Source organism: Streptomyces sp. NPDC002386 (assembly GCF_053593175.1).
Window position 1 is genome coordinate 57,219 of the sequence record NZ_JBSFBX010000004.1, and the last position, 110,302, is coordinate 167,520.

The window sequence follows — 110,302 nt, forward strand, 5'->3', positions numbered from 1 at the left end:
GGCGCGAGCCGGTGGGTGCTGATGGAGTCGAACTGGCAGGTGTGCACACAGAAGCCGGCCGCAGGGGCGACGCTGAACGGGCAGCCGGTCACGCTGGACGCGGTCAAGTTCGAGGAGGACTGCCCGTAGGCGGGGACGACGAAGCGCCCCCCTCCCCCGCCGTAGCGAAAGGAGTGGGGGCGTCTGTCACGCCAGGGTGCGGACCCAGGCAGCCTCGCCAGCCTCAGGAGCGGTGACCCGAATGGTTTCGACGGCGAGCGCGAGCACCTCGTCGGGGTTCGTATCGAACCCGTGCAGGTGTGACTCGAGCCGCTGCGGGTGGTCTGTGCGGAGGAGCAGGGCGTAGTGGGGCCGCTCAGGGGCGTGGCCGGTCTGCTCACGGATGCGCATCCCGACGCCGCCGGGCCTTCCTCGCCCTGAGGATGGCCCGGCAGCGTCGTCTCAGCAGACCCCTACAGAGGCCAGCGCACGCCTCTGAGCTGCGGTCGGACGGGCCGGGAAGTAGAGGTAGCACACCCCGCCCGTGCCGCTTCTGACCTTGCCGGTCGCGTCGTACCGCTTGGTCCGCAGCCAGATGTTCTCGAACTCGCGCCGCAGGTACACCCGGCGCACCGCGTCGTCGCTCGGCGAGGCCGGGTCGTTGGCGATCACGTCGCCGTCGGCCGTGAAGCCGATCACGGTCATGAGGTGGCCGGAGGTGCCGTATCCGGCACCGGTCAGCTCGGTCTTGAGGAAGGACTGGGACGTTATGGCCGGGATGCCGGCCGCGACCAGGGTCTCCACGTCGGTGAGCGAGGTGAGCCGGGTGACCACGCCCTGGATGCCGTCGAAGGTGGCCGCGTAGGCGGCGTTGAACGGCCAGTTGCCGCAGCCCTCGTACTGGTTGTCGTACGTGTACCGGGCCGCGTGGTCCACCTGCGGGTCGGCGTAGGACGGGTCGACCCAGGAGAGCTGCTCGGGGGTGAGCCGGCCGCCCCAGTACTCGATGATCATCTGCGAGGAGGTGGGGCTGCACCAGGCCTCGCCGCCGTTGTCGTACTCCGGGTACTGGCCCTTGTGGATCTCCTGCGAGTAGCGCGGGACGGCCAGTTCGCGGGCGAGGGCGGGGGCGGACGCGGGGACGGTGAAGCGGTCGGGGATGTCGGAGCCCATGGCGCCGAGCCGCCAGACGGTCGGGGTGAGACGCGTGCCGGGCGTGCGGTAGAGCGTGAGGCGCAGCCGGTAGGAGGCCAGGCGCAGGCCGGTGCTCGCGTCGTCGATGGAGAAGGTGTCGGTCCAGATCGTGCTCTTGCCGTCGGTCTGGTCGTCCACCGAGGTGCGCTTGATGTCCTGGTCGCCGGCGGCCCAGCGGCCCATCACGTACCAGGGCGTGTCCGTGCCGTCGGAGTACGTGCCGCACAGCTCGACCTGGAGCCAGGTGCCCTCGGGGGTGTGCGCGTTCCAGGAGGCGATGACCTCCGTCGCCGGCACGGCGAGCCGGTGGACCGGGGAGGTCCAGGTCGCGTACTCCCAGGTGGCCGTGCGGCCGGTGTGCGGGTCGGTGTAGTCGGTGCGGCCGGCGGCGGCCCCGATCTCGGCGCCGGGGCGGCGGCCCGGGACGGCCCGGACGCCCTCCGCGGTACCGCCGCGCCAGTCGCGGTACGAGGTCCAGGCGTGGTAGTCGACGGGGCGGCCCGGCGCGGCGGAGGTGCCGGTGCCGGCGGGCGCCGACGCGGTGGCCGCCGACGCGGGCATGGTTCCCGCGGCGACCGCGGCGACCACCGCGGCGGCGAGAACGGTTCTGCGGGAGGGCTGCTGGGCTCTGCTCATGGGCGCGGTTACCCCCAGGTGTCCGGGTCGGGGCTGGTGCTGTTGGTGCGCCAACTATGAACGGAGACGGCATGCCCCTGCCAGCACTTCCGCCGTATGGCGCGCCACCAATATTGGTCTAGAACAGTGACGGGACCTGCGGGAGTGCTCCGGGGAGCGCGCCACGGCCCCGGCGCGGCGGTGTGCCGTGCGCCGGGGCCGTGCCGTTCAGCGGGTCAGACGAGGTCCATCGCGGCGACCTCGTCGGGGCGGCCGTAGCTGACCGGACCCTGGAAGCGGCGGCGGGCGGTGGCGAACCACCAGACCGTGGCCACGAGCAGGACGACGGCCAGCGCGATGGGCGCGTAGTTGAACGAGTCGGCGGTGATGGGCGAGGCCTGCGGCAGCATGAACAGCACGCTGCTGAGCAGGATCCAGGTCACCGCGACCCAGCCGATCGGCTTGCCCCAGCGGCCCAGGTGCCAGGGGCCGGGCTGGAACTCGTCGCCGAGCCGCAGCCGCAGGAAGACCGGCACGGCGTAGGCGAGGAACAGCCCGACCACGTTGACGCTCACGATGGCCGTGAACGCCGTGTGCGACCACCAGCCCGGGACCACCAGGGCGAGCGAGCAGCCCACCGCGAGCCACACCGCCTTGACCGGCGTCCGGGTGCGCAGCGAGACCGTGTGCCACCAGCGCGAGCCGGGCATCGCGCCGTCCCGGGAGAAGGCGAAGATCTGCCGGGTGTTGCTGGTGAGGTTGGCCAGGCCGCAGAAGAGCATGGCGCCGATGACGATGAGCAGCATCACCTTGGCGGTGCCGAGGCCCAGGCCGTCGATGAGAATCTGGACGGGCGGCGCGGCCGAACCGGCCACCTTGCCGTAGTCGCTAATGCTGTAGACCAGCGCGAGCATCAGGATCAGGCCGGTGATCGCCGAATAGCCGATGGCACGGGTGATGCCCTTGGGGGCGTTGACCGTCGCCTGGACCGTTTCCTCGGACATGTGGAAGCTGCCGTCGAAGCCGGTGAAGGTCCAGCTGGTGACGAGCAGACCGAGCATGCCGCCGTAAAGTCCGTTGGTGAAGCCGGTGTTGTTCTCGAAATGCGTCACGAAGGACGCCGACTGATGATGGTCGGGCATCACGATGAGTGCGGTCACGATCACCACGAGTCCGATCAGCAGCCACCATACGGAAATACGGTTCAGTACGGCGACGAGCTGGACGGTGAAGGTGTTGGCGAGCCCCTGCGCCACGATGATCACCGCCGTGATCAGGACCGTCTGGTGCGCGGTCGGCTGGTACGAGGGCCACTGCAGGGCGACGAAGGCCTGGATGAACGTGGCCGCCGCGTACCCGGTGGCGGCGGTGCCGCCGATCTGGCCCACGAAGTTCAGCCAGCCCGTGAACCACGACCAGGCGCCTTTGTGCCGCTTGGCGAGCTTGCCCGCTGAGAAATACAGCGCGCCGCTCGTCGGATACGCCGAAGCGACTTCCGCCATCGCGGCGCCGATGAACAGCACCATGACGGAGACGCCGATCCAGCCGAACACGAGAACGCGGGGGCCGCCCGCGTTCATACCGAATCCGAAGGACGAGAAAATACCCGAGAGGATATTGATGATGGTGAAGGAGATCGCGAAATTGTCGAACGCCTTGAAACGCCGGGTGAGTTTTCGCGGATAACCCATCGCGTGCAGGGTCGCGTCGTCGTCGAGCACAACCGCGTCCTCTCCCCCGCGGGCTTTCGCCCGTGGAGCCGATATCCGTTCCGACACAGATCGACCTTTCTCTTGGTGGGGGGCGGAGCAGGTACGGGTCAGGCGGGTCCCGGGACGGGCAGGCCGCAGCCGCGCCGGGCCCGGGAGAGCTGTTCGGCGGGCTCGCCGAAGGCACTCCAGGGCATGCGTGAGGCGTACGGGCCCATCGCCGTGAAGACCGCCCGTGCCTCGAACCCGCACTGGGCCATGACCAGCGCGTGCGCGAGGTAGGCCAGGTCGAGCACCGGGGTGAAGCGGTAGCGGGCCACCGCGGGCAGCCAGTTGTGGTAGACCGCGAGCGCGGTGGAGCGCCACTGGGGCTGCTCCCAGACCCGGTCGGCGAGCAGTTGGGTGGGGTTGTAGCTCTCGACCAGGGCGACCAGCGGCAGCAGCCGGAGGGCGGAGTCGGCGGGCGCGCGCTGGCTGAGGAAGGCGGCCACGTCCCAGGCCGCGTTGACCGAGCCGCCGTGGCGGGTGAAGAAGCAGGACAGGAAGCGGTGGTGGCCCTCGCGGTTCCACGGGTCCAGGGACAGGACGTGCGCGAACAGCCGCCAGGGGCCCGGCGGGGCGGTGAGCAGCCCCTGCGGAGCGGGATCGCGCAGCCGGTGCAGCCTGGCCATGGTGAGCTTGGCGACCCACGGGGTGGGGTCGTCGGGGGCCAGCGCGGCGGCCCGGTCGCAGGCGGTGAGCGCTATCCGCTCCAGCGCCTCGGCGCGGTCGTCGCGTGCGTCGGCGGCCCGCATAGCGCGCTGCACGGCCACCCGGGCCCACAGCAGCGCCGCCTCGGGCGTCGGTTCCTCGGCCAGCCAGCGCTCGACGAGGTCGGTGCCGGCCGCCTCGGAGGCCAGCACGAGCGAGCGGTGGGCACGCAGGGCGAAGTCGGAACGCGTCTCGGCGAGGGCTTCGCCGGCGCTTCGATAACGGCCGGCGCGCACATCGACGCATACGCGCGCCAGGACACGGTCGTCGGCCGCCGGATGCCACACATACTGCCCCTCGAATAACTCCGCGGCCATGTTCTCCTGTCCGTCCCCGTAACGACGCGCCGCACTCGCGCAGGAGGCACCTTACTCAGCGGTCGGCACGCCTGGAACGCCGAATTTCACATATCGGTCAACGGATTCGGATGCTTAATCCGTCTGATTGACCGGCTCTCGGCCAGTGGTTCAAGAAGTGACGTTTTCTGGCCGCTCCGGACCCCTGCGACAAGCCACTGCCAGGGGCGCTATGGGCCCCTACTACACTGTTTCCGGAAAACACCCCACACCTCACCACACCTCGGGAATCGCCATTCACGACCTCGCCGCCCGGCTGCGCGCGCTGCCCCCCTCGCTGGGGCCGGTCCGTCTGATCGCCGTCGACGGCCACGCGGGGTCCGGGAAGTCCACCTTCGCCGGACGGCTCGCCGCCGCGCTCGACGGGGCGCCGGTGCTGCACCTGGACGACATCGCCAGCCACGAGCGGCTCTTCGACTGGACCGAACGGCTGACGGCACAGGTGATCGGCCCGCTGGCCCGGGGCGAGAGCGCGCGGTACACCCCCTACGACTGGCGCGCCCGGGCGTTCGGCCCGCCCAGGCCACTGCCGTCGGCGCCCGTGGTCGTCATCGAGGGAGTCGGCGCCGGGCGCCGGGCGCTGCGGCCGCATCTGGCCCGGCTGCTGTGGATGGAACTGCCGCGCGAGGAGGCCTGGGCGCGCGGCCGGATGCGCGACGGAGAGGCACAGCGCGAGTTCTGGTCCGGGTGGGTCGAGGCGGAGCACGCGCACTTCGCCGTCGATCCCTCGCGCCCCCATGCGGATCTCCTGGTGCGGCAGACACCGGTGGGATACGAGGTGCTGCCGGGACCGGCGAGCGCCCCCCGGACCGGACCAGAACGTCACTCACGGTGACCACCCGTCCGCGGTGCGGTGAGCGCACCAAGACCCTTGCGGGGGAACTTTCTTGAGTGCTCCAGGTCCGCTTGACCCGGGAGCCTTGCAGGTCTTACGTTCTGAATGTGCGGCCATTCGAAGCCGCCCGCAGACGCGAAGCCCCCGGTTGTTCCCCCGTGATCGGGGGCTTCGTTCTGCCCGCGGACCGTTCGTCCGGCCGCCTCGCGCACCGAAACAATCACCCTCGGTCACCTTTTCGTCTGCGCCCCGTCTGCTCCCACCTCGCCGAACGGGCCGTGCGGCACCCTTCGGAACGCGGTCGTACCCCGGGTACGATGCCCTCGGTGCGACCTTCGAGCGACTGCCTCGCGCACCTGCAACTCCGGTCCGCGGCACAGCGGTTCGTCCGCGGCGGCCGTCGGGCGACTGCCCGGCGGTGAACCAACGGGGGCACGGTCTGTGGGGGACGTGATGGACTTCGGCACGCAGGGCCCCGAGGCCCCGGCCGACCTCGCCTGGCTGCGAGGTGTGGACGCCTACACGATGGGCGCCTATCCCCAGGCGGAGGAGGAGTTCCGCGTCGCGGTCCGGATGGACCCGGGGATGGCGGACGCCTGGCTCGGACTGCACGCGCTGCGGGTCGACACGACCACCGCGCTGCTCCGGATGTTCCGGCACCGGGAGCGCTTCGGGGAGCAGCGCGCCCGGCACCGCCGCACCCTCAACTCCTGGTACTGGCTCGGCTGGTGGGTGCAGCCGGTGCTGGAGAGCCCGCGCGACCTGCTGCTGGCGCACGCCTCGCACTGGCTGGACGGCCGGCACGTACCCGAGCTGGACCGGGCGCTCGCCGGGCTGCCCCCGGTGGACACCGACCCGCAGGTCCGTTTCCTGCACGCCTGCCGCGCCTATCTGGTCAAGGACTGGGACCAGTTGGTGCGGCACACCGACCCGCTGCTCGACGACCCGCTGCTCGGCATCGAGGCGGGCCTCTTCGGCGGCATGGCCCGGGTCCGTCTGGAGATGTACGGCCAGGCCGAGCCGCTGCTCGCGGCGGCCCTGATGCGCTGCCGCAGCGAGCAGCCGCAGCGCAAGGAGCTGCGGTACTGGCTGGCCCGGGCGCACGAGGGCACCGGGCGCAGCGCGGCGGCGCTCCCCCTGTACCGGGCGGTGCACCGGATCGATCCGGCCTTCATGGACACCTCGGCCCGGCTGGCCGCGATCGCCGAGGGCGACGGGTACGACGATCCGGCCGATCTGGCGGCCATCACCCTGACCGGTGCCGGGGCGGACGTCATGGACGGCCCGGACACGCTCGATCCGCTCTTCGGCACGGAGGGCCGCGATCTGCGGCTGCCGGAGCCGGACCTCCCGACCGGGCCGCTGCCGTCGGTCTCCGACCCGGTGGTGCGGGTGAAGAGCGGGATACCGTCCTCCGTCCTGTCCGCCGGGCCGACCGATCCCGCGTTACTCGAGGAGGCGCTTGCCGAGCTGGAGCGGATGGTGGGGCTCGAGCCGGTCAAGCGCCAGGTCAAGGCGTTGTCCGCGCAGTTGAACATGGCCCGGCTGCGGGCCGGGCAGGGGCTGCCGGTGCAGCCGCCCAAGCGGCACTTCGTCTTCTCCGGGCCGTCGGGGACGGGGAAGACCACGGTCGCGCGGATCCTCGGGCGCGTGTTCTACGCGCTGGGGCTGCTCGGCGGCGACCATCTGGTGGAGGCCCAGCGGGCCGATCTGGTCGGGGAGTACCTGGGGCAGACGGCCGTGAAGGCCAACGAGCTGATCGACTCCGCGATCGGCGGGGTGCTGTTCGTGGACGAGGCGTACTCGCTGTCCAACTCGGGCTACGGCAAGGGGGACGCGTACGGCGACGAGGCCCTGCAGGTGCTGCTGAAGCGGGCCGAGGACAACCGGGACCACCTGGTGGTGATCCTGGCGGGCTATCCGGAGGGCATGGACCGGCTGCTCACCGCGAACCCCGGGCTCTCCTCCCGCTTCACCTCGCGGGTCGACTTCCCCTCCTACCGGCCGCTGGAGCTCACCGAGATCGGCAAGGTGCTCGCGGCGGAGAACGGGGACCGCTGGGACGAGGAGGCGCTGGAGGAGCTGCGGTCCATCGCCGGGCACGTGGTCGATCAGGGGTGGATCGACGAACTGGGCAACGGGCGGTTCCTCCGGACCCTGTACGAGAAGAGCTGCGCCTACCGGGATCTGCGCCTGTCGGGGTATCCCGGGGTGCTGTCCCGGGGGGACCTCGCGACGCTGCGGCTGCCGGATCTGATGCAGGCGTACGGGGAAGTGCTGTCGGGGCGGGGGCCCCAGGATCCGTCCGCGCTCTAGGGGGTGTCTCCCCCGATCTTCGTGGATCAGGCCGCGGACCCGCGAATATCGGGGAGACGCCCCCTGGGCGCCGGTGACCGGTGCCGGCCGGACGGGGCGCGCCGCCGGAACGCGGAACGCCCGTCCGGCCGGGCCGCCGGAGCACGGACCGCCCACCCGGCCGCGTGGCCGGGTGGGCGGTGAGCCGGGGTCGGAGGCCGGTGGTCAGGCCATGGCCTGCTCCGGATTCCCCGTGGCCCTGGGTTCGGTGAGCTTTATGTCCGGGACTCTGCGGTGGGCCGGGTCGCGGACCTCGCCGACCAGGAGTTCCAGGGCGTCCTCCAGGGCCACCAGGCCCAGGATCCGGCCCGAGGCGTCCGCGACCTGGGCCAGATGGGTGGCCGCCCGGCGCATGACCGTCAGGGCGTCGTCCAGCGGGAGTTCCGAGCGGAGCGTCGTCATGGGGCGCCAGACGTGCTGGGGGACGGCCCGGTCGGAGTCCTCCAGGTCCAGGACGTCCTTCACGTGGACGTACCCCATGAAGGGCCCCTTGTCCGCCGCCGCGACCGGGAAGCGGGAGTAGCCCGTGCGAGCCGTGAGCTGGACGATCTCGCCCGGGGTGACCGACGGCGGCACCGTGATCAGGGACTCGCGCCGCAGCAGGACGTCCGTCACCGGGCGGGAGCCCAGTTCCAGCGCGTCCTCCAGCCGCTCCTGCTCCTCCGGGTCCAGCAGGCCCGCCTGGCCGGAGTCCTCGAGCAGGCGGTTGAGCTGCTCGCTGGTGACGACCGCCTCGACCTCGTCCTTGGGCTCGACCCGGAAGAGCCGCAGGATGCCCTGGGCGCAGGCGCCGAGGGCCACCGTGATCGGCCGGCACACCCGGGCGAAGGCGACCAGACCCGGGCTGAGCCACAGCGCGGCCTTCTCGGGGGCCGCCATCGCGAGGTTCTTCGGCACCATCTCGCCGATGACGAGGTGGAGGAAGACCACCGCGGCGAGGGCGATGACGTAGCCGAGCGGGTGGATCATGCCTTCCGGCAGGTGGATCCACTCGAAGACCGGCTCCAGCAGGTGGGCGACGGTGGGCTCGGCGACCGCGCCGAGCGTCAGCGAGCAGACGGTGATGCCGAACTGGGCGGCGGCCATCATCTGCGGCAGCCGCTCCAGGCCGTACAGCACCTGGCGGGCCCGGGCCGTGCCCAGCGGTTCGATCTGGCTGCGGCGGACGGAGACGAGCGCGAACTCGGCGCCGACGAAGAAGCCGTTGGCGAGCACGAGCAGCGCGGCGAAGACCAGTTGGAGGACGCTCATCGGACGGCCTCCACGACGTTCACGGCCGGGGCCGTGCGGACCAGGCGGACCCGTTCGGCGCGGTAGTGGCCCACCTGGCGCACGGAGAGCCGCCAGCCGGGCAGCTCGGCCCGGTCGCCGGGGGCCGGGATGCGGCCGAGCAGGTCGGCGACGAGCCCGGCGACGGTCTCGTACGGCCCCTCGGGCACGTCGAGGCCTATGCGCTTCAGGACGTCGACACGGCAGCCGCCGTCCACGTCCCAGGCGGGCCGGCCGTCCTCCGGCGGGGCAGGGGCCAGCTCCGGCGCGTCCTTGGCGTCGTGCTCGTCACGGACCTCGCCGACGAGTTCCTCGACGATGTCCTCCAGGGTGACCACGCCGGCCGTGCCGCCGTACTCGTCCACGACGACGGCGATGGGCTGTTCGCTGCGCAGCCGGGCGAGCAGGGGCTGTACGGGCAGCGTCTCGGGCACGAGCAGCGCCCGGCGCGCGATACGGCCGACCGGGGTACGCAGCCGGTCGTTCACGGGGACCGCCAGGGCGTCCTTGAGGTGGGCCATGCCGACCACGTCGTCGATCTTCTCCCGGTAGACGGGGAAGCGGGACAGGCCGGTGGCCCGGGTCAGGTTGACCACGTCCTCGGCGGTGGCCGAGTCCTGCAGGGCGCTGACCTTGACCCGGGGGGTCATGACGTGCTGTGCGGTCAGCTCGCCCAGGGACAGGGTGCGTACGAACAGGTCGGCCGTGTCCTGTTCCAGGGCGCCGGCCTGTGCGGAGTGCCGGGCCAGGGACACCAGTTCGCCCGGGGTGCGGGCGGAGGCCAGCTCGTCGGCGGGCTCGACGCCGAGGGCGCGCACCAGCCGGTTGGCGACCGTGTTCAGCGCGGAGATCACCGGGCGGAACAGCCGGGAGAAGAGGTGCTGGGGGCCCGCGACGAAGCGGGCGACCTGGAGGGGCCGCGACACCGCCCAGTTCTTGGGCACGAGTTCGCCGATCACCATCTGGATCGCGGAGGCCAGCAGCATGCCGGTGACCACGGCCACACCGGAGACGGCCCCCGGAGGGACGCCGAGCGCGGTGAACGGGCCGTGCAGCAGCGCGGCCAGGGCCGGTTCGGCGAGCATGCCGACGACCAGGGAGGTGATGGTGATGCCGAGCTGGGTGCCGGAGAGCTGGAAGGAGAGCTCCTTCAGCGACTCCACCACCGTGCCGGCGCGCTTGTCGCCGTCGGCGGCGGCCTTCTCGGCGTCCGGGCGCTCGACGGTCACGAGGCCGAATTCGGCGGCCACGAAGAAGCCGTTGGCCAGGATCAGCAGAAAGGCCGCTGCGAGGAGCAGCAGGGGGGTGGTCATGATGCCGCCGCCTCCATGTGGTGGGGGGAGGGGGCGGCGCAGGTACTACAGGACGATCCGTCCATCGCCGGAGGGGGTCACTCCTCGGGTAGCAGGAACCCCTGTGCACCGGGCGCGGCGCCACAGGGGTGGAGGCGCGACGAAAACGCCTCCACCTCCAGATTAATCAAGACACGGCCCGGTGTGTCAGGGCGGACGTCACCGATTCATCCCTGATCTTCGCCCGCGGGTGCCGTCGAGCGGGCCTCGGTGAGCGCCCGGAGCGTCCGCGCGTCGGCGATGGCACGCTGCCTGGCCAGGCCCGGCTGGATGCCGAGCGCGGGCAGGCTGGTGCCGTCGCTCAGGTTGAGGAACACCCAGGGATCGCCCGGACGGAGGTTCACCTGAAGGATTTCCGCCCAGGCCAGGCGCCGTTTGCTCGCGATGTTGACCACGGTGACGCCGGCCTCGTCGGCGACCACCTTGACGCGGGCCAGTTGGGCGAGCGCCCAGAAGATGAGCGCTCCGGTGACGAAGAAGCTGGCCCGCTCACCCGGGCCCAGGTCCAGCAGCATGGCGACACCGGAGATGACCAGGAAGATCGCCACACCGGCGGTGAGCAGGATCACCCTCGTGTGGCCCGGCCGGAAGGTCACGGGGAGGGCGGGAAGCTCGGACATCTGTTCGCGTACCTCTTACAGGCGGCAGGCGTGGATGGCGGTGGTGAGGATGGCCCGCGCACCGATCTCGTAGAGGTCGTCCATGATCCGCTGCGCCTCCTTGGCGGGGACCATGGCGCGGACCGCGACCCAGCCCTCGTTGTGCAGCGGGGAGACGGTCGGCGACTCCAGGCCGGGCGTGAGCGCGACGGCCTTCTCGAGCTGCTCGACACGGCAGTCGTAGTCCATCATCACGTACGTCCGGGCGACCAGGACGCCCTGCAGGCGGCGCAGGAACTGCTGGACCTTGGGCTCCTCGCCGTCGGCGCCGGTGCGGCGGATGACGACGGCCTCGGACTTCATGATGGGCTCGCCGAAGACCTCGAGGCCCGCGTTGCGCAGGCTGGTGCCGGTCTCCACGACGTCGGCGATGACCTCGGCGACGCCCAGCTCGATCGCGGTCTCGACGGCGCCGTCCAGGTGGACGACGGAGGCGTCGACGCCGCTGTCGGCGAGGTGCCCGGCGACGATGCCCTCGTAGGAGGTGGCGACCGTGCGGCCCTTGAGGTCGGCGACGCCCGTCGCGGTGCCGGGCTTGGCGGCGAAGCGGAAGGTGGAGCGGGCGAACCCGAGCGGCAGGATCTCCTCGGCGTCCGCGCCGGAGTCGACCAGCAGGTCGCGGCCGGTGATGCCGATGTCGAGCCGGCCGGAGGAGACGTAGATCGCGATGTCGCGGGGGCGGAGGTAGAAGAACTCGACCTCGTTCACCGGGTCGACGATCCGCAGCTCCTTGGACTCCCGGCGCTGCTGGTAGCCGGCCTCATGCAGCATGTCCGCCGCAGGGCCGGACAGGGAACCCTTGTTGGGGACGGCGATGCGCAGCATGAGGTCGGCTTCCTTTGCGTTCAGGGAGATGGGGTTCTTGAACCGGCGCGGCTCAGAGGTGGGCGTAGACGTCGTCCAGGGAGATGCCGCGGGCGACCATCATCACCTGGACGTGGTAGAGCAGCTGAGAGATCTCCTCGGCCGCCGCCTCCTTGCCCTCGTACTCGGCGGCCATCCACACCTCGGCGGCCTCCTCGACGACCTTCTTGCCGATGGCATGGACCCCCTTGCCGACCAGCTCTGCGGTGCGGGAAGTGGCGGGATCGCCCTGTGCGGCCTTGTGCTGGAGCTCGGTGAAGAGCTCCTCGAAAGTCTTCTTGGACATGGTGATGCCCACCCTACGCGGTGCGGGCGGCTCCTCAGTGCCAGGGTTCGGATACCGAGCGGAGCGTGGCCGCAGTGGCGACCGCCGCGGTGACGGCCTCGTGGCCCTTGTCCTCGCTGGAGCCCTCGATGCCGGCCCGGTCCAGGGCCTGTTCCTCGGTGTCGCAGGTGAGGACGCCGAAGCCGACGGGGACGCCGGTCTCGACGGAGACCTGGGTGAGGCCCTGGGTGACCCCCTGGCACACATAGTCGAAGTGGGGGGTTCCGCCGCGGATGACGACGCCGAGGGCGACCACCGCGTCGTAGCCGCGGCCCGCGAGGACCTTGGCGGCGACCGGGAGCTCGAAGCTGCCGGGGACCCTGATCAGGGTCGGCTCGTCGATCCCCAGGTCGTGCAGGGCGCGCAGGGCGCCGTTCACCAGACCGTCCATCACCTTCTCGTGCCACTGGGCCGCGATGACGGCGACCCTGAGGTCGCTCGCGCCCCGTACGGACAGCTCCGGTGCACCCTTGCCGCTCACATCTCTCCTCAGTGCTGTTCGCTTACTGGTTGCCGCAGGTGGACGCGGGCGCGGCCGCGGAGGCGGCCACGGCCGGGGTGTCCAGCCAGGGCAGGTCGTGCCCCATCCGGTCCCGCTTGGTGCGCAGGTACCGGAGATTGTGCTCGCCCGCCTGGACGGGCATCGGCTCGCGGCCGGTGACCTTCAGGCCGTGGCGCAGCAACGCGTCGGTCTTGTCGGGGTTGTTGGTCATCAGGCGGACGCCGCGCACGCCGAGGTCGGCGAGGATCCGCGCGCCCGCGCCGTAGTCGCGGGCGTCGGCGGGCAGGCCGAGCTCGAGGTTGGCGTCGAGGGTGTCGCGGCCCTGCTCCTGGAGTTGGTAGGCGCGCAGCTTGGACAGCAGGCCGATGCCGCGCCCCTCGTGCCCGCGCAGGTAGACGACGACGCCGCGGCCCTCGGCCTGGATGCGTTCCAGGGCGGCGTCGAGCTGGGGGCCGCAGTCGCAGCGCAGGGAGGCGAAGACGTCGCCGGTGAGGCATTCGGAGTGGACGCGGACCAGGACGTCCTCGCCGTCACCGATCTCGCCGTGGACGAGGGCGACGTGCTCGACGCCGTCGACGGTGGAGCGGTAGCCGTAGGCGGTGAAGGTGCCGTACCTGGTGGGCAGGCGGGTCTCGGCCTCGCGGCGGACGGTGGGCTCGCTGTCGCGGCGGTAGGCGATCAGGTCCTCGATGGAGATGATCGTCAGGCCGTGCTTGCGGGCGAACGGGATCAGTTCGGGCAGCCGCAGCATCCGGCCGTCCTCGCCGGCGATCTCCACGATGGCGCCGGCCGGGCGCAGGCCGGCGAGCCGGGCGAGGTCGACGGCGGCCTCGGTGTGGCCGTTGCGGGTCAGCACGCCGCCGGGCCTGGCGCGCAGCGGGAAGACATGGCCGGGGCGGACCAGGTCGGTGGGCTCGGCGGTGCCGCTCGCCAGCAGCTGGAGCGTGGTGGCGCGGTCGGCGGCCGAGATGCCCGTGCTCACGCCGTGCGCGGCGGAGGCGTCGACGGAGACGGTGAAGGCGGTCTTCATCGACTCGGTGTTGTCGTCGACCATCTGCGGCAGCCGCAGCCGGTCCAGTTCCTCGCCCTCCATGGGAGCGCAGATCAGGCCCCGGCACTCGCTCATCATGAAGGCGACGATCTCGGGGGTGGCCTTCTCGGCGGCGACGACGAGGTCGCCCTCGTTCTCCCGGTCCTCGTCGTCGACGACGACGATCGGGCGGCCGGCCGCGATGTCGGCGATGGCCCGCTCGACGGGGTCGAGCGCGAAGTCCTCGATGCGTTCGGTGCTGTGGAGCAGAGGTGCCGAGGTCATGCCGGCGCTCCTTCCAGAACGGGCCGCGCGTCCTCGCGGGAGCGCAGCCACCAGTCGCGCATGCCCCACAGGACGAGCGCGCCGTAGATGACGTAGACGAAGCCGGAGAAGGCGTAGCCGTTGGCGAAGTTGAGGGGTACGCCGACGAGGTCGACGAGCAGCCAGGCGATCCAGAACTCGACCATGCCCTTGGCCTGGGCGTACATGGCGACGATGGTGCCGACGAAGATGTAGGCGTCGGGCCACGGGTCCCAGGAGAGGTTCGGGTAGGCCTTGAACAGCAGGGCGACGGCGACGGTGCCGGCGGCCGCGGCGGCGAGCATCACCGCCCGCTCGGTCCAGCCGGCGAACCGGGGGACGATGTGGCCGTCCGGGGCGCGGTCCTTGCGGCGCTGCCACTGCCACCAGCCGTACAGCGCGACGGCCATGACGACGGCCTGCTTGCCGGCGCTGCCGGCCAGGTGGCCGTAGAAGGCCCCGAAGAGGACCAGGCCGGACAGGAACTGCACGGGCCAGGTCCACAGCGAGCGGCGCCAGCCGAGGGCCAGGGTGATGAGGCCGAGGACGTTGCCGATCATGTCGGACCAGATGATGTGCTGGCCGAGGAGGGTGAAGGCCTCGGAGTTCATCCAGTTCACTTGCCGTCCCCCTGTCCGGCCGCGAGCAGCCGCTCCACGTACTTGGCGATGACGTCGACCTCGAGGTTGACCGGATCGCCGGGCTGCTTGTGGCCGAGCGTGGTCAGGGCGAGGGTGGTCGGGATGAGGCTCACCGTGAAGTGGTCGGGGCCAGCGTCGACGACGGTGAGGCTGATGCCGTCGACGGTGATGGAGCCCTTCTCCACGACGTAGCGGGCGAGGTCCGCGGGCAGCGAGACCTTCACGATCTCCCAGTTGTCGGACGGCGTGCGCTCCAGGACGTGTCCGGTGCCGTCCACGTGCCCCTGCACGATGTGCCCGCCGAGGCGCGCGCCCACGGCGGTGGGGCGCTCGAGGTTGACGCGGGAGCCGACACCGAGCGCGCCCAGGCTGGAGCGCTTCAGCGTCTCGGCCATGACGTCGGCGGTGAACTCGTCGCCCTCGTGGTCGACGACGGTCAGACAGACCCCGTTCACGGCGATGGAGTCGCCGTGCTGCGCGCCCTCGGTCACGACGGGTCCGCGGAGCCGGAAGCGGGAGGCGTCGCCGAGATTCTCGACGGCGGTGATCTCACCAAGCTCTTCGACGATTCCGGTGAACACTTCCCGGGTCCTCCTGCCTCATGGGGCACGGACTCCGGGGCCTGTCGAAGACGACAGAATGAACGGGAGGACGGCTCCGGGGCGACGCCGAACAGGGACCCGTCCGCACGCGGACGAGCCCAGATACGGCGACGCGCATGAGAGCATGCCCGCCCGCCGCGCACTGCCTCCCATCCGGACTTTAACCGTCGGTCCAGGAATTTCACCTGGTCAACCGGCCGCTGGAAGCGACCGGGTCGCGGACTGTAACCGCCGGTTCGGACTTTCACCGACCCCGGAGTGCGCTGCTTCTGGTACACGGCCAGTGTGCCACGGCCGCCAGGGGTCCATGCGGGTGAATGATGTGGAGTGACTCACAGACCGCTCTTCCGGCCCTCCGCAGGCACCTATTGGTCCGGACTATTGACCGCACTGGTCTAGTCCTTTTAGGGTGCGGACGGGCCCGGCGGCGGTGACGACGGCCCTTGCCCGCCGCCGGGCCGCCAGAGCGGACGCGGCCGCCGCCGCGGAACCGTCACGTTTCGCGGAGCCGCGTTGTCCCAGGGGACGGAGGGCACTTCATCGGGAGTGCCCGGGTGTCCGGAGGGACGGAAACAGCATGACCACGATCCTGGTGACCGGCGGGACCGGCACGCTCGGCCGGCTCGTCACCGAACGACTGCGGGCGGACGGACACGAGGTGCGGGTGCTCAGCCGGCGTGCCCGGCCGCACGCCGTCGACCTGCGCGAGGGCGGCCCGGCCCTGGACACGGCCCTGGCGGGCGTGGAGACGGTCGTGCACTGCGCGAGCAGCCCGCGCGGCGGGGACGAGCGGGCGGCGGACCACTTGATCGCGGCGGCGCGGCGGGCCGGCGTGGGCCATCTGCTCGACATCTCCATCGTGGGCGTCGACCGGGTGCCGCTCACCTACTACCGGTCGAAGCTCGCGGTGGAGCGGCGGATCGAGGAGTCGGGGCTCGGCTGGACCGTGCTGCGGGCGACGCAGTTCCACGATCTGGTGGCCTCGGTGCTGCGGGGACTTTCCAGGTCACCGGTCCTGGTCCTCCCGGCCGGGGTGTCGGACCAGCCGGTCGAGGTGGCCGAAGTCGCGGACCGGCTGGCCGAGTTGGCCGTCGCGCCGCCGGCCGGGCGAGTGCCCGACATGGGCGGCCCCCAGGTGCGGACGTTCGAGTCGCTGGCCCGCGCCTGGCTCCGGGCGACCGGGCGGCGCCGGGCGGTGGTGAACGTCCCGCTCCCCGGCGGCACGTACCGCGCCTTCCGCGCGGGCGGCCACCTGGCACCGGAGCGGGCGGTGGGCGAGGGCACCTTCGAGGAGTACCTGACCCGGCGACCGGAATTCCAGCGGTAACGGCGGACGGCACGCGCTCCGGGGTCCCGGCCGGAGGCCGGGGGGAGTGCGGCCGGATGTCCTCGTACGGGGGCGCGCTCGGGGTCTCGGCCGGTGGTGCCGCCGACGGGGGGTCTCCCTGGGGCTGCGTGCCGGGCGTCGCGGGGCCGGCGTGACCTCGCCGGCGCGGTCTAGCGGACGGCGGGGGCGAAGAGTTCGTCCTGGGCCCGGTCCCGGGCCGTCAGCAGGGCGCCGCGCAGGACCGCGGTGCCGCCGAGCCGGCCCGCCCGGACCTCGGTGACCAGCGGGGACATCCGGCGGAGCCGCTCGGCGACGCGCTCGGCGAGCACCGCTCCCCCGGCCTGCCCGATCTCCCCGCCGAGGACCACGCAGCCCGGGTCGAGGATGGAGACGACGGAGGCGGCCCCGATGGCGACCCGGTCGGCGAGGGCGTCGAGGAAGCGCCCGGCGGCCTCGGCCCTCCCGCCGGACGGCTCCGTCACCCGCGCCGCGGCCTCACGCACCACCACCGCCACGCCCGGGCCGTCCGCCCGCTCGACCCCCGGCAGTCCGTGTTCCTCGGCCAGCCGGGCGATCGCGGCCGCTCCGGCCAGGGAGTGGAAGCCGCCGTCGCAGTCCGTCGCCGACGGCAGGGTCGCCGTGCCCGGGACCGGCAGGAAGCCGATCTCGCCCGTGCCGCCGGAGGCCCCGCGGCGCAGGGCGCCGTCCAGGACCACCGCGGCGCCGACCCCGTGCCCCAGCCAGAGCAGGACGAAGGTGTCCCGGTCGCGGGCGGCGCCCTCGCGCTGCTCGGCCAGGGCGGCCAGGTTGGTCTCGTTCTCCACGGTCACCCGGGCCTCGGGCAGCCGTTCCTGGAGGCCCGCGGCGAGCCTGCGATGCCAGGCCGGCAGTCCGCCGGAGTCGCGGAGGTCGCCGGTGGCGGGGTCGACCAGGCCCGGCGCGCCGATCCCGACGGTGTGCAGCCGCCGGCCCCCGGCCCGCTCGACCGTCCGCTCCACAGCCGCCACCGCCTGCTCCACGGCGGGCCCGGTCCCGGTGTTCCCGCCGATGGGCACCGAACCCTCCGCCAGCACACGCCCCACCAGATCGGAGACCAGCACGAGGACGCCCTCGGTGCGGACGTCGAGCGCGGCCAGGTGGGCGCGGTCCGCGACGATGCCGTACAGGCGGGCGTTCGGGCCGCGGCGCTGCTCGCCGGACTCCCCCACCACCGTGATCAGACCGGAGGCGCTGAGCCGCTCGACGAGGTCGGCGACCGTGGGCCGGGACAGTCCGGTGAGCTGCTTCAACTGCCCTGCCGTCAGCGGACCTTCCCGCTGCAGCAGACGCAGGGCGAGCTGGTCGTTGATGGCCCGGGCGGTGCTCGGTGATGCGGGCATGACGGGCATCCTCCCAGACGTGCGCGGCCGACTTCTCCACTATCTATCAGGCAGGGTCCCTGATAGTTTACGGCGGTGCAGCGACGGCGCTGCGGGGAACACCCCGGGGAGGGACTGGACCATGGGTGACGTGAGCCATGCGCGTGACGAGGTGAGGCGCGCCCGGTGCGCCGTGGCGGCCGTGTTCGCCGTGCACGGCGCCGTGACCGGTTCCTTCGCCACCCGGGTGCCCTGGGTGCAGGAGCACGCCTCGCTGAGCGCGGGGCAGCTCGGCTTCGCCCTGGCGTTCACGGCGTTCGGCGCCTCGTGCGCGATGCCGCTCGCGGGCCGGATCAGCCACACGTTCGGCAGCCGTACGGCGCTGCGCGGGCTGCTCGCGCTGTGGACCCTCTCGCTGATGCTGCCGTCCCTCGCGCCGAACATGTACACGCTGTGCCTGGCGATGTTCGTCTACGGCGCGAGCGCGGGCATGGCCGACGTCGCGATGAACGCCCTGGGCGTCGAGGTGGAACGGCTGCTCGGCAAGTCGATCATGTCGGGTCTGCACGGCATGTGGAGCGCGGGCGCGCTGATCGGCTCGGCGGCCGGCACCCTCGCCGCGCACCTGGGCGCGGACGCGCGCGTGCACTTCGCGCTGGCGTCGGCCGTCCTCACCGTGCTCGGCCTGGTGGTCTGCTCGGGCGTGCTGGACGTGCAGCCCGCCGAGGACGAGGAGCCGCCCCCGCGGTTCGCGCTGCCGCCCCGCTCGGCGCTGCTGATCGGCGCGGTCGGGTTCTGCGCGGTGTTCGCGGAGGGGGCGAGCCTGGACTGGTCGGCGGTGTTCCTCCGGGACCGGCTGGACAGCTCGGCCGGGGTCGCGGCCGCCTGCACGACCGGGTTCATGCTGACCATGGCGGTGGCCCGGATCGCCGGGGACGCGGTCGTGAACCGCTTCGGGGCGGTCCGCACCGTGCGGGCCGGCGGCGTGCTGGCCGGGCTCGGCGGCGTGCTGATCGTGCTCGCCGGGCATCCGGCACTGGCGATGGCCGGGTTCGCGCTGATGGGGCTGGGCATCGCGGTCGTCGTACCGCTGTGCTTCGCGGCGGCCGGGCACGCGGGCCCCAACCCCAGTCAGGCCATCGCGGGCGTGGCGACCATCACGTACACCTCGGGGCTGGTCGCGCCCAGCCTGATCGGCGGTGTGGCGCAGGCGACCAGCCTGATGGTCTCGTTCTGCGTGGTGACCGTGCTGGCCTGCGGTCTCGCGGTGTTCGCGGGCGTGCTGCGCACCGCCGAGCGCGGCGGCCGCGCCGAGGTCAGTCCGCGGGTCGCAGAAGTTCCCGGCCCACGGCCCTGAAGGCGTCGCTCCACGGCGCCGGGCGCAGCGTGGCCGCGTCCAGCCGGACCAGCACCCGGGTGCCGCGCGCGTAGGTCTGCGCGCCGTCGGCCGAGCAGAAGCGGAAGCCGTAGGTGAGGCCGGTGGTGCCGAGCCGTTCCAGCCAGAGGTGGACGGCGTAGGTGCCCGGGCGGGTCACCGGTGCCTCGTAGCCGATGCTCAGTTCGCGGACGGCGTTGCAGGCGTCGCCTGCGGCGTGCCAGTCGCCGTCGAAGCGGACGCCGTGCTCGTTCCACAGCTCGGTCCAGGCGCGCTCGACCATCAGCGGGTAGCGGGCGTTGTGCAGCAGTCCGAGCGCGTCCAGGTCGTCGAAGTGGACGGTGACGGGGATCAGCCGGCCGTGGGCGACGGCGGGTGCGATCGGGGCTTCGGCGGTCACGGTGGTGCTCCTGGGCGGGTGAGACGGGGCCGCGCGGACGGCGTGGACGGACGGCTCCATACTAAGCGACCGCTCAGGAGGGTCGGCCGGTCACCGCAGGTCAGCCCCGTGAACGCGGTCCACCGGCGAGGGCGGGTGCGCGTGAAGCGACCAGGTACCCCTGACAATGGTCCGGAACAGTCTTCACGTACAGAGAAAGCGAAACCCCACCATGGACCTCGGCGTGCGCTGGAAGCTGCACGGCTAGTACTCGATAACACACCACGACGACGGTTCACCCGCCGGCGCGCACCGACCATCGCGGCACGTCGGCGGCGTCCGGCGACCACACCGGCACGATCCGGAACTCGCCGGCCGGGCGCAGCTCGATCCGGGCGACCAGGGTGCCGAGCAGCACCCGCTTAGACGTGACGCTGATCGTGTCCCATTCCTCGACGAGCCCGGCGATCGTCTCGCGGAACGGCATCGGCGACGTCGGCCGGGCGTCTTCCTGCCCGAGTTCGTCGAGCTGCTGCTGCGCGGTGTCCCTCGCCGTCTGATGCTTGACCCGAACGCTCAGGTACGTATCGCGGTCGACGTCCCCGAGGCTGTACGCCTCGAACGCGCGCTCAATCGCGCCCGCGGCCCGCTCGACTTCCTTCTGCAGGCGCGCCCTGGTCAGGTCGCGGTCGGGCTCGCGCTGCTGCACCGGCTCGACGACGTGCCCGGCGGCGATCGCGTCGATCTCCGCGCGGACGTCGAGCAGCCACTCGTGCACCCGACCTTCAAGGACGCTGCGCGTGTGCCACACCGACTCGTGCCGGACGGCTGCGCGCGCCCGGGCGAGGCACCGGTAGCCCTTGGCCGGTCGCCCGGCGCTGCCGCTCACGTGCGCCTTACTGCCGCACAGCCCGCACCAGATCAGCCCGGACAGCGGATAGGTCGGCGACAGCGACCGGCGCGGCGTGCTGCGCCTCGTCTCGCGCACGTCGCGGTACGCGTCCCACAAGTCCTCGATGATCGATTCATGTTCGGCGGCAAGGTGCGTGTAATGGTCGGGCCGCTTACAGCGGGGCGGGTCACCGCACACCGCCTCGGGATTGTGGACGTGCAGCAGCCCGGCCGCGAATCCCGCGTCGAGATATCCGCGCACGGTCTGATCGGACCACACCGACCCGCGGGAATTGCGGACGCCTAGATCATTCCAGCGGGCGGCGATCGGACGGAACCCTACCGTCCCTTTCGCGTAGTCGGTATAGGCGTCGTGCAGCAACTCCGCTTGCTCGGGCAGCACCTCGTAACGCTCTTCCTGCAGAGTCCACCCGCCTTGACTGTCGGGCAGCCGGCGAGGGAACCACGTGTACCCGAAGCGGCGGCCGCCGGACGACGGCAGCCCGAGGCGGCGCCGCAGCTCGTGTGTCTCCTTCCACTGCTCGCCGGCCCGGTCCGACTCGAACGCGGCGACCTCCAGAAGCATGCCGCGTGTGAACCGGCCGACGGCCGTGCGGGCGTCAACTTCCTCTGTGGCACTGATGAGTTCGCCGCCGACGCCCTCGATCCTGGCTAGGTTGATCGCGACGCCGTGCCTGTTGCGTCCGAAACGGCTGAACTTCCATGCCCACAGTTCACGCTCGGGGCGGTGCGGGTCCTCGACGATCTCGATGCCGCGCATCACCTTGCGCTTGAAGTTCCTACCCGTGGCGTCCTCGTCGACGATCCACTCGGCGACGTATCGGCCGCGCCGGGCGGCGGCGTCCTCGACGACACCCTTCTGAATGTCGACGCTGATCATTTCCTCGCGCCATGTGGAAACGCGGGCGTACCCGATTACCGGGATAAGCTCGGATGCCTTGACGACAGACCGTGGGGCGGGAATGACGAGTTTCCCGCCGGGCCGGTTACCCATGGTGCCCCCTATTGCTATGCGCTGCCGTCCCGGCGCATTTCAGAGGGCCGGCGACCGGCGGGGAATTCGTGGATTTCCGCGCCGCCGTTCGCCGGCGGTTTCTGGTCTACGCTCAGGAGGGCGGCTTTCCATCCCATTTCAGCGAATGACTGTCGCTCGCTCATGCTGATGCGGCCGACAGTGGTCGCGTGCTCGACGAGCCGCGCCGTGTTGATGCGGATGCGGGCGTCGAGCATGCCGGCGAGGCCGATCAGTAGGACGACGAATCCGGTACGGAAAGATGTTGTGCACTCTGTGATGATCCCGTGAGCAGCGGACGCGGTCCCCACGACCGCACCCGCTGCACACACGACCAGCGTCGCCGTTCCTCGACCCCGCATGCGTTCCTTACCCCTCCGCTGCGGCACCCCCTGTTGTGCCGCTGCTGTCGCCGCCGCCCTTGCGTAGGCGTCGAACCATGGTCGTGAACCAGTCGCGGTCATCGACTGGCACATCTGCGAGTGCTGTGATCTCTTCCGGCGTTAGTTGCCTTCCGGACATTACCTCAGCGTGACTGGATTCTGACCCTGCATGACCAAAGTCGGTAGGTGCCGCTTTACCCGTTCTCACGAGGAACGACTCAATAGGGATATTCAGGTGCCGCGAGAGCACAAGCTGTGTCTCGTACCCCGGAACGCCGCCGTCGAACATGCGAGAAATGGTGGCCAGGCCGAGCCCGGTCTCTTTCACGAGGCGCGCCTGCGCACCGCCTCGTTTCGAGGTGACGTCGTAGCCGCGCTCGGCTAGCTCGCCCTTGAGCCATGTCAGCCATCCCGGCTCGTCTGGTCGGCCGGCGCCGCCGCCGTGGCCGATCCCCTCAATGTCGTTGTGATCGTCTCGTCTCCGCATGCGCGCAGGCTACCGCTGATGGAAGGACGTTTCGTCGTCGTTCCACTGATGGAAGTACGGCGCAAGCCATCGTCGGGGCAACCTTCGGCCCGTCTCAGCAGTCTACGCACGATCATCGAACACGCGTGCGACTTCCGCAATGACTTCCGATCGCTCGACTCCTTCCTTCCACCGATGGAAGAACCGTGCTACCTTCCTTCCACCGATCGAAGTTCCATCGACGGAAGGAACCCACGGTGTCCGTGATCAGACTGAGGGTCGTTGAGTTCGAGACCCTCGCCGAATCGAGGGGGCACGACACCTTCGAGAAGCAGGCCGCGGCGACCCGCCTCGGGGCCGGCACCATTCACCGGCTGCGCAGCGGCGAGCCGGCGAGCGCGGGCGCTGTCGCCCGTATCTGCAGTGCGTACGGCGTTCAGTTCGAGGCCGTGTTCGTCATCGACGACACCCCCGCACCGGTGCAGCCCAAGCCGCTGCGGACGCGACGGGCCCGTAAGGCGCTCGCCGCATGACCGCCGCCGAGACGCCGTCGCTCACCCGCTCCCGCGCTGTCCGCGCTGCCGCCGACGCCCTCGTCGACGCGGTCGCCGAACGCGCCGCCCGGAGCCCGCGCGAGGCGGCCGAGGCCGCTTTCTACCCCGGTCACCCGCTCGGCTCGGTCGAGGCGATCGAGGCCGAGATCGTGCGGCGTCGCGCCGCCGACAGCGGCGGGCAGCTCGCCGCCTGACAGACCAAGGGCCGCCCCCGCAACGGCCAAGCAGCGGAGACGGCCCGGGGCGTCACGCCCCACTCATCCCACCAGAGACGAAAGCGAGGCGACGCCGTGAACGGCAAGCCTATCCCGATTGCTGCGCTCCCCCTGCGGCTCGCGCATGAGCCGAGCACCACACCCCCGATCATCGCCGCCGAGTCGGTCATCGCGCATCTGAACCTGCCGACCGCCCGGCCGCCGATCGAGCGCGACGACGCCGTGCACGTCGTCGTCCGCGACGGCGACTCGTTCGCCCGTTGGGTGTACGCCCTCGGCGGCGAGGTGCACCACACCGACTACCTCGACGGGGCGGTGCTGTACTGCCTGTCGACCCGCACCCCCCGCCGCACCGACGGCTCATCGGTCGAGTTGCGGGTGCATGTCGCGCTGCTCGCCGACGAGTTCGACACGCCCGATTCCCGCGAGGCGGGTGCGGCATGACGAACCCTGTCACCGACCGCGCCGCCCGGATCATCGCGGCCGAGATCGTGCACGGCACCTCGACCGACCCCGCCCTCGCGGCCGCGCAGCAGCTCGCCGACCTCGGGCTGCTGACCCCGGCCGCCGAGGTGCTGACGTACGCCGCCCGTAAGCGGGCGGAGCGCAGCCCGGCCGCCGCCGCGAAGTGGGCCGAGTGCCGCCGTGCGAAGGATGCCGCGTACACGGCGAGCGTCGAGACGGCCGGGATGCCCGGCGAGCCCGAGGTGACCGCCGCCGGCGGCGAGGTGCAGTTCGTCGTGCACCCGCACTGCCTCGCCGACTGGCGGCAGTGGCTGCACACCCTCGGTGCGGGTGACGCCCGGGGCGACTCGACGGGCTCGACCATGGTCGTCCGGTTCGAGTACGGCGGTGTGCGCGCCCGCCTCGTCGGGGTCGGCGTGCCCGCCATGTACGGCGAGATGCACGCGGCCCGCGACGGCCGCCGGACGGCGGTGCGGCCGTGACCGACGCGACGATCGGCACGCTGCTCGTGCTCACGTTCGTGCGGCTGTACTCGCCGCCGAAAACGCTCGTCAACACGCTGTGCGCGGTGCTGCTGCTCGCCGCCGCCGCGCTCGTGATCTTCACTTCCGGGGGTTCCCGATGACCAACCGTGTGCCCGTCGACGGGCCGTTCCGTATCACTGTCGAGCCGATCCCGACCGGGGTAACCCTCGACGTCGAGCCGTTCGTGCAGCACGTCGTCGAGGACGTCGTGCGGACGCTGCTCACGAGCGAGCGTCACGCCGACCGGCTCGCCGAGCTGTACGACGCGCAGCCGCGCGACCCGCACGCGATCGAGCGGGCGGGCGACCTGCGGGGCGAGCAGCTCGTCGCCGACCTGGTCGCGCTCGTGTCGACGAAGCTGCCGGTTTACGGGTGGCAGGCGCTCACGCTCGCTCACCGGATCGAGCAGCTCGCCCGACCGGCTGTCGGTCTGCGACTGGCCACCGAGGGCGGTGCGACCGCATGACCTCGCTCCCCAACACGCGGCGCGCCGCCGCCGAGTTGCTGCGGCAGACGACCGGCAGCGACATGCCCGAGTGGCGGGCCGCGTACGACGGCGACGACGTGTCCGCCGAGCCGAACGCGATCGCCCCGGTGTGCACCGACCCCGACCACGAGTCGACCGATGGCGGCGTGTACTCGTGCTGCCCCGAGCCGGTCATCACGGCCGACCCGCCGATGGTGGCCTACCTGGTCGCGCTGCTCAACGCCGACCGCAGGGCGGGTGAGTCGGCGTGAAGCGCACGATCCGCGACGAGTGGCGGGTGATGGCCACCATCAAGGCGTGGCGTCCGACCGACATCGGGCTCACCGGGCTCGACGACGTCGCCGAGTTCATCGCGCCGGCCGGGCCGATCACGGTCGCTGTGCTGCCGCGCCGGCTCGGGAACCTCGGGTTCGTTTCGATGAGCGACACGCTCGCGAGTCGGGACGTCGAGGGCGACTACCGGCGGCGCTGCGAGGAACTCGCCGCGCGGCTGCGCGAGCTGCCGCAGGTTGAGTCGGACACGGTCACGGTCACGTGCACCGAGACGCACACGTGCTCGCACTGCGGGTGCGGGTGGGAGGTGCTCACCGAGGCCGAGGCGACCGACGACGGGTGCGTGCAGGACGAGCACAGCGTCGCCGGCGAGCCCGTGTGCTGTGACCGGGCGATCGCCGAGTTCCGTACCGAGCGGGGTATCACGGTGCACGCCGGGGGTGTCGTCGGTTACCGGCTGCCTGACCGGTCCGGCATGTCCGGCGAGCTGCGGTGTCGTGAGCACGGATACCCCTGGTTCGCCGAGCCGCTCACGTCCGACGATCTGCCCGACGGCGGTGTCTGCACGCACAAGCGCCCCGGGTTCGGGACCGTCGTCGAGTGCGGTCGCGACCTGCTGATCGTCGAGGCGGGTGAGCGCGCATGAGCGCCCGCACCACGATCGCGCACGCGCTGCGCGTGTACTACGCCGACAGCCCGAACCTGCAGCGGCTCGTCGATGGGCTGCTCGGCAAGCTGCGCAACGAGCATCGCGTCGAGGTTCTCGGTACCGACCTGAACCCGTCGCGACTCGTCGTCGACGCGCGGTCGTACCGGCAGCTCGCCGACGACGTGCTCGCCACGATGACCGACCCGGATCGGTGGGACCTCGACGCCGACGAGGGCTCGATCTGCTCGCAGTACGTGCAGCACCTCGCGGCGCAGCTCACCCTCGCGAGCGAGTTCCGGGTGCCGCTGCCCGACGGGCTCGGCGGGTACGGCGAGATCGTCGTACAGCGCGAGTCGACCGGCTCGGATCGGTGGGCTGTCACCGACGGCGCCGTGACCGGGCTGCGGGCGTGGCTGTACCCGGCCGGCTGGCAGTACGTGTCCGACGTCGGCCGCGACGTGGCGTTCGTGCATGACCTCGACGACGCCCTCGAACTCGCCGAGGCGGTCGCGAAGATCGAGCGTGACGCGTTCGACGCCCGGATCCGTGCGCACCGTGAGAAGAGCAGCCGCGCCGCGGCCGATGCCACTCACGAGCCGGCGCAGGCGGGCGGCGACCAGTGACCGACCCGAAATGGGCTGTCGCCACCGAGCGGGGCCGGTACTACACCGACCCCGCCGGGGGGCCCGATCTGATCAGCGTCACGAACGCGCTCGGCTCGATCCATAAACCGGCGCTCGTGCCGTGGGCGGCCGGCATGACCGCCGACGCCGTGATAGCCGACCCGATCACGACCGCCCGCCGTGCCCGCACCGAGCCGACCGCGCTGCGCCGCGAACTCGTCGCCGTGCACCGGCAGTACACCGAGCGGGCACAGAACCTCGGCAGCCGCGTACACAACCGGGCGCAAGCCATGGTGCTCGGCGTGCCGTACCCGGACGACCCCGAGGTCGAGCCGTACGCGCGGCAGCTCGCCGCGTGGTTCCGGCTGTGGCGCATCGACCTCGCCCGCGACGTCGAGGCGGTCGAGACGACCGTGATGCACCGCGCCCGTGGCTATGCCGGCACCGGCGATCTGTGGGTGTGGCTGCCGACCGGCCGGTTCCGGCGGCGGCAGTTGTGGCTCGTCGACCACAAGACGAGCGCGAAGAAGCCCGCCGACACGGTGTACGCCGAGCAGCCGCTGCAGCTCGCCGGGCTGCGGCACGCGCCCGAGTGGCTGCTGCCCGACGACACGAGCGAGCCCGCGCCGCGGGTGCACCGCACGGCGCTGCTCAACCTGCGGCCGCGCGCGCACCGGTTCATCGAGGTGCCGTCCGGCCCGGCGGAGTTCCGCGCGTTCATCAGCGCCATGCGCACCGCCCGCTATCTGCACTCCGCGCCCGGCAAGTACCCGGCGGTCGTACCGCCGTGGGCGCCGGGTGCCACCGAACGAAAGGCAGCGTGACCCATGGGATCGCGCATCATGACCATGAAGCGGCAGGCGGCCGAACTCGGTCGTATCCGCACCGGCACGAGCCGACCGCACCAGGATCCGAACCGTAAGCGGGTCCCCGTCAAGTCGCAGACGTTCATTCTCAGCAGCCACTCGCGCGAGTACGTCGCCGCTGCGGCCGAGCTGTACGGCGGCCGAGTCGAGCAGTGGACGCCACAGGGGCAGAACGTCGCGCAGTGGCGAGTGATCACCGAAGCGCGTGAGCTGCGAGCGATCCTGCCCGCCGGCGACCCGCTCGACCAGTCTTACGAGATGTGGTCGGGTGGCGGCTGCTCGCGGCGCTGCGACGGCGAGTTCGAGCGGATCAAGCGCGAGCCGTGCGTGTGCCTCGCCCGGTTCGGCGAGGACTGGCACGAGCGCCCGGCCGACCAGGTGTGCCGGCCGACGTCACGCGTCAACGTGATGTTGCCCGACCTGCCCGACCTCGGCGTGTGGCGGCTGGAGACGAAGAGCTATTACGCGGCTGACGCGCTCGCGGGCGGGCTCGACACGGTGCTGCAGGCGACCGGCGGCAAGGGCATGATGCCGGTGCGTATGTGGATCGAGCAGCGCACGGCGGTCCGCGACGGCACGACGAAGCGGTACCAGGTCGTCATGGTCGTGCCGTCCCTGCCGAAGCTGCGGCACGCGCTCACCGGGCCGATCTCGACGGCGGCCGCTCTCGACCCGGCGAGTCTTGACCGGCCGGCTATCGAGGCGGCGCCCGCCGAGGCGGTCGACTACCGGCAGTTGGCGCGCGAGTGCCGCGACGCCCACGACGTGATCAAGGTGTGGCAGCGGGCGCGGGCCGAGGGGCACGCCGACGACGTCGAGCTGCGCGACGATCTGCAGGCGATCGCCGCGGACATCAGTAAGGGGATCGACCCGCGCACGGGCGAGGTCGGCGACCAGGGCTACGACGCCGGCGACGAGCCGGGTCCGGACGCCGACGGCGTGTACGACGTCGAGGTCGTGCCCGACGACGAGCCGACCGGCACCGAACCGCCCGTCGCCGACCCGGCGTCGGCGTGGCCGGCGGTCGCGCAGCCCGGGACGGGGGCGCGCTCATGACGTGGCACCTCGGGCGCCTCGCAGCGTTCGACCTGGAGACGACCGGCGTCGACGTCGAGACCGACCGGATCGTGACCGCCGCGGTCGACGCGCGGGGCGGCGGCAGGCCGGTCGAGTCCGGTGAGTGGCTCGCCGACCCCGGGATCGCGATTCCGGCCGAGGCGACCGCCGTACACAAGATCACCACCGAGTACGCCCGCGAGCATGGCGCGCCCGCCGAGCAAGTCGTGCGGGAAGTCGCCGCCGAACTCGCCGCGCAGATCGTCATGGGCGACGCCGCGATCGTCGGGCACAACGTGCCGTTCGACCTCACGATGCTCGACCGCGAGTGCCGCCGGTACAAGCTGCCGACGCTGCTCGACCGGATCGGCGACCGCCCGCTGCACGTGATCGACACGCGAGTGATCGACACGCACGCGATCCCGTACCGCCGGCGCCCGAGCGAGGACCAGGGCGCGCGGCAGCTCGTCACCCTCGCGCAGGTGTACGGGCTCGACTGGAACGACGACGAGGCGCACGGCTGCTCGTACGACGCGGTCGCCGCCGCCCGGATCGCGCACCGGATCGGGCAGCTCGCGCACACCTCGCGTCGCTGCTGGCCCGAGCACATCCGGCGTGAGCGCCGCGTGCGGTTCGAGGCGCTGCGCGACGTGACTGTCGCCGAGCTGCACGAGCGGCAGATCGCATGGGCCGCCGAGCAAGCGGCCGGGCTGCAAGCGCACTTCCGGAAGACCGACCCCGACGCCGTCGTCGACGGCGCATGGCCGATGCGCCCGTGGGTCGAGCCGGCTACCGACACCGAGGGGGCACCCGCATGACGACCGATCCGTTCGCGCACGTACGGCTCGTCGACTTCACCGAGACGCCGCTCGTGCTGCTGATCGACCGTGACGGTAACGCAACGCTGTTCGGCGAGGAATCGTTCTGCGCGATCCGTACGGCTGCGGTGCTGCAGGTGATCGCCCGTGATCTGCTCGCCGCGCACCCGCTCGGCCGCTGCCGGCCGGTCGCCGAGCCGACCGTGTGGGAGCGGCCCGCCGAGCCGCTCATCCCGCAGGCGGGCACCCTCGACCGCGAGCGCCGGGTGTGGACCGACGGCACCGGGCACGCGTGGGATCTCGCGGCCGTGTGGGGCGACGTCGACGACCGCGAGTGGCGGTGGCACGGCAGCCTCGACGGGCAGGGGGCGCCGCTCATGCGGAGCGCCGACGGCCGCGAGGTCGAGCCGCTCGACGTGGTGCGGGCGCTGTACGGGCCGATCGCCCCGGTTGCTGGGGGTGCGGCATGACGACGGCTATCCCTGGTCTGATCCTGCCCGGTGAGCTGTCCCTCGCCGAGCGGCCCGCCGCGCCGGCCGGGTTCCGCGTGATGGGGCTCGACCTGTCGATCACCTCGACGGGCGTCTGCCGCTGCGACGGCTCGACGTTCCGGATCAAGACGAGGCAGCGGGACGGCAAGCGCCGGGCGAATCAGATCCGCGACCGGCTGATCGTCGAGGTCGCCGAGCAGCGCCCGGATCTCGCTGTGATCGAGGACCTGCCGATGATCACGGGCCGGATGACGATCGCGAACCTGAAGACGATCGCCGGGCTGCACGGGGTCGTGCAGTCGGTCCTCGTCGACGCCGAGGTGCCGTGGGCGTATGTCGCGCCGACGTCGCTCAAGTCGTTCGCCTGCGACAACGGCAAGGCGGAGAAGGCCGACATGGCGGCGGCCGCGTACATCGCTGACGGCGCCGAGTTCGCCGACGACAAGGGCGGCGACCAGGCCGACGCGTGGTGGCTGCGCGCGGCCGGGCACGACTGGGCGGGCGCGCCGCTGTTCAGTCTGCCGCAGGCGCAGCGCGACTACCTGAGCAAGGCGGATTGGCCGCCGGCGTTCGTGCAGCGCGGCGTGATGGGGGCGGCCGCATGACGCTCCGGATCGGATCACTGTTCAGCGGGTACGGCGGGCTCGACATGGGCGTGCAGGCGGTGCTCGGCGGCGAGATCGCGTGGCACTGCCAGTACGACCCGGAAGACAAGTTCCAGTACGCCGCGCGGATCCTCGCGCACCACTGGCCCGAGGTGCGGAACCTCGGCGACATAACCCTCGTCGATTGGCTGTTGCTGCTAGCGGCGTCGGGCCGGGTCGACGTGCTCACCGGCGGGTTCCCCTGCACCGATCTGTCGGTCGCCGGCCAGCGTGCCGGGCTGCTCGTTCACACGCGCTCGGGACTGTGGCGTCACATGGCCCGCGCGATCGCCGTCCTACGCCCCCGATTGGTGGTCATCGAAAATGTCCGCGGGATCCTGTCGACGCAAGCCCGTAGCCCTGTGGAATCCTGCACGAGCTGTGTGGACCACGCCGGCGGTAAGCCTGTTCTGCGAGCACTCGGTGCCGTACTTGGCGACCTGGCCGCCCTCGGGTTCGATGCGGAGTGGGCAGGCGTACGCGCGTCGGAGGTCGGCGCTCCCCATGAGCGGTTCCGCGAGTTCATCCTCGCGTGGCCTGCCGACGCCGACGGCGAGGGATTGGAAAGGGCAAGGCTACAAAGGTCAGCTTCCGTCCGCGCTGCGGCTCTTGCCGACGCCGCGCGTGTCGGACCGGAAGGGCGCCTGTCAGCACGGCGAGGGCGGTCCCAACCTGAACATGGCGGTCTCGCTTCTGCCGACGCCGACGGCGACGCAGTACGGCAGCAATCAGTCGCCGAGTCCCGGCGCGGCGGTGCGCCCCTCGTTGGAAGGGGTGACGCGCAAGCTGCTGCCGACGCCGCGAGCGTCGGACGGCGAGAAGGGCGGCCCGAATCAGCGGGGCAGCTCGGGCGATCTGACGCTGCCGAGCGTGGCGGCCGGGCTCACGAGCTCGACGTCGCAGCCGACGACCTCGTCGTCGACTGGGGCGAGTACGGGCCGGCGGTCGAGCGGTGGGAAACGATCCTCGGCCGGCGTCATCCCTGGCCAACTAACGATCGAGGTCAACTAGCGGCCGAGTTCGACGAATGGATGATGGGGCTCCCCGAGGGGCACCTCTGCTCGGTGCCGCCGGCACCCGGTATGACGGCGGCGAACCTGCGGAACGCTCGGATCAAGGCGGCCGGTAACGGCGTCGTGCCGCTGCAGGCGGCGGCCGCCGTGCGGCTGCTGCTCGACCGGGTCGCGCCCGAGGTGCCGCTCGTGCGGCAGCTCATTGAGGATGCCCACCAGGACACGGCGCGGGCGGCATGAGCGGGCTCGGGCCGACGATCGGCGGCACGCGGCCCGGGCACGGGCTGCGGGTGCGGGTCACGGACCCGTGGTCGGGCGGGCTCGTCGCGGGTGACTACTCGTGCCCGTGCGGGCTCGCCGAGGACGTGACCGGCACCTACGGGGTAGAGGCGCTCGTCGTCCGGTACGGCCGGCACCGCCGCGACGAGTGCCCGATACCCGAGATCCGCGAGGCAGGCGCACGCGAGTACGCGGCGCTGCAGCACTCACTCAGCAAACGACGGAGGAAGTAACGATGCCCAAACTCCCGAAGGATGCCCCGGTCGAGGTCAAGCTCGACGGCGCCGCCGCGATGCTGGAGGCGTCGCTCACCGAGGACCAGCGGCGCGGACTGTTCGAGCACCCCGGCATGTGCGTGATCGTGATCGCCGAACTGAAGTCGGTCACGTACACGGGGCACGCCGCCGACGAGGACAAGTCGCCGCAAGTCAAGCTGCGCATGACGCTCGTCGAGGCGGCACGCGACGACGAGCAGACCCGCGCGGTCGCCGAGGTCATGCGCGCGATGTACCGGCGTCGCCTCATGGATGACACCCTCGACGAGGTCGGGCCCGGCGGCACGGTCGTCGAGGACGCGGTCGCCGCGGCGCTCGCCTCGCACCCGACCGAGCCCGAGTTCGAGGCACACGAGGAACGCAGGCGCAGCCGGCGCGGCACGCGGGTCGAGCAGTACTGATGGCCTACCGCCCGGCGGGCAGTGGCGGCGCACGGCGTGTGCGCTGCCGCTGCGGCCGGACCGTGCTGCGGCAGCTCGTCGGGCAGCGTGCCGCCCTGGACGTCACCGCCGACGCCGACGAGTTGACGGCGGCGGCCGCCGCGGCGCTGCGCGAACCGAACCGGCTCGACTGGTGCGTGCGGCAGCGCGGCGCCGGGCCCGACCTGCGATGGGTCGACCGCCGTAACCACCCGGCCGACTGCCCGCACCCGCACGTGATCGGCCACCTGTGCAGCGCCCCGCCGGCCGTGATCCGGCCGCGCACTACACGTAAGACCTCGGTTCCCGAGGGACAGCTCACCCTCGGATAGGGAGCAACTCCAATGTCATGGTTCGCCGTAGATGACAACGCATGGTCACACCCGAAGCTCGTCGCCGCCGGTAACGCGGCGCTCGGGTTGTGGCTACGCTGCGGCGCCTACGCGGCGCAGCACTTGACCGACGGGATCGTGCCCGGGGTCGTCGTCAAGATGTGCAAGGGCAGCCCGGCGCAGGTGCGCCGGCTGGTCGAGGCGGGACTGTGGCACGAGCACGGGCACACGTGTCGGCACCCGAAGTGCGCGCAGCCTGCGCCCGGCGACTACTACATGCACGACTATCTCGACCCGTACAACCCGTCGCGCCGCGAGGTGCAGGCGCGGCGGGACCGTGACGCGGAGAAGAAACGCAAGTACAGGGCGGGCCGGGCCGGCGAGCAACTGCCGCTCGACGCCGAGCCGGACGCCGGCGACGCGCCGCCGCCCGCGCCGCGGCCGCGCCGCCCCGAGCCCGCCGCGCAGCCGATCCCCGAGGACTGGCAGCCGACCGCCGCCGACGTCGAGGCGGCGCAGCTCGCCCGCGCCGACGCCGGGCTGCCGCAGCTCACCCCGCCGCAGCTCGCCACGCTCACTCGCCGGTTCGTGCGGCGCATGCGCGACGACCAGGTGCAGGCGGCCGGGTTCGGCGGCCGCTGGCAGTCATGGGCCGAGCGTGAGCGCCCCGAGCCGGCGGCCGGACCGGGCGGCAACGTCGTGCCGTTCGACGGCGCTACTCGATCGCAGCAGCAGCGCGCCGGGCTCGCGGCGCTGCTGCAGGAGATGAACGGAGGACACAGCGCATGAACCCTGCGGAGACGCTAGAGCTGCTGTCGCAGATCGCGCTCGTCGACGATCGCGTCGTCAAGGTCGACCACATCGAGCAGCGGGCGCAGGTCACGATGTGGGCGGTCGTGCTGCGCGATGTGCCGCTCGCGTTCGCGGGCGAGGCTGTCGGCCGGCACTACGCCGAGCAGCCGTGGCCGATCAAGCCATCCGATATCGCGACCAGGTGGCGGGCCGACGTCCGCGACCGGGTCGGCCGGTCGCTGGGCACGTTCGAGCCGGGTGATCACCCGCATGTCGACCCGGACGACGACACCGGCGACGCGTACGTCGCGGCGCTGCGGGCGCAGCAGCGGGCGATCGCCGGCGGCGCCGCCGAGCCGATCGGGTTGCGCGAGCTGCTGCCCGCGGTGGGCGAGCGGCTCGGCGGCGGCCGGGTCGCCGAGCTCGTGCCCGCTAACGACGAGTTCCGCGAGGCAAAGGCGAGCCGGTACCCGCGCCGCGAGCGTCCGGCCGGGCCGCCCGAGCGGGCCGTGCACTGCCCGGTGTGCGGCGCCTCAGCGGGCTCGCCGTGCAAGACGACGCACCGCGGCCGGGTGATGCGCGAGACGCACCCGTCGCGCCGTGACGTGTACAAGGCGCAGCTCGCCACCGAGGGCGGTGTGTCGTGACCGCCCGCCGGCCGCTCGCCGAGGACGTACCCGACGGCACGTTCGGCGGTCCCCGCACCCGGCCGCGAGACACCGGCCCGGCGCCCTGGACGACAGCCGAGCAAGCCAAGCACCGGGCCGAACTCGCCGCCGCCCTCGCCGACTGGCGCGACATGAGCGAGCCCGCCGTGCGTGACCGCGAACGCCACTGGCCACGCCCCGCCCGATCGACCCGCACAACGACTGAACGGAACGCAGCATGAGCGACCAGGACATGACCGCCGTCGAGGCACTACTGCAGTTCGCCCGCGCGCACGTCGACGACGCCGCAGCGCAGGCACTCGTCGACGAGGCAGCCCGCGAACTGTCCGGCCGTACCGTCGTCCGGCCCGGGCAGCAGCTCACGTCACGCCGGTTCGTGCTGCGACGGCACGCCGACATATCCGGGATCAGCGGGCTCGGTGACGTCGCCGACGGCGTGCTGTGGCCGGACGGTACCGCCGAGGTGCGGTGGCGGGGCGAGCACCCGAGCGTCGTGCACTGGGATCGCGGCCGGCTGTCGGTCGAGACGATCCACGGGCACGGCGGTGCGACCGAGATCGTGTGGCTCGACGACGAGCAGCCCGAGACACCGGTGCCGGCGGGCGGCGGCGAGGTGCCGCTGAAGATGCGCCGCATGCTCGATCACGCGCTGCGCCGGCCCGTGCCGTGCCCGCAGTGCTCGCGCGTGACGCCGTGCCCGTGCGGTGTCGAGCGTGCCGAGGGCCGGATCGACGCGGTGATCGCCGCGCTCGCCCCGTGGCTCAACACGAGCGCGAGCGAGGCGGCATGAGCACCGAGTTCGATCACGACGACCTCGCCGACCTCGACGGCGACGACGTCGAGCAGCTCGCCGTGCTGTCCGACGAGGACCTCGCGGCCGCCCTCGACGAGCTGTACGACCGGAACCCGCTCGCGTTCTACGCGACGCCCGTCACTCGCCGCTGCAAGCCGTACGCGTACGGCCGCGCCGTGGTCGACGTGCTGCGGTCGCTGTAACCCGCCCGACTGTCCACACCCTGGGGAGGAACTACGCCATGACTGGCCCGAGTAGCAACCCGCGCGGCGAGCACACGCCGCGCCCCGGCGTCACCTGGTCGAGCACTGTCGAGCAGCTCGTCGACGACGACGCCCCCGACCCCGCCCCGCCGAACCGTGCCACCCGCCGCGCCCTCGCGCGAGCCCGACGCAACCGGAAGTAGACGACAGCGGGGCGCCCCGTGCCGGCCAGCAACCCGGGCGCCCCGCCACCCCTTCGCGGTGTGATCAGCCTACGCCCCGCACCATCAGGAGCAGCCCGCCATGCACACCGCCCGCCGCACCCCCGCCGCAGACCTGCAGATCGTCCTCGACCACTGGACCGACATGCGCGCCATGCTCGACACCGCGACCCCGCCCGTCGACCACGCCGACTACCTGCGCCGCCTCGACGACCACGACCGGCACGAGGCAGCGGTCGCCGTGCAGCACGTACAGCACCTCGTCACCCGCTACGACGAGGACGGCCGCCCGCAGTACGAGTGCCTGCACTGCGACTACGTCGGCGACGGCCGCGCCCACATTCCGCGCGCCGACCGCGACGCGCTCGTGCTCGGCGAGCGCCCGGTGCCGCTGCGCATGCACGTCGTCGACGCGTGCCGTTCCGTCGAGGTCGCGCTGTGCGCGCTCGCCGACGAGATCGCCGCCGACGTGCAGCTCGCCCCGCTCGCCCCCCTGCGCCCGGTGAAACACGCCGGGTACGCGACGCTGCGCGAGGCGCAGGTCGCCGCCGACGACCGCGAGCGCCGCGCCACCCTCGCGGCGCTCGACGCCGCGATCGGTGACCGCTGGTCGTATGCGGGTGGCCGCACCGCGGTGCACGCCGCCGCGTGGCTGCTCGCCCGGGTCGAGGGCGACACCCGGAACTGTCGGCCGCTCACCGGTATGCACCGGGCGCGGATCGCCCTGGTCGCCCGCGAGGCGGCACGCCGGATCGAGCGGACGATCGGCGGGGTCGGCGACCGGCAGTCGGCGACGATCGACCGGCCGTGCCCGTACTGCGGCGACGAGTTGACGCTGCACCGTGGCGGCGGGCTCGACGACGTCGTCGTGTGCCGGGGGCCCGGCTGCGAGGCGCCGGTCGGGCTCGTCGACGGCCGCCGTACCTGGTCGACGCCCGAGCGGCTCGCGGCGCTGCAGCGTGACCTCGACGCGGCCGAGCGGCGCCGTAAGCGGGCCGAGGCGCGGGCGCGGCAGCGGGCCGGGGCGCGCGCTCGGCAGGATGCCGTCGCCTGACATAGGGACGCCGCTGCCGTCGACCGGTCGGGGTCGGCGGCAGCGGCGCTTGTCGGTGCGGTCGGCTAGCGTCCCTTCACGATCTGATCGACGCGGGCTGTCGACAGGTCGACGGCGGCACCGAGGGCGGCGAGGGTCATGGACGGGCGGACGGCACGCATGTCGGTGCGGCGCGCGTCGGCGAGTTCCCTCTGCCGCCCCTCAACCGCCTTGAGTAGCCCTGTGATCATCGCGGCTCGGTCGAGCTGCGACACCTGCGGGTCGAGGGCGCGGTCGGCGAGTTCGTTGAACGCGGCCGCGAGCTGCTCGCCGACTGCCCGGCCGGCACCTGTCTCTTGTCTCTCCATAGGGGAGATTCTAGGGCCCCTGACGGACTTTTTTCTAGGGCGCTTGACAGCCGTTTCTAGGGCCCTATAAAGTCGTACTCACAACGACGGCAGCAGCCAACACGGAGGAACCCGCCATGAACTACAACGACATCACCAACGGCATGGACGTCCGGATCACCTCGACCGACGGAATCGGCATCGTGCTCCACAAGCGGACCGCCCCGGCCGACGCCCCCACCGACGCCGTGTTCGTCTACAACAATGGCACCGGCGCGCAGCAGTGGATCGCGGCCGCCGACCTTGAGTCCCGCAACCACACCCCCGGCATGTTCCTGCTCAAGGTCACCGACGGCACCGAGAAGAACGAGCACGACCGGGTGTTCTGGTACCTCGGCCGCGAGTACCGGGTGTCGAGCATGTGGTCGGACGGCACGGGCGGCTGGACCGTCGAGCACGTGGCCGAGGACGGCACCCGCACCGAGATGATGCGCGACCAGCGCAACGCCGAGACCGCCATGCGGGCGACCGTGACCGCGATCACCGCCATGCGGGCGATCAGCGGCGGCGACGACGCCCCGGTCGAGTACCTCGTCGAGGCTGCCGACAAGAACGTCTTCCCGCTCGCCGTCGAGCACGCCGACGCCGACGAGGACGGCCGCCTCCACGTCGCGAGCCCGGCCGAGGTGCCCGCCACGGTCGACGGCATCAGCAAGGGGATCGCCCGCGACTGGATCACCGGTAAGGAGACGCGCCGGAAGGTCTACCAGTGGAACGCGTACCCGGTGTACGCCGACGGCTCGCTCGGGCAGCCGACCCTGTACCGCGCCTGACACGCACGCCGACCGGGCCCCCGCCGAGGCAAGCGGCGGGGGCCGCCCCGAGGAAGGATCACCATGCTGTTTACCACTCTTGACGACGTCGCCGCGATCGTGGCCACCCGTCCGACGAACAAGGACACGATTCCGCTGTCCGTTGACCCCGCCCCCGCCCGCATCCTGCCCGCGAGGAACGTCGCCGAGGGCGACGTGATCCTCGCCGCCGTCGACAAGCGCGAGGGCGGGTACGCCGTGGATTGGTTCTGCGAGGCGTATGAGGCCGAGCCGAAGGTGTTCGACCCGACGTGCGGCTGCGGCGTGTGCGAACTCGCCGACCCCGCCGACGGCGATCACGTCGTGCTCACGAGTGAGTCGGCAGCCTACGGACCGTGGCTCGCCTGCGACCCGTGGCCCGCCGATCGCCTCGTGCTCGTCGTCCCGAGGTTCCAGCCGTACCCGGTCGGCACGCGCGTCGAGTTCAGCGACGGCGAGACGACCCGCCGAGGCCGGATCAAGGGGATCATAGACCCGTGTTGGCCGCTGCCGTTGCGAGGCAACGACGAGTTGTACCCCGGCGGGTACGCCGTCGGCCAGTACCGGGTCACCCCGGGATACGGTCACACGATCCGGCCCGTCGACTGATCACCGCACACACGGAGCGCCCCCGCTAAGGCAAGTAGCGGGGGCGCTCCGCTGTCATCGTACGGGCGTCGCGCCGCCCTCGCCCCACACGTCCGGGCCGCCGCCCCGCCACTCGATCAGCGGTGACTCGGCCGTCTCGGCCGGGTCGACGTCGAGCCCGGCGCGCCGTAGGAACTCGGCGACGTCGGCGAGGCTGTACGCGAGCCCGAGTATCTCGCCGTCGGCACGCACCCGGCGGCCGCCGCCCGGCGAGGGCGGGTGCACGACGACGGGGCGCTGCTCGCTCATGCCCCCATGGTCCGGCGGGACGTCGTCGGCCGCAGCGCGAGGTGCGCCGTCCGGGCATGAGACGACCCCGCCACATGGGGCGGGGTCGGGGTCACTGGTCGTCGCCGGCGAGGTCGGTTCGGTGACCTGGTCGTGTGTCCCTGCGCTGCCAGTAGGCGCGTACCTCGTCGACGTTCCACTCGTCGCGGGTGCTGCCCTTACGGCGCTGCGGCTGCGGGAAGTCGTCGTGCGCGCGTCGCCACGCGTGCAGCGCCTGCCGCGATACGCCGAGCGCCTCGGCGAGTTGCGACATGTTCAGCAACGTCGGCTCCCCCTCGTTCGCGCTCGTCGGTGGCGGCTCTTCCCGCTGTGGCATGGCGTCATCCTGCCCTAACCTTGTTGACACTGTAAAGCAGGTTCACCTACGGTCGAACCCGCACAACCGGACGCCCCGGCCGGCGCTGGCACGCCATAGCGCCGGGGCGGACCGTGCCCCAAACCGTCGAGCAAAGGGCCGATCCGTGGCTGATAGTAACGGCGAGCGTCACACCACACCCGAGCGCGATCGACCGCGGCTCACCCCGCTGCAGCGCCGACTCGTCGCCGGCGTCGCGGCCGGCGGTGCCGCGATCGCCGTGATCGGGTTCGTCGGCTCGTACGCCGCCGTTCGCCGGCTCGCCGAAGCAAAGCACTTCGGCTCGTTCGCCATGTTGTTCCCGATCGGCATTGACGCTGGGATCCTTGTGCTGCTCGCCCTCGACCTGCTACTGACCTGGTTGCGCATGCCGCTCGCGCTGCTGCGCCATATCGCGTGGCTGCTGACAGCGGCGACGATCGCATTCAACGCGGCGGCCGCGTGGCCCGACCCTGTCGGCACGGGCATGCACGCCGTGATCCCAGTGCTGTTCGTCGCGTTCGTCGAGGCGGCCCGGCACGCGGTCGGGATCGCCGCGAACCTCGCGGCCGCCCGGCACATGGAATCGGTCCGGGTGTCGCGGTGGCTGCTCGCCCCTGTCGGCACGTTCTTGCTGTGGCGGCGTATGAAGTTGTACGAGCTGCGGTCGTACGACGAGGTGATCGGGCTCGAACAGCAGCGGCTCGTCGAGCGGGCTCGACTGCGCCGTCGGTATGGGCGGCGGTGGCGCTCTAAGGCACCTCTCGACGAGGTGCTCGCGCTGCGGCTCACCCGGTACGGCCGCCCCCTCGGCCCGGTCGAGGGCGCGCTCGTCACCGACGCCGCCCCGGTTGTCACCCCCGGCCCGCAGGGCGCCCCGCTGCTGCCGCCCCCGCCCTCGGCCGCCCCGAGCGAGGGCGCCCCGCAGCGCCCCGCCCCGCATCCCGAGGGCGCCCCGGCCGCCCCGACCTCGACGAGCGAGGGCGCCCCCGAGCGCCCCGCCCCCGAACCGCAGGGCGCCCCGCAGGGCGACGAGCACGTCGACGAGGGCGCCCCCGACGAGCCCGCCCCCGACACCGAGGGCGCCCCGGAGCGCACCACCGACGCCGACGCCGACGAGCCCGACACCGACGAGGCGCCGCGCGACGAGCAGCGGCCGCCGACCCGCGCCGAGGTGAAGCGGAAGATCGAGGCGCTGTACGCCGACGGCCGCCCCGGCGAGGGAGTGATCGTCAAGCTGCTCACGGCCGAGGCCGAGCGCGGCTACCCGTACACCTCGCGTCGTCACGCGCAGAAGCTGCGCGACGAGATCGAACGCGACAAGCCAAAGCTGCTCGAACGCGTCGGCTCCAACGTGCGCGCCATGACCGGCACCTGAGTGTGACCGTGACCGCGACTGCAGTCACAGCACGACCCGCACCCCCTCCCACCCGCCCATACGAGCCCGCACACACACCCCCGCAGGCACCACGACTGCAGTCGCAGTGAAGGAGACAGACCGGTGAGCGACACGACCGCACCGCCCGCACCGGCCCCGGCCGCGCCCGCACCGCCCGACCCGGCGGCCGCCGCGCCGCAGCCCACACCCCCGCCCGCACCCGCACCGGTCGTCGACCAGGACGCCACCGAGCCGAGGCAGCGCAGCCCGCGCCGCCGGGGTGTACCGATCGAGCCGCTCGTGATCGGCGCCGGAAACGGAACCGCGATCGCGGCGACCGCCGCATACCAGGTCGGCGGCCCGGTCGGGCTCGCCGCCGCTGCCGGTACCGCCGTCGCCCTCGCGGCCGGCGGGCTCGTGCAGCGCCGCCGCACGGTGCGCACCCGTACGACGACCGGGGCGGGGCGCACCCGTGCCGGGGCGGGGGCGGCCGCCCGGGGGCGCGGTCGGGGCGGGGCGTCCGGCAGCCTGTCGGGGCGCGGGGCGTCGGGGCGGGGCGGGGCGGCTCGTCGGGGCGCCGCCCTGGGGGCGGGTACTGCGGGGCGGGGCGGGGCGGGGCGTACCCGGCGGGGCGCCCTCGGCTCGCTCGGTGTCGGGGCGGGGCGCGGGAAGGCGCCCCGGCTCAACTCGCCCCGGCTGCCGTCGCCCTCGGGTGGGGGCGCGGGTAAGCACCGCCGCCCCGGCGGCCGGGGCGGCAGCACGCCCTCGACCGGGTCGACGCAGAAGCGGACGCCCCGCCGCCGCAGCCGGCTCGGCATGGTGCGCCCCGCCGCGAGCGCCGCCCGTCGAGGCATGGCAGGCGTCGGCCGGATCGCCCGCGGTACGGGGCGCGGTGTCGGGGCGGCCGCCCGCGGTGTGGGGGCGGCAGCCCGCAGCACGGGGCGCGGCATCCGGGCTGCGGCCCGGGGTGTCGGCCGCACCGCGCAGCGGACAGCCCGGCCCGCCCGGACGCTGTGGAACCGCACCGCCCGCGCTCGACGAGCAGCCGCTCGCCGTGCCGGCCGGGTAGCGGGCGCGCTGTGGGATGGAGCGCTCGCCGGGATCGTCGGCGTCGCGACCGGGCTGTGGCAGCGCAGTTGGCGGCGCGGTCTCTGGGGTGTGGGCGCCATGTGGCGCCGCCGACGGATGAACCGGGCCGCGCGCCGAGCTGCGGCCGGGCCCGCCATGACCGGACCTGCGATCGCGAACACGCCGCCGCCGGTCGCCACCTATGTACGACGCCCGGCGACCGCCGGCGGATCACCCTCAGCCTTTGGAGGCTCAACCATGCCCGGTGGACACCACTTCCTCGCCCCCGCAATGGAGATGGAGCGCATTGCGGCCACGTACACGCCCGACGGCATGATGCAGGTCGGCGCCGACTTCGCGGCGCTGCCCGACGCCCTCGAACACGTCGCGAACGCCATGCGGATCTCGACCGCGCGCGCCGACCAGGAGCAGCCGCTCGACCCGCGGATCGTCGAACTCATGAAAGAGATCTACGCGCTGCAGATGAAGGCGGTCGACCTCGCGCGCGAGCTGCCGGTCGCGTTCCGTCGCCTGCACGACGTCGACATCGCCCGTATCGAGAACCCGCGCACGGGCGAGCCGATGTGGGACTACTCCCGCAACGCCGGCGCCACGCTGTAAGGGGAGAGCAGTGCAGATCGATTGGGAGACCGGGCACGGACCGTTCACCGCCCCGATCAGCGCCGCCGGTTCCGCGCTCGCCGCCTCGTACGCGGCGAACGCGGCCGGCGCCGCCCCGTGGTGGGGTGCCGCCGTCGCGGGCGCCGGGCTCGTCGGCTCGCACATCGCGGGCCGTATGTCCGGCGTCGGCCGCAGCAGCCTCGTGCTCCGGGCGGCCGCGTGGGTCGGCGCCGGGTCGTGGTGCTCGTGGGCGCTCGTCGACGGGCCGTGGCGCATGAACTGCGTTGCGACGCTGCTCGCCGGCGCGGTCGGGCTCGGCTCGGGCATGGCCGGTAACCGAGCGGCGCAGCGGCGTGCCGAGGCGGCGCAGGCAGCCGAGGACACCGCGACCGCGTACGAGGGGATCGCCCGCCGGTACCGGGCGCTCGCCGAGCAGTGGTCGGCGCGGATCGACCGGGTGTGCGGTATCGACGGCGTGCAGATCGTCGGCGTCGAGATGTGGGAGCACGGCGGCGGGTTCACCCTGGAAGGGCGCTTGCCCGAGGGCGGGCACACGTGGCGCAGTATCCAGCGGGCACAGGACGGGCTCGCCGCCGACGCCCGGCTGCCGGTCGGCTGCACGATCGAGGTCACCGAGGGAATCGACCGCGGCTCGTTCCTCGCGAACATCGAGACCGTCAACCAGACGGCGGCCGAGCCGCGCATGTACCCCGACGACTACTCGCCCCGCTCGTACAACGACCCCATGCAGTGGGGTGTGCACCGCGACGGCAGCGAGTCGGCGATCGTGTGCCGCGAGCTGTGCGCGATCGTCTCGGCCCGCCGAGGGTCCGGTAAGACGAACCTGATGAACGTGTGGATCGGCGCGCAGCAGCGCATGGTCGACGCCCTGTCATGGGTGATCGACCTGAACGGCGGCGGTATCGCGCTGCCGTGGCTGCGGGCGTGGGACAAGCTCGACCGCCCTGGTCGCCCGCCGATCGACTGGGTCGCGGACACGCCCGAGAAGGTGCTCGCGATGGCCGAGGCGCTGCTGCGGATCGCGAAGGCGCGCAAGCCCGGGTACGCGAACCTGCAGATCGAGGTCGACGACGACAAGCTGCCCGTGAGCCCGCAGGTGCCCGCGATCATCGTCAACGGCGACGAGGCGGCCGAACTCTACTCGTCTAAGGCGCGGAAGAACCCGACACTGAAGCGGGCCGGCGACGCACTGCTGCAGGTGGTCGAACTCGCCCGCGCCGTCGCATGCAACGTGATGATGACCGCGCTCCGCGCGACGCAGGACGTCCTCGAAGAGCCGCAGCTCGTCGTGCAGTCCGGGCTCAAGGTCGCCATGCAGGCTGACGAGCGCGAACTCAACTATCTGATGGGGTGGGCCGACCGGATCACCCCGCAGGACATGCCGACGCCGGGCACCGGCGCGTATAAGGTCCTCGACCGGCCCGCCCGTCCGTTTCAGGCGTACCGGATGGTGCCGAGCGTTATCGCGCAGATCGTCGCCGCGACCGCCGGGTACCGGCCCGAACTCGACGAGCTGTCCCGGACGGCAGCCGGCGAGGCGTACGAGCGTCGGTGGGAGGGCACCGAGCACCTGTTCACCGGTGTGGCAGCACCCGCCGCGGCCGCCTCGGCCACGTCGGCGGCGACGGCGGTCGTCGAGGACGCACGGCCGGCGCGCGAGGGATGGACGGACCCGACAGCCGATTGGGACAAGCCCGCCGAGCCGGGCCCGAACGCCGACGAGGCGATCGCCGACGCCGACGCCGCGCTGCGCCGGATCCGTGGGCAGATCGACGAGACGACCGAGCGCGACCCCGATCTCGACGCGCGCGCCCGCGCCATCTTCGAGGCTGAGTTCGGTTACACCCCGCCGACCGACACCGGCGGCGCCGACGACGAGGCACAGCCGAGCAGCGACCCGCGGTACCGGCTCGTGTTCGAGATCGTGCGCGGCGCCGGCCCGGCCGGGATCGGACCCGAGGCGATCCGCGACTCGATCGCCCGCCTGCACCCCGACGTCGAGGTGCCGCACGCCGCGACGATCGGCCGATGGCTCGGCGCCGACCCGCGCGTACACCGCCCCACGTACGGCCGGTATGCCGTGCGCCCCGCGAACGGAGACACCGGAGCATGAACCGCCCGACCACCACACGCCCCGCCGACCAGGTCGCCCGCCTGGTCTACCCGGCCGCCGTCGTCCCCGCCGCCGAGCAGCACCTCGCACCCGCCCCGCCGCCCGGCATGCGCGTGACCGGGTACGTGCGGATCGACGGCGTGCTGCACCCCCAGTACGGGCCCGAGTACGTGCCCGCCGCGCCCATCGCGCCGCCCGCCCCGTCCGGGCTCGACCCGCAGGCGCAGCGCCTCGCAGCCCGGGGCGTGTTCGCGGTCGGCGCGGGCGCCGGCTCGTACTTCGGCATGCTGGCGCTGCAGATCCTCGTCGACAGCCTCGTGCGGCTGCTCGCCGTCGCCGCGGTCGCCGGCGTCGTGTGGGTCGCGGCGGGCGGCCGGCGCGGCGGCGGGTCGACGACGTACAACATCACGAATAACCGCGGGATCCTCGCCGGCTGGAAGTCACAGACCGGCCCGCGCAGGTAGCCCACACCCCCCGCAGCGCCCCGTACCGCACCCCTCGCGGCACGGGGCGCAGTCACGAGAGGATCGCCCCATGACCGACGAGTTCCTGCAGACGCACCGCCGACGGCGCCACCCCATGCAGCCACTGACACCCGAGGACGCCGCCGAGCTGCTCGGTATCCCCGACGAGGACGCCGAGACGTTCATGCGCCTCGTCGACGCCCTACGGACGCCCGAGGCACGCGACGCCGAGGTCGCCCGGCTGCGCGCTGAACTCGCCGCAGTCGACGAGGCGCTCGTCGCGGCCGGGATCACGCACCCGCTCGGCGCCCGCGGCGTACGCGACCTCGCCGCCATGCTGCGCCGGTCCCGCGAGGACGCGGCCGAGTAACGGGCAGCCGCTGCGCACCCCTTGACGCCCCGTCTGGCACCTCGCCGGGCGGGGCGTCGCCGTACCCCGATACGGACACACGGGACAACGCGGACACGCGCCGAGTGTGAGTTGCGACACATTTCTACCGGGCGGTAAGAGCAGCGCTCACACGCTTCCCGACACCCCGGATCGCAGGCTTCCGCGCGCATTCTCGACGCAATCTGAAACGAAACTCGACGAGAAATGGAACGAAACTCGATCGAGACTCACGCCGAAAAAATCACTCCCTCGCAGGTCACGGCGATCTGTCCCCGGGAGACTCCCCGGTCCTACGCGCGCGCGTAATCCCCTCCCCTCCCCTCCGGTCTATGGCTGGGGTAGAGAGAGCACCTACCGGTAGTAGGCGGCTCGCGATCATGACGCTCACTCACTCGACCCGCCCCGACGGCGCTTGCAAACCGCCCCCGGCTGTCGCACTCTGGTGCCGCAAGACGACCGCTGCCCGAACGAGGACAGCGAAGACACCGCCCCCGCAGCCGACACCGGCCGGGGGCGTTCGTGTATCCCCACCACTCCGCGCAGCGCAGGACACACACACGATCAAGTGCGGGTTGCTGGCTGCTGCCCCCTGCGCTGCGCGGCACTACCCCCCGACAGGAGACCGCCCCCCATGCGCGTACACCTGTCGGACGGCACGCACGAGATCGAGATCGAGGCCGACGGGCGCGGCGCCCCCACACTGCACGAGATCGAACAGACCGCGGCCCGACTGCTCGACCGGCTGCGCACCACACCGACCACCGAGCCCGAGCCCGAGCGCAAGCCGTTCGGGTTCGCCCGCCGCGACCAGGACGGCGGCAGCCTCGACGGCGTCGCCCTCGACAGCAGCACCGAACGAGCCGAGCCCTACGACGACGACCGCAGCGACGAGTACGACGAGGACGACGACACATGAGCGGCGGATGGGCAGGCAGCCGACGACGGTACGAGCTGCCGGCCGACTGGCCCGAGCGCCGCGCCTACGTCCTACGCCGCGACGAGCACCGCTGCCGATGGCGCGAGCGGCGCACCGTGTGCGGACGGGCCGCGACCGACGTCGACCACATCACCCCCGGCGACGATCACCGGTACGAGAACCTGCAAGCGCTGTGCCGCGACCACCACGCGATCAAGAGCAGCCGCGAGGGCAACGCGGCGCGGTGGGCCGAGCGCATGACGCGACCACCCGAGCGGCACCCCGGGCTCATCTGAGCAGAGCCGCTGTACGGCGATCTCCCGGCCGAGCCCGCCCCCTGGGGGGTGACTCCCCTCCCCGCCCCGTCTGGGCCCCGGGAGGTGCTGTGGGGCTCGTTCTGTACGGGTCTGGGGAAAACGGCCACGCTGCGGGGCGTGGGCGGCGCGCTGGGCGGCGCGCACGGGCGCGGCAGGCTGATTCGATGGCGGGCGGTATGGGCACCGCAGATCGCCTCTCAGCCTGCCGCCCCACCGATACGATCCTGATACGTGCAGGTCAGAGCGCTAAAAGCGTACGCCGCGATATCATGGACTCATGACGACGAGGCGCACCTGCGAGCACTGCGGCGGGCCGATGCCGATCACGGCTCGGTCGCACGCCCGGTTCTGCAGGCCGGCGTGCCGCGCGGCCGCGCACCGGGCGGCGCGCACGATCCCGGCCGAGCTGACGAGCCGGCCGCGATGGATCCGGCACACCTCGCGGAAGGTACCGATCACGGTCGGCGGTGCGACGGCGAGCAGCACCGACCCGGCGACCTGGTCGACCTACCGCGAGGCGTCGAGGTCGACGGCGGGCAGCGGGCTCGGGTTCGTCCTCGACGGCGACGGGCTCGTCGTGCTCGACCTCGATCACTGCCTCGACGGCGACCAGGTCGCACCGTGGGCGCAGGGCGTCCTCGACGCCGCCGCCGGGTGCTGGGTTGAGCGCAGCGTCGGCGGCGACGGGCTGCACGTGTGGGGGCACGGCCGACTGCCCGGCGGTACGGGGCGCAGGCTGCGGCTCGGCGCGGGCCCGGTCGAGGTGTACGGCGACGGCCGCTATGTGGCAGTGACCGGGGCGACGTTCGGCGGCACGCCGCAGCGCCTCGGCGACCTGCAGCACGTGATCGATTCTCTGCTGTAGCGCCCCGGCACGGGTCGCGCTGCAGCGCACACCCGACACGGGAGGTTCAGCTATGGCAGGCAATGGCCCGCCGCCGAAGGCTCGTAAGGTCCGGCGGAACGCCGACAGTGTCGCGCAGACGGTACTCAGGTGGGAGCGGGCCGAGGCGCCCGAGCTGCCCGAGTTCCGGATCGAACGCGACGGCGACCTCGTCGAGTTCGTGTGGCCCGAGCGCACCCGCGAGTGGTGGCAGACATGGATCGACAGCCCGCAGGCCGAGCACTTCGGTTCGTCCGACTGGCAGTACCTACTCGACACCGCGCTGATCCATGCCCGGCTGTGGCGGGGTGATCTGTCGGCGGCGGCCGAGCTGCGGCTGCGCGTGGCTGCGTTCGGTGCGACGCCGGCGGACAGGGCCCGGCTGCGCATGGTGTTCGCCGAGGCGGACGGCGCCGACGGCGGCAGCGGCCGGTCGGGCGGGCCGAGCGCCCGCGAGCGGTACGGGAACCTGCGGCCGCTGCCCGGCGGCAAGAGCAGCGGCAAGGGCGCGTAGCGGGGGGTCGTCATGCCGTGGCGCGGGCCCGACTACGAGGGCGAGCGGCCGACCCTCGGGTACTACGTCCTCGACTGGATGATCGCGAACCTCGCGCAGCCCGGCCGGGACGACGGCGAGCCGTTCGTGCCGACCGCCGAACAAGCCGAGTTCCTGCTGCGGTTCTACGAGGTCGACCCGCGCACCGGCCGGCGGGTCATTCACCGCGGGCTGCTGTCGCGGCCGCGCGGGTGGGGGAAGTCGCCGTTCGTCGGGGCGATCGCGCTCGCCGAGGGCTGCGCCGATGTGGTCGCCGACGGGTTCGACTCGTACGGCGAGCCGGTCGGTCGGCCGTGGCATTCGCTGCGTACGCCGCTCGTACGTATCGCCGCCGTCACCGAGGACCAGACGGATAACACATGGATCCCGCTACGGGAGATGGCGCGCGGCCGGTCCCTGTCGACCGACTACGGGCTTGAGGTCCTCGACACCGTGATCTATCTGCCGCGCGGCGAGATCAGCCCGATCACGTCGTCGGCGACGAGCGCGAAGGGTGACCCGGCGTGTTTCGCGTCGCTCGATCAGACGGAGGAATGGAAGGCATCGAATGGCGGCGTGCGGCTCGCGAAGGTGATGCGGTTCAACGCCGCGAAACTCGGCGGGTCGCTGATCGAGACGCCGAACGCGTTCACCCCCGGCGAGGGCAGCGTCGCCGAGCAGTCGGCGGCCGACTATCAGGCGATCATCGACGGCCGGTCGCGGGCGCGCGGAATCCTGGTCGATCACCGCGAGGCGCCGCCGGACACGGATATCACCGACACGGGGTCGCTCGTCGCCGGGCTGCGGTACGCGTACGGGGACAGCAGCGATCACCCCGACGGGTGCGTGCTGCACGATCCGCCGTGCGAGCCCGGCTGGTCGCCGATCGAGCGGCTCACGTCCGAGTTCTACGACACGAGCAACAGCGTGCAGGACCTGCGGGCCGACTTCCTGAATCAGATCACTCACGCGAGCGACGCATGGTTGACCGAGCCCGAGGTGCGCGCCTCGTCGGACCTCGGCAAGCGCGTCGAGCCGGGTGAGCGGATCGTGTTGGGGTTCGACGGCAGCCGGAAGCGGGCGCGCGGCGTGACCGACGCGACCGCGCTGATCGGCTGCCGGCTGTCCGACGGGCACGTGTTCGTGATCGGCGTGTGGGAGCAGCCCGACCGGCTGCCGGCCGGGCCGGATGGCAAACCGGTCGAGTGGCAAGTGCCGGTCGTCGAGGTCCTCGCCGCGGTGCACGAGGCGTTCGACACGTACGACGTCGTCGGGTTCTACGCCGACCCCGCCAAATGGGAATCGCACGTCGCCGACTGGGAAGCGGCGTACGGGCCGCGGCTGCAGGTGCAGGCGACCCGGAACCATCCGATCGAGTGGTGGATGACCGGCGGCCGGTCGACGTACATCGTGCGGGCGCTGGAGAAGTTTCACACCGCGCTCACCGAGGGCGAGCTGTCCCACGACGGCTCGTCGGCGCTTGTGCGGCACCTGGTCAACGCGCGCCGCCGGCCGAGTAAGTCGGGTCTGCAGATCGGCAAGGCGCACCCCGACAGCCCGCACAAGATCGACGCGACGATCGCCGCCGTGCTGGCGTGGCAGTGCCGGCTCGACGCGATCGCGCGGGGCGTGGGCGTCGAGCCCGAGGAAATGTACGGCGGCACGTTCTGACAGGAAGGGGGCGCGACTGTGCTCGACGAGACGCCCGATCTCGACAATCCCGATTACATGCTGCTGCGCCTCGGCCGTCGGCTGCGCCGGCGTCAGGGCGTCCTCGACGAGTGGTGGCGGTACTACCGGGGGCGGCCGCCGATGCCGCAACTCCCGAAGAACGCGCAAGCCGCGTTCGAGGAGTTCCAGCGCAAAGCCCGCACGAACTTCTGCGGGATCATCGCGAACGCGAGCGTGCACCGGCTGCTCGCCCTCGGTGTCACCGGGTCGGACGGTGCACCCGATGAGAATGCGTCGCGGTGGTGGCAGCTCAACCGGCTCGACTCGCGGCAGAAGATGGTGTGGCGCTGCGCGATGGCACAGTCGACGGGGTACATGCTCGTCGGCCCGCACCCGACCCGCAAAGAGGACAACGGGCGGCCGTCGCCGCTGATCACGGCCGAGCACCCGAGCGAGTGCATAGTCGAGTACGACCCGGAGACCGGCGAGCCGGTCGTCGGGCTCAAGGCGTGGCACTCGGATCTCGACGGCTACGGGTACGCGCGGGTGATGTACGACGACACCTCGTTTCCGTACCGGACGAAAGAGCGCGCCGCCGGCCGTCTGCCGTGGGGCCCGGATTCATGGGTGTACGTCGGCGACGACGACGGCGAGCCGCATGACCTCGACCGCATGCCGCTGATCGAGTTCGCCCGGATGCCGGACCTCGGCGAGGATCCCGAGCCCGAGTTCGCGTGTGTCATGGACGGGCAGGACCGGCTCAATCTCGGCATCCTTAACCGGATGGCGGCGAGCCGGTACAGCGGGTTCCGGCAGGCATGGATCAAGGGGCACCGGTTCGCGAAACGTACGGACCCGGCGACCGGGCTCGTCACGGTCGAGCAGCCGTTCGTGCCGGGCCCGGGCAACATATGGGTATCCGAGGGCGAGGCCGCGCAGTTCGGGCAGTTGGAAGCCACCGACTTGCGTCCGTTCCTCGACGAGCACGCGGCCGACGTGCGCGACATGCTGATCGTGTCGCAGACACCCGCGTACTACTACGGCAGTGACCTGGTCAACATCGCCGCAGACGCGATCGCCGCGCTCGACGTGATGCACGTCGCGAAGGTGCGCGAGCACATCGCGGCGTTCGGCGAGGGACTTGAGGACGTGATGAGCCTCGCCGCGGCGCAGGCCGGCGTGCCCGACGACTACGTCGAGGCGACCGTGCGTTGGGCCGACCCGCAGTACTTCAGCCCGGCCGTGATGGCGGACGCCGCGACGAAGTTGTCGAGCATCGGCTATCCGCTCGACGTGATCGCCGAGCGGCTCGGCGAGACACCGCAGCAGGTACGGCGGATCACCTCGGGTGCGGCCGCCGCGAAGCTGCTCGCGGCGTCGCTCCTGCCGGCGACGCCGGCGCCGACCGCGGGCAACTTGCCCGACGAGACGGCGGTGCCCGGTGCCGAGTGAGCAACTGCAGGCGGCGCTCACCGAGCGGTACGACGCCCTGTCGACGTCGCTGCGGGACCGGGTGGTCACGTTCGTCCTCGACGCTTTCGACAGTCTCGGCGGCTACCGGGACCGCGACGCCGCCGCGTTCGTCGACCAGGTGCTGCCGACCGTGCTCGCGGCGCAGCAGCAGATGGGGAACATCACCGACGCGTACCTGTCCGCGATGATCGGCGACATGCTCGGCACGTCGACGCCGGCCGCCGGGGTCGAGCTGCCCGAGGCGCTGCGCGGCACCCCGCCGGCCGAGGTGTACCGGCGGCCGTTCGTCACCGCGTACACCGCGCTCAGTCGCGGCAAGGCGTACGGGCAGGCGCTCGGCGAGGCGCGTACGCGGCTGCTGTCGATCGCCGAGACCGACATGCAGCTCGCCCGCACGCACGCGGCACGGCAGTCGATGGAGCGGGGCGGCGTGCGGTTCTTCCGGCGCGACCTGCGCGGCCCGAGTAACTGCGCGTTGTGCGTGATCGCGTCGACGCAGCGGTACCGGGTCGAGAAGCTCATGCCGATTCATCCGGGCTGTAACTGCAGGCCGATGCCGATCAAGGGTGACCGCGACCCGGGGCACATCATCGACGAGGCGACGCTGCGCGAGGCGCACGACGCGATCGCGAAAGGTGTCGGCGCCTCGGATGCGGGCGGCCGCGCACCCGACTATCGGAAGATCATCATTACGCGTGAACACGGCGAGTACGGGCCGCTGCTCGCCGTGGCACGCCACGACTTCACGGGCCCGAAGGACATACCCGGCTCGTGACCGCGCCGGCACGGCGCACCCCACGCTCACCCCACCCCGACACGGGAGATACAACCATGCACGCGCGCACACTGCCTCGACATGCCCGTACCGGGCAGCTCGCCCTCGGCTGGCGCAAGCCGCGCCCCGGCGAGGACGGGCTGCAGCCCATTTGGCCGATCCTCGGCGGCGACGGCCGCGGCGAGAGCGGCGGCGGCTCGGGTGACGGCGGCGACCAGGACGGCGACGGCGACGAGTCCGACACGGGCGACAGCGACGACGGCGACGGCGACGGCGACGGCGACCAGGGCGACGGCGGCGACGAGTGGTCGTCGGTCATCAAGCAGTGGAAGGCCGAGGGGCTCAAGCCTGCGCAGATCGCCGAACGGCTCAAGGCGTCGCGCAAGTGGGAGCAGCGCGCGAAGAAGAACAGCGCCGACGCCGAGGAACTCGCCCGGCTGCGACGCGAGGGCATGAGCGAGACCGAGGCTGCCGTCGCGGCGGCACGCGCTGAAGAGCGCGGCAAGTCGGGCGTGCGTATCGCCCGCTCGGTGTTCCTCGCCGCAGCCAAGGGCCGCATCACCGACCCGGCCGACGTCGTCGAGGATCTCAACCTTCGGCGGTACGTCGACGACGAGGGCGACGTCGACGAGGACGCGATCGCCGCGCTCGTCGACAAGCTCGCCCCCGCCGGGTCCGGCAAGGACGGCGACGAGGGCGACGACGACGAGCGCGACACGCGCCGCCGGCGTCGGAATGGCAGCGGCTACCAGGGCGCGCGCAACGGCAGTGGCCGCGGCAAGACGAGGCGCGGCGAGGTCGACGCGGGCGCGTTGTTCGAGGACTTGCTCGGGCGCAAGCCGCGCACCACATCAGGCACTTGACCTAGGAGAAGATCACCATGGATCTGAGTCTGACGACTCAGTCGTTCGGGGTGGACGATCAGTCGTGGCTCGGTAGCGAGCACGGCACGCAGGCGACGGAATCCGTCACCCTCGACACGTCGACGTTCACCCCGGCGACGCACTACCCGGCCGGGTACTTCAAGAGCGGTATTCCGCTCGGCGCCATCACGGCGACGCCGGGCAAGTACGGGCCGTATGACAACGCGGCGAGCGATGGCAGGCAGACCCTCGTCGGGTTCCTGTTCGCCGCCGTCAAGGCGCCCACGAACCCGGCTGTCGACGTCGCCGGCGCGATGCTCGTGCACGGCAAGGTGCGCGCCGCTCGTCTTCCCGTCGCTGTCGACGCCGCCGGGCAGGCGGACGTCGCCGGCTCGATCCGGTTTATCTGAGAGGGGGTGGCCTAGATGGGATGGGTCCTCGACACCGAGTACATCGACCCGGCGGAACTGACGGCGCTCGTGCGGCTGTCGCTCGCCGAGCAGCAGGTGAACGCGTTCGGTCTGGCGCGGTGGCTGCCGAACGTGACCGTCGATGACATCACCTTCAAGTACACGAAGGGCGGCACCGGCGGGCTCGCCGAGGCGAGCGTCTACCGGGCGTGGGACACCGAGTCCCGGATCGGGCGCCGCGAGGGCGTCGCGCAGGTCATGGGCGAGCTGCCCCCGATCAGCGAAAAGATCCCGCTCAACGAGTACGACAGCCTGCGGATCCGGAACCTCGACGCCGCCGACCCGATGCGGCAGGCGATCGCCCGCGACGCGTACCGGATCGCGACGAACATCGCGGCCCGGTTCGAGCTCGGCAAGGGTGAGGCGCTCGCCGATGCCCGGTTCACGATCAACGAGAATCGGGTGCAGCTCGCCCCGGTCGACTTCGGCCGCCGGCCCGAGCACTCGGTGATCGCCGCGGTGCTGTGGTCGGATCACGCGAACGCCCGCCCCCTCGACGACCTTGAGGCGTGGGTGCAGACGTACGTCGACACGAACGGCACGCCGCCGGCGGTGCAGATGATGGCGCGTACGGTGCTGTCGCACTTCCGGCAGTGCGACCAGGTCGTACGGCAGGTGTACCCGCTCGCCCCGTCGGGGTCGGCGCCGATGGTGTCGGTCGAGCAGCTCAACACGGTTCTGTCGTCGCTCGATCTGCCGCCGATCGAACTCAACGACGGCCGGGTGTCCGTCGACGGTACGCCGAAGCGGATCATGCCGGACGACGCGATCGTCTTCCTGCCGTCGGCGGGTGCGACCGATGCGGCGAGCCCGACCGACCTCGGCGGGTTCCTGCTCGGTACGACCGCCGAGTCGATGGAGCCCGAGTACGCGTCGGTCGCCGGCCGCGCGGGTGTCGTCGCCGCGACGTGGAAGACGAAGGATCCCGTGCGCCTGTGGACGCACGCGGCCGCCGTCGGCATGCCCGTCGTCCGCGAGCCCGACCTGACGCTGAAGGCTGAGGTGTTGTGATGGCGCGCCGGCTGAGGGGGTTCGTGTACGTCGACGGCACGGCGTACGGGCCGGGCAGCGACATGAGCGCCGACACCGCGGAGCGGATCGGCGATCACGCGTGGGAGAGCGACGCCGACAGCGGCGACGACGGCGAGCCGGGCACGGTCGGATACAACGACCCGCGCACCGGCGGCGGCGACGGGGCGCCGCCCCGCACGGGCCGCGGCTCGGGCGTCGACGCGTGGCGGAAGTTCGCCGAGGATCACAGCGTCGAGTACGACACGCACGCGAGCCGCGAGGACATCATCGCGGCGTGCGAGTCGGCCGGCGTGATCGAGCGCGAGGCGTAGGGCGGTGGCGGCAGCGTTCGCAACGGTCGCCGACTATGAGGCGCGCGCCGCCGTCACCCTCCCCGACGGCAGCCCGCGCCGGGCGCAGGTCGCGGCGTATCTCGACGACGCGTCGGCGCTCATGCAGCGGCACATTCCGACCGGCTACGTACCCGACGAGGGCACGCTGCGCGCGATCGCGGTGTCGGTCGTCCGCCGGGTGATGGCGAATCCCGGCGGCTACCGGCAGCGCACGATTGGGCAGTATTCCGAGTCGCTCGGCGAGGACGGCGGTTTGTACCTCACCGACGACGAGAAAGCGCAGCTCGTACCCGAGGACGTCACCGACCCGGGCGCCGACGCCGCGTACTCGCTCGGCGTCGTCGACGAGGGGCTGCCCGGCTGGCGGGTCGACCCGTACGAGTGGCGGCACCTCGGCTACACGCGGGGGCCGCTGTGATCCCGGGTGACGTGCTGCCGCACCTGGTCGAGGTCGAGCACCCGGGCAGCAAGGCCGACCGGTACGGGAACCGCGTCGTCGACTGGTCGACGTCGGCCCGCGTCGACGTCGCCGCGTGGCTGCAGCAGAACACAGCCGCAGAGGACACCGACCAGCGGTCGGCGCAGATCGGCGAGTGGCTCATGCTGTGCAACCCGGTCACGGCCGACGGGCAGCCGCTCACGGTGTACGGCGCCGACCGCGTGCACTGGGGCGGGCTGCAGTTCGAGGTGATCGGCCCGCCCGGGCCGGCGTACACCCCGGCCGAGTTGCATCACTACGAGATCCGGTTGAAGAGCGTCGAGGGGTGATCGCGTGGCACGAGACGGGTTCGTTCCGAACCGGCGCAACATCGCCGGGTTCCTGAAGACACCCGAGACGGCGGCGCTGATCGAGCGGAAGACACGGGCTGTCGAGGCGGCCGCGAGCGAGGCGGCGCAGGCCGCGGGCGCCGGCGGGCAGTTCCGGGTCGACGTCGCCACCGACGGCAAGCGGGCGCGCGGCGCCGTGATCGGTGACTATTCGACCAGCGACCCGGCGGTGTCGCGGGCGGCGCTGCTGCGCGCCCTGGACGCCGCCCGCGAGGTCGAGTGATGGGCGCCCCGGTCGGATACCCCGACGGCGTCGCCGTCGTCCGGGCGTACCTGCACGAGGCGCTCGCCGCCCGCGGCGACGAGGTGCCGGTCGGTACGCGTGTGCCGAGCCCGAGGCCGGCACGGTTCGTGCGGCTCGAACGGGTCGGCGGTACGCGGCTCGACCGGATCACGGACCGGCCGCGGATCGACGTGCATTGCTGGGGCGACAGCGACGAGGCGGCGACCGACCTCGCGATCGTCGCCCGGGCGCTGCTGTTCGCAATGCCCGGGTGGCGGGGCGCTGTCGCTTACGACGTCGCCGACGTCGGCGGGCCGAACGATCTACCCGACGCCGACTCTGGGCAGCCGCGCGTCGTGTTCGCCGTCGAGGTGTCGCTGCGCGGCCGTGCCCTCGCCCCCTGATCGCAGGCTCACCCGCCATCACTGACCACACGCCCCCGGACCGTGCGACGGCCGGGGGTTTCCCATGGAGGGATACCCCATGACCACACCGACCCCGGTGTCGCTTGAGGACGGGCTGCACACCGAACTCATTCGCAAGCAACTCGTTCAGGCGATTTTCGCGGCGGACATCAGCGCCGCCGCGATCACGAACCCGTTCGACACCGACGGGAACCTCGTCGCCATCCCGACCGCGTACCAGCCGATCGGCTACACCACCGACGACGGAATCGCGTTCCCGAGCGACGTCAGCATGTCCGACGTCACCTCGTCGCAGTCGGCCGAGCCGACCCGCAGCGACGTCGAGTCGGACGTGATGACCGTCAGTTTCAGCCCGCAGGAAACGAACGCCGCGACCGTCGCCCTGTACAACGGGCTGCCCCTGTCCGGTGCGGGCGCGCTGCCCGCGATCGGTACGGCGTGGACGTGGGACCGCTCCAAGACGCCGCGCAACCCGTTCCGCCGGCTGCTCGCGATCGGGCTCGACTACGGCGACGACGGCGGAGAGATCTACGTCGTCAAGTTCCTGCCGCGGGTCCGGCTCACCGACCGCGACGACGAGACGTGGTCGCGGGCCGATCCGACGACCCGGCCCGTCACCCTCACCGCGTACCGCGACAGTGCGGTCGGTACGTCGTGCCGTAACTGGATCGACGGGCCCGGCTGGCGGGCGCTCGCCCCGGCCGGCGGCTGACGCTCCCCTGATCGGGCGGGGGGCGGCGGTTCTGGGTGAGCCCCGACCGCCCCCCGCCCTTAACGATGCTCACCCGCAGCTCACCCGAGAAAGAGAGAGACGATCATGAGCAAGCCCGGCAAGGCACGGTACCGACTGTCGGCCGTCAAGGCGTCGTACGCCGACGCGGTCGGCGGATCCGAGATCGAGGTCGAGACCGACGACGGCAAGGTGTGGACCATGCCGCACCCGCTGTTCATGAGCGACGACCTCGCCCGCGAGGTCGACGCCGCCGAGGGCGACGGGCTGAAGGCGCGCGCGCTGCTCGGTGACCAGTGGGACGACTACGTCAAGAGCGGCGGCGACGCCAACGGGCTCATGCTCGTCTACCTCGCGGCGCGCACCGAAATGCAGGACACGGTCACCAAGCACCGCCCTACACGGAAGTAGGCGACGACGGCGGCGACGCCGTCGACGTCTACACGTACGACGTCCTCGACGTCCTCGGCGAGCACCCCGAGGCCGTCGAGGCGGACCTCGCCCACCACTACCCCGGTTACGGCCAGGGCGGGCCGCTCGCCGCGTACTGGCGGGGCGAGATCACGCTGCGGCTGCTGCGGGTCATGGTCGAGGGGCTGCCGCCGGACGGGGCGACCGCCCGGGCGGCGAACGGGCACGCGTGGCAGGCCGAGACCTACGCGGCCGCCGACAGCCGCGATCTGCTGAACCTGTTGTTCACGGCGTTCGTGAACGCCAACCGCGACCCGAAGAAACCGCCGATGCCGTGGCCCGAACCCGGATGGCGTCCGGGCGACCCGCTGCCCGAGGACCGCGAGGCGCAGGCCGAGCAGGACCGGGCAAAGGCGCGGGCCGCGTACGAGCACATCACATCGCAGGTACTGCCCGATAAGGGGTGATCACGAATGCCGGTCGAGGTCGGCGTCGGATACGTGTCGATCGTCCCCGAGGTACGGAACTTCGGCCGGGCGCTGCAGGAGGGAACCCGCGGCGAGTCGGTGCAGGCGGGCGAGGCGGCCGGCGAGGAAGCCGGCGGCGGGTTCCTGTCCGGCATGAGTGACAAGATGAAAGGCGGGATCGCGGCGGTCGCCGGCGTCGGCGGGGCGCTGCTCGCCGCCGGGTTCGTCGAGGCGGTCGAGAAGAACAACGCGAGCGGCAAGCTCGCGGCGCAACTGCGGCTGTCCGACAAGGAGTCGGCCCGGGCCGGGAAGATCGCCGGCGGCGTGTACGCCAAGGGGTACGGCGAGTCGATCGACCAGGTGAACGACGCGATCAAGGCGCTGCAGCAGAACAGCGTCGCGTCGATCAACGGGCCGCGTAAGTCGATGGCCGGTCTCACGCAGGACGCCCTCGCCCTGAGCGAGGCGTTCGACGTCGACGTGAACGAGTCGGCGGCGGCGGTCGGGCAGATGATCCGTACCGGGCTCGTGAAGAACGGCAAGGAGGGGTTCGACCTACTCACGACCGGGTTCCAGTCGGGCGCCGATAAGGCCGGCGATCTGATCGACACGATCGGCGAGTACGGCACACAGTGGCGCAAGGCTGGAATCTCGGGCGCGACCGGGATCGGGCTCATTAACCAGGGGCTCAAGGCGGGCGCCCGTGACGGCGACATCGTCGCCGACTCGATCAAAGAGTTCTCGATCCGGGCGGTCGACGGTAGCAAGGGAACCGCTAGCGGATTCAAGGCGCTCGGGCTCGACGCCGACAAGATGGCAGCCAAGTTCGCCAAGGGCGGCAAGGCGTCGGCGGGTGTCCTGCAGCTCACCCTCGACCGGCTGCGCGGGATCAAGGATCCGGTGACACAGTCGCAGGCCGCGGTCGCGCTGTTCGGTACGCAAGCCGAGGACCTCGGCGCCGCGTTGTACGCCCTCGACCCGAGCAAGGCAACAAAGGCCATGGGCAAGGTGAGCGGCGCCGCCGGCGACATGGCGTCGAACCTGCACGACCCCGTGATGACATCTTTCGACGTGTTCAAGCGGCGCACGCTCGCCGTCGTCGCCGATTTCATCACTGCCTATGTGCTGCCCGTCCTCGGGCGGTTCGGGCAGTTCCTGAACGACGACGTGTTTCCCGCCGTAAAGATCGTCGCCGGGATCATGAGCGCGGTGTTCGTGCCCGCCCTGGTCGCGGTCGCGAGCGCGGTCGGCGCGGTCGGCGGGTGGCTGGTCAAGTGGGGGGCGTGGCTCGCGCCGCTCGGTGTGGCGATCCTCGGTGTCACGCTCGCGCTGAATGCACAGGCGATCGCGACCGGGATCGTGACGGCAGTGTTCAGCGTGTACCGGGCGGCGATCCTCGTCGGCACCGCCGTGACCGAGGGATTCGCCGGGGCGCAGGCGCTGCTCAACTCGGTGATGGCGCTAAACCCGATCACGTTGATCGTGATCGGGCTCGTCGCCCTCGGCACCGCGCTGTACGTCGCGTACAAGAAGAGCGACACGTTCCGCTCGATCGTGCAGGCGGCATGGGCCGGGATCAAGGTCGGTTGGGATTACCTGTGGTCGGCGCTCAAGGTCGGGTTCGGGTATCTCATGGTCGGGCTGCGCGCGATCGGCACGGCCGCGGTGTGGCTGTGGTCCAACGTCCTGTCTCCCGCGTTCTCGGGTATTGCGACCGCCGGAAAGATCATGTTCACGGTTCTCGCCGTGCTCGTGCTCACGCCGCTGGTGCTCGCTTTCAAGGCGGTCGCCGCGGTCGGCACGTGGCTGTGGCAGACAGTCCTCGCCCCGGCATTCCGAGGGATCGGCGCGGCCGGCACGTGGCTGTGGTCGAACGCGCTCGGCCCGGCGTTCCACGGGATCGCTGCGCTCGGCGTGTGGCTGTGGGGCTCGGTCCTGCGTCCGACGTTCTCGGCGGTCATGTCGGCGATTCACCTCGTCGGTGCGGTCGGCATGTGGCTGTGGCGCAACGCGATCTCGCCGGCGTTTCACGGGATCGTTGCCGCCGCCGTGTGGTGGTGGGGCGGCGTCAAGGTGATCTTTGGCGTATTCAAGGCGGGCGTGCACGCGCTCGGCGCGGCCGGGACGTGGCTGTACCGGTCGGCGATCAAACCGGCGTTCGACGGGATCCGCTCGGCCGCCGGGTGGCTGTGGTCCAAGGGGCTGAAGCCTGCGTTCGACGCGGGCAAGTCTGGCGTGCGGCTGCTCGGCGACGCGTTCGAGTCGGCGCAGCGGGCGATCGGCAAGGCGTTCGGCAAGATCATCGACGTCACGAAAAAGCCCGTGAACTTCGTAATCCGGTCGGTCTACACAAACGGGATCAAATCCGTCTGGGACAAGGTCGCCGGGTTCGTCGGGCTCGGCAAGCTGCCCGCCGCGCCGAAGCTGCTCAAGGAGGGCGGCCGCACTCGCGGCGGCGTGCCAGGCAAGGACAGCATTCCCGCGCTGATGATGGCCGATGAGTTCGTCGTCAAGCGCAGCAGCGCCCGCGCGGTCGGGTTCGACACCCTGCAGTACATCAACCAGCACGGCGAGCTGCCCGTGCAGAAGTTCGCCGACGGCGGCGTCGTCGGCAAGGTCACAGGGTGGCTCGGCGACAAAGCAAAGAAGGTCGGCGGCGCGGTCATGTCCGGGCTCGACTTCCTGTCGGACCCGGGCAAGCTGTGGGACAAGGCGGTCGGCGGGATACAGAAGACGATCGCGCGAGTCGGGCAATCCAAGTACGCGCAGATGATCGGCAAGGTGCCGATCAAGATGCTCGCCGGGTTGAAGGACAAGATCGTGAACGCGGCCAAGGACGCGTTCGGTAGCGCGGGCGACATCGGCGGCTCGGGCGTACAGCGGTGGTCGGGCGTCGTACTGCAGGCGCTCAAGCTCGTCGGACAGCCCGCGTCGCTACTGCCCGTCGTGCTGCGCCGCATGAACCAGGAGAGCGGCGGCAACCCGCACGCGATCAACAATTGGGACGTCAACGCGAAGAACGGCGACCCCTCGCGCGGGCTCATGCAGACGATCGGCGCGACGTTCAACGCCTATGCGGGCCCGCTGCGTTCGCGTGGCATCTATGACCCGCTCGCGAACGTGTACGCCTCGATGCGGTACGCGCTCGCCCGGTACGGGTCGCTCGCCGCGGCGTACAACCGGCCCGGCGGGTATGCCAAGGGCGGCCGGCCGAAGCGGGGCGAGCTCGCGTGGGTCGGCGAGCAGGGTCCGGAGCTCGTGCGGTTCGGCGGTGGCGGCACCGAAGTGTTCGACCACCGAACCTCGCTCGGCATGGCGGCCGGGCTCGGCGCGCTGCGAGGGTTCGCCAAGGGCACGAGCGGCGCCAAGGTCGCGGCGGCCGCGCGCAAGCAAGTTCCGGGCGATCTCGGCGCGTTCACCAAGAGTCTGACCGGCTCGGCGAGCGACATAGCGAAAGCGGCAAAGAGTCTCGCCGAGGACTTGCGGAAGACCGGCAGGGCGGGCAAGGCGCTCGCCGACCAGGTCGGCCGGACGTCGAGCAAGCTGCAGGCGCTCGCGAAGGACCGTGACCGGGTCGCGTCGCGACTGGCCACGGCCAAGCAAGCGGCCACCGACCAGAAGTCGGCGGCCGCCGATTACATGTCCCTGTCGAACATCGGCGACGTGACGTCGGTGGGCGGGCTCATCGCGGGCATGCAGTCGCGGCAGTCGAACCTCGCCGGGTTCCAATCGCTGATCAAGACAGCCCGTAAGCGGGGCGTGTCTCAGTCGGTCATTCGGCAGCTCGTCGCCGCCGGACCCGACAGCAACCTCGCGCAGCTCGTCGCCGGCGCGAGCGCAGGCGACATTAAGAAGATCAACGGGCTCGCGGCGTCCGGCGCCAAGCTCTCGACGTCATACGGCAACACTCTCGCCGACAGCATGTACGACGCCGGCAGCAAGGCCGGCGACGGGTTCCTGACCGGGCTCAAAGCCCGCGAGAAGGAACTGCAGAAACAGATGAAGCACCTCGGCGACGTGCTCGTCGACTCGATCGAGCACCGGCTCGACATTCACTCGCCGAGCCGCGAGACGCAGCGCGTCGGCGAAATGGTCGGCGCGGGCGTCGTCGTCGGCACCGATAAGGCGCTCGCCTCGGTGCGGGCGGGCGCGCAGCGGCTCGGCGCCGCAGCGATACCGCCCGTACTGCCGGTCGCCACGGCGGCCGGGCAGGCGCAGCCGGCCGGGCTGCAGCGCGGCGACACGCTCGTACTGCGGGTCGGCGAGCGCGAGTTCGTCGCGGTCGTCGACGAGCGGGTCGACGCCGGGCTCGCCACTGTCCGCGGCCGCAGCCGTGCCGGATCCAAGAGGGGATAAACGCATGCCGATGATCGTCGACCTAGCGGCGCCGCACATCACGCCGCCGGAACGGATCACCTCGCCCGACGGGTGGCTCGCCGCGATCGTCGACGAGGTGTGGGCGGGTGTGGTGCTGTCGTACAACGGCGACACCGCGCCCGCCGCCCGGAACCGGGTACTCAACCCGTCGGCCGAGGTCGACCTCGCGAACACGGCGCTGTACTCGTTCGGCACCCGGGCCCGGGTCACGACCGACGCCCGGTACGGGACGGCGTCCATCCAGCACACACAGACCTCGGGCGGCACGTTCTGCGGCTCGCGGTACACGATCGAGCCGGCGCCGGCGGGCACGGTGCTGCAAGCCTCGGCGTGGGTCAAGGTGCCCGGCACCGGCACGACTGTGTTCTTCGCTTTCCGGTCGGCGTCGGCGACGCTCGGCACGGTGAGCGTCGGCACCCCGACCGCGAACCAGTGGGTGCGGGTGAGCGCGCAGTACACGGTGCCCGCCGGGCAGACCTGCACCGAGGTCGCGGTCGCCTACAACGGGCCCGTCGGTGTCGTGTGGCTGGCGGACGCGATGCAAGTCGAGATCGGGGTAAGTGCGCCGTCCGACTACGTCGACGGGTCGCTGCCCGGCGGCGCGTGGGAGGGCGCCGCGAACGCCTCGCCGTCGATCCGGGTCACCGCCGTACCGGACGTCGCCGACGTCATGCAGGTGCGGATCGTCCGGCAGGATCCCGGCGCGGCCGCCCCGGTACCGGTGCGCAGCGCCGACCCGGCATGGGCGATCGAGGGCGTCGGTACCGCGTACGACAGTGAGGCGCCGCTCGGTGTCGCCGTCGTCTACACCGCGACCCCGGTGTACGCCGACGGGTCGACCGGGCCGGCGTCGTCCCTCGCGGTCACGGTGCCCGCGCCCGAGGCGGGCGAGGACCGCGACCTGTGGATCAAGTCGGTCGACGAGCCCGGGCTGTCGATGCGCGTCATGGTCGTTGACTGGTCGGGCGGCTCGTCGACCGCACGGCAGGACACGACAGAGATCGCCGGCTCGCCGTACATGGCGGTCGCTTACGACACCGCGTCGGCCGAGGCGTATCAGGTGACCGTCGACGTCGGACCCGAGGACGTCGACCAGGTGCGCGAGTTGCTGCGCGCGGGCGTGCTGCTCGCGCAGGCACGACCCGGCTACCTGTTCCCCGATTCGTTCCATGTGCCGGGCGACGTGACCGGGCCGACACCCACGGGCAAGCTCGGGTCGAGCGAGGGGTACCGGTTCGCATGGACGATCCAACCCGTTGCCCGGCCGGACACCGCCGGACAGCCGATGCGGCTGCCCGGCTGGTCGTGGGATGCCCTCGCCGAGCGGTTCGCGTCGTGGGATGCGGTCGCCGCGAGTTACGGATCGTGGGCGTCGCTCTCGACGGACGGGGCGATCTGACATGCTGCCCGTTCCCGACGCGGTGCACCGCGCGGTGCTCGGGCCGGCGAGGCGGCCGCGGCGCGCCGAATGGTCCAACGACGGCGGGCAGACGTGGCGGGCGGTCGACGTCGGCGGCAATCCCGAGATACGGGCCGACCGCAGCGCCGAGTGCCGGTACTCGACGAGCTGCGAACTCATCGGGGTGCAGCTCGGCCGCGACGGCATCAACACCGAGGCAACCCGGGTCCGGCTGTGGCAAGGGATCGCCGGGCCGCGCATGGATACCGTATGGATCCCGGCCGGCGTGTACGTCGTCGACGGCGCCGAACGCAGCCGGCTCGGCGCCACGGTCGATCTGCTCGGGCTTGAGGACGTGCTGCGCGGCGCTCGGTTCCCGCAGGCGCGCACCATCGGACCGGACACCGCCGGGAACCTGGTCGACCCGCTCGTCGCCGAGGCGCTGCCCGGCGCGGTCGTGTCATGGCGGGCAGGCGCCGACCGGTCGACGGCTGTGCCGCAGATCGTCGTCGACGAGGACCGGTGGCAGGCACTGTCCGGCGGCACCGACACCAGCGGCACCGCGACCGGGATCGCCGCGGCGCTCGCCGCCGAGGTGTACTGCGACGCCCGCGGCGTGCCGACCATGGCGCCGACACCGACCCTCGACGACCCGGTCGTGTGGCGGATCCCGTACGGCGTCGCCCTGGTCAAGCCTGCCGAGAAACAGTCGGCCGAGGGGCTCGTGAACCTGTGGGTCATCAGCGGCGACGGCGGCGACGGCTCGCCCACGGTCGGCCCGGTCTACGCATGGGACGACGACCCGAACAGCCTCACCTACGCCGGCCCGGATCCGGTGAACGACCCGCTCGCACCGCAGCGGCTCGGGCTGCCGTGGGTGCGGCTGCGGGTCGAACGGTACTCGTCGCCGCTGATCACGACCGAGGCGCAGGCGTTCGACGTCGGACAGTCACGGCTCGCCGACAGCCTCGGCGTGCAGTCGTCGCTCAGCTTCACGGCGGTGTGTCACCCCGCGCTCGAACCCGGCGACGTCGTCGAGGTCGAGGTGCGGCCCGGCGAGTGGCAGCGCCACATCGTCGACAGCCTTTCGTACAGCCTCGGCGGCGCCTCAATGAGCTGCACGACCAGGACGACCGCACGGAGGACGACGACGTGAACGAGGCAGCGACCGCGCTCGGCGAGCAGCTCGCCGCCCTACAAAACGCGACGGCCGCCGGCGGCACGGTGTCGGCGCAAGTCGTCGACATCACCGACACCGGCGTGAACCTCGACTATCGGGGGGCGCTGCTGCTCGACGTGCCGTGCGCCGACTCCTACCGCAACCGGAAGGGGGGCGACTGGGTCGCGCTCCGGCCGGGCGCCCGCCCGGTCGTGATGTGGCGGCTCGGCGACGACCCCGGCGACGTCGACGAGGACACGATCAGATCGCTCGCAAAGGACGTCGCCCTAGACGAGCAAGTCGTGCGCGCCGCCACGTGGGGCACCGCGGCGCCGGCCGGGTCCGGGTGGCAGACCGTGCAAACGCTGTACCTGCGGAAGAACTCCGAGGGAAAGGTCGAGCTGTACGGGCAGCTCGCGAGCGCGACCGACACCTCGCCGGACGCGCCGGCCGAGCGGGCACCGAAACCGGTCACGGTCTCCCCCACGGACTACGGGACATGGCGCAACGGCCGCCCCGACGACTATGCGTCCTATCCGATGCAAGGCGACTGGACGGGGGGCGGCAACCGGCGCGGCGGGTTCTTCTTCGGCTCGCGGATCGTCGACGCGTGCGCCGGGAAGACCGTCGCCAAAATGACCGTCAAGTTCCGTCGGCGCACCGGCTCGGGCGTCAACTCGAAACGCCCGCTGCACCTTTACCTGCACGGCTACGCCTCGCCGCCGTCGGGCTCGTTCACCCTCGACGACGGGCCCGAGGACCTGCTGTCGCTGTCGGTCGGTGCGACCGGCACGGCGACGCTGCCCGCGTCATGGCGGGCACAGCTCGCATCCGGTGCGGCACGCGGGCTCGCGATCTATGCGAGCGGCAGCCGCGACTACATGGCCGTATCCGGCTGCTCGATCACCATCTCATTCAGTTAGGGGTGCCTATGGCTACCGTCGGCCGCGCTGAACTCCCGATTCCCGGCGGGGGTGATGCGCCGGTTGGGCCCGGCGCCCTCGCCGAACTCGCGCTCGCCATCGACCCGCACCTCGTGCAGCACGTCGCCGATAAGGCGGAGCGCGACGCCGAGTACGCCGACGCCCCGCTGCACACCCTCGTCTCGGCGGCGAACGGCTCGCTATGGCTGAAGACCTCGAGCACCAACGTGTGGGCGACGATCTCCGAGCCGGTTCCGGCGTGGCGGCCGATCACCCTCGCGAGCGGGTTCGCGAACGATGCAACCGTGGCCCGGGTGCGGCTCACCGCCGACGGCCGGGTGTCGATGCGCGGCCGGATCGTCAAGAGCGACGGAACCCTGATCAACGGCAACTCGGGCATCAAGGTCGGCACGGTGCCGGCTGACTGCGTACCGACGACCCTCGTGTCGCGCACCGGCACGGCGTCGCTCGCAGGCGACGCGATCACGGGCGTCGGGCGCGTCGAGGTGTTCTCAGCCGACCAGACGTCGGACGCCCCCGGGTCGATCTATTGGTACTCGCAGGACGGCACGAACAACAGCAACACGACCGGCGGCGTGAACTGGGTCGGCATCGATACCGACTACTGGAAGGACTGAGGCAGCCGCATGACGCAGTACACCTACGGCGGCACGCCCGCCGACGTCCTCACGACCACGACCGGCGACGTCGTCCCCGACTACCCGCTGCGCGTCCGCCGGGCCGGCACGGGTGAACTCGTGTCCGCGCTGTACGAGGCGGACGGCACGACCCCGATCGGCGAACTCCGCACGAACCCGGCGACGTCGGCGCAGCCCGGCGCGGTTCGACCCTTCAAGGTCGCCGACGTGACCGCGATCGAATACGAGTACCTCGACAAGAACGGCAACCCGCTGCGGTGGTACCAGGTCGGCCGCGAGGTCGCCGCCGGCGCACTGGAGACCGCCGAGGCCGCGCTCACCGAGGCCGGCGGGAAACTCGACCTCGACGACCCCGACCCGCAGGAAGTGCAGGGACCGGTCACCTACGCCGCCCCGGTCACGTTCGAGCAGCCGATCAGCGCGCCGAACCTCGGCGACCAGTCGGCCCAACGATGGTTCGTCGTGAAGGATGCCGTCGGCAACGGCACCGCCGACGACGTCGCCGCGATACAGGCGCAGCTCGACGCCGCGCACGCCGCGGGCGGCGGCGTTGTTTTCCTGCCGCCGGGCCGCACGTACGGGGTGTCGACATTCCTCGTGATCTACGATTACACGACGTTGATCGCGTACGGGGCGACGCTCAAGGCGATCGGTAACAGCGGGATCCTGCGGAACTTCCTGGGCACCGAGACGTTCGCTGGGTACGCCGGGCACTCGCATATCACGCTGCTCGGCGGCACCTACGACGGCAACGCTGCCGACGGCACGACCGGCAGCGTCGTCGCCGAGACCGACGTGATCAATTTCGTGCACTGCAGCGATATCACGGTGCGCGACGTGACCGTGCTCAACTGCAGCACCGCGCACGGGCTGGAGTTCAACAGCACCGACGGCGGCCGCGCGATCAACTGCCAGTTCTACGGCTACCGGGACAACTCGGCAGGCGGCACCCGGCAGTTCTCCGAGGCGATCCAAGTCGACATGGCCAAGTCGGGCAGCAGCTCGATCGGCTCGTTCGACAACACGCCGAGCCGGAACATCCTAATTCAGGGCTGCCGGTTCGGCCCGTCCTCGCGGCTCGGTAACTACGGCCGCGCCGTGGGCAGTCACACGCTCACCTCGGGTGTGGTGTACGACAACGTCAAGGTTCTCGACTGCACGATCGACGGCGCGCTGCAGGACGGCATCTATGCGTACGGCTGGTCGCGGTCGCTGATCCGCGGCAACACGATCAAGGGCACCGGCAACAGCTCGATCCGGTACGCGCTGCCAGACCGGTCGACGACCCCGATCGCCCCGTACGACGTGAAGATCCGAGACAACACCTGCGAGGCCGCGGCGAGCGACTCGGGGATCCGGGTGATCGGCGACCCGGCGTACCGGATCCCGCAGGTGTCCATCACCGGTAACACGATCAAGGGGATCACGGGCGGCGGGAACGCGGTGCACGCCGAGTACTGCGCCGCCCCGGAGATCGAGACGAACACGGTCGACACGACGGCGGGCACCGGGCTGTACGCGCATTACAGCGACGGCGCGAACGTCACCGGCAACACGGTCAAGAGCGCGGGCAGCAACGCGATCAACGTGTCCGGCAGCGTCGGCGCGGTCGTCGCCTCGAACACGGTCGACACGACCTCGTCGAATTTCGGCGTGTTCATCGGCCAGGGCGCCGACGGCGCGACGAACTCGACCGACGCACTCGTGATCGGTAACACGATCCTGTCGCCCGCGAGTTACGGCATCCGGTTCTCGACGAACGCCGCCCGCTGTATGGCGATCGCCAACAAGGTGCGTAAGGGGTCGGGTTCGGCGACGGGCGGGTTCTCCCTCGCCGCCTCGGCGACCGACTGCACGCTGCTGCACAACGACCTCGCCGGTAACGGCTGGTCGGCGTCGGCCGCCCTGTCGGTGTCGACGGCGGCACCGCTCACCGGGCCCGGCGGTATGCAGGCGCTGCCCGGCACGAACCTGGTCGACGGCGACCTCACCGCGCTGCCCGCGCTTGAGGCGGCACTGAAACCGGCCGGCGTGTACGAGACAACGTCGCGCCTGCGCTGCGGCACGGCGTCGGCGCCCGTGTCGGGCGTGCTGTACCTGGTGCCCATATGGCTGCCGAAGGGCGCCGTCGTATCGAACCTGACGTTCGTTAGCGGCGGCACCGCTGCGGGCACGCCCACGAACTGGTGGTTCAGCCTGCACGACAGCTCGCGGAAGGCGCTCGCGCGTACCGCCGACCAGACGACGGCGGCATGGGCGGCGAACACAGCCAAGACACTGCCGATCGCGCAGACGACCGCGGGCAACGCGACGTCGTACACGACGACGTACACCGGGCTGCACTATCTCGGCGTCATGGTCAAGGCGACGACACAGCCGAACCTCGTCGGCGAGGGATCGCTGCCCGACGCCGTGGCATCGATGGCGCCCGGCTACGGCGGCGCGAATACCGGTATGTCGACACCGCCGACTGTGAGCGGCGCCGGGTTCACCGCCGCGGCGGTCGGCGGCACCGGCGCGATCATGGCGTACGGCTACACGAGCTGACACACCCCCCGGATCCACGCCCCGAGCCGAGCCGGCCGGGGCGTTCCTCATGCACGCACAGAAGGGGCTCACCCATGGGTGACACGGAACGGCCGATCCCTGAACGGCTCGGCGACCAGGAAGAGCAAGCCACGCACCTCGTGCGCACCGGTAACGGGCCGACCGTCGACGGCGAGGGCAAGCTGCTCGCCGAGCAGTTCGGGCCGGCGGACATGGCCGGGTTTCACGTCGGACCCGGATTCGCCGACGGGCTCACCGCGCACGCCGGCGAGGCGGCCGCCGACGGCGACCAGGTCGACGAGCAGCCGGCCGACGCCGCCCCGGCCGCCGACACCGCCGAGGGGGGCGAGTCGGTATGAGCGTCGAGGGCATGGTCGCGCAGATGGAACGGTGGCTCGGCACGGGCGAGCCGAACGCCATACAGGCGTGGTACCGCGAGCGCAACGGCGCGGCGTACGTGGGTAACTGGCCGTGGTGCGACGCCACGATCACGCGGGCCGCCGTCGACGCCGGCGAGTACGACGCCGTCTGTTTCGGGCACGACTACGCGTACACCGTGGCGCACGCCGAGCGGTTCCGGCAGGCGGGCGCGTGGCACCCGATGACGGACGGCATCAAGGCGTCCGGGATCCGTCGCGGCGACGTGATTTTTTTCGACTGGTCGGGCTCGTCTGAGATCAGCCGGATCGATCACGTCGGGCTCGTCACGGGCGTGTCAGCAGACCACAAGTACGTGTACACGATCGAGGGCAACACGGCGAACGTCTGCGCGAGGCGCGTGCGCGTCGTGCACGACATCGCCGGGTACGGCCGCCCGGAGTACAAGAGCGAGCCGAGGACGACGGACACGGGCGGCAGCACGTCGACGTCGACGCGACCGCAGGTGTCCCTCGCGAAGCTCGTCGCGGCATTCAAGAGGGACGCCCCCAGGAAGGGCACGCCGGTCTCGTACCCGCTCGTCGAGGTCGTCGAGGACGCCCTCGTCGCCGAGCGGCTGCTCGCCCGGCGGTACGCCGACGGGCACGCCGGTACGGCGACCCGCAGCGCGTACGCCCTGCTGCAGGAGCGGTACGGCTACAGCGGCAAGGACGCCGACGGCATCCCGGGCCGGACCAGCCTGACACGGCTCGGCAAGGCGCACGGGTTCGACGTCGTCGCCTGACACACGCCCGGCCGCCGCCGGGTGGCCGGGCTCGCACACCACTGGAAGGGGGCCGGCATGTCCGGTCTGTTCGTCTCCATCATGCGCACCGCCGTGCCGCTCGTCGCCGGGTGGCTGCTCACCCTCGCCGTATCCGCAGGCGTCGACCTCGACTCGGCGACCGTGACGAGCCTCGTCACCGTGGCGCTCGCCCTCGCCTATTACCTGGTGTTCCGGGTGCTCGAACGGCTCGGGCAGCGATCGCAGGGAACGGCGCTGCAGAACCTCGCGGGCGTGCTGCTCGGGTGGGCGCGGCCGCCGCAGTACCCCAAGCTGCCCGACCTGCAGCCGGTCGACCCGGCCGGCTACACGAGCGGCTCGACGAGCACCTCGTGATCCGGCCCGCGCTCGCGCATGCGTGGCAACGGCTGCAGCGCCGCGGGCTCACACTGCTGATCACCGGGATTGCATGGATCAGTTACGGCGCGAGCATCGCGACGCAACCGCGGTACGGCACCGTACGCGGGATCGGTGTGCTGCTCGACCTGCAGCCGATGTACGTGTGGGCGTGGGTGTGGCTCGGCAGCGGGCTCGCGTCGATCGCGTTCTGCGCCGCCCGGCCGGGCCGCGACCGGTTCGGGATCGCGGCGGCGATCGTGCCGCCGCTGCTGTGGGCAGTCGCGTACGCGCTCGGCGCCACCATCGGCGGGTACGCGCAAGCGTGGGGGGCGGTCGCCCCGTGGGCGTCGCACGCGGTCGTGATCCTGATCGTCGTGTCGGGCACGCGGCCGAGAAAGGTCGTGATGGTGCACCATGAGTAACCCGAACTCGTATTGGGCGCTGCTCGCGATCCTGATTTCGACGGCCGGGGGTGTGGCGACCGCATGGCTCGGCGGCCGCGAGCGACGGCAGGAAGTCGAGGTGCCGGCCGGCGCTGAAGCACCCGAACTCGTCGGCGCCGACCTGCAGACGATCAGCGGGCTCGCGACCGCGCTCACGCAACAGTCGACCCGGATCACCGTGCTTGAGGCACGCGACCGTGACACCCGCGAGCGTATGGCGGCGCTGTGGCGGTACGTCCGGCTGCTGCGGTCGACGATCCGCGGGCTCGGCTCACCGGTGCCCGAGCCCGACCCGGAAGATAAGCACCTGATCGAGCAGTGACCGCGCGGGTTCGCCTGCGCCCTGTCGGTGCGGTGTGCCATAGTGGCACCGCCGTTGGGAAACCGGCGGCGCTCCCCGCCGATGCGGGGGTGTTCCCGCTTGTTACTTGCAGTGCTCCCCGCCGATGCGGGGGTGGATCGAAACGCAACTCCCCAGACACTGGGGATGACCCTGGTGCACATGAAGAGGGTCAGTGCTCCCCGCCCGTGCGGGGATTAGGAAGCGCCCCGTCTGGCCTCACGGCCGGGCGGGGCGCTTTCGTGCGTTCGGCGCACCTCGAGTTTTATCGTCACGGTGACGACAAAACTCGAGGTGTCACATCACGGCGACGCGTCCGGCGCCGCCCCGTACACCGCGACCCATCGGTCGCCGCGCATGACGATATCGGCGGTCTCGACCGCCCGTCCCGTGTCCTGGTCGTAGTAGGTGCGCTCGACGGCGAGCACCGGCCCGGCCGGGTTCATGTCGAGCGCGGCCGCCTCGGTGCGCGTCACCATCCGGGCGCGCACCCGCTCGACCGGGGTACCGACCTCGACGCCGAGCACCCGCATACGGGCCGCGACCCCGACGCCGGCGTACGGGCCGACCTCGGGCAGCGCGACGAGCGACTGCCCGGTGACGTCGAGCGGTTCCCACGACTCTGCGAGCTGCACCGGCAGATCGTCGGCGAGATAGACGTACGAGGTGTGCATCACCGGGGCGCCGGCCGGGATCCCGAGGCGCTCGGCGACCTGGTCGCTTGCCGCCTCGGTCGTCGACTCGTGCCGCCACGTACCCGCGACCCCTTGCTCGGCGGCGCCCCGCGCGAACGGCGAATCCTCGCTCCGCCTGCGGTGCTGCCGCACGAGCAGCTCGGGCGTCTCACGGCTGCGCACGTAGTGCCCGGCGCCGTGCCGCGGGATCACGAGCCCCTCGTCGACGAGCAGCCGGTACGCGCCCGACGCCACGCTCGTACTGCACCCGTACGTCGTGCTGATCTCAGCGACCGACGGCAGGCGGGCGCCGGGCTGCAGCTCGCCCGACTCGATCCGGGCGCGCAGGTCCTCGGCGACCCGCAGGTACAGCGGTGTCTCGCGCGGTGTCTGGCTCACTACGGTGCGCCTCTCGATGGTGTGACTTGCGTGACACAGTACCGAGCAGCGGTCTACCATCACGTGTGACAGCAACTCTTACGTAAGAGTAAGAGGGGGGGATCCCGTCGTGCCATCACGCGCCACCGAGTTACGCGCCGACCTCGCGAGCGTCCTCGGCGCACCCGTCCGCATGACCGTCACCGGCAGCAAGGCGCAGCTACGCGCCCCCGCCCCGGACGGCAGCGACCTCGACCTGTGGCAGCGGGTGATCGCCGTACTGAGCGCCGCCGACCGGTGGGGCAGCACCGACGCGAACGGCACCCCCCAGGTATGGGCCGAAGTCGAGGGGACATAGCTCATGGCCAATCCGCCGGTGCAAGAGGAACCGATCACCCTGTCGGACCCGACACGGCCGCCCCGGCCGGCGCCCGGCTGCGACGTGTGCGGCGCGCTCGATCGGCAGCGCGCCGAGCACGAGAAGCGGCAGGAGTACGGCCGCGCGACCGACTGTGAAGACGAGATCCGCCGCCACCCGCAGCACACGGAACGCGCATGAGCGGCGAGCAGCAGCCATCCCCCGAGACCGCCGAGCAGCGGTACTTGCAGCACGCCGCGAGCTGCTCGGGCTGCCGCGCGATGCTCCGTAAGTGCCCGACCGCCGAGGTTCTGTGGCGGAAGTACCGCGCCGCTGTGCGCGCCTGAACCGGACCCGCCTTCGTCGTGAGCGCCGACCCCGACGAGGGCGGGTCCTTCCACACCCCCAAGATCTTTGAACAATCGTCAATGAGAGCGTTTGGCGCATGCTCGGCGGTTGGTAACTTACCCACAGGTCAGACAGCGGCCACGCGATGAACTTCACTCTCCGGTTTCACAGGAGCCGCACGCCGACGCTGCTTCGGTACCCCACACTGGAGTAGTGACAGCCGCGCCCCCTTCCCCCTCGTCTCCGCAAAGACAGGGGAAGGGGGCGCGGCGTTTATGCTGCTCGGATGCGGTGTGTTCTTAGATGGAAGTTGCACGGTGACGGGCGCACGCCCGCACCCGGAGCGGTGGTACGCCCCGACGAAAGGCTCTCGTGGCCGCGCACGGTGGGCCTGGGCGCCCAGCACGTCGTGGCGATGTTCGGAGCCTCCTTCGTGGCCCCCGTGCTCATGGGCCTGAACCCGAACCTGGCGATCATGATGTCGGGCGTGGCGACCGTGATCTTCCTGCTCGCCACCCAGGGCCGGGTCCCGAGCTATCTGGGCTGCTCGCTGTCCTTCGTCGGGGTGGCCGCGGTCATCCGGGCGCAGGGCGGCACGAGCGCCACCGTGACCGGCGCGGTCCTGGTGGTCGCCGCCGTGCTGTTCCTGGTGGGACTCGCGGTGCAGCGCTTCGGCGCGCGGATCATCCACGCCGCCATGCCGCCGATCGTCACCGGCGCGGTCGTGATGCTGATCGGCTTCAACCTGGCGCCGGTGACCGCGTCGACGTACTGGCCGCAGGACCAGTGGACGGCCCTGCTCGTGATGCTGTTCACCGGGCTGGCGGTCGTGTGTCTGCGCGGCTTCTGGTCGCGCATCGCGATCTTCCTGGGACTGGTCTTCGGGTACGGGATCTCCTGGGCCTTCGACCGGATCTTCGGGAAGATCCACTCGGTGGACGCGAGCGGCAAGCTCACCGACCACTGGCGGCTGGACCTCTCCGGCGTCTCCAGGGCCGACTGGATCGGCCTGCCGTCCTTCCACGGGCCCTCGTTCCAGTGGTCGGCGATCCTGGTCGCCCTGCCGGTGGTCATCGCGCTGATCGCGGAGAACGCGGGGCACGTGAAGGCGGTCGGGGAGATGACCGGCGATCCGCTGGACGACAAGCTCGGCACGGCCATCTCCGCGGACGGCGTCGGCTCGATGCTGTCGACCGCGGTGGGCGGCCCGCCCACCACCACGTACTCCGAGAACATCGGCGTGATGGCCGCGACCCGCGTCTACTCCACCGCCGCCTACTGGGCCGCGGCCGGCTTCGCTCTCCTCTTCGGCGTCTGCCCGAAGTTCGGCGCGGTCGTCGCCGCGATCCCGGGCGGGGTGCTCGGCGGCATCACCGTCATCCTCTACGGCATGATCGGTCTGCTCGGCGCGCAGATCTGGATCAACGCCAAGGTCGACCTGCGCAACCCGCTGAACCTGGTCCCCGCCGCCGCGGGCATCATCATCGGCGTCGGCAACGTCACCATGAAGTTCACCGACACCTTCTCGCTCAGCGGCATCGCGCTCGGCACCCTGGTCGTCATCACCGGCTACCACGCGCTGCGCGCCTTCGCGCCCGCCCATCTCAAGACGCAGGAGCCGCTGCTGGACGAGGGCACGTCCAGCTACGACGAGAACGGCCGGCGCGCCACGTCGTAGCCGGGTCCGGCCGGCCGCCGTTCCCCCGTTCCGGGGAAGCGGCGGGCCGGTCGGCACCCGGGCCGGTCCGGGGCTGCGACCCTTCCCCCATGGCGCAGTTGGAACACTTCACCGCTCCCGTCGACGCCGTCCTGGCCCGGATGCGCGCCCTCGACGCGGAGCTGCCCGAGCGGGACGGGGTCGCCGTGTTCAACCGCGTCTACCTCGCCGTCACCGAGGAGGTCGGCCGGCGTCTGGACGCGGGGGTGTTCGCGGACCGGCGGGCGGCGGCCACGCTGGACGTGCGGTTCGCCGAGCGCTACCTGGCGGCGGTCGACGCGGCGGACCGGGACCGCCGTCCGCCGGCCTGCTGGCGGCCCCTGTTCCAGTTCCGCCGCCATCCCGGGGTGCGGCCGCTGCAGTTCGCGCTCGCGGGCATCAACGCGCACATCGGGCACGACCTGGCGCTCGCCGTGGTGGACGCCTGCCGTTCGCTCGGCTGCGAACCGGCCGATCTCGAGGACGAGTTCGACCGTGTCGGCGACCTCCTCGCCTCGCTGGAGGAGCGCATCCGCGAAGATCTGATGCCGGGCCCCGACCTGCTCCAGATCGCCGACCCGGTCACCCATCTCCTGGGCTCCTGGAGCCTCGAACGGGCACGGGACGCGACCTGGGCGGCGGCCCGGGCGCTGTGGGCGCTGCGCCGCTGCGGGGACCTCGCCGGGGAGTTCACCGAACGGCTGGACGCGGCGGTCGGCTTCGCGGGGCGGATGCTGCTGACGCCGTGCGGCGCCTGAACCGGGCCGTTCCGGCCATCCTCCGCCGGGTCTCCTGGAACTTCACGGTGATCTCGGTAGGTTGAACCCGAAACCGACCGCGAAGGAGTTCACGGCACATGGCTACTCGGCTGGGCCTCGGCCTCCCGCAGAACCGGCAGTACGACCTCGGCAGGGACGTACCCGACGTGGCGCGCACGGCGGAGCGGATCGGATACGACAGCCTCTGGGTGTACGAGCGCGCGCTGTTCCCGGAACCCGCGGGCCAGGGCCTGTACGGCATCCCGGGCCTCCCCTGGCCCGACTCCTACCGCGGCGTCGCCGAGCCGCTGGTCACCCTGACCCTGGCCGCGGCCGCCACCGAACGCGTCGAACTCGGCTCCAGCGTGCTGGTCGCCCCGCTGCACCTGCCCTTCCAGCTCGCCAGGTCCCTGGCCACGCTGGACGCGGCCAGCGGGGGCCGGGTGCTCGCCGGTTTCGGCACCGGCTGGTCCCACGACGAGTACGCGGCGACGGGCGTACGGCCCTTCGAGGAGCGCGGGCAGGTGCTGGACGAGCTGATCGACGTGTGCCGGGCGGTGCGGGGTCCGGACCCGGTCGTGCACGAGGGCCGCGTCTCCCGGATCTCCTCCGCGGTGGTCGGCCCCAAGCCGGCCCGGCCGATCCCGGTCCTGCTCGCGGCGAGCGGCAGGCGCGCGCAGCGGCGCCTGGTGGACCACGCCGACGGCTGGCTGCCGGTGGGCACGGGCGTGGAGCAGATCGCCGCGCAGTGGGCCGAGTTGCAGGACCTGGCCGCCGAGCGCGGCCGCGAGAGGCCGATCCGGACCGTGCTGCGGGTCAACGCGGTCCACTCGGCCAAGCCCTACGAGGGCGACGGCCGGCGGCCGTTCCAGGGCGACGCCGACCAGATCGTCGAGGACCTGGTCCGGCACGCGGAGATCGGCCTGGACGAGATCCTGGTGGACCTGCAGACCACCCCGCGCGACGCCCAGGAACTCAAGGACGCCGCCGCCGAGGTGTTCGAGAAGGCGCGGGCGGCCGGCGTCTGAGTCCGGCCGCCCGCGCCCCGGTCCGTTCCCCCGTCGGGCCCGGTCAGTCCTCGGGCAGTTCCACCGGGGCGATCTCGTCGTAGACGTCGCCCGGGCCCGGGTTGGTCGGGTCGGTCTCCCCGCCGAAGTGGTGCATGACGCCCCAGACCGCGTTCAGCGCGGTCTGGATGGCGCCCTCGGCCCAGCCGGCCGTCCAGGAGATGTCGTCACCGGCGAGGAAGATGCCCCGCTTGTCCTCGGGCAGCCGGTCCTGCATGAAGTGCGTGAACAGACGCCGCTGGTAGCGGTAGTGACCGGGCAGGTTGGCCTTGAACGCGCCCATGAAGTAGGGCTCGTTCTCCCAGGAGACGGTCACCGGGTTGCCGATGATGTGCTTCCTGATGTCGACCTTCGGATAGATCTCGCCGAGCGACTTCAGCATGACCTCCATCCGCTCGTTCGCGGACAGCGGCAGCCACTTCAGGCTGTCGTCGCACCAGGTGTACGACAGGCAGATCACGGCCGGCCTGTCCGGGCCGTCGTCGAGCAGGTAGGTGCCGCGGGTCATGCGGTCGGTGAGCGTCATCGACATGACGTCCCGGCCGGTCTCCTTGTCCTTGTCCAGCCAGAACGGCCGGTCGACGGGAACGAAGAGCTTGCTGGACTCCATGTAGTGGGTGCGCTCGATCGCCGTCCAGTGGTCGATCGGGAAGAGCGAGTCGTCACAGGCGATCTTCGACAGCAGCATCCAGGACTGGGCGGTGAAGACGGCCGCCTGGTAGGTGCGGATGTCGCCGTTGGCGTCGGTGACGGTGATCCGGTTGCCCGAGGTGCGGTGCAGCCGGGTCACGGCGGGGCGGGGCTCACCGTCCACGTGCAGGGACTTCAGCGACGTGCCGTACGGCCAGTGGACGATCTTCTCCGGCTCGCGCTCCCACAGCCGGAGCGGGAGCTGCTGGGAACCGCCGACGATGCCGCGGTGGTGGTCGTCGGCCTCGGTGTAGACGACGCGCAGGATCTCCAGGATGGAGTTCGGGAAGTCGGTGTCCCAGCCACCGGTGCCGAAGCCGACCTGGCCGAAGATCTCCCGGTGCCGGAAGGACTTGAAGGCCTCGGAGTCGCAGAGGAAGCCGTAGAAGGTCTGGTTGTCGAGCTTCTCGACCAGCCGGGCCCAGATCTCGCGGATGCGCGGCACGTCCCGCTCGCGCAGCGCGCGGTTCATGTCGGAGAAGTCGGCGCCGTCCTCCAGGCACTTGTTCCAGGCCTCGGCGACGTCCCGGTACACCTGGGGCAGGTCGTCGACGGTCTCGGCGTAGTGCGACTCGCCCTTGAGGTCCACGACGGTGGAGGGGGTGGTCTCGGCGAGCGGGTTCGGGAACGGCCTGGTCTCGAGGTCCACCAGGTCGATGTAGTGCTGCAGCGCGGTGGAGGACGGCGGGAAGCGCATCGCGCCCATCTCGGCGGTGAGCGACTCGTCGCAGCCCTCGAAGCCGATCGTGCGCAGCCGGCCGCCGAGCTGGTCGGCCTCGTAGACGACGGGCTTGAGGCCCATCTTCATCAGCTCGTAGGCGGCCACCACGCCGGACAGCCCGCCGCCGATGACGGCCACCTCGGTGCCGTGCTCGGTCGCCGGGACCTGGCCCAGGCCCGCCGGGTGCGCGAGGAAGTCGTCGTAGGCGTAGGGGAAGTCCGGGCCGAACATGGTGATCGGCGGCTGCTGCTCGTCTGCGTGCTCGACGGCGTTGGGCACGGTGGACGTCATGGGGTACGGACTCCTTGCGCGGGGGTGGTTCGGGGAGGGCTCGGGGGGGTGGTCAGACGAGGGACCGGTACAGACCGGGGCGGCGGTCCTTCAGGTACGGGTTGGACTCGCGGGAGGCGGCCAGGAAGCCCGGGTCTGCGTCGGCGAGGACCAGCTGCTCCTCGCGGCCGGCGCGGGTGCGGGCGACGCCGTCGGGGCCGGCCAGCACCGACAGTCCGACGAACTCGAACTCGCCCTCCTGGCCGGCCCGGTTGACGTACGCCACGTACATCTGGTTCTCCCAGGCCCGCACCGGCACCAGGGACTCGGCGACGAACTGGAAGGGGTGCATCTGCGCCGTCGGCACGAGGAGGAGGTCGGTGCCGGCCAGGGCGTGCGCCCGTACGTTCTCCGGGAACTCGACGTCGTAGCAGATCATCAGGCCCACGGTCAGCCCGTTCAGCTCGGCCTGGACGACCGGCTGCTCGCCGGGCGTGAAGTGGTCCCGCTCGAAGCAGCCGAAGAGGTGGGTCTTGCGGTAGTTCGCGAGCCGGGTGCCGTCGGCGGAGATCAGCTGGGCGGAGTTGTACACGGTGCCGCCGTCGCGCTCGGGGTAGCCGTAGGCGATCGCGAGCGCGTGCCGGCCGGCGATCTCCGCGATCGCGTCCGCGGAGTCGCCGTCGGCGGGCTCGGCGAGGCGGGCGATGTCGTCGCCGATCGCGTACCCGGTGAGGAACATCTCCGGCGCGGCCAGCAGCGCGGCGCCCGCGGCGGCGGCCCGGCCCGCGGCCTCGTCGAGAACCTTGAGGTTCTCGGCGATCGAGCCGGGGCGGCCGGAGCTCTGGAGCAGGGCGGTGCGCATGCGTTTCCTCACCGGGAAGGGGGGTTCGGGGGTCCAGTTAGACGGTACGGTCGGCGCGCTCGGCCGGACAAGAAGGAGCCATTGCGCGCCGGTGCGCGGTTCGTTGCGTGGCGAGGGGGTCGGGCGGCGATTCGTTGCGCGCCCCTCGGGGGAGCCCGTGTGCGCCCTGGGACGCAGGTCAGGGCGGGGGTCCCCGCCGGACGGGGGAGGCGGGAGGCCTCTCGGGAGCGATGTGCCGGAGGCGCGGCGCCGGGAGAGTGGTGGGCGTCCGGTTCACCCGCCCGGTCTGCCGAGAGGACCGTCGTGCAGCGTCGTACGGGGCCGCGGGACCTGCCCGGGTGTGTCTCCTCGGCGCCGTTCGAGAAGGTGCGGCAGGGCTCGGGCGACTTCCACGTCGTGCCGTGGCAGCCGGCGCTCTAGAGCTCCCGGAGCCGCTCCACGATCTCCCGGAGCAGGTCCGGATCGGCGGCGCCGGTGACGGGGTGGCGGCCCGGCTCGTCGATCCGGACCAGGCCGGCCTCGGCCAGGTCCCCGAGCAGCACGCGGACGACGGTCAGCGGCAGGTCGGCGTCCGCCGCCAGCTCGGCCACGGTGCGTGGGCCCCGCCGGACAAGGTCGAGCAGGGCCGCCGGGGCGTGGTCGAGCACCGGCCGGGCCGCGCCGTCCGGCTCCGGCGCGGTGACCCGGGACAGCAGGTCGATGGCGTGCCGGTCCGAGGGGCGGGTGCGGCCCCGGGTCACGGTGTAGGGGCGGACCATCGACCCGGTCTCGTCCTCGTACCAGTGCTCGTCGCTCACCGCGGGGTCAGGAGGCCGAGCGGGCGGCGGCGTCCAGGTGGCGGCCGAGGCGGCGGACCAGCAGGGCCATCTCGTGGCCGAGCTGTCCGACGTCGGTGCCCGCCTCACTGAGCACGGCGAGACGGCTGCCGTGGCCGGCCGGGGTGACGAAGAGGTAGCCGTCCTCCAGCATGACCATCGTCTGCCGCACCTCGCCCGCCTCGAACCGCTCCCCCACCGAGCGGGCCAGCCCGTGGAAGCCGGAGCAGACGGCGGCCAGGTGCTCGACGTCCCGGTCCGGTACACCCTCCGAGCGGCTCAGGGGCAGTCCGTCGGCGGTGAGCAGCACGGCCTGTCGGACATGGCCGGTGCGGGCCACCAGGTCGTCCAGCAGCCAGCCGAGACCGGTGCCGGGGGCACCGGCCGGCGTGGCCGGGTTCGCGGGGGTCTGGTCGTCACCGTGCATCGTCGGTGTCCGTCCCTTCGTCGGCGTGGATGTGCGCTGCGTCCGGTTCGCGAGGGTCCGCCGCGTCCGGGTCACCGGCCGCGGGCAGCCCTCTGCGGCCACGGTCCAGCCCCCGCTGGAAGGCCCCGAAGATCGCCCGCATCTCCTCGGCACCGACCTCCCGCACCGGCACCGGGGCGGGCCCCACCGCCTCACCCCGCAACTCCCGGACGAGAGAGGCCTGACGGGTCCGGGTGGGCAGGGCGGGGGCGCCGTGCGGGTCGGGGGCGGCGGGGGGCTGGTCGGGGGCGGCGGTGTCCTGGGGCTCGGGGGCGCCGTGCGGGACCGGGGCGAAGGCGTTCTGCGGCTCGGGCGCGGAGGCGTCCGGCCGGGGCCGTGCCGGGGCGCCGTGCCCCACGGGCCCCGGCACGGAGGTGGCCCGCGTACGGGACGGCAGCTCGGGGGCGGGGGTGTCGTCCGGTGCGGGTGTGGCCGGGAGGGGCGGCTTGTCGGTGGCAGGGGTGCCCGGTGGCTCCGGCGCCGGAGCGGAGGTGCCGCGCGTACGGGACGGCAGGTCGGGGAGCGGGGCGCTGGGCGTCCCGGGAGCGGCCGGCGTGGCCCCGGGGGCGACTGGCTCCGGTGCCGGGGGCGTGTCGGAAGGCGGTCCCGGTGTCGTCGTACCCATGGGGGTCCGCGGAGGGTGTGCCCGCGCCGGTTCCGCGTCCGCCAGAACCGCCGGAGGCAGCAGCACCACCGCCGTCGTTCCCCCGTACGGAGAATCCCCGAGGCTCACCTCGATGCCGTGCCGGGAGGCGAGACGGCCGACGACGTACAGGCCGAGGCGGTCGTGCCGGGTGGGGTCGAAGGCGTCGGGGTCGGTGAGGGTGCGGTGCGCCTCGGCGCGCTGCCCGGCGTCGAGTCCGAGTCCGCGGTCGTCGACCTCCAGCACGAAGCCGCCGCCGACCCGTCCGGGCCGCAGGGTGACCTGGGTGTGCGGCGGCGAGAACGCCGTCGCGTTCTCCAGCAGCTCGGCGAGGAGGTGGACGACGTCGGCTACCGCGTCGGCCGCGATGCCCACCTCGGGCATCGGCGGCACCACCACGCGTGTGTAGTCCTCGATCTCGCTCACCGCCGAGGCGACCACGTCCCCCACGGGCACCGGCCGACGCCAGCGGCGGCCGGGCGCCGCGCCGGAGAGGATGATCAGGCTCTCCGCGTGCCGGCGCATCCGGGTGGTGAGGTGGTCGATGCGGAACAGCTGGCGCAGGATCTCCGGGTCGTCGGTACGCCGCTCCAGCGTGTCGACGAGCTTGAGCTGGCGGTGCACCAGTGCCTGGTTGCGCCGCGCGATGGTGAGCAGCACCGCGAACAGCCCCCGGCGCAGGCCGGCCTGCTTGACGGCGGCCTCCACGGCGGCCAGGCGCGCGGTGTTGAAGGACCGGCCGACCTGGCCGATCTCGTCGTCGCGGACGTCGTCGGCGGCGAGCGGGGGCGCCTCGGCGAGCGCGTCCACCTGCTCGCCCGCGCCCAGTCGCCGCATGACGTCGGGGAGTTGCCGCACGGTGAGGACGTCGGCCGCGTCCCGGAGGGTCTCCAGACGGCGGGACACCCTCCGTGCTCCGCGTACCGCGAGCCACAGGGACAGCGCCACGGCGGCCAGCCCGACCGCTCCGACGACGGCGGCCTTCGTCAGCTCGTGGAAGGCGAAGGCCCGGCCGCGCGCCGCGGAGTTCTCCGCGGAGCGGGTGCACAGCAGCATGTAGCGCTTGACGGCCCGGTCGGCGGCCGACCGCCAGGTGTCCGCCGCGACGGCCCGCCCGGCCCCCGCGGCGCCGGCCCGCAGCAGCGCGTCCTCGCCGCGCACCAGCGAGCGGTGCGGCTCGGCCTGCTGGAACTGTTCGAACAGGCGCCGCGAGTCCGCGGGCAGGTCCGGTACGTACGTCCGCTCGAAGACCCGCCGGTCCTCGATGGTCGCGGTCAGGGTGTCGTACTGCCGGTCGGTCAGCGCGCCCGCCGCCCGCGCCCCGGCGACCAGGGCGTCCTCCCGGGACACGAACTCCCGCACCCGCACCAGTTCGATGACGACCTGCGCCTCCCGGGCGAGCTGCCCGGCCTGGAGGGCGGTGAGCGTGGACTGGACGTCGAAGCCGGGCTCGACGAGCTCGCCGTACTCCCCGACGGCCCGGTCCCAGGTGACCCGCCGGGTCAGTACGCGCTCCCGCAGGCCCTCCAGCCTCCCGGTGGCGGCGACCATGGCGTCCACGGCCTGCCGCTGCCGCCCGGTGAGCCGGCCGCGGTCGCCGTCGCGCACCGCCCGCCGCATGGCGTCGACGGCCCGGTCGGTACGGCGCTGCTGTTCGAGCAGGTCGCCGCCGGCGGCGGTGTCGAGGCGGGCGCCCAGGTAGGCCGCGGACATCCGGCGTTCGATCTGGATCTGGCCGACCGCGGTGTCCACCGGGGTGCCGAAGTCCTCGTACACCCCCTGGAGCCGGACGAGCGCGCGCAGTTCGGCGGTGACGGACACCATGGTGAAGCTCCACAGGCCCATCAGCGCGACGGCCGGGGCGAGGGCGAGCGCCACGATCCGCGCGCGGACGGTGGTGGGACGGCCGACGGGCCAGCGCATGGGTTACCTGCCGGTGTTACCAGTCAGTAGAAAGTCCGGCACAACTTACGGGATGGTCATCGGGACCGCAATGGTGATCTGCGGTGACTCCGGGTCACCTCCGGAACCTCACCGGGAGGCTCCGGGGTGATCATCCAGGGAAGCGGGGCTCTAGCCCGGAGCCCCCGAGGAGAAGCGGCGCAGCAGCGGCGACAGCACCAGCACCGACTTGGTCCGCTCCACGAACGGCTCACCGGCGATGCGCTCCAGCACCCGTTCGAAGTGGCGCATGTCGGAGGCGAAGACCTGGACGACCGCGTCCGCGTCACCCGTGACGGTCGACGCGGCCACGACCTCCTGGTAGCGCTCCAGGCCCCGCTGGATGGTCTCCGGCGAGGTGTTGCGCCGGCAGTAGATCTCGACGAACCCCTCGGTCTCCCAGCCGAGCGCCGCCGGGTCCACCCGGACGGTGAAGCCGGTGATGGCTCCGGTGGCCCGCAGCCGGTCCACGCGCCGTTTGACGGCGGGTGCGGACAGGCCGACGAGCTGCCCGATGTCCGCGTAGGAGCGGCGCGCGTCCTCGGCGAGGGCGTGCACGATGCGTTCGTCGAGATCGTTCAGCACGAGGGGTGGTTCATTTCTCCGGGTCGGTCACTTCTCCGCCGCCACCGCGACGTCCTCAGCGGTCGCGAGACGGGAGCGGCGATAGCCGTACCCGAAGTAGAACACGAGCCCGACGGCCATCCAGACACCGAAGACCACCCAGGTGACGGCGGACAGGCTCCCCATCATCCAGACGCAGAAGGCGAAGCCCAGCGCGGGCAGCACCGGCGACAGCGGGACGCGGAAGGTGCGCGGCATGTCCGGGCGGGTCCGGCGCAGCACCACCACGGCCACGTTGACCAGAGCGAAGGCGAACAGCGTGCCGATGCTGGTGGCGTCGGCCAGCTGGCCCAGCGGGACGGCGGCGGCGAGGACGCCGCAGAACAGCGAGACGATCACCGTGTTGGCGCGGGGTGCGCCCGTCTTCGGATGGACCCGGGCGAAGACCTTGGGCACGAGACCGTCCCGGGCCATGGCGAAGAGGATGCGGGTCTGGCCGTAGAGCACGGTCAGGACGACGCTCGCGATGGCGATGACGGCACAGAAGGCCAGCAGGGTGGCCCAGAAGCTCTGCCCGGTGACGTCCCGCATGATCTGGGCGAGCGCGGCCTCGGAGTCGTTGAACCTCCGCCAGGGCCGCGCGCCGACGGCGACGGCCGCGACCAGCACGTACAGGGTGGTCACGATGACGAGGGACAGCATGATCGCGCGCGGCAGGTCCCGCTGGGCGTTCTTCGCCTCCTCACCGGCGGTGGAGGCGGCGTCGAAGCCGATGTAGGAGAAGAACAGCGTGGCGCCGGCCGCGCTGACGCCCGCCATGCCGAGCGGCATGAAGTGCGCGTAGTTGCCCGACTTGAAGCCCATGAAGCCGATGGCGCAGAACAGGACCAGCGCGGCGATCTTCACGCACACCATGATCGTGTTGGCGCGCGCGGACTCCTTCGCGCCGCCGAGCAGGAACGCCATCGCGAGGAGCACGACGATCAGGGCGGGCAGGTTGAAGACGCCCCCGTCGCCGGGCGGGGCGGACAGGGCGTCCGGGATGGTGACGCCGATGGTGCCGTCGAGCAGTTCGTTGAGGTACTCGCCCCAGCCGACGGCGACGGCGGCGACCGAGACGCCGTACTCCAGGAGCAGGCACCAGCCGCAGACCCAGGCGATCAGTTCGCCCATGGTTGCGTATGCGTACGAGTACGACGATCCGGAGACCGGGATGGTGCCCGCCAGCTCGGCGTAGGACAGCGCCGAGAACAGTGCGGTGAGTCCGGCGATCACGAAGGAGAGGGTGACGGCCGGACCCGCCTTGGGAACGGCCTCGCCGAGGACGACGAAGATACCGGTGCCGAGGGTGGCGCCGATGCTGATCATGGTCAGCTGCCACAGCCCGAGGGACCGCCGCAGCGTCCCTCCCTCACCCTGACCGCCCTCGGCGACCAGGCGTTCCACGGGCTTGCGACGCATGAGGCGCGCGGCGACGCCCGGGGACGCGGGGGCGGCCGTTCTCTGGTCTTGCGGGGGTGCGCCTTGGTCGAGCACGTGCTGGCTCCTTATCGCTGCCGGTCAGGACGGACGAGGACCGGCGGAAGCCCCCTGGGGGCAGGAACCCGCCGAGCGGAGTCCCCGCCACGCCACCTACAGCCCAGCACCCTACGAGGCGCGGCTTCGCGGGCGTAATGCAGCAAGGTTGCGCATGCCCGCATGATCATTGCGTTGATCGGGGCCCGGTGCCCTTTTGTTGCGCCCGGACCGCGAACCGTTGCGCGGCGGCTCCGCCGGTCCCTTTTCGCACGCTTCCTCCGGCTCCCCGCGACGGCCTCGCCGGGCGCCGGCCGTTCCGGCGGCTCGTCCCTGCCGGGCGCCCGCTCGGCGCGCCGTCACCGGCGAGTGACTCGTGCCGCCGCAGTCCGTGAAGGGAAGCCTGACGCCGAGGAGCCCCACGGGTGGCCGGGTGCGGAAGGTTCGCACCCGGCCGGCGCGATGCGCCCCGGACACGCCGACGGCCCCCGTCCGTCCCGGGAACGGGACCGGCGGGGGCCGTACGGCGGGTCGGGCCGGTGACGGCCGGCCGTGTCAGTTCCAGCTGGCGTGCAGCGGCTTGCCCTCGGCGTAGCCGGCGGCGCTCTGGATGCCGACCACGGCCTTCTCGGCGAACTCCTCCAGGGAACCCGCACCGGCGTACGTGCAGGAGGAGCGGACGCCCGCGATGATCGAGTCGACCAGGTCCTCGACGCCCGGGCGGGCCGGGTCGAGGAACATCCGGGAGGTGGAGATGCCCTCCTCGAACAGGGCCTTGCGGGCACGGTCGTAGGCGGACTCCTCCGAGGTGCGGTTGCGCACCGCGCGCGCGGAGGCCATGCCGAACGACTCCTTGTAGAGGCGGCCGTTCGCGTCCTGCTGGAGGTCGCCCGGGGACTCGTAGGTGCCCGCGAACCAGGAGCCGACCATCACGTTGGACGCGCCGGCCGCGAGGGCCATGGCCACGTCGCGCGGGTGCCGCACACCGCCGTCGGCCCACACGTGCTTGCCGTACTTCCGCGCCTCGGCGGCGCACTCCAGGACCGCGGAGAACTGCGGCCGGCCCACGCCGGTCATCATCCGGGTCGTGCACATCGCGCCGGGGCCGACACCGACCTTGATGATGTCCGCGCCGGCGTCGATGAGGTCCTTGACGCCCTCGGCGGAGACGATGTTGCCCGCCGCGATCGGCACCTGCGGGTCGAGCGCGCGCACCACCTTGACCGCGCTGATCATCGACTCCTGGTGGCCGTGCGCGGTGTCGATGACGAGCGTGTCCACGCCCGCGTCGAGGAGCTGCTTGGCCTTGCCGGCCACGTCGCCGTTGATGCCGACGGCGGCGGCGACGCGCAGCCTGCCGTTCGCGTCCACGGCCGGGGTGTACAGCGTGGCCCGCAGGGCTCCCTTGCGGGTCAGGATGCCGGCGAGCCGGCCGTCCTTGTCCACGGCCGGGGCGTAGCGGCGGTTGTGCGCGTCTAGGGTGTTGAAGGCCTCGCGCGGGTCGATGTCGGCGTCGAGCAGCAGCAGGTCCCTGGACATGACCACTTCGAGCTGGGTGAAGCGGTCGACACCGCTCAGGTCCGCGTCGGTGACGACGCCGACCGGACGCTGCTCCTCGTCGACGACCACGCCGGCGTTGTGCGCGCGCTTGGGCAGCAGGGCCAGGGCGTCGGCGACGGTCTGGTGCGGGGCCAGCACGATCGGGGTGTCCAGCACCAGGTGGCGGCTCTTGACCCAGGTGACGACGTCGGTGACCACGTCGATCGGGATGTCCTGCGGGATGACCACGAGGCCGCCGCGCCGGGCGACCGTCTCGGCCATGCGGCGGCCGGCGATGGCGGTCATGTTGGCGACGACGAGCGGGATGGTGGTACCGGTGCCGTCCGGCGAGCCGAGGTCCACGCCCTGACGCGACCCGACCGCGGAGCGGCTGGGCACCATGAAGACGTCGTCGTACGTCAGGTCGTACGCGGGCTGGATGTCATTGAGGAAACGCACGTGCCGCACATCCCAGTCGATCAGAGGTGACCCCCCGACGGGTGCGCCAGGGGGAAAAGAGCACGTACCTCATTGTCCCATGACGGCCGGCCCGTCACGCCCCCACAGAACCTCCAGGCCCGCCGGAAGGGCCCTCGGAGGATCCCCCAAGGGCCAGGACCACGGTGAGCGCGGGGGTCCGGTCCACGGCCTCCTCGAACACGTCCTGCGCGGTCAGCCACTCCCGGGGGTTGGCCCGGGCGTACTCCCGCCAGCCCCGCACGACGACCAGCAGCCCCCGTTCGACGGCGTCCTCGGGCCAGACGGTGTGGTCGGCCAGGGAGTCCGCCAGCGCGTCCCAGTTGCGGCCGAACCAGTCGGGCAGCGCCAGGGCCCGGGCGGTGCGGTCCATCAGGCCCGCCTTGTCCGTGACCCCGTCGAGGTCGAGGGCGACCACGAGGCGGCCCGTCAGGTCTTCGGTCATCTCAGCACCGCCCGGAACGAGTTGTAGTGATCATCGGTGTAGTAGATCTCCCCGTCCCGCCCGGTGACCAGCCGTCGTGCCCCGCGGTCCGGTGAACCCGGGGTGGGCACCGTGTACTCGTGGTAGTAGCCGCGCGGCCGCTTCGGCAGACGTCCCTCGAAGTTCCCGAACACGACGCCGTCCCTGGCGTACGGGTAGGGGCCGCCCTGGTCGATGAGGGCGAGGGTCCGGCGCGCCTCGGCCGGCAACCGGGACTCCTGGACGGTGGCCATGCCCCGGGCCCACTCCGGGGCGGACGCGCCCGTGTCCGCCGGCGCGGCTCCGCCCGTGCCGGAGCAGCCGGTCAGCAGGACCGCCAGCGCCAGCAGCGCGCCCGCGAGCACGGCGGGAACGCGGCGCGCCCCGGACCGGAGTACGGCCCCCTGGAACGCGTGGAGAACCGTCCTCGGGCGTGCGTGGCGAACGGTCCTCGGGCGCGCGTGGGGGACGAACCGCGACAGCAGCATGCCGCCGATGCTGCCACGGCCGTCCCGTCACGTCCGCACCGCGACCCGCCGGACCGGCGTGATCCGGCGGGCTCCGTCGAGCCCGCCGGATCACGCCGGGGCCCGCAAGGGGTCGGTCAGTGCCCGTCGGGGTCCGCGCGGCTGAGCGCGGGCTTCGGCGCCGGCCCGGCCGTCATCAGGTAGTCGGCGGCCGAGGTGTCCGTGACCAGGCTGGTGACCAGCCCGGAGCGCAGCACCGCGTCGATCGCGGAGGCCTTGCGCTGGCCACCGGCGATCGCCACGACCTCCGGGATGCGGCGGAGCTGGTCGGCCTTGACCGTGATGCACCGCTCCCCCAGGTCCCGCCCGATCCGGCGCCCCTCGGCGTCGAACAGGTGCGCGGCCATCTCGGCGGCGACACCGAGCGAGGCGTAGTGCGCGCGCTCCTCGTCGCTGAGCATGTCGTGCACCGTCGAGATACCGGGCTCCCAGGAGCCGATGGAGACGCAGGCGACCGTGACCTTGTCGAAGTACTCGAAGGCCCGGGCGATCCCCGTCTGGTTGCGCAGCGCGGCCGCGGTGGCCGCGTCCGGCAGCAGCATCGGCGCGTAGATGGGGTGGGCGTCGCCGCCCGACACCTGGGCGGCGCGGCGCACGGCCTCCACCGAGCCGCGCTCGGAGGTCCCGGCGTCGTACACACCCGTGAGCTGCACCACCGTGCACGGCGGCAGCCGGTCGAGCGCGGCCGCCATGTGAATGGTGGACCGGCCCCACGCCATCCCGAGCACATCCCCCTCGTTGACGAGCTCACCGAGCAGATCTGCGGCGACCTCGCCGAGATTCTCGGGGTCGGGGGTCTCCTCCGCCTCGGCCGGGGACTCGACCACGACGGCGTGCCTCAGGCCGTAGCGGGCGCGGAGCGCGTCGGAGCGCTCCGCGTCCAGCTCGGCCGGCACCCGGATCTCGATACGCACGAGATCCCGTTCGAGGGCCGTCTCCAGGACCCGGGCCACTTTGAAGCGGCTGACGCCGAACTCCTCCGCGATCTGGATCTTGGATTTGCCCTCGAGGTAGAAGCGGCGGGCCATGGCCGCCGCCTGCACCAGCTCAGCGGGTCCCATCCGCATGGCTGACCGGCCCGCCGACATACCCGACACGGCGATCTCCTCACTGCTGTTCACACTCTGGATTCGCCGTTCATCCTTGCAGATCCGGCGCGGCTCATCCGCCCACATGGGCGGCGTTCACTCAAGCGTTCACACAGCCGTGGCTCAGTGGCCGCATGCCCAGGACGCCTTGGCGGTCGCGGAATCCGCCTGGGCGCGCAGCGCCCGCACCGCCTCCGCGGGGTCGTCGGCCCCGTACACGGCCGAGCCGGCCACGAAGACGTCCGCCCCCGCGTCCGCGCACCGCTCGATGGTCGAGGCCGAGACACCGCCGTCGACCTGCAGCCAGAGCTGGAGGCCGTGCTTGCCGATCAGCTCCCGGGTGCGGCGGATCTTCGGCAGCATGATGTCGAGGAAGGCCTGCCCGCCGAAGCCCGGCTCGACCGTCATGATCAGCAGCATGTCGAGTTCCGGCAGCAGGTCCTCGTACGGCTCGATCGGCGTCGCGGGCTTCAGCGCCATGGAGGCGCGGGCGCCCTTGGCGCGGATCTCCCGGGCGAGGCGCACCGGCGCGGCGGCCGCCTCGACGTGGAAGGTGACCGACGAGGCCCCCGCCTCGACGTACTGCGGCGCCCAGCGATCGGGGTCCTCGATCATCAGATGGCAGTCCAGCGGAGTGCCCGTGGCACGCGCGAGGGACTCCACGACCGGCACACCGAGCGTGAGGTTCGGGACGAAATGGTTGTCCATGACGTCGACATGGAGCCAGTCGGCTCCCTCGACCGCCCTGGCCTCGTCCGCGAGGCGGGCGAAGTCGGCGGACAGAATGCTGGGGTTGATCTGCGCGGCCATGACCCAAGCCTGCCATGCCGCCGCGCGGGCCTGTGACGGCGGTCCGTGCGGGGGGTGTCCCGGCACCGGGCGGGTACCTGCCGGGCGCGCGGTCCCCCGCGCGCCCCGGGGCACGTCCGGCCGGTGTCAGCCGGTGCGGCGGATCAGGGCCAGGTACATCGCGTCGGTGCCGTGCAGGTGCGGCCAGAGCTGTACGTCGGGCCCCTCGCCGAGCGCCGGGACACCCGGCAGCAGGGGGCGGGCGTCGATCAGCTCGGTGTCCGGGCGCTGCTTCAGCACATCACCGACGACCGCCCGGGTCTCGGCGAGATGCGGCGAGCAGGTGGCGTAGCCGACCACTCCGCCGACCCGCACCGAGTCCAGCGCGGTGCGCAGCAGGGCGCGCTGGAGCGGCCCGAAGGTGTCCAGGTCCTCCGGGCGGCGCCGCCACCGCGCCTCGGGGCGGCGGCGCAGGGCGCCGAGCCCGGTACAGGGCACGTCCATCAGCACCCGGTCGAAGGAGCCGGCCCGCCACGGCGGGCGGGTCCCGTCGGCGGTGACGACCTGGTAGGGGCCCGGGTTGCCCTTGAGAGCCTTGGCCACCAGCCCGGCCCGGTGCGGCTGCTTCTCGGCGGCCAGCAACGACGCCCCGCGCTCGGCGGCGAGGGCGGCCAGCAGCGCGGCCTTGCCGCCGGGACCGGCGCAGCCGTCGAGCCACGTGGCGTCGGAGCCGTCGAGCGGGGCGTTCGCGAGCGCGAGGGCGACCAGCTGGCTGCCCTCGTCCTGCACCCCGGCCCGCCCCTCGTGCACGGCCGGCACCGCGCCCGGCTCGCCGCCCTCGGCCAGCCGCACGGCGTAGGGGGACCAGCGGCCCGGCACGGCGGCCTCCTCGCCCAGCAGTTCGGCGGTGGTGGCCCGGCCCGGCCGCGCCACGAGCGTGACCTCGGGCCGCTCGTTGTCGGCCGCCAGCAGTTCCTCGATGCCGGCCCGGCCGCCGCCGAGGGAGTCCCACAGCGCGGAGACGACCCAGCGCGGATGCGAGTGCACGACGGCGAGATGGTCCTCGGGATCGTCGTCGTAAGGGGGCGCGACCTTCTCGATCCATCCGTCGAGATCGTGCTGGGCCACCTTCCGCAGCACCGCGTTGACGAACTTGGCGCGCCCGTCCCCGAGCACCACCCGCGCCAGCTCCACGGAGGCGGACACGGCGGCGTGGCTGGGGATCCGGGTCCCGAGCAGCTGGTGCACACCCAGGCTGAGCACGTCGAGCACCGGAGGGTCGACCTCGCGCAGCGGCCGGTCGACGCAGGCGGCGATGACGGCGTCGTAGGTGCCCTGCCGGCGCAGCGTCCCGTACACCAGCTCGGTGGCGAGGGCGGCGTCCCGCGCTTCGAAGCCGCCCTTCTCGCGGGCCTTGCGCAGCAGCGGCGGCAGGACCAGGTTGGCGTACGCGTCCCGTTCGTCCACCGCGCGCAGCACGTCGAAGGCCAGGATGCGGACGGGGTCCTTCTGGGGACGGCGGTAGGGCTTGGCGGGCCTGCGCGGCCGCTGGGACTGCTCGCTCACGAAAAAGGTGCTCCGGCTGTGAAGAAGGGGGTGCGGTTCCCAGGTTACGTCGCCGCGGCCGCGCCCCCGCCGCTCGGGGCTCAGCCCCCGAGCGTCTCCCCCTCGGCGATACGCGCCCCGCGCGCCCAGTCGGCGGCGCGCATCGGCTTCTTGCCCTGCGCCTGCACCCACAGCAGCTCGACGGCGTACGAACCGGTGCCCACGTGCACGCTGTTCTTGCCGGCCGCGAGCTGCCCGGGGGCGAGTCCGGTGCGCTCGGGCACGGGGGTGACCTGGACGAGCTTGAGCCGTTCGCCGCGGAACGTGGTCCAGGCACCGGGGGCGGGCGTGCAGCCGCGCACCACCCGGTCGACGCGGAGGGCCGGTGCCGCCCAGTCCACCTGGGCGTCCTCGACGGTGATCTTGGGTGCGAGGGTGATGCCCTCGGCGGGCTGCGGTACGGCCTTCAGGGTGCCGTCCTCGATGCCGTCCATGGTCGCGGCCAGCAGGCCCGAGCCGGCGAAGGCGAGCCGGGTGAGCAGGTCGCCGCTGGTGTCGGTGGGCCGGACCTGCTCGGTGACGGTGCCGTACACCGGTCCCGAGTCGAGCCCCTCCTCGATGAGGAAGGTGGAGGCGCCGGTGATCTCGTCGCCCGCCATGAGGGCGTGCTGCACGGGCGCGGCCCCGCGCCAGGCGGGCAGCAGGGAGAAGTGCAGGTTGACCCAGCCGTGCGCCGGGATGTCCAGGGCGGCCCTGGGCAGCAGGGCGCCGTAGGCGACCACGGGGCAGCAGTCCGGGGCGATCTCCCGCAGCCGCTCCAGGAACTCGGGGTCGCGCGGCTTGGCCGGCTTCAGCACCTCGATGCCGGCCTCCGCCGCCCGTTCGGCCACGGGGGACGCGACCAGCCTGCGCCCCCGTCCGGCCGGCGCGTCGGGCCGTGTGACGACGGCGGCCACCTCGTGCCGCCCGGAGGCGAGGAGAGCGTCCAGGGCGGGAACGGCGACCTCGGGGGTACCGGCGAAGACGAGCTTCATGGGCGGGATCGGGCCTCTCGGGCGGGGGTCGGACGGGCAGCGCACCAGTCTATGACCCGGGCCGGGTCCACCGCCCCACTGCCGCGGACCCACGCGGGAGCCGACGGCGGCCGGACCGCGCCGGTGGTGCGCGGGTGACGGGCGGCGTACGAATATGCCCGTACGCCCCCACCCCGTGACCAGCGGCGCGTCCACGCGTTGGTCAAGAGAGAGTTGACCACACCGTGCCGCGCCAGCGGCCCAATTCCTTTCAACGCCGGTTCGAGAGGCTTGTTCATGGCCGACCACGCAACCCACGACGCCCAGGCCCGGGCCAGCCTGCACTTGCTGGTGCGGGACATCGAGCGGGTCCGCCGGCAGGTGGACGCGCTGCGCACGCTCACCGCCCAGCTGGGCAACGTCTACCGTCCGCGCCGTTCCGGCCCGTCCACGGGCTTCGTCGTCTACGGACGCGCCCCCGCCCCCACGGTCCGCCTCGCCCAGGAGCTCCGGGACAGCGTCGAGACGCTGGTCACCGCCGCCGTGGACTTCGACCGCTCGCTCGGCTTCTCCTGGGACGCGGTGGGCTCGGCCCTCGGTGTCACCAAGCAGGCGGTGCACCGCCGATACGGCGCCCGCCGGGCGGCCACGCAGGCGGCCGCCGAGAACGAGCGCGCCACGGAGGCGTCGGGCACCCGCACCCTCGACGTGAACTCCCCCCTGCCCGCGGTGCCGACGGTGCCCGCGGCCCGTTCCATGCCGACTCAGCCGACCGCGGGCAGCCCGACGCTCCGCGACGACGCCCGGCCGACGGCCTTCCCGGGCCCGCGCAACGGCTGAGCGTGCCGGCCGGCCCCGACCTCACCCCTGCCCTCCCGGGAGACGCCGGGAGGGCAGACGTATGCCCGGGCACGGCGCGGGGCCGGTCCGGGCCGCGGCCCGCGGGCGGTCAGCCGATGTCCGGGGGATCGATCCGCACCCGTACCGGCTCCTCGCTCCCCCGCGCCATCCGCGCGGCCTGAGCCGTTTTCAGGGCGGTGGCCAGCGTGGCGCCACTGCCGGGCGGCACCCGCACCAGGGCCCGCTCCCAGTGCTCACCCGGTGGCGGCGCGCCGGGCCTGCGGGGGCGGCCCGGCAGCGCGGGGGGCACCGGCACCGGCCCCAGCACCTCGGCGTCCGCGGGCAGGTCCACGGCGCCGAGGAAGTCGGCCACGGCCTGGGCCGTCCCCGACACGGCCGCCATCCGGGACACCGGGGGGAAGCCCAGCTCGGCGCGCTCGGCCAGCTCCCGCACCGCGTGCCCCACGGGGTCCCAGCGCACCAGCGCCTGCACGGGCCGCAGGGTCGGCTCGGCCACCACGACGACGGTGCCCCGCTCGCCCTGCGGCCGGACGAGCGCCGCGGCGGCGATCCACCGGCGCAGCGCCTCCTCGCCGGCCCGCAGGTCGGGCCGGCCGAGCATGGCCCAGCCGTCCAGCAGCAGGGCGGCCGCGTAGCCGCCCTCGGCGACGGGTTCCGCCCCCGGCGTGCTCACCACCAGCGCGGGCGTGCCCGGCACCGTGTCCAGCACGTGCTCGCGCCCCGAGGTGCGCACCGGTACGGCGGGGAAGGCCCGCCCCAGTTCCTCGGCGGTCCGCCGCGCCCCCACGACCTGGGCCCGCAGCCGGAAGCTCCCGCACTCCGGGCAGTGCCAGGCCCCCTCCTCGCGCCCGCACCAGCCGCACCGCAGCGCACCGGCGTCCTGGGCCTCCAGCGGGCCCGCGCAGTGCCGGCACCGGGCGGGCGCCCGGCACTGCGCACAGGCCATGCGCGGCACATAGCCCCGGCGGGGCACCTGCACCAGCACCGGACCGTGCCGCAGCCCCTCCCGGACCGCCTGCCAGGCGAGCGTGGGCAGCCGGGCGGCGCGGGCGGCCTCGTCGCGCGCGAGATCGTCGTCCCCGACCGTGCGTACGAGGGGGGCGGCCCCCCGCACCTGCTCCCGGCCGGCGACCAGGGGCCGCGCCCAGCCGCTCTCGACGAGCTGGGCTCCCTCCACCGTGCAGCTCCAGCCGCCGAGCAGAAAGGCGCACTTGTCGAGCGTGGCGCGCAGCAGCAGCACGTCCCGGGCGTGCGGCTGCGGGGCGTGCTGCTCGCTGTGGCTGCCGTCCCCGTCGTCCCAGACGGCGACGAGCCCGAGATCCCGCACGGGCGCGAACATCGCCGCCCGGGTGCCGACGACGGCCCGCACGGACCCGCGCCGCACGGCGAGCCACTGCCCGTACCGCTTCTCGGGGCCGGCGTCGGCGGTGAGCAGCACGTGCCGGCCCTCGCCGAGCAGCGCGGTCAGCGCGGCGTCCACGCGCGCGGCGGCCCGCCCGTCCGGTACGACGACGAGCGCGCCGCGTCCCGAGGCGAGCGTGGCGGCGACGGCCCGGGCCAGCTCCTCGCTCCACAGCGGGCCCGGCAGGGCGTTCCACACGGCGCGCGGGGCGGCGCCGGCGGCCAGCGACCCGAGGAAGGCGGCCCCTTGTTCGTACCGCGTCCATGAGCCCGGTTCCGGCGCCGGCGGCGGGGGCAGCGGGTCGGGCGAGGGGCGCCGCTCGGCGCGGGCGCTGCGCGGCGGCACGGCGAGCTGCAGCACGTCGGCGAGGCTCCCCGCGTACCGGTCGGCGACGGCCCGCGCGAGCCCCAGCAGCTCCTCGCTGAGCACGGGCTCGGGTGACACCACCTGGGCGAGGGCGGCCAGCGGCCCGGAGTACTCGGACTCGGCCCGCCGCTCCACGATGAATCCGCCGATGAGCCCGCCGCCCTCGCGCCGGCCCTCGCGCACGCGCCCCCGCCCGGCGCCGAACCGCACCCGCACCCTGACCCCGGGCTGCGCCTCGGCGTCCAGTTCCTCGGGCACCGCGTAGTCGAAGTACCGGTCCAGGTGCAGTACGCCCTTGTCGACGAGGACCCGCGCCACGGGCAGTTCGCCGGCCAGCGCGGCGCCCCGCCAGGTCCGCGGTTTGGCCCGGGGCACCTTGGCGCCCCGCACGCTCTCCCGGATGAGCGCGAGCTGCTCCGGCGGCGCCCCCTCGGCCCCGCCGCCCCCCGAACCGTTCTCGCTGCTCACGCTTGCATTCTTACCAAACGCCACCGACAACCGGCGCTCGGAGTGGGAACCCCCGGGGACGGGAGATGGGGACGGGACCGCGCCGGAGCGCCGGACACGTGCCGAGGCCCGGCCCCCCGAAGGGGAGCCGGGCCTCGGCGGGACGACCGGGACGGGACTACAGGCCCGCGGCCTTGCGCAGGGCGTCCACGCGGTCCGTGCGCTCCCAGGTGAAGTCCGGCAGCTCACGGCCGAAGTGGCCGTACGCGGCGGTCTGGGCGTAGATCGGGCGGAGCAGGTCGAGGTCGCGGATGATGGCGGCCGGGCGGAGGTCGAAGACCTCGTCGATCGCCTTCTCGATCTTCTCGTGGTCGATCTTGGCGGTGCCGAAGGTCTCCACGAACAGACCCACCGGCTCGGCCTTGCCGATGGCGTAGGCGACCTGGACCTCGCAGCGGGAGGCCAGGCCCGCCGCCACGACGTTCTTGGCGACCCAGCGCATGGCGTAGGCGGCGGAGCGGTCGACCTTGGACGGGTCCTTGCCGGAGAAGGCACCGCCGCCGTGGCGGGCCATGCCGCCGTAGGTGTCGATGATGATCTTGCGGCCGGTCAGGCCGGCGTCGCCCATGGGGCCGCCGATCTCGAAGCGGCCGGTCGGGTTGACCAGCAGCCGGTAGCCCTCGGTGTCCAGCTTGATGCCGTCCTCCAGCAGGGCCTTCAGCTCGGGCTCGACGACGAACTCGCGGATGTCGGGCGCGAGCAGCGACTCGAGGTCGATGTCCGAGGCGTGCTGGGAGGAGACCACGACCGTGTCGAGGCGGACGGCCTTGTCGCCGTCGTACTCGATGGTGACCTGCGTCTTGCCGTCGGGGCGCAGGTAGGGGATGGTGCCGTTCTTGCGGACCTCGGAGAGCCGCTTCGACAGGCGGTGCGCCAGGAAGACGGGCAGCGGCATCAGCGTCGGGGTCTCGTCCGAGGCGTAGCCGAACATCAGGCCCTGGTCGCCGGCGCCCTGCTTGTCGAGCTCGTCCTCGTCACCCTCGACCCGGGACTCGTAGGCCGTGTCGACACCCTGCGCGATGTCCGGGGACTGCGCGCCGATCGACACCGAGACGCCGCAGGAGGCTCCGTCGAAGCCCTTCTTCGAGGAGTCGTAACCGATCTCGAGGATCTTGTTGCGGACCAGGGTCGCGATGTCCGCGTAGGCCTTGGTCGTCACCTCGCCGGCCACGTGGACCAGGCCGGTGGTGATCAGCGTCTCGACGGCGACACGCGAGGAGGGGTCCTCGCGCAGCAGCGCGTCGAGAATGGTGTCGCTGATCTGGTCAGCGATCTTGTCGGGGTGACCCTCGGTCACGGACTCCGAGGTGAACAGGCGACGGGACACAACGCTCCCTGGGGTTGCAGCGGCTGCTGGCTGATCATTGGCAGATGACGCGGGGGGCTGCACCCGACGTCGTCCGAGAACAGTTTATCGGTCGCACTCGGCCGCCGGCCCACGTGTCTCGCCACTCGGGAGTGCTGTGACCTGCGGCACGGGCATTCTGCACAATGCCGAGCGGCCTTGGCCAGGGCCGCCACGCGACATTGTGCGGCGGAAAACCGACGTCCGACGGCCCGGTCAGAACGGCCCGGACGGCCGAACCGGGCCGCGCCCGGACGGCGCAACGGGGGCGGCCGGGTCAGCCGAGACGGGCGGCCACCAGGTCCCAGACGACGTCCGCGAGGGCCTCCTTGGGACCGTGCGGAACGGGGGTCTCGCTGCCGTCGGAGCCCAGCACCACGGCCTCGTTCTCCTCGGAGCCGAAGGTCTTGCGCTCCCCCACCTCGTTGACGACGAGGAGGTCGCAGCCCTTGCGGGCGAGCTTGGCGCGACCGTTGGCGAGCACGTCGTCCGTCTCCGCGGCGAAGCCGACGACGACCTGCGCGGGCCTGGCACGCTCGGCCGAGATCTCCGCGAGGATGTCCGGATTCCGTACCAGGGTGATGGGGGCGGGCTCCTGGTCGTCCTTCTTCTTGATCTTCCCGGACGCGTAGACGGCGGGACGGAAGTCGGCGACGGCGGCGGCCATGACCACGGCGTCGGCGTCGGCCGCGGCCTTCAGGACGGCCTCGCGGAGCTGGACGGCGGTGCCCACCGGCACGACGTCGACGCCGGCCGGGGCGGGCAGCCCGGTGTTGGCGGCGACCAGCGTGACCCGGGCGCCGCGGGCGGCGGCGGTGCGGGCGAGGGCGTAGCCCTGCTTGCCGGAGGAGCGGTTGCCCAGGAAGCGGACCGGGTCGAGGGGCTCACGGGTGCCGCCGGCGGAGACCACGACGTGCCGCCCCTCCAGATCGGGCGCCTGGGCGCCGCGGGCCAGGACCCGGCGGCACACCTCGAAGATCTCCCCCGGGTCGGGCAGCCGGCCCTTTCCGGTGTCGACCCCGGTCAGACGGCCCACCGCGGGCTCGATGACGACGGCGCCGCGGCGGCGCAGCGTCGCCACGTTCTCCTGGGTGGCGGGGTGCTCCCACATCTCCGTGTGCATGGCCGGCGCGAAGACGACCGGGCAGCGGGCGGTGAGCAGGGTGTTGGTCAGCAGGTCGTCCGCGAGGCCGTGGGCGGCCTTGGCGAGCATGTCGGCGGTGGCGGGGGCCACCACGACCAGGTCGGCGTGCTGGCCGATGCGCACGTGTGGCACCTCGTCGACGTGGTCCCAGACCTCCGTGGAGACCGGGTTGCCGGAGAGGGCGGACCAGGTGGCGGCGCCGACGAAGTGCAGCGCGGACGCGGTGGGCACCACGCGCACGTCGTGGCCCGACTCCGTGAACCCTCTCAGCAGCTCACAGGCCTTGTACGCGGCGATGCCGCCGCTGACCCCAAGAACGACCCTCGGCTTGTGCACCATCTCTCCCGGGCTCGGCAACGTACGGGTCCATCACACACCACAGGCCCGGCAGCACGACTGCCGGGCCTGTGGATAAGTCAACCGCGATCTGAAAGTACTACCGCGCGGTGCTACTGGGCGGGGCCCTCGATGGCCTCGGAGGTCAGCAGACCGGCGTTGATCTCACGCAGGGCGATCGACAGCGGCTTCTCGTGGACGTGGGTGTCCACGAGCGGACCGACGTACTCGAGCAGGCCCTCACCGAGCTGCGAGTAGTACGCGTTGATCTGGCGGGCCCGCTTGGCCGCGTAGATCACGAGGCTGTACTTCGAGTCCGTGGCCTCGAGCAGCTCGTCGATCGGCGGGTTGATGATGCCCTCGGGCGCGGTGATGGAAGAGGACACGCTCTACCTTCCGATGGATGGGAAAGAATCAGTCGGTGGGAGGAACCGCGTGCACCTGGGTGCGGCGGTCACGATCACACAACGTCCATCAAGGCTAGCAGCTCGCGGGCCACGTCCTCGACGGAGGTGTTGACGAGGGTCTCGTCGAACTCCGGCTCGGCCGCCAGCTCGGTCTTCGCCGCGTCCAGGCGGCGCTCGATGACCTCGGGCGGCTCGGTACCCCGGCCGGTCAGCCTGCGCACCAGCTCCTCCCAGGAGGGCGGGGCCAGGAACACCAGCTGGGCGTCGGACATCGACTCGCGGACCTGCCGGGCGCCCTGGAGGTCGATCTCCAGCAGCACGGGCTCGCCCTTCTCCAGCCGCTCCTGCACGGCCGCGCGGGGCGTGCCGTAGCGGTTGCCGGCGAACTCGGCCCACTCCAGCAGCTCGCCGTTGGCGATCAGCTTGTCCATCTCGTCGTCGGTGACGAAGAAGTAGTGGACACCGTGCTGCTCGCCGGGGCGCGGCTTGCGGGTGGTCGCGGACACCGAGAGCCAGACCTCGGGATGTTCCTTGCGCATATGAGCGACGACCGTGCTCTTGCCGACCCCGGAGGGGCCGGAGAGCACGGTCAGCCGCGGACGTGCGTCCGGGGGCACGGGGGTCGTCCCCCGGGGTGTTACAGCCATGCAGCGATTATTCCAGCAATCCCGGAGTGCCCGGGACTCCCGGTCCGGCGGGAACCGGACTCAGGAGCCGGTGCTGCCGAACTCACGCTCCAGGGAGGCGATCTGGTTGGAGCCGAGACCGCGCACGCGACGGCTCTCGGAGATGCCCAGACGCTCCATGATCTGCTTGGCGCGGACCTTGCCCACGCCCGGCAGGGACTCGAGCAGGGCGGAGACCTTCATCTTGCCGATGACGTCGTTCTCCTGGCCCTGCTTGATCACCTCGTGCAGGGAGGCGCCGGAGTGCTTGAGTCGATTCTTGACCTCGGCCCGCTCCCGGCGAGCCGCGGCGGCCTTTTCGAGCGCGGCTGCGCGCTGTTCAGGGGTAAGGGGCGGAAGAGCCACGCCTACGTCACCTCGGATGTCGAACTGTCGGATACGGACCGGTGAGGAACCTAGTCGCCCCACACCTGGGGAGCCACGAGCAACACGCTGCCCGTTCTCCCCCACTACCTGCGGAGGCGCGGGAGGTGCCCCCACTGCTCGGAGACTAGCGGCCAAGTCCGCCAGAGTCAGCGAGAACAGCGGAAAAGTACAGGTCAGCCGCCGTCAGGCCGGACATTTCAGACATACTGCCCTCGATTTGAGGATGTATTCACACTCAGACCGCCCGCGGGCCGCGCACCGAAACGCCCTCGGGGCAGCTCAGGCGCCCGCGACGGCGGTCCGGATCTCCTCCGCGTAGCGCTCCGTGGCCGACCGCAGCGCTCCGACGCCGGGACCCTCGCGCAGCACTCCCCGGCTGACGTTCGGCACCACGTTGCGCACCGCCGACCCGAAGAGCCGGGGAAGATCGGCGGCCGTAGCCCCCTGCGCCCCCACGCCGGGCGCCAGGAGCGGGCCGTTGACACCGAGGTCGTAGGAGGACAGGTCGCTCACCGTGGCGCCGACCACCGCGCCGAACGAGCCCAGCGGCTCCTCGCCGGCGTTCTCGGCCGCCAGGTGGGCCAGCATGGTCGCGCCCACGTCGCGCCCGTCGGCACGGACCGCGTGCTGGACCTCCGGGCCCTCCGGGTTCGAGGTGAGCGCCAGCACGAACAGGCCGGTGCCGCTCTCCCTGGCGAGCGCCACGGCCGGGCTGAGCGAGCCGTAGCCGAGGTAGGGCGAGACGGTCAGCGCGTCGGAGAACAGCGGGGAGTCCTTGTGCAGGTAGGCCTCGGCGTACCCGGCCATGGTCGAGCCGATGTCGCCGCGCTTGGCGTCCATCACGACCAGGGTGCCCGCCGCGCGCGCCTCCTGGACCGTCCGCTCCAGCACGGCGACACCGCGCGAGCCGAACCGCTCGAAGAACGCGCTCTGCGGCTTCATGACGGCGACCCGGTCGGCCACCGCCTCGACGACCGTGCGGCTGAACCGCTCCAGACCGGCCACGTCGTCGGCCAGGCCCCACTCGGCGAGCAGGGAGGCGTGCGGGTCGATGCCGACGCACAGCGGACCGCGCTCGTCCATCGCGCGGCGCAGGCGCGCGCCGAAGGGCTCCAGGACCGTCATGCGTCGTTCCTCACGTCGGCGCCGACCGCGTCGGCGAGGGTGGCGTACGGGCTGGTCCGCAGGCGCGCGGCGAGGCCCTTGTGGATCGCGCGGGCCCAGAACGGGCCCTCGTAGACGAAGGCGCTGTAGCCCTGCACCAGCGTGGCACCGGCCAGGATGCGCTGCCAGGCGTCCTCGGCGGTCTCGATGCCGCCGACGCCCACCAGCGTGATCCGGTCGCCCACGCGCGCGTACAGGCGGCGCAGCACCTCCAGGGAGCGCGCCTTCAGCGGCGCGCCGGAGAGGCCGCCGGTCTCCTTGACCAGGGACGGCGCGGAGGTCAGGCCGAGACCCTCGCGCGCGATGGTGGTGTTGGTGGCGATGATGCCGTCCAGGCCGAGTTCCACCGCCAGGTCGGCGACGGCGTCGACGTCCTCGTCCGCGAGATCGGGGGCGATCTTCACCAGCAGCGGGACGTGCCGGTCAGGGACCGCGCGGTCGGCGGCCTCGCGCACCGCGGCGAGCAGCGGGCGCAGCGCCTCGGTCGCCTGGAGGTTGCGCAGGCCGGGCGTGTTCGGGGAGGACACGTTGACGACCAGGTAGTCGGCGTGGGGCGCGAGGCGCTCGGCGGACTTCACGTAGTCGCCGGCGGCCTCCTCCTCGGGGACGACCTTGGTCTTGCCGATGTTGACGCCGACCACGGTCCGGAACACCGGCTCGCGGGCGGCGAGGCGGGCCGCGACGGCCAGTGAGCCGTCGTTGTTGAAGCCCATGCGGTTGATCAGCGCGCGGTCGGCCACGAGCCGGAACAGCCGCTTCCTGGGGTTGCCGGGCTGCGGTTCCCCGGTGACCGTGCCGATCTCGACGTGGTCGAAGCCCAGCATCGACATGCCGTCGATGGCGACGGCGTTCTTGTCGAAGCCGGCGGCGAGCCCGAAGGGGCCGTGCATGCGCAGCCCGAAGGCCTCGGTGCGCAGCTCCTTGTGCCGGGGCGCGAGAGCGGCGGCCACGAACGTGCGCAGCACGGGGACGCGGACGGCCAGGCGGATCCAGCGGAAGGCCAGGTGGTGGGCCGTCTCCGGGTCCATCCGTTTGAAGACGAGACTGAAGAAGATCTTGTACATGGTGTCCTCATGAAGAGGGGGACACCGTTTCCGGTGTCCCCCTCGGGGCTGCTAGTCGCGGGCCGCGGTCAGGTGTTCCGCGTGTTCCTGGAGCGAGCGGACGCCCACGTCGCCGTGGTTGAGGGCGTCGATGCCCTGGACGGCCGCCGCGAGCGCCTGGACGGTCGTCAGGCACGGCACGGAGCGGGCCACCGCCGCGGTGCGGATGTCGTAGCCGTCGAGGCGGCCGCCGGTGCCGTACGGGGTGTTGACGATGAGGTCGACCTCGCCGTCGTGGATGAGCTGGACGATGGTCCGCTCACCGTTCGGGCCGGTGCCCTCGGACTGCTTGCGCACGACGTTGGCGTTGATGCCGTTGCGCTTGAGCACCTCGGCGGTGCCGGAGGTGGCGAGCAGCTCGAAGCCGTGCGCCACCAGCTCGCGCGCCGGGAAGATCATCGAGCGCTTGTCGCGGTTGGCGACCGAGATGAAGGCGCGGCCCTTGGTGGGCAGCGGCCCGTAGGCGCCGGCCTGCGACTTGGCGTACGCCGTGCCGAAGACCGAGTCGATGCCCATGACCTCGCCGGTGGAGCGCATCTCCGGGCCGAGGACGGTGTCGACGCCGCGGCCCTGGATGTCGCGGAAGCGCGACCACGGCATCACGGCCTCCTTGACGGAGATCGGCGCGTCCAGCGGCAGCTCGCCGCCGTCGCCGTTCGCCGGGAGCAGTCCCTCGGCGCGCAGCTCGGCGACGGTCGCGCCCAGCGAGATCCGGGCGGCGGCCTTGGCCAGCGGTACCGCGGTCGCCTTGGAGGTGAAGGGCACCGTACGGGAGGCGCGCGGGTTGGCCTCCAGGACGTAGAGGATGTCGCCCGCCATCGCGAACTGGATGTTGATCAGGCCGCGCACGCCGACGCCCTTGGCGATCGCCTCGGTGGAGGCGCGCAGGCGCTTGATGTCGAAGCCGCCGAGGGTGATCGGGGGCAGGGCGCACGCCGAGTCGCCGGAGTGGATGCCGGCCTCCTCGATGTGCTCCATCACGCCGCCGAGGTACAGCTCCTCGCCGTCGTAGAGGGCGTCGACGTCGATCTCGATGGCGTCGTCCAGGAAGCGGTCGACGAGGACCGGCCGGGAGGGGCTGATCTCGGTCGACTCGGCGATGTAGGAGGCCAGGCGGGTCTCGTCGTAGACGATCTCCATGCCGCGCCCGCCGAGGACGTACGAGGGCCGGACCAGGACCGGGTAGCCGATCTCGTCGGCGATGGCCTTGGCCTCGTCGAAGGTGGTGGCCGTGCCGTGCTTCGGGGCGGGCAGTCCGGCCTCCGCGAGGACCCGGCCGAAGGCGCCGCGGTCCTCGGCGGCGTGGATCGCCTCGGGCGAGGTGCCGACGATCGGCACGCCGTTGTCCTTCAGGGCCTGCGACAGGCCGAGCGGGGTCTGGCCGCCGAGCTGCACGATCACGCCCGCGACCGGACCGGCCTGCTGCTCCGCGTGGACGATCTCCAGCACGTCCTCCAGCGTCAGCGGCTCGAAGTACAGCCGGTCGGAGGTGTCGTAGTCGGTGGAGACGGTCTCCGGGTTGCAGTTGACCATCACGGTCTCGTACCCGGCGTCGGACAGCGCGAAGGAGGCGTGGACGCAGGAGTAGTCGAACTCGATGCCTTGGCCGATGCGGTTCGGCCCGGAGCCCAGGATGATCACCGCGGGCTTCTCGCGGGCCGCGACCTCGGACTCCTCGTCGTAGGAGGAGTAGAAGTACGGCGTCCGCGCGGCGAACTCGGCGGCGCAGGTGTCGACCGTCTTGTAGACCGGGCGGATGCCGAGGGCGTGCCGGACCTCGCGCACGACGTCCTCGCGCAGACCGCGGATCTCGGCGATCTGCTGGTCGGAGAAGCCGTGGCGCTTGGCCTCGGCGAGCAGGTCCGCGGTCAGCTCGGGCGCCTCGGCCAGCTCGTCCGCGATCTCCTTGATCAGGAAGAGCTGGTCCACGAACCACGGGTCGATCTTCGTGTACTCGAAGACCTCCTCGGGGGTGGCGCCCGCGCGGATGGCCTGCATGACGGTGTTGATCCGGCCGTCGGTGGGGCGCACGGCCTCGCGGAGCAGCGCCTCCTTGTCGCCGGGCTCGCCGGTGAAGGCGAACTGGCTGCCCTTCTTCTCCAGCGAGCGCAGCGCCTTCTGGAAGGCCTCGGGGAAGTTGCGGCCGATGGCCATGGCCTCGCCGACCGACTTCATGGTGGTGGTCAGCGTGGAGTCCGCCTGCGGGAACTTCTCGAAGGCGAACCGCGGGGCCTTGACGACCACGTAGTCGAGCGTGGGCTCGAAGGAGGCCGGGGTCTCCTGCGTGATGTCGTTCGGGATCTCGTCGAGCGTGTAGCCGACGGCCAGCTTGGCGGCGATCTTGGCGATGGGGAAGCCGGTCGCCTTGGAGGCGAGCGCCGAGGAGCGCGAGACGCGCGGGTTCATCTCGATGACGATGATCCGGCCGTCCTCGGGGTTCACCGCGAACTGGATGTTGCAGCCGCCGGTGTCGACGCCGACCTCACGGATGACGGCGATGCCGATGTCGCGCAGGACCTGGTACTCGCGGTCGGTCAGCGTCATCGAGGGCGCGACCGTGATGGAGTCACCGGTGTGCACGCCCATCGGGTCGAAGTTCTCGATGGAGCAGACGACCACGACGTTGTCGTGCTTGTCGCGCATCAGCTCCAGCTCGTACTCCTTCCAGCCGAGGATGGACTCCTCCAGGAGCACCTCGGTGGTCGGGGAGAGCGTGAGGCCCTGGCCGGCGATGCGGCGCAGCTCCTCCTCGTCGTGCGCGAAGCCGGAGCCGGCGCCGCCCATGGTGAAGGACGGGCGGACGACCACGGGGTAGCCGCCGAGGGTATCGACGCCCTTGAGGACGTCGTCCATGGTGTGGCAGATCACCGAGCGGGCGGACTCGCCGTGTCCGGTCTTGCGGCGGACCTCCTCCACGACCGCCTTGAACTGGTCGCGGTCCTCGCCCTTGTGGATGGCCTCGGGCTTGGCGCCGATCAGCTCGACGCCGTACTTCTCCAGGACGCCGTTCTCGTGCAGCGCGATGGCGGTGTTGAGGGCCGTCTGGCCGCCCAGGGTGGGCAGGAGGGCGTCCGGGCGCTCCTTGGCGATGATCTTCTCGACGAACTCGGGGGTGATCGGCTCGACGTAGGTGGCGTCGGCGATCTCCGGGTCGGTCATGATCGTCGCGGGGTTGGAGTTGACGAGGACCACGCGCAGGCCCTCGGCCTTGAGGACCCGGCACGCCTGGGTGCCGGAGTAGTCGAACTCGGCGGCCTGGCCGATGACGATCGGGCCGGAGCCGATGACCAGGACGGACTGGATATCGGTGCGCTTAGGCACGCTGGCCCTCCATCAGTGATACGAAGCGGTCGAAGAGGTAGGCGGCGTCGTGCGGGCCCGCTGCCGCTTCGGGGTGGTACTGGACGGAGAAGGCCGGCTGGTCGAGCAGTTGCAGTCCCTCCACCACGTCGTCGTTCAGGCAGACGTGCGAGACCTCGGCGCGGCCGAACCTGGTGTCGCTGACCTTGTCGAGCGGGGCGTCGACGGCGAAGCCGTGGTTGTGCGCGGTGACCTCGACCTTGCCGGTCGTACGGTCCTGGACCGGCTGGTTGATGCCCCGGTGGCCGTACTTCAGCTTGTAGGTGCCGAAGCCGAGGGCGCGGCCGAGGATCTGGTTGCCGAAGCAGATGCCGAACAGCGGCGTGCGCCGCTCCAGGACGGCGGACATCAGCGCGACCGGGCCGTCGGCGGTGGCCGGGTCGCCGGGGCCGTTGGAGAAGAAGACACCGTCGGGCTCGACGGCGTAGACGTCCTCGGGCGTGGCGGTGGCGGGCAGCACGTGCACCTCGATGCCGCGCTCGGCCATGCGGTGCGGGGTCATGCCCTTGATGCCGAGGTCGATGGCGGCGACGGTGAAGCGCTTCTCGCCGACCGCCGGGACGACGTACGCCTCCTTGGTGGCGACCTCCTCGTAGAGGCTCGCGCCCTTCATGTGCGGCTGCGCCTGCACCCGCTCGACCAGCTCGGCCTCGGCGGCGACGGCCTCGCCGGAGAAGATGCCGGCGCGCATCGAGCCGCGCTCGCGCAGGTGGCGGGTGAGCGCGCGGGTGTCGATCCCGGAGATGCCGACCACGCCCTGCGTGACCAGCTCGTCGTCCAGGGACCGCTTGGCGCGCCAGTTGGACGGCACGCGCGCCGGGTCGCGCACGACGTACCCGGAGACCCAGATGCGCCGGGACTCGTCGTCCTCGTCGTTCCAGCCGGTGTTGCCGATCTGCGGGGCGGTCGCCACGACGATCTGGCGGTCGTAGGACGGGTCGGTGAGGGTTTCCTGGTAACCGGTCATGCCGGTGGAGAACACGGCCTCGCCGAAGGTCTCCCCCACTGCCCCGTAGGCGCGGCCGCGGAAGGTGCGGCCGTCCTCCAGGACGAGTACGGCGGGAACCTTCGCGGCTCCCCTGGTGGAGGTCGTCATCGTGCGCCTTCCGTGTCGTTGATCATCTTGTTGAGGGTGTCGGCCCACTCGCTGTGCTCGGCCGCGTGGTCGGAGCGGAAGCCGGAGTCGATCAGTTTGTCGCCGAGCGCCCAGGTCACCACCAGCAGTCCGCCCTCGGTGAGGACCTTGCCGGCGATGCCCTTGTCGAGCCGGGCGCCGCGGAGTGCGTCCGTGGGGACGAAGAAGTCGTTCGCTCCGGGGCGCTCGACCTCCAGGCCCGCGTCGGTCAGGGTGAGCTCGGCCCGGCTGCGGGTGCCGAGGCCGTGGGCCACGATGCGGTCCAGCCACTGCCCGGCGGTCGTGGAGCCGTGGTAGCGGCCGCTCATGCTCAGTCTCACCGGGCCGGTCGTGTCCGGCGCGCTGGGCGGGGCGGGCAGGTCCCCCTGGAGGGTGCCGCGCCACTTCCAGCCCTCGCGCATCAGCCAGTAGACGAGCGCGACGAAGAGGGCGAGTCCGACGAGCCAGCCGATGCGGGCGCCCCAGTCGGTGACCTCGGCCGATTTCTGCGCCTCGGCCAGCAGGATTACAGGTGTCACGTGAGCTTCCCGTCGACGAGCGTGGCCTTGCCCCGCAGCCACGTGTGCGTCACACGGCCCGGCAGCTCGCGTCCCTCGTACGGGGTGTTGCGGCTGCGCGAGGCGAAGCCCGCGGGGTCCACCTGGCCACGGTATGCGGTGTCGACGAGGACGAGGTTGGCGGGCTCACCAGCCGAGACGGGGCGGCCGTGTCCGGTGGCCTGTCCGATCTGCGCGGGCCGGACGGACATCCGGTCGGCGACGCCGGCCCAGTCCAGCAGGCCCGTGTCGACCATGGTCTCCTGGACCACCGACAGCGCGGTCTCCAGGCCCACCATGCCCATGGCGGCGGCGGCCCACTCGCAGTCCTTGTCCTCGTGCGGGTGCGGGGCGTGGTCGGTGGCGACGATGTCGATCGTGCCGTCGGCGAGCGCCTCGCGCAGGGCGTGCACGTCCCGCTCGGTGCGCAGCGGCGGGTTGACCTTGTAGACCGGGTTGTACGAGCGCACCAGCTCGTCGGTGAGGAGCAGGTGGTGCGGGGTGACCTCGGCGGTGACGTCGATGCCGCGGGACTTGGCCCAGCGGACGATCTCCACGGATCCGGCGGTCGACAGGTGGCAGATGTGCACGCGGGAGCCGACGTGCTCGGCGAGCAGCACGTCCCGCGCGATGATCGACTCCTCGGCGACGGCCGGCCAGCCGCCCAGGCCCAGTTCGGCGGAGACGACGCCCTCGTTCATCTGGGCGCCCTCGGTGAGGCGCGGCTCCTGCGCGTGCTGGGCGACGACGCCGCCGAAGGCCTTCACGTACTCCAGCGCGCGGCGCATGATCACGGCGTCGTCCACGCACTTGCCGTCGTCGGAGAAGACGGTGACGCCGGCGGCGGACTCGTGCATCGCGCCCAGCTCGGCGAGCTTCCTGCCCTCCAGGCCGACGGTGACGGCGCCGATGGGCTGCACGTCGCAGTAGCCGTGCTCCCGGCCGAGCCGGTAGACCTGCTCGACGACGCCGGCGGTGTCGGCGACCGGGAAGGTGTTGGCCATGGCGAACACGGCCGTGTAGCCGCCGCTCGCGGCCGCGCGGGTGCCGGTCAGCACGGTCTCGGAGTCCTCGCGGCCCGGCTCGCGCAGGTGGGTGTGCAGGTCGACCAGGCCGGGGAGCAGCACCTGGCCGGCGGCCTCGACGACCTCCGCGCCCCCGGCGTCGAGGTCCCGGCCCACCGCGGCGATCGTCTCGCCGTCGATCAGCACGTCCTGCGGCTCGCCGCCGAGCACCTTCGCACCACGGATCAGGATCTTGCTCATGGTTCTTACTTCTCCTCGGTGGTGCGGGCGTTGTTGAGGGCGGGCTCGTTGCCGCCGAGCAGCAGGTACAGGACCGCCATCCGGATGGAGACACCGTTGGCGACCTGCTCGACGACCGTGCAGCGGTCGGAGTCGGCGACCTCGGCGGTGATCTCCATGCCGCGGACCATCGGGCCGGGGTGCATCACGATGGCGTGCTCGGGCATCTTCGCCATGCGCTCGCCGTCGAGGCCGTAGCGCCGCGAGTACTCGCGCTCGGTGGGGAAGAAGGCGGCGTTCATCCGCTCGCGCTGGACCCGCAGCATCATCACGGCGTCGGACTTCACCAGCGTGCTGTCGAGGTCGTACGAGACCTCGCAGGGCCAGTTGCCGACGCCGACCGGCACCAGGGTGGGCGGGGCGACCAGGGTGACCTCGGCGCCGAGGGTGTGCAGCAGGTCGACGTTGGAGCGGGCGACCCGGCTGTGCAGGACGTCGCCGACGATGGTGATCCGCTTGCCGCTCAGGTCCTGCCCGAGGCCGGCGTCCCGGCCGACCAGGCGGCGGCGCATGGTGAACGCGTCCAGCAGGGCCTGGGTGGGGTGCTGGTGGGTGCCGTCCCCGGCGTTGACCACGGCGGCGTCGATCCAGCCGGAGGTGGCCAGGCGGTAGGGCGCTCCGGAGGCGCCGTGCCGGATGACGACGGCGTCGACGCCCATCGCCTCCAGGGTCTGGGCGGTGTCCTTCAGGGACTCGCCCTTGGACACCGACGACCCCTTGGCGGAGAAGTTGATGACGTCCGCGGACAGCCGCTTCTCGGCGGCCTCGAAGGAGATCCGGGTGCGGGTGGAGTCCTCGAAGAAGAGGTTGACGATCGTGCGGCCGCGCAGGGTCGGCAGTTTCTTGATCGGCCGGTCGGCGACCCGGGCCATCTCCTCGGCGGTGTCGAGGATCAGGACGGCGTCGTCGCGGGTGAGGTCGGCGGCCGAGATGAGATGACGCTGCATCTGTCAGGCTCCGTAAGGCAGTTCATTCAGGGAGATTCGGGGCAGACCGGTGCGTGTACGGGCGCGCCGGGGCGGCCGTACGCCGGACTCGCTACTGGCCGGCCGGCTTCACACCGAGCAGCACGGTGTCGCGACCGTCCTCCTCGGAGAGCTGGACCTTGACCGTCTCCCGCAGCGACGTGGGGAGGTTCTTGCCGACGTAGTCGGCGCGGATGGGCAGTTCGCGGTGGCCGCGGTCGACGAGGACCGCGAGCTGCACCGCGCGGGGGCGCCCGATGTCGTTCAGGGCGTCGAGGGCGGCGCGGATGGTGCGGCCGGAGAAGAGCACGTCGTCGACGAGGACGACCAGCCGGCCGTCGATGCCGTCACCGGGGATCACGGTGCGGGCCAGCGCACGCGGCGGGTGCATGCGCAGATCGTCGCGGTACATGGTGATGTCGAGCGAGCCGACGGGGACCTTGCGGTCGGTGATCTCCTCCAGCTTCGCGGCGAGCCGCTGGGCGAGGAAGACCCCCCGGGTCGGAATGCCCAGGAGCACCACGTCGTCGGCGCCCTTGGCGCGCTCGACGATCTCGTGGGCGATGCGGGTCAGCACGCGTGCGATGTCGGGGCCCTCGAGTACGGGCCTCGCATCGGACGCGGACGGGTTGGCGTGCGTGTCCATACGAAACGGACCCCCTTCTCCGCCTCACGGGACGGACCTTAAAGGACGTCGGATTTGCGCCATCAACCGTAGCAGGTCCCCAGGAGTCCTCGATCACCCGTCCGGCGTAATCGGCCACCACCGGAACGGAAGAGTCGGGGTGGCCCATTCGGCTTGACGCGCGAGAGTCACGCTGCGTAACCTCACAGTGAGTTACCAGCCGCGCGGCGGAAATCACAGCCGACCGCGTCGACACAGTGCCGGGGAGCTATATGTCCAGCGAATACGCCAAACAGCTCGGGGCCAAGCTCCGGGCCATCCGCACCCAGCAGGGCCTTTCCCTCCACGGTGTCGAGGAGAAGTCCCAGGGTCGCTGGAAGGCCGTGGTGGTCGGTTCCTACGAGCGCGGTGACCGTGCCGTGACCGTGCAGCGACTGGCCGAGCTGGCCGATTTCTATGGCGTCCCGGTGCAGGAGCTGCTGCCGGGCACCACGCCGGGCGGCGCCGCCGAGCCGCCGCCGAAGCTGGTCCTCGACCTGGAGCGGCTGGCCACCGTGCCGGCCGAGAAGGCGGGCCCGCTGCAGCGCTACGCGGCGACGATCCAGTCCCAGCGCGGTGACTACAACGGCAAGGTGCTGTCGATCCGCCAGGACGACCTGCGCACACTCGCCGTCATCTACGACCAGTCCCCCTCGGTCCTCACCGAGCAGCTGATCAGCTGGGGCGTCCTGGACGCGGACGCGCGCCGCGCCGTGGCGACCCACGAAGACGCCTGAGCCGTACAGCGCCTCAGCAGAAACGTGCCGCCGGGGTGGCCGGAACTCTACGGTTCCGGCCACCCCGGCGGCTTTGTGCGCCCCTTCAGGGCCTTCCGGGGCGGCCCGGGCACCCGGACGCCACAGGGCCCGCGGCGATCGCTCACCGCGGGCCCTGTGGCGTCTCGTCGTACCTTCTACGCCTCGTCGCGGCGCAGCGAGGG

General features: G+C 72.1%; 123 protein-coding genes and 1 riboswitch (2 of these 124 only partly in view). Of the genes, 72 read left to right on the top strand and 51 right to left on the bottom strand.

What is annotated here, in order from left to right:
* Nucleotides 1-129 carry the end of a hypothetical protein gene (locus tag ACWCPN_RS09770; RefSeq protein WP_451203903.1) on the top strand. The gene continues 507 nt to the left of window position 1, outside the view, so only the last 129 of its 636 coding nucleotides appear in the window; its start codon lies off the left edge, out of view; it ends in the stop codon at nucleotides 127-129.
* Nucleotides 130-186: 57 nt separating this feature from the next.
* Here ACWCPN_RS09770 and ACWCPN_RS09775 read toward each other — a convergent pair whose 3' ends face one another.
* The 4 genes from ACWCPN_RS09775 to ACWCPN_RS09790 all read right to left on the bottom strand — a co-directional run bounded on the left by ACWCPN_RS09775 (nucleotide 187) and on the right by ACWCPN_RS09790 (nucleotide 4,564).
* Nucleotides 187-390: a hypothetical protein gene (locus ACWCPN_RS09775; protein WP_451203905.1), complete on the bottom strand. Its 204-nt coding sequence runs from the start codon at nucleotides 388-390 to the stop codon at nucleotides 187-189.
* 51 nt (nucleotides 391-441) lie between these two features.
* The gene (locus ACWCPN_RS09780) at nucleotides 442-1,809 is read right to left on the bottom strand and encodes a peptidase C39 family protein (RefSeq protein WP_451203907.1); all 1,368 of its coding nucleotides are present in this window, start codon (nucleotides 1,807-1,809) and stop codon (nucleotides 442-444) included.
* Between the two features lie 215 nt (nucleotides 1,810-2,024).
* Nucleotides 2,025-3,566, bottom strand: a complete 1,542-nt coding sequence (locus tag ACWCPN_RS09785; protein ID WP_451203909.1) for an amino acid permease — start codon at nucleotides 3,564-3,566, stop codon at nucleotides 2,025-2,027.
* A 41-nt stretch (nucleotides 3,567-3,607) separates the two neighbouring features.
* Nucleotides 3,608-4,564, bottom strand: a complete 957-nt coding sequence (locus ACWCPN_RS09790) for a hypothetical protein (protein ID WP_451203911.1) — start codon at nucleotides 4,562-4,564, stop codon at nucleotides 3,608-3,610.
* Nucleotides 4,565-4,775: 211 nt separating this feature from the next.
* On the opposite strand from ACWCPN_RS09790, the gene ACWCPN_RS09795 reads away from it, so the two are divergent.
* Both ACWCPN_RS09795 and ACWCPN_RS09800 read left to right on the top strand, forming a co-directional pair.
* Entirely contained in the window at nucleotides 4,776-5,438 is a 663-nt protein-coding gene (locus tag ACWCPN_RS09795; RefSeq protein ID WP_451203913.1) for a uridine kinase family protein, read from the top strand.
* A gap of 453 nt (nucleotides 5,439-5,891) precedes the next feature.
* Nucleotides 5,892-7,754: an AAA family ATPase gene (locus ACWCPN_RS09800; protein WP_451203915.1), complete on the top strand. Its 1,863-nt coding sequence runs from the start codon at nucleotides 5,892-5,894 to the stop codon at nucleotides 7,752-7,754.
* Nucleotides 7,755-7,958: 204 nt separating this feature from the next.
* On the opposite strand, the gene ACWCPN_RS09805 is transcribed toward ACWCPN_RS09800, so the two are convergent.
* The 9 genes from ACWCPN_RS09805 to ACWCPN_RS09845 form a co-directional block, all read right to left on the bottom strand.
* Entirely contained in the window at nucleotides 7,959-9,044 is a 1,086-nt protein-coding gene (locus ACWCPN_RS09805; RefSeq protein WP_451203916.1) for a hemolysin family protein, read from the bottom strand.
* On the bottom strand, nucleotides 9,041-10,375 hold the full coding sequence (locus ACWCPN_RS09810) for a hemolysin family protein (protein WP_451203918.1): 1,335 nt from the start codon (nucleotides 10,373-10,375) through the stop codon (nucleotides 9,041-9,043). Before ACWCPN_RS09810 ends, ACWCPN_RS09805 begins: the two co-directional genes overlap by 4 nt.
* A gap of 206 nt (nucleotides 10,376-10,581) precedes the next feature.
* Nucleotides 10,582-11,034 (bottom strand): PH domain-containing protein, encoded by a 453-nt coding sequence (locus ACWCPN_RS09815; RefSeq protein WP_199209760.1) that lies wholly within the window; start codon nucleotides 11,032-11,034, stop codon nucleotides 10,582-10,584.
* A gap of 15 nt (nucleotides 11,035-11,049) precedes the next feature.
* Nucleotides 11,050-11,898: an ATP phosphoribosyltransferase gene (gene hisG / locus ACWCPN_RS09820; protein WP_199209761.1), complete on the bottom strand. Its 849-nt coding sequence runs from the start codon at nucleotides 11,896-11,898 to the stop codon at nucleotides 11,050-11,052.
* A 52-nt stretch (nucleotides 11,899-11,950) separates the two neighbouring features.
* Entirely contained in the window at nucleotides 11,951-12,223 is a 273-nt protein-coding gene (locus ACWCPN_RS09825; protein ID WP_019983911.1) for a phosphoribosyl-ATP diphosphatase, read from the bottom strand.
* A gap of 34 nt (nucleotides 12,224-12,257) precedes the next feature.
* Entirely contained in the window at nucleotides 12,258-12,743 is a 486-nt protein-coding gene (gene ribH, locus ACWCPN_RS09830) for a 6,7-dimethyl-8-ribityllumazine synthase (protein ID WP_351663819.1), read from the bottom strand.
* A 22-nt stretch (nucleotides 12,744-12,765) separates the two neighbouring features.
* Nucleotides 12,766-14,079 (bottom strand): bifunctional 3,4-dihydroxy-2-butanone-4-phosphate synthase/GTP cyclohydrolase II, encoded by a 1,314-nt coding sequence (locus ACWCPN_RS09835; protein ID WP_451203921.1) that lies wholly within the window; start codon nucleotides 14,077-14,079, stop codon nucleotides 12,766-12,768.
* Nucleotides 14,076-14,717: a nicotinamide mononucleotide transporter family protein gene (locus tag ACWCPN_RS09840; protein WP_365122954.1), complete on the bottom strand. Its 642-nt coding sequence runs from the start codon at nucleotides 14,715-14,717 to the stop codon at nucleotides 14,076-14,078. Before ACWCPN_RS09840 ends, ACWCPN_RS09835 begins: the two co-directional genes overlap by 4 nt.
* Nucleotides 14,714-15,319 carry a riboflavin synthase gene (locus ACWCPN_RS09845; RefSeq protein ID WP_451203924.1) on the bottom strand — a complete coding sequence of 202 codons (606 nt, stop codon included), beginning with the start codon at nucleotides 15,317-15,319 and terminating at the stop codon, nucleotides 14,714-14,716. The genes ACWCPN_RS09840 and ACWCPN_RS09845 overlap by 4 nt, the downstream gene beginning before the upstream one ends.
* 156 nt (nucleotides 15,320-15,475) lie before the next feature.
* Nucleotides 15,476-15,606: riboswitch (FMN riboswitch) on the bottom strand.
* Nucleotides 15,607-15,917: 311 nt separating this feature from the next.
* Between ACWCPN_RS09845 and ACWCPN_RS09850 the strand changes: the two genes are divergently transcribed.
* Nucleotides 15,918-16,667, top strand: a complete 750-nt coding sequence (locus ACWCPN_RS09850) for an SDR family oxidoreductase (RefSeq protein ID WP_451203926.1) — start codon at nucleotides 15,918-15,920, stop codon at nucleotides 16,665-16,667.
* Nucleotides 16,668-16,837: 170 nt separating this feature from the next.
* Here ACWCPN_RS09850 and ACWCPN_RS09855 read toward each other — a convergent pair whose 3' ends face one another.
* On the bottom strand, nucleotides 16,838-18,046 hold the full coding sequence (locus tag ACWCPN_RS09855; protein ID WP_451203928.1) for an ROK family transcriptional regulator: 1,209 nt from the start codon (nucleotides 18,044-18,046) through the stop codon (nucleotides 16,838-16,840).
* A gap of 121 nt (nucleotides 18,047-18,167) precedes the next feature.
* Here ACWCPN_RS09855 and ACWCPN_RS09860 point away from each other — a divergent pair, with 121 nt between their 5' ends.
* Nucleotides 18,168-19,382: an MFS transporter gene (locus tag ACWCPN_RS09860; protein ID WP_451203930.1), complete on the top strand. Its 1,215-nt coding sequence runs from the start codon at nucleotides 18,168-18,170 to the stop codon at nucleotides 19,380-19,382.
* Here ACWCPN_RS09860 and ACWCPN_RS09865 read toward each other — a convergent pair.
* From ACWCPN_RS09865 to ACWCPN_RS09880, 4 genes are all read right to left on the bottom strand, one after another.
* The gene (locus ACWCPN_RS09865; protein WP_199209767.1) at nucleotides 19,342-19,800 is read right to left on the bottom strand and encodes an acyl-CoA thioesterase; all 459 of its coding nucleotides are present in this window, start codon (nucleotides 19,798-19,800) and stop codon (nucleotides 19,342-19,344) included. The two genes, ACWCPN_RS09860 and ACWCPN_RS09865, sit on opposite strands and share 41 nt — an antisense overlap.
* 274 nt (nucleotides 19,801-20,074) lie before the next feature.
* Entirely contained in the window at nucleotides 20,075-21,685 is a 1,611-nt protein-coding gene (locus ACWCPN_RS09870; protein ID WP_451203933.1) for a recombinase family protein, read from the bottom strand.
* Between the two features lie 14 nt (nucleotides 21,686-21,699).
* A complete protein-coding gene (locus ACWCPN_RS09875) occupies nucleotides 21,700-22,014 on the bottom strand; it encodes a hypothetical protein (RefSeq protein ID WP_451203935.1) in 315 nt (104 codons plus the stop codon).
* Between the two features lie 58 nt (nucleotides 22,015-22,072).
* Complete coding sequence (locus ACWCPN_RS09880; protein WP_451203937.1) at nucleotides 22,073-22,573, bottom strand: hypothetical protein; 501 nt, start codon at nucleotides 22,571-22,573, stop codon at nucleotides 22,073-22,075.
* A gap of 236 nt (nucleotides 22,574-22,809) precedes the next feature.
* Between ACWCPN_RS09880 and ACWCPN_RS09885 the strand changes: the two genes are divergently transcribed.
* The 24 genes from ACWCPN_RS09885 to ACWCPN_RS10000 all read left to right on the top strand — a co-directional run bounded on the left by ACWCPN_RS09885 (nucleotide 22,810) and on the right by ACWCPN_RS10000 (nucleotide 36,266).
* The gene (locus tag ACWCPN_RS09885) at nucleotides 22,810-23,085 is read left to right on the top strand and encodes a hypothetical protein (RefSeq protein ID WP_451203939.1); all 276 of its coding nucleotides are present in this window, start codon (nucleotides 22,810-22,812) and stop codon (nucleotides 23,083-23,085) included.
* Nucleotides 23,082-23,300 carry a hypothetical protein gene (locus ACWCPN_RS09890; protein ID WP_451203941.1) on the top strand — a complete coding sequence of 73 codons (219 nt, stop codon included), beginning with the start codon at nucleotides 23,082-23,084 and terminating at the stop codon, nucleotides 23,298-23,300. Before ACWCPN_RS09885 ends, ACWCPN_RS09890 begins: the two co-directional genes overlap by 4 nt.
* Nucleotides 23,301-23,396: 96 nt before the next feature.
* The gene (locus tag ACWCPN_RS09895; protein WP_451203942.1) at nucleotides 23,397-23,765 is read left to right on the top strand and encodes a hypothetical protein; all 369 of its coding nucleotides are present in this window, start codon (nucleotides 23,397-23,399) and stop codon (nucleotides 23,763-23,765) included.
* The gene (locus tag ACWCPN_RS09900; RefSeq protein ID WP_451203944.1) at nucleotides 23,762-24,268 is read left to right on the top strand and encodes a hypothetical protein; all 507 of its coding nucleotides are present in this window, start codon (nucleotides 23,762-23,764) and stop codon (nucleotides 24,266-24,268) included. The genes ACWCPN_RS09895 and ACWCPN_RS09900 overlap by 4 nt, the downstream gene beginning before the upstream one ends.
* The gene (locus tag ACWCPN_RS09905) at nucleotides 24,265-24,411 is read left to right on the top strand and encodes a hypothetical protein (RefSeq protein ID WP_451203946.1); all 147 of its coding nucleotides are present in this window, start codon (nucleotides 24,265-24,267) and stop codon (nucleotides 24,409-24,411) included. Before ACWCPN_RS09900 ends, ACWCPN_RS09905 begins: the two co-directional genes overlap by 4 nt.
* Entirely contained in the window at nucleotides 24,408-24,776 is a 369-nt protein-coding gene (locus tag ACWCPN_RS09910) for a hypothetical protein (protein ID WP_451203948.1), read from the top strand. Before ACWCPN_RS09905 ends, ACWCPN_RS09910 begins: the two co-directional genes overlap by 4 nt.
* Nucleotides 24,773-25,048, top strand: a complete 276-nt coding sequence (locus tag ACWCPN_RS09915; RefSeq protein WP_451203950.1) for a hypothetical protein — start codon at nucleotides 24,773-24,775, stop codon at nucleotides 25,046-25,048. Before ACWCPN_RS09910 ends, ACWCPN_RS09915 begins: the two co-directional genes overlap by 4 nt.
* Nucleotides 25,045-25,716: a hypothetical protein gene (locus ACWCPN_RS09920; RefSeq protein ID WP_451203952.1), complete on the top strand. Its 672-nt coding sequence runs from the start codon at nucleotides 25,045-25,047 to the stop codon at nucleotides 25,714-25,716. Before ACWCPN_RS09915 ends, ACWCPN_RS09920 begins: the two co-directional genes overlap by 4 nt.
* Entirely contained in the window at nucleotides 25,713-26,342 is a 630-nt protein-coding gene (locus tag ACWCPN_RS09925) for a hypothetical protein (protein ID WP_451203954.1), read from the top strand. Before ACWCPN_RS09920 ends, ACWCPN_RS09925 begins: the two co-directional genes overlap by 4 nt.
* Nucleotides 26,339-27,166 (top strand): hypothetical protein, encoded by an 828-nt coding sequence (locus tag ACWCPN_RS09930; RefSeq protein WP_451203956.1) that lies wholly within the window; start codon nucleotides 26,339-26,341, stop codon nucleotides 27,164-27,166. The genes ACWCPN_RS09925 and ACWCPN_RS09930 overlap by 4 nt, the downstream gene beginning before the upstream one ends.
* An 18-nt stretch (nucleotides 27,167-27,184) precedes the next feature.
* Nucleotides 27,185-28,264 (top strand): recombination directionality factor, encoded by a 1,080-nt coding sequence (locus tag ACWCPN_RS09935; RefSeq protein ID WP_451203958.1) that lies wholly within the window; start codon nucleotides 27,185-27,187, stop codon nucleotides 28,262-28,264.
* Nucleotides 28,261-29,082: an exonuclease domain-containing protein gene (locus ACWCPN_RS09940; RefSeq protein WP_451203960.1), complete on the top strand. Its 822-nt coding sequence runs from the start codon at nucleotides 28,261-28,263 to the stop codon at nucleotides 29,080-29,082. Before ACWCPN_RS09935 ends, ACWCPN_RS09940 begins: the two co-directional genes overlap by 4 nt.
* Nucleotides 29,079-29,552 carry a phiSA1p31-related protein gene (locus tag ACWCPN_RS09945; protein ID WP_451203962.1) on the top strand — a complete coding sequence of 158 codons (474 nt, stop codon included), beginning with the start codon at nucleotides 29,079-29,081 and terminating at the stop codon, nucleotides 29,550-29,552. The genes ACWCPN_RS09940 and ACWCPN_RS09945 overlap by 4 nt, the downstream gene beginning before the upstream one ends.
* Entirely contained in the window at nucleotides 29,549-30,178 is a 630-nt protein-coding gene (locus tag ACWCPN_RS09950; protein ID WP_451203964.1) for a hypothetical protein, read from the top strand. Before ACWCPN_RS09945 ends, ACWCPN_RS09950 begins: the two co-directional genes overlap by 4 nt.
* Nucleotides 30,175-31,470, top strand: coding sequence for a DNA cytosine methyltransferase (locus ACWCPN_RS09955; protein ID WP_451203966.1), 1,296 nt, complete (start codon nucleotides 30,175-30,177; stop codon nucleotides 31,468-31,470). Before ACWCPN_RS09950 ends, ACWCPN_RS09955 begins: the two co-directional genes overlap by 4 nt.
* Complete coding sequence (locus ACWCPN_RS09960; protein WP_451203968.1) at nucleotides 31,467-31,742, top strand: hypothetical protein; 276 nt, start codon at nucleotides 31,467-31,469, stop codon at nucleotides 31,740-31,742. Before ACWCPN_RS09955 ends, ACWCPN_RS09960 begins: the two co-directional genes overlap by 4 nt.
* Before the next feature lie 2 nt (nucleotides 31,743-31,744).
* Nucleotides 31,745-32,185, top strand: a complete 441-nt coding sequence (locus ACWCPN_RS09965) for a hypothetical protein (RefSeq protein WP_451203970.1) — start codon at nucleotides 31,745-31,747, stop codon at nucleotides 32,183-32,185.
* The gene (locus tag ACWCPN_RS09970; protein ID WP_451203972.1) at nucleotides 32,185-32,535 is read left to right on the top strand and encodes a hypothetical protein; all 351 of its coding nucleotides are present in this window, start codon (nucleotides 32,185-32,187) and stop codon (nucleotides 32,533-32,535) included. The genes ACWCPN_RS09965 and ACWCPN_RS09970 overlap by 1 nt, the downstream gene beginning before the upstream one ends.
* Before the next feature lie 123 nt (nucleotides 32,536-32,658).
* Entirely contained in the window at nucleotides 32,659-33,324 is a 666-nt protein-coding gene (locus ACWCPN_RS09975; protein ID WP_451203974.1) for a hypothetical protein, read from the top strand.
* Nucleotides 33,321-33,974, top strand: coding sequence for a zinc finger domain-containing protein (locus ACWCPN_RS09980; protein ID WP_451203976.1), 654 nt, complete (start codon nucleotides 33,321-33,323; stop codon nucleotides 33,972-33,974). The genes ACWCPN_RS09975 and ACWCPN_RS09980 overlap by 4 nt, the downstream gene beginning before the upstream one ends.
* Before the next feature lie 238 nt (nucleotides 33,975-34,212).
* A complete protein-coding gene (locus ACWCPN_RS09985; RefSeq protein WP_451203978.1) occupies nucleotides 34,213-34,785 on the top strand; it encodes a hypothetical protein in 573 nt (190 codons plus the stop codon).
* Entirely contained in the window at nucleotides 34,782-34,991 is a 210-nt protein-coding gene (locus tag ACWCPN_RS09990; RefSeq protein ID WP_451203980.1) for a hypothetical protein, read from the top strand. Before ACWCPN_RS09985 ends, ACWCPN_RS09990 begins: the two co-directional genes overlap by 4 nt.
* A gap of 38 nt (nucleotides 34,992-35,029) precedes the next feature.
* On the top strand, nucleotides 35,030-35,194 hold the full coding sequence (locus ACWCPN_RS09995) for a hypothetical protein (protein WP_451203982.1): 165 nt from the start codon (nucleotides 35,030-35,032) through the stop codon (nucleotides 35,192-35,194).
* A 100-nt stretch (nucleotides 35,195-35,294) separates the two neighbouring features.
* Nucleotides 35,295-36,266, top strand: a complete 972-nt coding sequence (locus ACWCPN_RS10000; protein WP_451203984.1) for a hypothetical protein — start codon at nucleotides 35,295-35,297, stop codon at nucleotides 36,264-36,266.
* 65 nt (nucleotides 36,267-36,331) lie between these two features.
* Here the strand turns inward: ACWCPN_RS10000 and ACWCPN_RS10005 are convergent, their stop codons facing one another.
* Nucleotides 36,332-36,613, bottom strand: a complete 282-nt coding sequence (locus tag ACWCPN_RS10005) for a hypothetical protein (protein ID WP_451203986.1) — start codon at nucleotides 36,611-36,613, stop codon at nucleotides 36,332-36,334.
* Between the two features lie 116 nt (nucleotides 36,614-36,729).
* Between ACWCPN_RS10005 and ACWCPN_RS10010 the strand changes: the two genes are divergently transcribed.
* A complete protein-coding gene (locus ACWCPN_RS10010; RefSeq protein ID WP_451203988.1) occupies nucleotides 36,730-37,425 on the top strand; it encodes a hypothetical protein in 696 nt (231 codons plus the stop codon).
* 63 nt (nucleotides 37,426-37,488) lie between these two features.
* On the top strand, nucleotides 37,489-38,052 hold the full coding sequence (locus ACWCPN_RS10015; RefSeq protein WP_451203990.1) for a hypothetical protein: 564 nt from the start codon (nucleotides 37,489-37,491) through the stop codon (nucleotides 38,050-38,052).
* Between the two features lie 54 nt (nucleotides 38,053-38,106).
* Here the strand turns inward: ACWCPN_RS10015 and ACWCPN_RS10020 are convergent, their stop codons facing one another.
* On the bottom strand, nucleotides 38,107-38,340 hold the full coding sequence (locus ACWCPN_RS10020; protein WP_451203992.1) for a hypothetical protein: 234 nt from the start codon (nucleotides 38,338-38,340) through the stop codon (nucleotides 38,107-38,109).
* Between the two features lie 91 nt (nucleotides 38,341-38,431).
* Nucleotides 38,432-38,695, bottom strand: coding sequence for a helix-turn-helix transcriptional regulator (locus ACWCPN_RS10025; protein WP_451203994.1), 264 nt, complete (start codon nucleotides 38,693-38,695; stop codon nucleotides 38,432-38,434).
* A 145-nt stretch (nucleotides 38,696-38,840) separates the two neighbouring features.
* On the opposite strand from ACWCPN_RS10025, the gene ACWCPN_RS10030 reads away from it, so the two are divergent.
* From ACWCPN_RS10030 to ACWCPN_RS10195, 34 genes are all read left to right on the top strand, one after another.
* The gene (locus tag ACWCPN_RS10030; protein ID WP_451203996.1) at nucleotides 38,841-40,091 is read left to right on the top strand and encodes a DUF2637 domain-containing protein; all 1,251 of its coding nucleotides are present in this window, start codon (nucleotides 38,841-38,843) and stop codon (nucleotides 40,089-40,091) included.
* 123 nt (nucleotides 40,092-40,214) lie between these two features.
* Nucleotides 40,215-41,780 carry a hypothetical protein gene (locus tag ACWCPN_RS10035; protein WP_451203998.1) on the top strand — a complete coding sequence of 522 codons (1,566 nt, stop codon included), beginning with the start codon at nucleotides 40,215-40,217 and terminating at the stop codon, nucleotides 41,778-41,780.
* 10 nt (nucleotides 41,781-41,790) lie between these two features.
* Complete coding sequence (locus tag ACWCPN_RS10040; RefSeq protein ID WP_451204000.1) at nucleotides 41,791-43,914, top strand: hypothetical protein; 2,124 nt, start codon at nucleotides 41,791-41,793, stop codon at nucleotides 43,912-43,914.
* Entirely contained in the window at nucleotides 43,911-44,378 is a 468-nt protein-coding gene (locus tag ACWCPN_RS10045) for a hypothetical protein (protein ID WP_451204002.1), read from the top strand. Before ACWCPN_RS10040 ends, ACWCPN_RS10045 begins: the two co-directional genes overlap by 4 nt.
* A 70-nt stretch (nucleotides 44,379-44,448) precedes the next feature.
* Nucleotides 44,449-44,748: a hypothetical protein gene (locus tag ACWCPN_RS10050; protein WP_451204004.1), complete on the top strand. Its 300-nt coding sequence runs from the start codon at nucleotides 44,449-44,451 to the stop codon at nucleotides 44,746-44,748.
* 652 nt (nucleotides 44,749-45,400) lie between these two features.
* On the top strand, nucleotides 45,401-45,685 hold the full coding sequence (locus ACWCPN_RS10055; protein ID WP_451204006.1) for a hypothetical protein: 285 nt from the start codon (nucleotides 45,401-45,403) through the stop codon (nucleotides 45,683-45,685).
* Complete coding sequence (locus ACWCPN_RS10060; protein ID WP_451204008.1) at nucleotides 45,682-45,981, top strand: HNH endonuclease; 300 nt, start codon at nucleotides 45,682-45,684, stop codon at nucleotides 45,979-45,981. The genes ACWCPN_RS10055 and ACWCPN_RS10060 overlap by 4 nt, the downstream gene beginning before the upstream one ends.
* A 298-nt stretch (nucleotides 45,982-46,279) precedes the next feature.
* On the top strand, nucleotides 46,280-46,867 hold the full coding sequence (locus ACWCPN_RS10065; RefSeq protein WP_451204010.1) for a bifunctional DNA primase/polymerase: 588 nt from the start codon (nucleotides 46,280-46,282) through the stop codon (nucleotides 46,865-46,867).
* 52 nt (nucleotides 46,868-46,919) lie between these two features.
* Nucleotides 46,920-47,399, top strand: a complete 480-nt coding sequence (locus tag ACWCPN_RS10070; protein WP_451204012.1) for a phage terminase small subunit — start codon at nucleotides 46,920-46,922, stop codon at nucleotides 47,397-47,399.
* A gap of 12 nt (nucleotides 47,400-47,411) precedes the next feature.
* Entirely contained in the window at nucleotides 47,412-49,088 is a 1,677-nt protein-coding gene (locus ACWCPN_RS10075) for a terminase (protein WP_451204014.1), read from the top strand.
* 18 nt (nucleotides 49,089-49,106) lie between these two features.
* The gene (locus ACWCPN_RS10080; protein WP_451204016.1) at nucleotides 49,107-50,540 is read left to right on the top strand and encodes a phage portal protein; all 1,434 of its coding nucleotides are present in this window, start codon (nucleotides 49,107-49,109) and stop codon (nucleotides 50,538-50,540) included.
* On the top strand, nucleotides 50,530-51,336 hold the full coding sequence (locus ACWCPN_RS10085) for a hypothetical protein (protein WP_451204018.1): 807 nt from the start codon (nucleotides 50,530-50,532) through the stop codon (nucleotides 51,334-51,336). Before ACWCPN_RS10080 ends, ACWCPN_RS10085 begins: the two co-directional genes overlap by 11 nt.
* A 56-nt stretch (nucleotides 51,337-51,392) precedes the next feature.
* Nucleotides 51,393-52,199 carry a hypothetical protein gene (locus ACWCPN_RS10090; protein ID WP_451204020.1) on the top strand — a complete coding sequence of 269 codons (807 nt, stop codon included), beginning with the start codon at nucleotides 51,393-51,395 and terminating at the stop codon, nucleotides 52,197-52,199.
* A gap of 17 nt (nucleotides 52,200-52,216) precedes the next feature.
* Nucleotides 52,217-52,609, top strand: a complete 393-nt coding sequence (locus ACWCPN_RS10095) for a head decoration protein (RefSeq protein WP_451204022.1) — start codon at nucleotides 52,217-52,219, stop codon at nucleotides 52,607-52,609.
* Between the two features lie 15 nt (nucleotides 52,610-52,624).
* A complete protein-coding gene (locus ACWCPN_RS10100; RefSeq protein ID WP_451204024.1) occupies nucleotides 52,625-53,680 on the top strand; it encodes a major capsid protein in 1,056 nt (351 codons plus the stop codon).
* Complete coding sequence (locus ACWCPN_RS10105) at nucleotides 53,680-54,012, top strand: hypothetical protein (RefSeq protein ID WP_451204026.1); 333 nt, start codon at nucleotides 53,680-53,682, stop codon at nucleotides 54,010-54,012. The genes ACWCPN_RS10100 and ACWCPN_RS10105 overlap by 1 nt, the downstream gene beginning before the upstream one ends.
* A gap of 4 nt (nucleotides 54,013-54,016) precedes the next feature.
* Nucleotides 54,017-54,451, top strand: a complete 435-nt coding sequence (locus ACWCPN_RS10110) for a hypothetical protein (RefSeq protein WP_451204028.1) — start codon at nucleotides 54,017-54,019, stop codon at nucleotides 54,449-54,451.
* The gene (locus ACWCPN_RS10115; RefSeq protein WP_451204030.1) at nucleotides 54,448-54,801 is read left to right on the top strand and encodes a hypothetical protein; all 354 of its coding nucleotides are present in this window, start codon (nucleotides 54,448-54,450) and stop codon (nucleotides 54,799-54,801) included. Before ACWCPN_RS10110 ends, ACWCPN_RS10115 begins: the two co-directional genes overlap by 4 nt.
* A gap of 4 nt (nucleotides 54,802-54,805) precedes the next feature.
* Nucleotides 54,806-55,084, top strand: coding sequence for a hypothetical protein (locus ACWCPN_RS10120; protein ID WP_451204032.1), 279 nt, complete (start codon nucleotides 54,806-54,808; stop codon nucleotides 55,082-55,084).
* Complete coding sequence (locus tag ACWCPN_RS10125; RefSeq protein ID WP_451204034.1) at nucleotides 55,084-55,488, top strand: hypothetical protein; 405 nt, start codon at nucleotides 55,084-55,086, stop codon at nucleotides 55,486-55,488. Before ACWCPN_RS10120 ends, ACWCPN_RS10125 begins: the two co-directional genes overlap by 1 nt.
* A gap of 79 nt (nucleotides 55,489-55,567) precedes the next feature.
* Nucleotides 55,568-56,221, top strand: a complete 654-nt coding sequence (locus ACWCPN_RS10130) for a phage tail tube protein (protein ID WP_451204036.1) — start codon at nucleotides 55,568-55,570, stop codon at nucleotides 56,219-56,221.
* Between the two features lie 105 nt (nucleotides 56,222-56,326).
* Nucleotides 56,327-56,650, top strand: a complete 324-nt coding sequence (locus ACWCPN_RS10135; protein WP_451204038.1) for a hypothetical protein — start codon at nucleotides 56,327-56,329, stop codon at nucleotides 56,648-56,650.
* Nucleotides 56,536-57,117, top strand: a complete 582-nt coding sequence (locus tag ACWCPN_RS10140) for a hypothetical protein (protein WP_451204040.1) — start codon at nucleotides 56,536-56,538, stop codon at nucleotides 57,115-57,117. Before ACWCPN_RS10135 ends, ACWCPN_RS10140 begins: the two co-directional genes overlap by 115 nt.
* Nucleotides 57,118-57,123: 6 nt before the next feature.
* A complete protein-coding gene (locus ACWCPN_RS10145; RefSeq protein WP_451204042.1) occupies nucleotides 57,124-61,473 on the top strand; it encodes a phage tail tape measure protein in 4,350 nt (1,449 codons plus the stop codon).
* On the top strand, nucleotides 61,451-62,893 hold the full coding sequence (locus tag ACWCPN_RS10150; protein WP_451204044.1) for a hypothetical protein: 1,443 nt from the start codon (nucleotides 61,451-61,453) through the stop codon (nucleotides 62,891-62,893). Before ACWCPN_RS10145 ends, ACWCPN_RS10150 begins: the two co-directional genes overlap by 23 nt.
* A gap of 1 nt (nucleotide 62,894) precedes the next feature.
* Entirely contained in the window at nucleotides 62,895-64,049 is a 1,155-nt protein-coding gene (locus tag ACWCPN_RS10155; protein ID WP_451204046.1) for a phage tail protein, read from the top strand.
* Nucleotides 64,046-64,975: a hypothetical protein gene (locus ACWCPN_RS10160; protein ID WP_451204048.1), complete on the top strand. Its 930-nt coding sequence runs from the start codon at nucleotides 64,046-64,048 to the stop codon at nucleotides 64,973-64,975. Before ACWCPN_RS10155 ends, ACWCPN_RS10160 begins: the two co-directional genes overlap by 4 nt.
* An 8-nt stretch (nucleotides 64,976-64,983) precedes the next feature.
* Nucleotides 64,984-65,613 (top strand): hypothetical protein, encoded by a 630-nt coding sequence (locus ACWCPN_RS10165; RefSeq protein ID WP_451204050.1) that lies wholly within the window; start codon nucleotides 64,984-64,986, stop codon nucleotides 65,611-65,613.
* A gap of 9 nt (nucleotides 65,614-65,622) precedes the next feature.
* Nucleotides 65,623-68,181: a right-handed parallel beta-helix repeat-containing protein gene (locus tag ACWCPN_RS10170; RefSeq protein ID WP_451204052.1), complete on the top strand. Its 2,559-nt coding sequence runs from the start codon at nucleotides 65,623-65,625 to the stop codon at nucleotides 68,179-68,181.
* 74 nt (nucleotides 68,182-68,255) lie between these two features.
* Nucleotides 68,256-68,540, top strand: a complete 285-nt coding sequence (locus ACWCPN_RS10175) for a hypothetical protein (protein WP_451204054.1) — start codon at nucleotides 68,256-68,258, stop codon at nucleotides 68,538-68,540.
* Nucleotides 68,537-69,343, top strand: a complete 807-nt coding sequence (locus ACWCPN_RS10180; RefSeq protein ID WP_451204056.1) for a CHAP domain-containing protein — start codon at nucleotides 68,537-68,539, stop codon at nucleotides 69,341-69,343. Before ACWCPN_RS10175 ends, ACWCPN_RS10180 begins: the two co-directional genes overlap by 4 nt.
* A gap of 57 nt (nucleotides 69,344-69,400) precedes the next feature.
* Complete coding sequence (locus ACWCPN_RS10185) at nucleotides 69,401-69,718, top strand: hypothetical protein (protein ID WP_451204058.1); 318 nt, start codon at nucleotides 69,401-69,403, stop codon at nucleotides 69,716-69,718.
* The gene (locus tag ACWCPN_RS10190; protein ID WP_451204060.1) at nucleotides 69,715-70,143 is read left to right on the top strand and encodes a hypothetical protein; all 429 of its coding nucleotides are present in this window, start codon (nucleotides 69,715-69,717) and stop codon (nucleotides 70,141-70,143) included. The genes ACWCPN_RS10185 and ACWCPN_RS10190 overlap by 4 nt, the downstream gene beginning before the upstream one ends.
* Nucleotides 70,136-70,486, top strand: a complete 351-nt coding sequence (locus ACWCPN_RS10195; RefSeq protein WP_451204062.1) for a hypothetical protein — start codon at nucleotides 70,136-70,138, stop codon at nucleotides 70,484-70,486. The genes ACWCPN_RS10190 and ACWCPN_RS10195 overlap by 8 nt, the downstream gene beginning before the upstream one ends.
* 320 nt (nucleotides 70,487-70,806) lie before the next feature.
* On the opposite strand, the gene ACWCPN_RS10200 is transcribed toward ACWCPN_RS10195, so the two are convergent.
* The gene (locus tag ACWCPN_RS10200; protein ID WP_451204064.1) at nucleotides 70,807-71,577 is read right to left on the bottom strand and encodes a GntR family transcriptional regulator; all 771 of its coding nucleotides are present in this window, start codon (nucleotides 71,575-71,577) and stop codon (nucleotides 70,807-70,809) included.
* 109 nt (nucleotides 71,578-71,686) lie between these two features.
* Between ACWCPN_RS10200 and ACWCPN_RS10205 the strand changes: the two genes are divergently transcribed.
* From ACWCPN_RS10205 to ACWCPN_RS10225, 5 genes are all read left to right on the top strand, one after another.
* Entirely contained in the window at nucleotides 71,687-71,914 is a 228-nt protein-coding gene (locus tag ACWCPN_RS10205; protein WP_451204065.1) for a hypothetical protein, read from the top strand.
* A gap of 3 nt (nucleotides 71,915-71,917) precedes the next feature.
* Nucleotides 71,918-72,115, top strand: a complete 198-nt coding sequence (locus ACWCPN_RS10210; RefSeq protein WP_451204067.1) for a hypothetical protein — start codon at nucleotides 71,918-71,920, stop codon at nucleotides 72,113-72,115.
* Between the two features lie 433 nt (nucleotides 72,116-72,548).
* On the top strand, nucleotides 72,549-73,940 hold the full coding sequence (locus tag ACWCPN_RS10215; RefSeq protein WP_451204069.1) for a uracil-xanthine permease family protein: 1,392 nt from the start codon (nucleotides 72,549-72,551) through the stop codon (nucleotides 73,938-73,940).
* 89 nt (nucleotides 73,941-74,029) lie between these two features.
* On the top strand, nucleotides 74,030-74,716 hold the full coding sequence (locus ACWCPN_RS10220) for a DUF5995 family protein (protein ID WP_199209768.1): 687 nt from the start codon (nucleotides 74,030-74,032) through the stop codon (nucleotides 74,714-74,716).
* A gap of 98 nt (nucleotides 74,717-74,814) precedes the next feature.
* Nucleotides 74,815-75,744, top strand: a complete 930-nt coding sequence (locus ACWCPN_RS10225) for an LLM class F420-dependent oxidoreductase (protein WP_451204071.1) — start codon at nucleotides 74,815-74,817, stop codon at nucleotides 75,742-75,744.
* Nucleotides 75,745-75,787: 43 nt separating this feature from the next.
* On the opposite strand, the gene ACWCPN_RS10230 is transcribed toward ACWCPN_RS10225, so the two are convergent.
* The 14 genes from ACWCPN_RS10230 to fmt all read right to left on the bottom strand — a co-directional run bounded on the left by ACWCPN_RS10230 (nucleotide 75,788) and on the right by fmt (nucleotide 91,732).
* Nucleotides 75,788-77,485, bottom strand: a complete 1,698-nt coding sequence (locus ACWCPN_RS10230) for a flavin monoamine oxidase family protein (protein WP_451204073.1) — start codon at nucleotides 77,483-77,485, stop codon at nucleotides 75,788-75,790.
* A 52-nt stretch (nucleotides 77,486-77,537) separates the two neighbouring features.
* Entirely contained in the window at nucleotides 77,538-78,326 is a 789-nt protein-coding gene (locus ACWCPN_RS10235; protein ID WP_451204074.1) for a carbon-nitrogen hydrolase family protein, read from the bottom strand.
* Between the two features lie 416 nt (nucleotides 78,327-78,742).
* Nucleotides 78,743-79,123 (bottom strand): DUF742 domain-containing protein, encoded by a 381-nt coding sequence (locus tag ACWCPN_RS10240; protein WP_451204076.1) that lies wholly within the window; start codon nucleotides 79,121-79,123, stop codon nucleotides 78,743-78,745.
* A gap of 7 nt (nucleotides 79,124-79,130) precedes the next feature.
* A complete protein-coding gene (locus ACWCPN_RS10245) occupies nucleotides 79,131-79,568 on the bottom strand; it encodes a roadblock/LC7 domain-containing protein (RefSeq protein WP_451204078.1) in 438 nt (145 codons plus the stop codon).
* Nucleotides 79,558-82,173, bottom strand: a complete 2,616-nt coding sequence (locus ACWCPN_RS10250; RefSeq protein WP_451204080.1) for a nitrate- and nitrite sensing domain-containing protein — start codon at nucleotides 82,171-82,173, stop codon at nucleotides 79,558-79,560. The genes ACWCPN_RS10245 and ACWCPN_RS10250 overlap by 11 nt, the downstream gene beginning before the upstream one ends.
* Nucleotides 82,174-82,323: 150 nt before the next feature.
* A complete protein-coding gene (locus tag ACWCPN_RS10255; protein WP_132894522.1) occupies nucleotides 82,324-82,776 on the bottom strand; it encodes an Lrp/AsnC family transcriptional regulator in 453 nt (150 codons plus the stop codon).
* A gap of 27 nt (nucleotides 82,777-82,803) precedes the next feature.
* On the bottom strand, nucleotides 82,804-84,291 hold the full coding sequence (locus ACWCPN_RS10260) for an amino acid permease (RefSeq protein WP_451204082.1): 1,488 nt from the start codon (nucleotides 84,289-84,291) through the stop codon (nucleotides 82,804-82,806).
* Nucleotides 84,292-84,825: 534 nt separating this feature from the next.
* Nucleotides 84,826-86,268 carry a GuaB1 family IMP dehydrogenase-related protein gene (locus ACWCPN_RS10265; protein WP_451204084.1) on the bottom strand — a complete coding sequence of 481 codons (1,443 nt, stop codon included), beginning with the start codon at nucleotides 86,266-86,268 and terminating at the stop codon, nucleotides 84,826-84,828.
* A gap of 94 nt (nucleotides 86,269-86,362) precedes the next feature.
* Nucleotides 86,363-86,731 carry a barstar family protein gene (locus ACWCPN_RS10270; protein ID WP_365122918.1) on the bottom strand — a complete coding sequence of 123 codons (369 nt, stop codon included), beginning with the start codon at nucleotides 86,729-86,731 and terminating at the stop codon, nucleotides 86,363-86,365.
* Nucleotides 86,728-87,114: a ribonuclease domain-containing protein gene (locus ACWCPN_RS10275; RefSeq protein ID WP_451204086.1), complete on the bottom strand. Its 387-nt coding sequence runs from the start codon at nucleotides 87,112-87,114 to the stop codon at nucleotides 86,728-86,730. Before ACWCPN_RS10275 ends, ACWCPN_RS10270 begins: the two co-directional genes overlap by 4 nt.
* Before the next feature lie 239 nt (nucleotides 87,115-87,353).
* The gene (locus tag ACWCPN_RS10280) at nucleotides 87,354-88,397 is read right to left on the bottom strand and encodes a sugar-binding transcriptional regulator (protein ID WP_451204088.1); all 1,044 of its coding nucleotides are present in this window, start codon (nucleotides 88,395-88,397) and stop codon (nucleotides 87,354-87,356) included.
* A 90-nt stretch (nucleotides 88,398-88,487) separates the two neighbouring features.
* Nucleotides 88,488-89,174, bottom strand: a complete 687-nt coding sequence (rpe, locus tag ACWCPN_RS10285) for a ribulose-phosphate 3-epimerase (protein WP_199209776.1) — start codon at nucleotides 89,172-89,174, stop codon at nucleotides 88,488-88,490.
* A 126-nt stretch (nucleotides 89,175-89,300) separates the two neighbouring features.
* Nucleotides 89,301-90,719: an RsmB/NOP family class I SAM-dependent RNA methyltransferase gene (locus ACWCPN_RS10290; protein WP_451204091.1), complete on the bottom strand. Its 1,419-nt coding sequence runs from the start codon at nucleotides 90,717-90,719 to the stop codon at nucleotides 89,301-89,303.
* An 80-nt stretch (nucleotides 90,720-90,799) separates the two neighbouring features.
* The gene (gene fmt / locus ACWCPN_RS10295) at nucleotides 90,800-91,732 is read right to left on the bottom strand and encodes a methionyl-tRNA formyltransferase (RefSeq protein WP_392294470.1); all 933 of its coding nucleotides are present in this window, start codon (nucleotides 91,730-91,732) and stop codon (nucleotides 90,800-90,802) included.
* Nucleotides 91,733-92,008: 276 nt separating this feature from the next.
* Here fmt and ACWCPN_RS10300 point away from each other — a divergent pair, with 276 nt between their 5' ends.
* Nucleotides 92,009-92,551 (top strand): hypothetical protein, encoded by a 543-nt coding sequence (locus ACWCPN_RS10300; RefSeq protein ID WP_451204093.1) that lies wholly within the window; start codon nucleotides 92,009-92,011, stop codon nucleotides 92,549-92,551.
* A 109-nt stretch (nucleotides 92,552-92,660) separates the two neighbouring features.
* Here ACWCPN_RS10300 and ACWCPN_RS10305 read toward each other — a convergent pair whose 3' ends face one another.
* The 14 genes from ACWCPN_RS10305 to pyrR all read right to left on the bottom strand — a co-directional run bounded on the left by ACWCPN_RS10305 (nucleotide 92,661) and on the right by pyrR (nucleotide 109,344).
* Nucleotides 92,661-94,808, bottom strand: a complete 2,148-nt coding sequence (locus ACWCPN_RS10305) for a primosomal protein N' (RefSeq protein WP_451204095.1) — start codon at nucleotides 94,806-94,808, stop codon at nucleotides 92,661-92,663.
* Between the two features lie 157 nt (nucleotides 94,809-94,965).
* Complete coding sequence (metK, locus tag ACWCPN_RS10310) at nucleotides 94,966-96,174, bottom strand: methionine adenosyltransferase (protein ID WP_199209778.1); 1,209 nt, start codon at nucleotides 96,172-96,174, stop codon at nucleotides 94,966-94,968.
* 295 nt (nucleotides 96,175-96,469) lie between these two features.
* On the bottom strand, nucleotides 96,470-97,672 hold the full coding sequence (coaBC, locus tag ACWCPN_RS10315; protein WP_451204531.1) for a bifunctional phosphopantothenoylcysteine decarboxylase/phosphopantothenate--cysteine ligase CoaBC: 1,203 nt from the start codon (nucleotides 97,670-97,672) through the stop codon (nucleotides 96,470-96,472).
* Between the two features lie 113 nt (nucleotides 97,673-97,785).
* Nucleotides 97,786-98,058, bottom strand: a complete 273-nt coding sequence (gene rpoZ, locus ACWCPN_RS10320; protein WP_005319902.1) for a DNA-directed RNA polymerase subunit omega — start codon at nucleotides 98,056-98,058, stop codon at nucleotides 97,786-97,788.
* A 74-nt stretch (nucleotides 98,059-98,132) separates the two neighbouring features.
* Nucleotides 98,133-98,726 (bottom strand): guanylate kinase, encoded by a 594-nt coding sequence (gmk, locus tag ACWCPN_RS10325; protein ID WP_451204098.1) that lies wholly within the window; start codon nucleotides 98,724-98,726, stop codon nucleotides 98,133-98,135.
* 60 nt (nucleotides 98,727-98,786) lie between these two features.
* Nucleotides 98,787-99,110, bottom strand: coding sequence for an integration host factor (locus tag ACWCPN_RS10330; protein WP_003977346.1), 324 nt, complete (start codon nucleotides 99,108-99,110; stop codon nucleotides 98,787-98,789).
* A 300-nt stretch (nucleotides 99,111-99,410) separates the two neighbouring features.
* Nucleotides 99,411-100,256, bottom strand: a complete 846-nt coding sequence (gene pyrF, locus ACWCPN_RS10335; RefSeq protein ID WP_451204099.1) for an orotidine-5'-phosphate decarboxylase — start codon at nucleotides 100,254-100,256, stop codon at nucleotides 99,411-99,413.
* Nucleotides 100,253-101,359 (bottom strand): quinone-dependent dihydroorotate dehydrogenase, encoded by a 1,107-nt coding sequence (locus ACWCPN_RS10340; RefSeq protein WP_451204101.1) that lies wholly within the window; start codon nucleotides 101,357-101,359, stop codon nucleotides 100,253-100,255. The genes pyrF and ACWCPN_RS10340 overlap by 4 nt, the downstream gene beginning before the upstream one ends.
* 51 nt (nucleotides 101,360-101,410) lie before the next feature.
* Nucleotides 101,411-104,719: a carbamoyl-phosphate synthase large subunit gene (gene carB / locus ACWCPN_RS10345; RefSeq protein WP_451204103.1), complete on the bottom strand. Its 3,309-nt coding sequence runs from the start codon at nucleotides 104,717-104,719 to the stop codon at nucleotides 101,411-101,413.
* Nucleotides 104,712-105,854, bottom strand: coding sequence for a glutamine-hydrolyzing carbamoyl-phosphate synthase small subunit (carA, locus tag ACWCPN_RS10350; protein WP_451204105.1), 1,143 nt, complete (start codon nucleotides 105,852-105,854; stop codon nucleotides 104,712-104,714). The genes carB and carA overlap by 8 nt, the downstream gene beginning before the upstream one ends.
* Nucleotides 105,851-106,411, bottom strand: a complete 561-nt coding sequence (locus tag ACWCPN_RS10355) for a PH-like domain-containing protein (RefSeq protein ID WP_451204107.1) — start codon at nucleotides 106,409-106,411, stop codon at nucleotides 105,851-105,853. The genes carA and ACWCPN_RS10355 overlap by 4 nt, the downstream gene beginning before the upstream one ends.
* The gene (locus ACWCPN_RS10360; protein WP_451204109.1) at nucleotides 106,408-107,694 is read right to left on the bottom strand and encodes a dihydroorotase; all 1,287 of its coding nucleotides are present in this window, start codon (nucleotides 107,692-107,694) and stop codon (nucleotides 106,408-106,410) included. The genes ACWCPN_RS10355 and ACWCPN_RS10360 overlap by 4 nt, the downstream gene beginning before the upstream one ends.
* Nucleotides 107,695-107,699: 5 nt before the next feature.
* Nucleotides 107,700-108,680, bottom strand: a complete 981-nt coding sequence (locus ACWCPN_RS10365) for an aspartate carbamoyltransferase catalytic subunit (RefSeq protein WP_199209784.1) — start codon at nucleotides 108,678-108,680, stop codon at nucleotides 107,700-107,702.
* Nucleotides 108,681-108,771: 91 nt separating this feature from the next.
* Complete coding sequence (pyrR, locus tag ACWCPN_RS10370; protein WP_451204111.1) at nucleotides 108,772-109,344, bottom strand: bifunctional pyr operon transcriptional regulator/uracil phosphoribosyltransferase PyrR; 573 nt, start codon at nucleotides 109,342-109,344, stop codon at nucleotides 108,772-108,774.
* Between the two features lie 251 nt (nucleotides 109,345-109,595).
* On the opposite strand from pyrR, the gene bldD reads away from it, so the two are divergent.
* Complete coding sequence (bldD, locus tag ACWCPN_RS10375; protein ID WP_020938842.1) at nucleotides 109,596-110,099, top strand: transcriptional regulator BldD; 504 nt, start codon at nucleotides 109,596-109,598, stop codon at nucleotides 110,097-110,099.
* A gap of 176 nt (nucleotides 110,100-110,275) precedes the next feature.
* Here bldD and nusB read toward each other — a convergent pair whose 3' ends face one another.
* Nucleotides 110,276-110,302, bottom strand: partial view of a transcription antitermination factor NusB gene (nusB, locus tag ACWCPN_RS10380; RefSeq protein ID WP_199209786.1) — the final stretch only. 408 nt of this gene lie beyond the right edge of the window; only the last 27 of its 435 coding nucleotides appear in the window; its start codon lies beyond the right edge, outside the window; it ends in the stop codon at nucleotides 110,276-110,278.

Coding starts and splice junctions, on each gene's coding strand:
- ACWCPN_RS10090 (WP_451204020.1), top strand. CDS start 51,393: ATGCACGCGCGCACACTGCCTCGACATGCCCGTACCGGGCAGCTCGCC.
- ACWCPN_RS10075 (WP_451204014.1), top strand. CDS start 47,412: ATGCCGTGGCGCGGGCCCGACTACGAGGGCGAGCGGCCGACCCTCGGG.
- ACWCPN_RS10050 (WP_451204004.1), top strand. CDS start 44,449: ATGACCGACGAGTTCCTGCAGACGCACCGCCGACGGCGCCACCCCATG.
- ACWCPN_RS10060 (WP_451204008.1), top strand. CDS start 45,682: ATGAGCGGCGGATGGGCAGGCAGCCGACGACGGTACGAGCTGCCGGCC.
- ACWCPN_RS09915 (WP_451203950.1), top strand. CDS start 24,773: ATGACCTCGCTCCCCAACACGCGGCGCGCCGCCGCCGAGTTGCTGCGG.
- ACWCPN_RS09810 (WP_451203918.1), bottom strand. CDS start 10,375: ATGACCACCCCCCTGCTGCTCCTCGCAGCGGCCTTTCTGCTGATCCTG.
- ACWCPN_RS10025 (WP_451203994.1), bottom strand. CDS start 38,695: ATGCCACAGCGGGAAGAGCCGCCACCGACGAGCGCGAACGAGGGGGAG.
- gmk (WP_451204098.1), bottom strand. CDS start 98,726: ATGGCTGTAACACCCCGGGGGACGACCCCCGTGCCCCCGGACGCACGT.
- ACWCPN_RS09925 (WP_451203954.1), top strand. CDS start 25,713: ATGAGCGCCCGCACCACGATCGCGCACGCGCTGCGCGTGTACTACGCC.
- ACWCPN_RS10000 (WP_451203984.1), top strand. CDS start 35,295: ATGCACACCGCCCGCCGCACCCCCGCCGCAGACCTGCAGATCGTCCTC.
- ACWCPN_RS09890 (WP_451203941.1), top strand. CDS start 23,082: ATGACCGCCGCCGAGACGCCGTCGCTCACCCGCTCCCGCGCTGTCCGC.
- ACWCPN_RS09775 (WP_451203905.1), bottom strand. CDS start 390: ATGCGCATCCGTGAGCAGACCGGCCACGCCCCTGAGCGGCCCCACTAC.
- ACWCPN_RS09950 (WP_451203964.1), top strand. CDS start 29,549: ATGACGACGGCTATCCCTGGTCTGATCCTGCCCGGTGAGCTGTCCCTC.
- ACWCPN_RS10225 (WP_451204071.1), top strand. CDS start 74,815: ATGGCTACTCGGCTGGGCCTCGGCCTCCCGCAGAACCGGCAGTACGAC.
- hisG (WP_199209761.1), bottom strand. CDS start 11,898: ATGCTGCGCATCGCCGTCCCCAACAAGGGTTCCCTGTCCGGCCCTGCG.
- pyrF (WP_451204099.1), bottom strand. CDS start 100,256: ATGACGGTCCTGGAGCCCTTCGGCGCGCGCCTGCGCCGCGCGATGGAC.
- ACWCPN_RS10175 (WP_451204054.1), top strand. CDS start 68,256: ATGGGTGACACGGAACGGCCGATCCCTGAACGGCTCGGCGACCAGGAA.
- ACWCPN_RS09900 (WP_451203944.1), top strand. CDS start 23,762: ATGACGAACCCTGTCACCGACCGCGCCGCCCGGATCATCGCGGCCGAG.
- ACWCPN_RS10010 (WP_451203988.1), top strand. CDS start 36,730: ATGAACTACAACGACATCACCAACGGCATGGACGTCCGGATCACCTCG.
- ACWCPN_RS10155 (WP_451204046.1), top strand. CDS start 62,895: ATGCTGCCCGTTCCCGACGCGGTGCACCGCGCGGTGCTCGGGCCGGCG.
- ACWCPN_RS09955 (WP_451203966.1), top strand. CDS start 30,175: ATGACGCTCCGGATCGGATCACTGTTCAGCGGGTACGGCGGGCTCGAC.
- ACWCPN_RS09835 (WP_451203921.1), bottom strand. CDS start 14,079: ATGACCTCGGCACCTCTGCTCCACAGCACCGAACGCATCGAGGACTTC.
- ACWCPN_RS10270 (WP_365122918.1), bottom strand. CDS start 86,731: ATGACCGAAGACCTGACGGGCCGCCTCGTGGTCGCCCTCGACCTCGAC.
- ACWCPN_RS09990 (WP_451203980.1), top strand. CDS start 34,782: ATGAGCACCGAGTTCGATCACGACGACCTCGCCGACCTCGACGGCGAC.
- ACWCPN_RS10020 (WP_451203992.1), bottom strand. CDS start 38,340: ATGAGCGAGCAGCGCCCCGTCGTCGTGCACCCGCCCTCGCCGGGCGGC.
- ACWCPN_RS09780 (WP_451203907.1), bottom strand. CDS start 1,809: ATGAGCAGAGCCCAGCAGCCCTCCCGCAGAACCGTTCTCGCCGCCGCG.
- ACWCPN_RS09910 (WP_451203948.1), top strand. CDS start 24,408: ATGACCAACCGTGTGCCCGTCGACGGGCCGTTCCGTATCACTGTCGAG.
- ACWCPN_RS10300 (WP_451204093.1), top strand. CDS start 92,009: ATGGCCGACCACGCAACCCACGACGCCCAGGCCCGGGCCAGCCTGCAC.
- ACWCPN_RS10125 (WP_451204034.1), top strand. CDS start 55,084: ATGGGCGCCCCGGTCGGATACCCCGACGGCGTCGCCGTCGTCCGGGCG.
- ACWCPN_RS09985 (WP_451203978.1), top strand. CDS start 34,213: ATGAGCGACCAGGACATGACCGCCGTCGAGGCACTACTGCAGTTCGCC.
- ACWCPN_RS09880 (WP_451203937.1), bottom strand. CDS start 22,573: ATGCGGAGACGAGACGATCACAACGACATTGAGGGGATCGGCCACGGC.
- ACWCPN_RS10195 (WP_451204062.1), top strand. CDS start 70,136: ATGAGTAACCCGAACTCGTATTGGGCGCTGCTCGCGATCCTGATTTCG.
- ACWCPN_RS10165 (WP_451204050.1), top strand. CDS start 64,984: ATGGCTACCGTCGGCCGCGCTGAACTCCCGATTCCCGGCGGGGGTGAT.
- ACWCPN_RS10170 (WP_451204052.1), top strand. CDS start 65,623: ATGACGCAGTACACCTACGGCGGCACGCCCGCCGACGTCCTCACGACC.
- ACWCPN_RS09935 (WP_451203958.1), top strand. CDS start 27,185: ATGACCATGAAGCGGCAGGCGGCCGAACTCGGTCGTATCCGCACCGGC.
- ACWCPN_RS10230 (WP_451204073.1), bottom strand. CDS start 77,485: ATGACGTCCACCGTGCCCAACGCCGTCGAGCACGCAGACGAGCAGCAG.
- ACWCPN_RS10070 (WP_451204012.1), top strand. CDS start 46,920: ATGGCAGGCAATGGCCCGCCGCCGAAGGCTCGTAAGGTCCGGCGGAAC.
- ACWCPN_RS09850 (WP_451203926.1), top strand. CDS start 15,918: ATGACCACGATCCTGGTGACCGGCGGGACCGGCACGCTCGGCCGGCTC.
- rpe (WP_199209776.1), bottom strand. CDS start 89,174: ATGGCCGCGCAGATCAACCCCAGCATTCTGTCCGCCGACTTCGCCCGC.
- ACWCPN_RS10095 (WP_451204022.1), top strand. CDS start 52,217: ATGGATCTGAGTCTGACGACTCAGTCGTTCGGGGTGGACGATCAGTCG.
- ACWCPN_RS09980 (WP_451203976.1), top strand. CDS start 33,321: ATGAACCCTGCGGAGACGCTAGAGCTGCTGTCGCAGATCGCGCTCGTC.
- ACWCPN_RS10215 (WP_451204069.1), top strand. CDS start 72,549: ATGCGGTGTGTTCTTAGATGGAAGTTGCACGGTGACGGGCGCACGCCC.
- ACWCPN_RS10245 (WP_451204078.1), bottom strand. CDS start 79,568: ATGCACGGTGACGACCAGACCCCCGCGAACCCGGCCACGCCGGCCGGT.
- ACWCPN_RS10055 (WP_451204006.1), top strand. CDS start 45,401: ATGCGCGTACACCTGTCGGACGGCACGCACGAGATCGAGATCGAGGCC.
- ACWCPN_RS10130 (WP_451204036.1), top strand. CDS start 55,568: ATGACCACACCGACCCCGGTGTCGCTTGAGGACGGGCTGCACACCGAA.
- ACWCPN_RS09970 (WP_451203972.1), top strand. CDS start 32,185: ATGGCCTACCGCCCGGCGGGCAGTGGCGGCGCACGGCGTGTGCGCTGC.
- ACWCPN_RS10005 (WP_451203986.1), bottom strand. CDS start 36,613: ATGGAGAGACAAGAGACAGGTGCCGGCCGGGCAGTCGGCGAGCAGCTC.
- bldD (WP_020938842.1), top strand. CDS start 109,596: ATGTCCAGCGAATACGCCAAACAGCTCGGGGCCAAGCTCCGGGCCATC.
- carA (WP_451204105.1), bottom strand. CDS start 105,854: ATGACGACCTCCACCAGGGGAGCCGCGAAGGTTCCCGCCGTACTCGTC.
- ACWCPN_RS09800 (WP_451203915.1), top strand. CDS start 5,892: ATGGACTTCGGCACGCAGGGCCCCGAGGCCCCGGCCGACCTCGCCTGG.
- ACWCPN_RS09790 (WP_451203911.1), bottom strand. CDS start 4,564: ATGGCCGCGGAGTTATTCGAGGGGCAGTATGTGTGGCATCCGGCGGCC.
- ACWCPN_RS10045 (WP_451204002.1), top strand. CDS start 43,911: ATGAACCGCCCGACCACCACACGCCCCGCCGACCAGGTCGCCCGCCTG.
- ACWCPN_RS10105 (WP_451204026.1), top strand. CDS start 53,680: ATGGCGCGCCGGCTGAGGGGGTTCGTGTACGTCGACGGCACGGCGTAC.
- ACWCPN_RS10185 (WP_451204058.1), top strand. CDS start 69,401: ATGTCCGGTCTGTTCGTCTCCATCATGCGCACCGCCGTGCCGCTCGTC.
- ACWCPN_RS09965 (WP_451203970.1), top strand. CDS start 31,745: ATGCCCAAACTCCCGAAGGATGCCCCGGTCGAGGTCAAGCTCGACGGC.
- pyrR (WP_451204111.1), bottom strand. CDS start 109,344: ATGGACACGCACGCCAACCCGTCCGCGTCCGATGCGAGGCCCGTACTC.
- ACWCPN_RS10360 (WP_451204109.1), bottom strand. CDS start 107,694: ATGAGCAAGATCCTGATCCGTGGTGCGAAGGTGCTCGGCGGCGAGCCG.
- ACWCPN_RS10145 (WP_451204042.1), top strand. CDS start 57,124: ATGCCGGTCGAGGTCGGCGTCGGATACGTGTCGATCGTCCCCGAGGTA.
- ACWCPN_RS09815 (WP_199209760.1), bottom strand. CDS start 11,034: ATGTCCGAGCTTCCCGCCCTCCCCGTGACCTTCCGGCCGGGCCACACG.
- ACWCPN_RS10235 (WP_451204074.1), bottom strand. CDS start 78,326: ATGCGCACCGCCCTGCTCCAGAGCTCCGGCCGCCCCGGCTCGATCGCC.
- ACWCPN_RS09940 (WP_451203960.1), top strand. CDS start 28,261: ATGACGTGGCACCTCGGGCGCCTCGCAGCGTTCGACCTGGAGACGACC.
- ACWCPN_RS10135 (WP_451204038.1), top strand. CDS start 56,327: ATGAGCAAGCCCGGCAAGGCACGGTACCGACTGTCGGCCGTCAAGGCG.
- ACWCPN_RS09855 (WP_451203928.1), bottom strand. CDS start 18,046: ATGCCCGCATCACCGAGCACCGCCCGGGCCATCAACGACCAGCTCGCC.
- ACWCPN_RS10365 (WP_199209784.1), bottom strand. CDS start 108,680: ATGCAGCGTCATCTCATCTCGGCCGCCGACCTCACCCGCGACGACGCC.
- ACWCPN_RS09825 (WP_019983911.1), bottom strand. CDS start 12,223: ATGTCCAAGAAGACTTTCGAGGAGCTCTTCACCGAGCTCCAGCACAAG.
- ACWCPN_RS09805 (WP_451203916.1), bottom strand. CDS start 9,044: ATGAGCGTCCTCCAACTGGTCTTCGCCGCGCTGCTCGTGCTCGCCAAC.
- ACWCPN_RS10065 (WP_451204010.1), top strand. CDS start 46,280: ATGACGACGAGGCGCACCTGCGAGCACTGCGGCGGGCCGATGCCGATC.
- ACWCPN_RS09870 (WP_451203933.1), bottom strand. CDS start 21,685: ATGGGTAACCGGCCCGGCGGGAAACTCGTCATTCCCGCCCCACGGTCT.
- ACWCPN_RS10220 (WP_199209768.1), top strand. CDS start 74,030: ATGGCGCAGTTGGAACACTTCACCGCTCCCGTCGACGCCGTCCTGGCC.
- ACWCPN_RS10100 (WP_451204024.1), top strand. CDS start 52,625: ATGGGATGGGTCCTCGACACCGAGTACATCGACCCGGCGGAACTGACG.
- ACWCPN_RS10210 (WP_451204067.1), top strand. CDS start 71,918: ATGGCCAATCCGCCGGTGCAAGAGGAACCGATCACCCTGTCGGACCCG.
- ACWCPN_RS09960 (WP_451203968.1), top strand. CDS start 31,467: ATGAGCGGGCTCGGGCCGACGATCGGCGGCACGCGGCCCGGGCACGGG.
- ACWCPN_RS09795 (WP_451203913.1), top strand. CDS start 4,776: ATGGGCCCCTACTACACTGTTTCCGGAAAACACCCCACACCTCACCAC.
- ACWCPN_RS10180 (WP_451204056.1), top strand. CDS start 68,537: ATGAGCGTCGAGGGCATGGTCGCGCAGATGGAACGGTGGCTCGGCACG.
- ACWCPN_RS10015 (WP_451203990.1), top strand. CDS start 37,489: ATGCTGTTTACCACTCTTGACGACGTCGCCGCGATCGTGGCCACCCGT.
- ACWCPN_RS09860 (WP_451203930.1), top strand. CDS start 18,168: ATGGGTGACGTGAGCCATGCGCGTGACGAGGTGAGGCGCGCCCGGTGC.
- fmt (WP_392294470.1), bottom strand. CDS start 91,732: ATGAAGCTCGTCTTCGCCGGTACCCCCGAGGTCGCCGTTCCCGCCCTG.
- ACWCPN_RS10340 (WP_451204101.1), bottom strand. CDS start 101,359: ATGTACAAGATCTTCTTCAGTCTCGTCTTCAAACGGATGGACCCGGAG.
- ACWCPN_RS09945 (WP_451203962.1), top strand. CDS start 29,079: ATGACGACCGATCCGTTCGCGCACGTACGGCTCGTCGACTTCACCGAG.
- ACWCPN_RS09995 (WP_451203982.1), top strand. CDS start 35,030: ATGACTGGCCCGAGTAGCAACCCGCGCGGCGAGCACACGCCGCGCCCC.
- ACWCPN_RS10250 (WP_451204080.1), bottom strand. CDS start 82,173: ATGCGCTGGCCCGTCGGCCGTCCCACCACCGTCCGCGCGCGGATCGTG.